The 115,343-nt window shown below is 34.9% G+C and carries 118 protein-coding genes, 11 pseudogenes and 1 other annotated feature; of the genes and pseudogenes, 95 read left to right on the top strand and 34 right to left on the bottom strand.

Annotated elements, in window-relative coordinates:
• Positions 1 to 157: 157 nt before the first annotated feature.
• The 6 genes from Y7E_RS34140 (at position 158) to Y7E_RS0102510 (ending at position 6,359) form a co-directional block, all read left to right on the top strand.
• Positions 158 to 352: a hypothetical protein gene (locus Y7E_RS34140; protein ID WP_017149750.1), complete on the top strand. Its 195-nt coding sequence runs from the start codon at positions 158 to 160 to the stop codon at positions 350 to 352.
• 21 nt (positions 353 to 373) lie between these two features.
• A complete protein-coding gene (locus Y7E_RS0102530) occupies positions 374 to 787 on the top strand; it encodes a hypothetical protein (protein ID WP_017149749.1) in 414 nt (137 codons plus the stop codon).
• A gap of 644 nt (positions 788 to 1,431) precedes the next feature.
• Positions 1,432 to 1,845, top strand: a complete 414-nt coding sequence (locus Y7E_RS0102525) for a contact-dependent growth inhibition system immunity protein (protein ID WP_017149748.1) — start codon at positions 1,432 to 1,434, stop codon at positions 1,843 to 1,845.
• A gap of 429 nt (positions 1,846 to 2,274) precedes the next feature.
• Complete coding sequence (locus Y7E_RS0102520) at positions 2,275 to 3,396, top strand: TIGR04053 family radical SAM/SPASM domain-containing protein (protein ID WP_017149747.1); 1,122 nt, start codon at positions 2,275 to 2,277, stop codon at positions 3,394 to 3,396.
• 205 nt (positions 3,397 to 3,601) lie between these two features.
• Positions 3,602 to 3,851 (top strand) — a binding site (T-box leader).
• 117 nt (positions 3,852 to 3,968) lie between these two features.
• Complete coding sequence (locus Y7E_RS0102515) at positions 3,969 to 5,309, top strand: sodium-dependent transporter (RefSeq protein WP_017149746.1); 1,341 nt, start codon at positions 3,969 to 3,971, stop codon at positions 5,307 to 5,309.
• 135 nt (positions 5,310 to 5,444) lie between these two features.
• On the top strand, positions 5,445 to 6,359 hold the full coding sequence (locus Y7E_RS0102510; protein WP_017149745.1) for an alpha/beta fold hydrolase: 915 nt from the start codon (positions 5,445 to 5,447) through the stop codon (positions 6,357 to 6,359).
• A gap of 48 nt (positions 6,360 to 6,407) precedes the next feature.
• Here Y7E_RS0102510 and Y7E_RS29020 read toward each other — a convergent pair.
• Both Y7E_RS29020 and Y7E_RS0102500 read right to left on the bottom strand, forming a co-directional pair.
• Positions 6,408 to 6,982 (bottom strand): annotated as a pseudogene (locus tag Y7E_RS29020) (nucleotidyltransferase family protein).
• A 113-nt stretch (positions 6,983 to 7,095) separates the two neighbouring features.
• Complete coding sequence (locus tag Y7E_RS0102500; RefSeq protein WP_017149744.1) at positions 7,096 to 7,893, bottom strand: lipid II flippase Amj family protein; 798 nt, start codon at positions 7,891 to 7,893, stop codon at positions 7,096 to 7,098.
• A gap of 444 nt (positions 7,894 to 8,337) precedes the next feature.
• Here Y7E_RS0102500 and Y7E_RS0102495 point away from each other — a divergent pair, with 444 nt between their 5' ends.
• The 6 genes from Y7E_RS0102495 (at position 8,338) to Y7E_RS0102470 (ending at position 14,433) form a co-directional block, all read left to right on the top strand.
• On the top strand, positions 8,338 to 9,777 hold the full coding sequence (locus Y7E_RS0102495; RefSeq protein WP_017149743.1) for a GntP family permease: 1,440 nt from the start codon (positions 8,338 to 8,340) through the stop codon (positions 9,775 to 9,777).
• Between the two features lie 117 nt (positions 9,778 to 9,894).
• Positions 9,895 to 11,091 carry an iron-containing alcohol dehydrogenase gene (locus Y7E_RS0102490; protein WP_017149742.1) on the top strand — a complete coding sequence of 399 codons (1,197 nt, stop codon included), beginning with the start codon at positions 9,895 to 9,897 and terminating at the stop codon, positions 11,089 to 11,091.
• Between the two features lie 52 nt (positions 11,092 to 11,143).
• Positions 11,144 to 12,583 carry a GntP family permease gene (locus Y7E_RS0102485; protein WP_017149741.1) on the top strand — a complete coding sequence of 480 codons (1,440 nt, stop codon included), beginning with the start codon at positions 11,144 to 11,146 and terminating at the stop codon, positions 12,581 to 12,583.
• A gap of 118 nt (positions 12,584 to 12,701) precedes the next feature.
• Entirely contained in the window at positions 12,702 to 13,424 is a 723-nt protein-coding gene (locus Y7E_RS0102480; RefSeq protein WP_026049063.1) for an aspartate/glutamate racemase family protein, read from the top strand.
• 98 nt (positions 13,425 to 13,522) lie between these two features.
• On the top strand, positions 13,523 to 13,996 hold the full coding sequence (locus tag Y7E_RS0102475) for an SAM-dependent methyltransferase (protein ID WP_017149739.1): 474 nt from the start codon (positions 13,523 to 13,525) through the stop codon (positions 13,994 to 13,996).
• The gene (locus Y7E_RS0102470; protein ID WP_017149738.1) at positions 13,993 to 14,433 is read left to right on the top strand and encodes a GNAT family N-acetyltransferase; all 441 of its coding nucleotides are present in this window, start codon (positions 13,993 to 13,995) and stop codon (positions 14,431 to 14,433) included. The genes Y7E_RS0102475 and Y7E_RS0102470 overlap by 4 nt, the downstream gene beginning before the upstream one ends.
• Before the next feature lie 287 nt (positions 14,434 to 14,720).
• Here the strand turns inward: Y7E_RS0102470 and Y7E_RS0102465 are convergent, their stop codons facing one another.
• A complete protein-coding gene (locus Y7E_RS0102465) occupies positions 14,721 to 15,245 on the bottom strand; it encodes an HAD-IIIA family hydrolase (protein ID WP_017149737.1) in 525 nt (174 codons plus the stop codon).
• A 27-nt stretch (positions 15,246 to 15,272) separates the two neighbouring features.
• The gene (locus tag Y7E_RS0102460; protein ID WP_017149736.1) at positions 15,273 to 15,704 is read right to left on the bottom strand and encodes a GNAT family N-acetyltransferase; all 432 of its coding nucleotides are present in this window, start codon (positions 15,702 to 15,704) and stop codon (positions 15,273 to 15,275) included.
• Between the two features lie 179 nt (positions 15,705 to 15,883).
• On the opposite strand from Y7E_RS0102460, the gene Y7E_RS0102450 reads away from it, so the two are divergent.
• From Y7E_RS0102450 to Y7E_RS0102435, 4 genes are all read left to right on the top strand, one after another.
• On the top strand, positions 15,884 to 16,609 hold the full coding sequence (locus Y7E_RS0102450) for an ABC transporter ATP-binding protein (protein WP_017149734.1): 726 nt from the start codon (positions 15,884 to 15,886) through the stop codon (positions 16,607 to 16,609).
• On the top strand, positions 16,587 to 17,783 hold the full coding sequence (locus tag Y7E_RS0102445; RefSeq protein WP_017149733.1) for an ABC transporter permease: 1,197 nt from the start codon (positions 16,587 to 16,589) through the stop codon (positions 17,781 to 17,783). Before Y7E_RS0102450 ends, Y7E_RS0102445 begins: the two co-directional genes overlap by 23 nt.
• Before the next feature lie 281 nt (positions 17,784 to 18,064).
• Entirely contained in the window at positions 18,065 to 18,640 is a 576-nt protein-coding gene (locus tag Y7E_RS0102440) for a YpjP family protein (RefSeq protein WP_017149732.1), read from the top strand.
• A gap of 133 nt (positions 18,641 to 18,773) precedes the next feature.
• On the top strand, positions 18,774 to 19,409 hold the full coding sequence (locus tag Y7E_RS0102435) for an HAD family hydrolase (protein WP_026049062.1): 636 nt from the start codon (positions 18,774 to 18,776) through the stop codon (positions 19,407 to 19,409).
• A gap of 231 nt (positions 19,410 to 19,640) precedes the next feature.
• Here the strand turns inward: Y7E_RS0102435 and Y7E_RS0102430 are convergent, their stop codons facing one another.
• Entirely contained in the window at positions 19,641 to 21,098 is a 1,458-nt protein-coding gene (locus Y7E_RS0102430) for a serine hydrolase (RefSeq protein WP_017149730.1), read from the bottom strand.
• A gap of 257 nt (positions 21,099 to 21,355) precedes the next feature.
• Here Y7E_RS0102430 and Y7E_RS0102425 point away from each other — a divergent pair, with 257 nt between their 5' ends.
• From Y7E_RS0102425 to Y7E_RS0102405, 5 genes are all read left to right on the top strand, one after another.
• On the top strand, positions 21,356 to 22,312 hold the full coding sequence (locus Y7E_RS0102425) for a thymidylate synthase (RefSeq protein ID WP_017149729.1): 957 nt from the start codon (positions 21,356 to 21,358) through the stop codon (positions 22,310 to 22,312).
• Positions 22,313 to 22,332: 20 nt separating this feature from the next.
• Positions 22,333 to 22,821, top strand: coding sequence for a dihydrofolate reductase (locus Y7E_RS0102420; protein ID WP_017149728.1), 489 nt, complete (start codon positions 22,333 to 22,335; stop codon positions 22,819 to 22,821).
• A gap of 185 nt (positions 22,822 to 23,006) precedes the next feature.
• Positions 23,007 to 24,992 carry a penicillin-binding transpeptidase domain-containing protein gene (locus Y7E_RS0102415; protein ID WP_017149727.1) on the top strand — a complete coding sequence of 662 codons (1,986 nt, stop codon included), beginning with the start codon at positions 23,007 to 23,009 and terminating at the stop codon, positions 24,990 to 24,992.
• A 216-nt stretch (positions 24,993 to 25,208) separates the two neighbouring features.
• Positions 25,209 to 25,844, top strand: a complete 636-nt coding sequence (locus Y7E_RS0102410) for an FMN-dependent NADH-azoreductase (RefSeq protein ID WP_017149726.1) — start codon at positions 25,209 to 25,211, stop codon at positions 25,842 to 25,844.
• A 111-nt stretch (positions 25,845 to 25,955) separates the two neighbouring features.
• A complete protein-coding gene (locus Y7E_RS0102405; RefSeq protein ID WP_017149725.1) occupies positions 25,956 to 26,675 on the top strand; it encodes a lysophospholipid acyltransferase family protein in 720 nt (239 codons plus the stop codon).
• Positions 26,676 to 26,711: 36 nt separating this feature from the next.
• On the opposite strand, the gene trhA is transcribed toward Y7E_RS0102405, so the two are convergent.
• Positions 26,712 to 27,368 (bottom strand): PAQR family membrane homeostasis protein TrhA, encoded by a 657-nt coding sequence (gene trhA / locus Y7E_RS0102400; RefSeq protein WP_017149724.1) that lies wholly within the window; start codon positions 27,366 to 27,368, stop codon positions 26,712 to 26,714.
• Positions 27,369 to 27,560: 192 nt separating this feature from the next.
• Between trhA and tatA the strand changes: the two genes are divergently transcribed.
• From tatA to Y7E_RS0102380, 4 genes are all read left to right on the top strand, one after another.
• Positions 27,561 to 27,728, top strand: a complete 168-nt coding sequence (gene tatA, locus Y7E_RS0102395) for a twin-arginine translocase TatA/TatE family subunit (RefSeq protein WP_017149723.1) — start codon at positions 27,561 to 27,563, stop codon at positions 27,726 to 27,728.
• A gap of 75 nt (positions 27,729 to 27,803) precedes the next feature.
• A complete protein-coding gene (gene tatC, locus Y7E_RS0102390) occupies positions 27,804 to 28,532 on the top strand; it encodes a twin-arginine translocase subunit TatC (RefSeq protein ID WP_081584529.1) in 729 nt (242 codons plus the stop codon).
• 154 nt (positions 28,533 to 28,686) lie between these two features.
• The gene (locus Y7E_RS0102385; RefSeq protein ID WP_017149721.1) at positions 28,687 to 28,938 is read left to right on the top strand and encodes a DUF2535 family protein; all 252 of its coding nucleotides are present in this window, start codon (positions 28,687 to 28,689) and stop codon (positions 28,936 to 28,938) included.
• Positions 28,939 to 29,090: 152 nt separating this feature from the next.
• Positions 29,091 to 29,933, top strand: a complete 843-nt coding sequence (locus Y7E_RS0102380) for a DegV family protein (RefSeq protein ID WP_017149720.1) — start codon at positions 29,091 to 29,093, stop codon at positions 29,931 to 29,933.
• A 159-nt stretch (positions 29,934 to 30,092) separates the two neighbouring features.
• On the opposite strand, the gene Y7E_RS0102375 is transcribed toward Y7E_RS0102380, so the two are convergent.
• On the bottom strand, positions 30,093 to 31,073 hold the full coding sequence (locus Y7E_RS0102375) for an MBL fold metallo-hydrolase (protein ID WP_017149719.1): 981 nt from the start codon (positions 31,071 to 31,073) through the stop codon (positions 30,093 to 30,095).
• Between the two features lie 349 nt (positions 31,074 to 31,422).
• Between Y7E_RS0102375 and Y7E_RS0102370 the strand changes: the two genes are divergently transcribed.
• A complete protein-coding gene (locus tag Y7E_RS0102370) occupies positions 31,423 to 32,010 on the top strand; it encodes an SCO family protein (protein WP_017149718.1) in 588 nt (195 codons plus the stop codon).
• Between the two features lie 56 nt (positions 32,011 to 32,066).
• On the opposite strand, the gene Y7E_RS0102365 is transcribed toward Y7E_RS0102370, so the two are convergent.
• The gene (locus Y7E_RS0102365) at positions 32,067 to 32,534 is read right to left on the bottom strand and encodes an Hsp20/alpha crystallin family protein (RefSeq protein ID WP_017149717.1); all 468 of its coding nucleotides are present in this window, start codon (positions 32,532 to 32,534) and stop codon (positions 32,067 to 32,069) included.
• Positions 32,535 to 32,752: 218 nt separating this feature from the next.
• Between Y7E_RS0102365 and asnB the strand changes: the two genes are divergently transcribed.
• From asnB to Y7E_RS0102335, 5 genes are all read left to right on the top strand, one after another.
• A complete protein-coding gene (gene asnB, locus Y7E_RS0102360) occupies positions 32,753 to 34,654 on the top strand; it encodes an asparagine synthase (glutamine-hydrolyzing) (RefSeq protein ID WP_017149716.1) in 1,902 nt (633 codons plus the stop codon).
• 93 nt (positions 34,655 to 34,747) lie between these two features.
• Entirely contained in the window at positions 34,748 to 35,107 is a 360-nt protein-coding gene (locus Y7E_RS0102355) for a GNAT family N-acetyltransferase (RefSeq protein WP_017149715.1), read from the top strand.
• Between the two features lie 50 nt (positions 35,108 to 35,157).
• A complete protein-coding gene (locus Y7E_RS34135; RefSeq protein ID WP_026049061.1) occupies positions 35,158 to 35,493 on the top strand; it encodes a hypothetical protein in 336 nt (111 codons plus the stop codon).
• A gap of 99 nt (positions 35,494 to 35,592) precedes the next feature.
• Positions 35,593 to 36,588, top strand: a complete 996-nt coding sequence (locus Y7E_RS0102345; protein WP_017149713.1) for an N-acetylmuramoyl-L-alanine amidase — start codon at positions 35,593 to 35,595, stop codon at positions 36,586 to 36,588.
• Positions 36,589 to 36,973: 385 nt separating this feature from the next.
• Positions 36,974 to 37,936, top strand: coding sequence for an ABC transporter substrate-binding protein (locus tag Y7E_RS0102335; protein ID WP_017149711.1), 963 nt, complete (start codon positions 36,974 to 36,976; stop codon positions 37,934 to 37,936).
• Between the two features lie 64 nt (positions 37,937 to 38,000).
• Here Y7E_RS0102335 and Y7E_RS31285 read toward each other — a convergent pair.
• A protein-coding gene (locus Y7E_RS31285) for an IS3 family transposase (protein ID WP_087957740.1) occupies positions 38,001 to 39,271 on the bottom strand; the annotation gives its coding sequence in 2 pieces (ribosomal slippage) (positions 38,001 to 38,905 and positions 38,905 to 39,271; 1,272 coding nt in all).
• Positions 39,272 to 39,435: 164 nt separating this feature from the next.
• Between Y7E_RS31285 and dat the strand changes: the two genes are divergently transcribed.
• The 5 genes from dat (at position 39,436) to Y7E_RS0102300 (ending at position 43,585) form a co-directional block, all read left to right on the top strand.
• Positions 39,436 to 40,311: a D-amino-acid transaminase gene (gene dat, locus Y7E_RS0102320; protein WP_017149708.1), complete on the top strand. Its 876-nt coding sequence runs from the start codon at positions 39,436 to 39,438 to the stop codon at positions 40,309 to 40,311.
• Between the two features lie 102 nt (positions 40,312 to 40,413).
• A complete protein-coding gene (locus Y7E_RS0102315; RefSeq protein ID WP_026049059.1) occupies positions 40,414 to 41,061 on the top strand; it encodes a nitroreductase family protein in 648 nt (215 codons plus the stop codon).
• 265 nt (positions 41,062 to 41,326) lie between these two features.
• A complete protein-coding gene (locus Y7E_RS0102310) occupies positions 41,327 to 41,815 on the top strand; it encodes a hypothetical protein (protein ID WP_017149706.1) in 489 nt (162 codons plus the stop codon).
• Positions 41,816 to 42,061: 246 nt separating this feature from the next.
• The gene (locus Y7E_RS0102305) at positions 42,062 to 42,931 is read left to right on the top strand and encodes an AraC family transcriptional regulator (RefSeq protein ID WP_017149705.1); all 870 of its coding nucleotides are present in this window, start codon (positions 42,062 to 42,064) and stop codon (positions 42,929 to 42,931) included.
• Positions 42,932 to 43,036: 105 nt separating this feature from the next.
• A complete protein-coding gene (locus tag Y7E_RS0102300; RefSeq protein WP_017149704.1) occupies positions 43,037 to 43,585 on the top strand; it encodes a cysteine hydrolase family protein in 549 nt (182 codons plus the stop codon).
• Between the two features lie 100 nt (positions 43,586 to 43,685).
• On the opposite strand, the gene Y7E_RS0102295 is transcribed toward Y7E_RS0102300, so the two are convergent.
• Positions 43,686 to 44,135, bottom strand: a complete 450-nt coding sequence (locus tag Y7E_RS0102295; RefSeq protein ID WP_017149703.1) for an NUDIX hydrolase — start codon at positions 44,133 to 44,135, stop codon at positions 43,686 to 43,688.
• A gap of 249 nt (positions 44,136 to 44,384) precedes the next feature.
• Here Y7E_RS0102295 and Y7E_RS0102290 point away from each other — a divergent pair, with 249 nt between their 5' ends.
• From Y7E_RS0102290 to Y7E_RS0102275, 4 genes are all read left to right on the top strand, one after another.
• A complete protein-coding gene (locus Y7E_RS0102290) occupies positions 44,385 to 44,822 on the top strand; it encodes an Hsp20/alpha crystallin family protein (protein ID WP_017149702.1) in 438 nt (145 codons plus the stop codon).
• Positions 44,823 to 44,902: 80 nt separating this feature from the next.
• Entirely contained in the window at positions 44,903 to 46,021 is a 1,119-nt protein-coding gene (locus Y7E_RS0102285) for a GAF domain-containing sensor histidine kinase (RefSeq protein WP_017149701.1), read from the top strand.
• 14 nt (positions 46,022 to 46,035) lie between these two features.
• Positions 46,036 to 46,671, top strand: a complete 636-nt coding sequence (locus Y7E_RS0102280; RefSeq protein ID WP_017149700.1) for a response regulator — start codon at positions 46,036 to 46,038, stop codon at positions 46,669 to 46,671.
• Between the two features lie 243 nt (positions 46,672 to 46,914).
• On the top strand, positions 46,915 to 47,769 hold the full coding sequence (locus tag Y7E_RS0102275) for a MurR/RpiR family transcriptional regulator (RefSeq protein WP_017149699.1): 855 nt from the start codon (positions 46,915 to 46,917) through the stop codon (positions 47,767 to 47,769).
• 410 nt (positions 47,770 to 48,179) lie between these two features.
• On the opposite strand, the gene Y7E_RS0102265 is transcribed toward Y7E_RS0102275, so the two are convergent.
• The 3 genes from Y7E_RS0102265 to Y7E_RS0102255 are packed head-to-tail and all read right to left on the bottom strand — an operon-like array spanning position 48,180 to position 50,057.
• Complete coding sequence (locus tag Y7E_RS0102265; protein WP_017149697.1) at positions 48,180 to 48,821, bottom strand: ABC-2 transporter permease; 642 nt, start codon at positions 48,819 to 48,821, stop codon at positions 48,180 to 48,182.
• Positions 48,811 to 49,677: an ABC transporter ATP-binding protein gene (locus Y7E_RS0102260; protein ID WP_017149696.1), complete on the bottom strand. Its 867-nt coding sequence runs from the start codon at positions 49,675 to 49,677 to the stop codon at positions 48,811 to 48,813. Before Y7E_RS0102260 ends, Y7E_RS0102265 begins: the two co-directional genes overlap by 11 nt.
• Positions 49,674 to 50,057, bottom strand: a complete 384-nt coding sequence (locus Y7E_RS0102255) for a GntR family transcriptional regulator (protein ID WP_017149695.1) — start codon at positions 50,055 to 50,057, stop codon at positions 49,674 to 49,676. The genes Y7E_RS0102260 and Y7E_RS0102255 overlap by 4 nt, the downstream gene beginning before the upstream one ends.
• Before the next feature lie 332 nt (positions 50,058 to 50,389).
• Here Y7E_RS0102255 and gntK point away from each other — a divergent pair, with 332 nt between their 5' ends.
• The 5 genes from gntK (at position 50,390) to Y7E_RS0102230 (ending at position 55,845) form a co-directional block, all read left to right on the top strand.
• Positions 50,390 to 51,928, top strand: a complete 1,539-nt coding sequence (gene gntK, locus Y7E_RS0102250) for a gluconokinase (RefSeq protein ID WP_017149694.1) — start codon at positions 50,390 to 50,392, stop codon at positions 51,926 to 51,928.
• A gap of 14 nt (positions 51,929 to 51,942) precedes the next feature.
• Positions 51,943 to 53,292, top strand: a complete 1,350-nt coding sequence (locus Y7E_RS0102245; RefSeq protein ID WP_017149693.1) for a GntP family permease — start codon at positions 51,943 to 51,945, stop codon at positions 53,290 to 53,292.
• Positions 53,293 to 53,310: 18 nt separating this feature from the next.
• The gene (gene gnd / locus Y7E_RS0102240) at positions 53,311 to 54,210 is read left to right on the top strand and encodes a phosphogluconate dehydrogenase (NAD(+)-dependent, decarboxylating) (RefSeq protein WP_017149692.1); all 900 of its coding nucleotides are present in this window, start codon (positions 53,311 to 53,313) and stop codon (positions 54,208 to 54,210) included.
• Between the two features lie 149 nt (positions 54,211 to 54,359).
• A complete protein-coding gene (locus Y7E_RS0102235; RefSeq protein ID WP_017149691.1) occupies positions 54,360 to 54,896 on the top strand; it encodes an NADPH-dependent FMN reductase in 537 nt (178 codons plus the stop codon).
• 154 nt (positions 54,897 to 55,050) lie between these two features.
• The gene (locus Y7E_RS0102230) at positions 55,051 to 55,845 is read left to right on the top strand and encodes a VOC family protein (protein WP_017149690.1); all 795 of its coding nucleotides are present in this window, start codon (positions 55,051 to 55,053) and stop codon (positions 55,843 to 55,845) included.
• Between the two features lie 118 nt (positions 55,846 to 55,963).
• Here the strand turns inward: Y7E_RS0102230 and Y7E_RS0102225 are convergent, their stop codons facing one another.
• Both Y7E_RS0102225 and Y7E_RS0102220 read right to left on the bottom strand, forming a co-directional pair.
• The gene (locus Y7E_RS0102225) at positions 55,964 to 56,386 is read right to left on the bottom strand and encodes a DUF1801 domain-containing protein (RefSeq protein WP_017149689.1); all 423 of its coding nucleotides are present in this window, start codon (positions 56,384 to 56,386) and stop codon (positions 55,964 to 55,966) included.
• Between the two features lie 142 nt (positions 56,387 to 56,528).
• A complete protein-coding gene (locus tag Y7E_RS0102220; RefSeq protein WP_017149688.1) occupies positions 56,529 to 56,741 on the bottom strand; it encodes a hypothetical protein in 213 nt (70 codons plus the stop codon).
• A 442-nt stretch (positions 56,742 to 57,183) separates the two neighbouring features.
• Between Y7E_RS0102220 and Y7E_RS0102210 the strand changes: the two genes are divergently transcribed.
• The 9 genes from Y7E_RS0102210 to hcp all read left to right on the top strand — a co-directional run bounded on the left by Y7E_RS0102210 (position 57,184) and on the right by hcp (position 68,380).
• Positions 57,184 to 57,741 carry a YdcF family protein gene (locus Y7E_RS0102210; protein WP_017149687.1) on the top strand — a complete coding sequence of 186 codons (558 nt, stop codon included), beginning with the start codon at positions 57,184 to 57,186 and terminating at the stop codon, positions 57,739 to 57,741.
• A gap of 103 nt (positions 57,742 to 57,844) precedes the next feature.
• A complete protein-coding gene (locus tag Y7E_RS0102205; RefSeq protein WP_017149686.1) occupies positions 57,845 to 58,798 on the top strand; it encodes an ABC transporter ATP-binding protein in 954 nt (317 codons plus the stop codon).
• A gap of 3 nt (positions 58,799 to 58,801) precedes the next feature.
• Entirely contained in the window at positions 58,802 to 60,313 is a 1,512-nt protein-coding gene (locus Y7E_RS0102200; RefSeq protein WP_017149685.1) for an ABC transporter permease/substrate-binding protein, read from the top strand.
• A gap of 219 nt (positions 60,314 to 60,532) precedes the next feature.
• A complete protein-coding gene (arcD, locus tag Y7E_RS0102195; protein ID WP_026049058.1) occupies positions 60,533 to 61,960 on the top strand; it encodes an arginine-ornithine antiporter in 1,428 nt (475 codons plus the stop codon).
• Between the two features lie 94 nt (positions 61,961 to 62,054).
• A complete protein-coding gene (locus Y7E_RS0102190) occupies positions 62,055 to 62,315 on the top strand; it encodes a hypothetical protein (protein ID WP_017149683.1) in 261 nt (86 codons plus the stop codon).
• 110 nt (positions 62,316 to 62,425) lie between these two features.
• Positions 62,426 to 64,234: an McrB family protein gene (locus Y7E_RS0102185; protein WP_017149682.1), complete on the top strand. Its 1,809-nt coding sequence runs from the start codon at positions 62,426 to 62,428 to the stop codon at positions 64,232 to 64,234.
• Positions 64,224 to 66,074, top strand: coding sequence for a hypothetical protein (locus tag Y7E_RS0102180; RefSeq protein ID WP_017149681.1), 1,851 nt, complete (start codon positions 64,224 to 64,226; stop codon positions 66,072 to 66,074). Before Y7E_RS0102185 ends, Y7E_RS0102180 begins: the two co-directional genes overlap by 11 nt.
• A 317-nt stretch (positions 66,075 to 66,391) precedes the next feature.
• Complete coding sequence (locus Y7E_RS0102175; RefSeq protein ID WP_017149680.1) at positions 66,392 to 66,988, top strand: hypothetical protein; 597 nt, start codon at positions 66,392 to 66,394, stop codon at positions 66,986 to 66,988.
• Positions 66,989 to 67,093: 105 nt separating this feature from the next.
• A complete protein-coding gene (gene hcp / locus Y7E_RS0102170; protein ID WP_017149679.1) occupies positions 67,094 to 68,380 on the top strand; it encodes a hydroxylamine reductase in 1,287 nt (428 codons plus the stop codon).
• 110 nt (positions 68,381 to 68,490) lie between these two features.
• On the opposite strand, the gene Y7E_RS0102165 is transcribed toward hcp, so the two are convergent.
• Positions 68,491 to 68,967 (bottom strand): polar chromosome segregation protein, encoded by a 477-nt coding sequence (locus tag Y7E_RS0102165; protein ID WP_017149678.1) that lies wholly within the window; start codon positions 68,965 to 68,967, stop codon positions 68,491 to 68,493.
• A gap of 384 nt (positions 68,968 to 69,351) precedes the next feature.
• Between Y7E_RS0102165 and Y7E_RS0102160 the strand changes: the two genes are divergently transcribed.
• Together Y7E_RS0102160 and Y7E_RS0102155 are read left to right on the top strand one after the other, a co-directional pair.
• Positions 69,352 to 70,686, top strand: coding sequence for a hemolysin family protein (locus Y7E_RS0102160; RefSeq protein WP_017149677.1), 1,335 nt, complete (start codon positions 69,352 to 69,354; stop codon positions 70,684 to 70,686).
• Positions 70,687 to 70,869: 183 nt separating this feature from the next.
• On the top strand, positions 70,870 to 72,294 hold the full coding sequence (locus tag Y7E_RS0102155) for an aldehyde dehydrogenase family protein (RefSeq protein WP_017149676.1): 1,425 nt from the start codon (positions 70,870 to 70,872) through the stop codon (positions 72,292 to 72,294).
• A gap of 45 nt (positions 72,295 to 72,339) precedes the next feature.
• On the opposite strand, the gene Y7E_RS0102150 is transcribed toward Y7E_RS0102155, so the two are convergent.
• On the bottom strand, positions 72,340 to 72,732 hold the full coding sequence (locus Y7E_RS0102150) for a YueI family protein (protein WP_017149675.1): 393 nt from the start codon (positions 72,730 to 72,732) through the stop codon (positions 72,340 to 72,342).
• 164 nt (positions 72,733 to 72,896) lie between these two features.
• On the opposite strand from Y7E_RS0102150, the gene Y7E_RS0102145 reads away from it, so the two are divergent.
• A complete protein-coding gene (locus tag Y7E_RS0102145) occupies positions 72,897 to 74,030 on the top strand; it encodes a BA2291 family sporulation histidine kinase (RefSeq protein ID WP_017149674.1) in 1,134 nt (377 codons plus the stop codon).
• Positions 74,031 to 74,069: 39 nt separating this feature from the next.
• Here Y7E_RS0102145 and Y7E_RS0102140 read toward each other — a convergent pair whose 3' ends face one another.
• Positions 74,070 to 74,819: a DUF4397 domain-containing protein gene (locus tag Y7E_RS0102140; RefSeq protein WP_017149673.1), complete on the bottom strand. Its 750-nt coding sequence runs from the start codon at positions 74,817 to 74,819 to the stop codon at positions 74,070 to 74,072.
• A gap of 183 nt (positions 74,820 to 75,002) precedes the next feature.
• Between Y7E_RS0102140 and Y7E_RS29015 the strand changes: the two genes are divergently transcribed.
• The 11 genes from Y7E_RS29015 to Y7E_RS0102085 all read left to right on the top strand — a co-directional run bounded on the left by Y7E_RS29015 (position 75,003) and on the right by Y7E_RS0102085 (position 85,186).
• On the top strand, positions 75,003 to 75,137 hold the full coding sequence (locus Y7E_RS29015; protein WP_017149672.1) for a YjcZ family sporulation protein: 135 nt from the start codon (positions 75,003 to 75,005) through the stop codon (positions 75,135 to 75,137).
• Between the two features lie 645 nt (positions 75,138 to 75,782).
• Positions 75,783 to 77,093 (top strand): aspartate aminotransferase family protein, encoded by a 1,311-nt coding sequence (locus Y7E_RS0102130; protein ID WP_017149671.1) that lies wholly within the window; start codon positions 75,783 to 75,785, stop codon positions 77,091 to 77,093.
• Positions 77,090 to 77,788 carry a CoA transferase subunit A gene (locus Y7E_RS0102125; protein WP_017149670.1) on the top strand — a complete coding sequence of 233 codons (699 nt, stop codon included), beginning with the start codon at positions 77,090 to 77,092 and terminating at the stop codon, positions 77,786 to 77,788. Before Y7E_RS0102130 ends, Y7E_RS0102125 begins: the two co-directional genes overlap by 4 nt.
• Positions 77,773 to 78,435, top strand: coding sequence for a CoA transferase subunit B (locus Y7E_RS0102120; protein WP_017149669.1), 663 nt, complete (start codon positions 77,773 to 77,775; stop codon positions 78,433 to 78,435). Before Y7E_RS0102125 ends, Y7E_RS0102120 begins: the two co-directional genes overlap by 16 nt.
• Before the next feature lie 15 nt (positions 78,436 to 78,450).
• Positions 78,451 to 79,719 carry a peptidase gene (locus Y7E_RS0102115; RefSeq protein WP_017149668.1) on the top strand — a complete coding sequence of 423 codons (1,269 nt, stop codon included), beginning with the start codon at positions 78,451 to 78,453 and terminating at the stop codon, positions 79,717 to 79,719.
• Complete coding sequence (gene ablB / locus Y7E_RS0102110) at positions 79,716 to 80,570, top strand: putative beta-lysine N-acetyltransferase (protein ID WP_017149667.1); 855 nt, start codon at positions 79,716 to 79,718, stop codon at positions 80,568 to 80,570. The genes Y7E_RS0102115 and ablB overlap by 4 nt, the downstream gene beginning before the upstream one ends.
• 220 nt (positions 80,571 to 80,790) lie before the next feature.
• Positions 80,791 to 82,182 (top strand): sigma-54 interaction domain-containing protein, encoded by a 1,392-nt coding sequence (locus Y7E_RS0102105; RefSeq protein WP_087957736.1) that lies wholly within the window; start codon positions 80,791 to 80,793, stop codon positions 82,180 to 82,182.
• Positions 82,183 to 82,393: 211 nt separating this feature from the next.
• Positions 82,394 to 83,812: a lysine 2,3-aminomutase gene (kamA, locus tag Y7E_RS0102100; protein WP_017149665.1), complete on the top strand. Its 1,419-nt coding sequence runs from the start codon at positions 82,394 to 82,396 to the stop codon at positions 83,810 to 83,812.
• Positions 83,809 to 84,081, top strand: a complete 273-nt coding sequence (locus tag Y7E_RS0102095) for a YokU family protein (protein ID WP_017149664.1) — start codon at positions 83,809 to 83,811, stop codon at positions 84,079 to 84,081. The genes kamA and Y7E_RS0102095 overlap by 4 nt, the downstream gene beginning before the upstream one ends.
• Positions 84,082 to 84,153: 72 nt before the next feature.
• Complete coding sequence (locus Y7E_RS0102090) at positions 84,154 to 84,369, top strand: YozE family protein (RefSeq protein WP_017149663.1); 216 nt, start codon at positions 84,154 to 84,156, stop codon at positions 84,367 to 84,369.
• A gap of 154 nt (positions 84,370 to 84,523) precedes the next feature.
• On the top strand, positions 84,524 to 85,186 hold the full coding sequence (locus Y7E_RS0102085; protein WP_017149662.1) for a hypothetical protein: 663 nt from the start codon (positions 84,524 to 84,526) through the stop codon (positions 85,184 to 85,186).
• Here Y7E_RS0102085 and Y7E_RS30860 read toward each other — a convergent pair whose 3' ends face one another.
• Positions 85,187 to 85,342 carry a DUF3930 family protein gene (locus Y7E_RS30860; RefSeq protein ID WP_017149661.1) on the bottom strand — a complete coding sequence of 52 codons (156 nt, stop codon included), beginning with the start codon at positions 85,340 to 85,342 and terminating at the stop codon, positions 85,187 to 85,189.
• A 158-nt stretch (positions 85,343 to 85,500) separates the two neighbouring features.
• Here Y7E_RS30860 and Y7E_RS0102075 point away from each other — a divergent pair, with 158 nt between their 5' ends.
• The 5 genes from Y7E_RS0102075 (at position 85,501) to Y7E_RS0102055 (ending at position 88,273) form a co-directional block, all read left to right on the top strand.
• On the top strand, positions 85,501 to 85,680 hold the full coding sequence (locus Y7E_RS0102075) for a YozD family protein (RefSeq protein WP_003197525.1): 180 nt from the start codon (positions 85,501 to 85,503) through the stop codon (positions 85,678 to 85,680).
• A 125-nt stretch (positions 85,681 to 85,805) separates the two neighbouring features.
• Complete coding sequence (locus Y7E_RS0102070) at positions 85,806 to 85,997, top strand: hypothetical protein (protein ID WP_017149660.1); 192 nt, start codon at positions 85,806 to 85,808, stop codon at positions 85,995 to 85,997.
• Positions 85,997 to 86,818 carry a serine/threonine protein kinase gene (locus Y7E_RS0102065; RefSeq protein WP_017149659.1) on the top strand — a complete coding sequence of 274 codons (822 nt, stop codon included), beginning with the start codon at positions 85,997 to 85,999 and terminating at the stop codon, positions 86,816 to 86,818. The genes Y7E_RS0102070 and Y7E_RS0102065 overlap by 1 nt, the downstream gene beginning before the upstream one ends.
• Entirely contained in the window at positions 86,800 to 87,555 is a 756-nt protein-coding gene (locus Y7E_RS0102060) for a sporulation protein (protein WP_017149658.1), read from the top strand. Before Y7E_RS0102065 ends, Y7E_RS0102060 begins: the two co-directional genes overlap by 19 nt.
• A gap of 82 nt (positions 87,556 to 87,637) precedes the next feature.
• On the top strand, positions 87,638 to 88,273 hold the full coding sequence (locus tag Y7E_RS0102055) for a phosphatase PAP2 family protein (RefSeq protein WP_017149657.1): 636 nt from the start codon (positions 87,638 to 87,640) through the stop codon (positions 88,271 to 88,273).
• Here the strand turns inward: Y7E_RS0102055 and Y7E_RS0102050 are convergent.
• A complete protein-coding gene (locus Y7E_RS0102050; protein ID WP_017149656.1) occupies positions 88,260 to 89,141 on the bottom strand; it encodes a cation diffusion facilitator family transporter in 882 nt (293 codons plus the stop codon). The genes Y7E_RS0102055 and Y7E_RS0102050 overlap by 14 nt on opposite strands.
• Positions 89,142 to 89,359: 218 nt before the next feature.
• Between Y7E_RS0102050 and Y7E_RS34130 the strand changes: the two genes are divergently transcribed.
• Entirely contained in the window at positions 89,360 to 89,773 is a 414-nt protein-coding gene (locus tag Y7E_RS34130; protein ID WP_017149655.1) for a hypothetical protein, read from the top strand.
• A 419-nt stretch (positions 89,774 to 90,192) separates the two neighbouring features.
• Here the strand turns inward: Y7E_RS34130 and Y7E_RS0102040 are convergent, their stop codons facing one another.
• Positions 90,193 to 90,507, bottom strand: a complete 315-nt coding sequence (locus Y7E_RS0102040) for a thioredoxin family protein (protein WP_017149653.1) — start codon at positions 90,505 to 90,507, stop codon at positions 90,193 to 90,195.
• A 68-nt stretch (positions 90,508 to 90,575) separates the two neighbouring features.
• Complete coding sequence (locus Y7E_RS0102035; protein WP_034277433.1) at positions 90,576 to 91,091, bottom strand: site-specific integrase; 516 nt, start codon at positions 91,089 to 91,091, stop codon at positions 90,576 to 90,578.
• A 239-nt stretch (positions 91,092 to 91,330) separates the two neighbouring features.
• On the opposite strand from Y7E_RS0102035, the gene Y7E_RS33505 reads away from it, so the two are divergent.
• The 3 genes and pseudogenes from Y7E_RS33505 (at position 91,331) to Y7E_RS28995 (ending at position 93,313) form a co-directional block, all read left to right on the top strand.
• Positions 91,331 to 91,807, top strand: a complete 477-nt coding sequence (locus Y7E_RS33505) for a hypothetical protein (RefSeq protein WP_017149651.1) — start codon at positions 91,331 to 91,333, stop codon at positions 91,805 to 91,807.
• Between the two features lie 34 nt (positions 91,808 to 91,841).
• Positions 91,842 to 92,239 (top strand): annotated as a pseudogene (locus Y7E_RS29000) (phage holin family protein).
• 56 nt (positions 92,240 to 92,295) lie between these two features.
• Positions 92,296 to 93,313 (top strand): annotated as a pseudogene (locus Y7E_RS28995) (peptidoglycan recognition protein family protein).
• Positions 93,314 to 93,600: 287 nt separating this feature from the next.
• On the opposite strand, the gene Y7E_RS0102010 reads toward Y7E_RS28995, so the two are convergent.
• The 3 genes and pseudogenes from Y7E_RS0102010 to Y7E_RS34125 form a co-directional block, all read right to left on the bottom strand.
• On the bottom strand, positions 93,601 to 94,179 hold the full coding sequence (locus Y7E_RS0102010) for a suppressor of fused domain protein (RefSeq protein ID WP_017149648.1): 579 nt from the start codon (positions 94,177 to 94,179) through the stop codon (positions 93,601 to 93,603).
• A gap of 38 nt (positions 94,180 to 94,217) precedes the next feature.
• Positions 94,218 to 94,521 (bottom strand): annotated as a pseudogene (locus Y7E_RS0102005) (HNH/ENDO VII family nuclease); the annotation flags it as partial.
• Positions 94,522 to 94,653: 132 nt separating this feature from the next.
• A pseudogene (locus Y7E_RS34125) lies at positions 94,654 to 94,971 on the bottom strand (hypothetical protein); the annotation flags it as partial.
• 159 nt (positions 94,972 to 95,130) lie between these two features.
• Here Y7E_RS34125 and Y7E_RS0101995 point away from each other — a divergent pair.
• On the top strand, positions 95,131 to 95,532 hold the full coding sequence (locus Y7E_RS0101995; protein ID WP_017149645.1) for a hypothetical protein: 402 nt from the start codon (positions 95,131 to 95,133) through the stop codon (positions 95,530 to 95,532).
• A gap of 550 nt (positions 95,533 to 96,082) precedes the next feature.
• On the opposite strand, the pseudogene Y7E_RS0101990 reads toward Y7E_RS0101995, so the two are convergent.
• Positions 96,083 to 96,193: pseudogene (locus tag Y7E_RS0101990) on the bottom strand (thioredoxin domain-containing protein); the annotation flags it as partial.
• A gap of 68 nt (positions 96,194 to 96,261) precedes the next feature.
• A pseudogene (locus tag Y7E_RS28990) lies at positions 96,262 to 96,626 on the bottom strand (tyrosine-type recombinase/integrase).
• A gap of 232 nt (positions 96,627 to 96,858) precedes the next feature.
• Here Y7E_RS28990 and Y7E_RS33500 point away from each other — a divergent pair.
• Together Y7E_RS33500 and Y7E_RS34715 are read left to right on the top strand one after the other, a co-directional pair.
• The gene (locus tag Y7E_RS33500) at positions 96,859 to 96,996 is read left to right on the top strand and encodes a hypothetical protein (protein ID WP_017149643.1); all 138 of its coding nucleotides are present in this window, start codon (positions 96,859 to 96,861) and stop codon (positions 96,994 to 96,996) included.
• Positions 96,997 to 97,030: 34 nt separating this feature from the next.
• Positions 97,031 to 97,185 (top strand): annotated as a pseudogene (locus tag Y7E_RS34715) (N-acetylmuramoyl-L-alanine amidase); the annotation flags it as partial.
• A gap of 25 nt (positions 97,186 to 97,210) precedes the next feature.
• On the opposite strand, the gene Y7E_RS0101970 reads toward Y7E_RS34715, so the two are convergent.
• The 3 genes and pseudogenes from Y7E_RS0101970 to Y7E_RS28975 all read right to left on the bottom strand — a co-directional run bounded on the left by Y7E_RS0101970 (position 97,211) and on the right by Y7E_RS28975 (position 99,113).
• Positions 97,211 to 97,738, bottom strand: coding sequence for a hypothetical protein (locus tag Y7E_RS0101970; protein WP_017149642.1), 528 nt, complete (start codon positions 97,736 to 97,738; stop codon positions 97,211 to 97,213).
• A gap of 12 nt (positions 97,739 to 97,750) precedes the next feature.
• Positions 97,751 to 97,948: a hypothetical protein gene (locus tag Y7E_RS28980; RefSeq protein ID WP_017149641.1), complete on the bottom strand. Its 198-nt coding sequence runs from the start codon at positions 97,946 to 97,948 to the stop codon at positions 97,751 to 97,753.
• A gap of 8 nt (positions 97,949 to 97,956) precedes the next feature.
• Positions 97,957 to 99,113 (bottom strand): annotated as a pseudogene (locus tag Y7E_RS28975) (IS3 family transposase).
• A gap of 81 nt (positions 99,114 to 99,194) precedes the next feature.
• On the opposite strand from Y7E_RS28975, the pseudogene Y7E_RS33105 reads away from it, so the two are divergent.
• The 4 genes and pseudogenes from Y7E_RS33105 to Y7E_RS0101935 form a co-directional block, all read left to right on the top strand.
• Positions 99,195 to 99,320: pseudogene (locus Y7E_RS33105) on the top strand (zinc ribbon domain-containing protein); the annotation flags it as partial.
• A gap of 164 nt (positions 99,321 to 99,484) precedes the next feature.
• The gene (locus Y7E_RS34115) at positions 99,485 to 99,640 is read left to right on the top strand and encodes a hypothetical protein (RefSeq protein ID WP_017149637.1); all 156 of its coding nucleotides are present in this window, start codon (positions 99,485 to 99,487) and stop codon (positions 99,638 to 99,640) included.
• Between the two features lie 1,153 nt (positions 99,641 to 100,793).
• Positions 100,794 to 101,840, top strand: a complete 1,047-nt coding sequence (tnpB, locus tag Y7E_RS28960; RefSeq protein ID WP_017149636.1) for an IS200/IS605 family element RNA-guided endonuclease TnpB — start codon at positions 100,794 to 100,796, stop codon at positions 101,838 to 101,840.
• A 63-nt stretch (positions 101,841 to 101,903) separates the two neighbouring features.
• A complete protein-coding gene (locus Y7E_RS0101935) occupies positions 101,904 to 102,185 on the top strand; it encodes a hypothetical protein (protein ID WP_237741330.1) in 282 nt (93 codons plus the stop codon).
• Positions 102,186 to 102,752: 567 nt separating this feature from the next.
• On the opposite strand, the gene Y7E_RS33100 is transcribed toward Y7E_RS0101935, so the two are convergent.
• Together Y7E_RS33100 and Y7E_RS34950 are read right to left on the bottom strand one after the other, a co-directional pair.
• On the bottom strand, positions 102,753 to 102,893 hold the full coding sequence (locus Y7E_RS33100) for a hypothetical protein (RefSeq protein ID WP_017149634.1): 141 nt from the start codon (positions 102,891 to 102,893) through the stop codon (positions 102,753 to 102,755).
• 1,390 nt (positions 102,894 to 104,283) lie between these two features.
• Positions 104,284 to 104,457 (bottom strand): hypothetical protein, encoded by a 174-nt coding sequence (locus Y7E_RS34950; protein WP_154652001.1) that lies wholly within the window; start codon positions 104,455 to 104,457, stop codon positions 104,284 to 104,286.
• Positions 104,458 to 104,752: 295 nt separating this feature from the next.
• Here Y7E_RS34950 and Y7E_RS34105 point away from each other — a divergent pair, with 295 nt between their 5' ends.
• The 5 genes and pseudogenes from Y7E_RS34105 (at position 104,753) to Y7E_RS0101885 (ending at position 108,380) form a co-directional block, all read left to right on the top strand.
• Positions 104,753 to 105,043: a hypothetical protein gene (locus Y7E_RS34105; protein ID WP_017149631.1), complete on the top strand. Its 291-nt coding sequence runs from the start codon at positions 104,753 to 104,755 to the stop codon at positions 105,041 to 105,043.
• 77 nt (positions 105,044 to 105,120) lie between these two features.
• Positions 105,121 to 105,390, top strand: coding sequence for a Gp49 family protein (locus tag Y7E_RS0101905; protein ID WP_017149630.1), 270 nt, complete (start codon positions 105,121 to 105,123; stop codon positions 105,388 to 105,390).
• A 695-nt stretch (positions 105,391 to 106,085) separates the two neighbouring features.
• Positions 106,086 to 106,166: pseudogene (locus tag Y7E_RS33090) on the top strand (DUF6944 family repetitive protein); the annotation flags it as partial.
• 218 nt (positions 106,167 to 106,384) lie between these two features.
• The gene (locus Y7E_RS0101890) at positions 106,385 to 106,702 is read left to right on the top strand and encodes a hypothetical protein (RefSeq protein WP_017149627.1); all 318 of its coding nucleotides are present in this window, start codon (positions 106,385 to 106,387) and stop codon (positions 106,700 to 106,702) included.
• Between the two features lie 673 nt (positions 106,703 to 107,375).
• Positions 107,376 to 108,380, top strand: coding sequence for a GH25 family lysozyme (locus Y7E_RS0101885; protein ID WP_017149626.1), 1,005 nt, complete (start codon positions 107,376 to 107,378; stop codon positions 108,378 to 108,380).
• Positions 108,381 to 108,629: 249 nt separating this feature from the next.
• Here Y7E_RS0101885 and Y7E_RS31260 read toward each other — a convergent pair whose 3' ends face one another.
• A complete protein-coding gene (locus tag Y7E_RS31260; protein ID WP_017149625.1) occupies positions 108,630 to 108,836 on the bottom strand; it encodes a KTSC domain-containing protein in 207 nt (68 codons plus the stop codon).
• 94 nt (positions 108,837 to 108,930) lie between these two features.
• Between Y7E_RS31260 and Y7E_RS0101880 the strand changes: the two genes are divergently transcribed.
• The 6 genes from Y7E_RS0101880 (at position 108,931) to Y7E_RS0101860 (ending at position 114,880) form a co-directional block, all read left to right on the top strand.
• Entirely contained in the window at positions 108,931 to 109,116 is a 186-nt protein-coding gene (locus Y7E_RS0101880; RefSeq protein WP_017149624.1) for a hypothetical protein, read from the top strand.
• A gap of 488 nt (positions 109,117 to 109,604) precedes the next feature.
• Positions 109,605 to 110,078 carry a hypothetical protein gene (locus Y7E_RS34100; protein ID WP_017149623.1) on the top strand — a complete coding sequence of 158 codons (474 nt, stop codon included), beginning with the start codon at positions 109,605 to 109,607 and terminating at the stop codon, positions 110,076 to 110,078.
• Complete coding sequence (locus tag Y7E_RS34095; protein WP_017149622.1) at positions 110,062 to 110,499, top strand: hypothetical protein; 438 nt, start codon at positions 110,062 to 110,064, stop codon at positions 110,497 to 110,499. Before Y7E_RS34100 ends, Y7E_RS34095 begins: the two co-directional genes overlap by 17 nt.
• Positions 110,500 to 110,557: 58 nt before the next feature.
• Positions 110,558 to 110,953: a hypothetical protein gene (locus tag Y7E_RS34090; protein WP_017149621.1), complete on the top strand. Its 396-nt coding sequence runs from the start codon at positions 110,558 to 110,560 to the stop codon at positions 110,951 to 110,953.
• Positions 110,954 to 110,995: 42 nt separating this feature from the next.
• Positions 110,996 to 111,277 carry a hypothetical protein gene (locus tag Y7E_RS28945; RefSeq protein WP_017149620.1) on the top strand — a complete coding sequence of 94 codons (282 nt, stop codon included), beginning with the start codon at positions 110,996 to 110,998 and terminating at the stop codon, positions 111,275 to 111,277.
• A 1,188-nt stretch (positions 111,278 to 112,465) separates the two neighbouring features.
• Positions 112,466 to 114,880 carry a transglycosylase domain-containing protein gene (locus Y7E_RS0101860; protein WP_017149618.1) on the top strand — a complete coding sequence of 805 codons (2,415 nt, stop codon included), beginning with the start codon at positions 112,466 to 112,468 and terminating at the stop codon, positions 114,878 to 114,880.
• A gap of 97 nt (positions 114,881 to 114,977) precedes the next feature.
• Here Y7E_RS0101860 and Y7E_RS0101855 read toward each other — a convergent pair whose 3' ends face one another.
• Positions 114,978 to 115,268 (bottom strand): hypothetical protein, encoded by a 291-nt coding sequence (locus Y7E_RS0101855; RefSeq protein ID WP_017149617.1) that lies wholly within the window; start codon positions 115,266 to 115,268, stop codon positions 114,978 to 114,980.
• Between the last annotated feature and the right edge of the window lie 75 nt (positions 115,269 to 115,343).

Raw genomic sequence — 115,343 nt, 5'->3', positions numbered from 1 at the left:
TCAACTCTCCTCACAATGTTATTTGTTGAAGAGTTTGTCTATATGATCTGAACTGGAAGATATAATTAGTCTTCCAGTTTTTTTTGAAATGAAAAAATAGATACAATTAAAAGAAGTGAAAAATGGAAATCTAGAAAAATTACAATGCATTGTTTAAATGTTTTATCAATCCGCTGAGATTATCGGTATAAACGACCCCATCGGAGATAGGGAAAGAGCTATCTACAAAAGAAAGACAATTAATGGCGTTCAAATAGAAGTGATTACAATAGGTGATGAAATTGTATCTGGATATCCAACTAGTGTAGGTGCTACACTGCTGTTAAACGGTTTTACTACATCAATGTTATAGATAATTAAAGGAGGTTTTTAAATGTATAAAGAATTTGAAGATTATCTTTTTGGGTATTTTACAGTTGACTATTGGTATGATGAAGGGTGTTTAATTGCACAAGAAATGTTACTGGAATTCTCATCTCATGATTGGGAAGAATTACTTAATATGGCAGTAACTAAACCTTTAGAGTGGCAGCGGAAATTAGCCTATTTGCTGGATAATGAATGTAGTATGAATGAGTTGAAAGTGCTATTAATAATGTTGGATACAGACGACAAAGAACTATTCGAAATATGCGTAGATACGTTAAGAAGCTTTTCAAGTTCAGAAAGTAAACAGCTTATATTGGAAAACCCCTCAATTATACAGCGAGTAAATGATCTAATTCCACAAGCTGGCGTTGCAACTAGAAAAATATTAGAAGACTTTCTTAGTAAGATTCAATCATAGTAATATAAGGATTGTGCTGCACGTAAACAAAAGAAAGAGAATCAAAGGAATTAATCCTTCTATGGGTTTTCTTTTCTCTAGCAGGCCTTGTAGTTGGCTTATAAATCTTCTACAGTATTCATAATATAAGAGAAAGTCATTTCCCCTTTCATTAAATAATAATCGTAGTCTTTCATCAGAATATTGTTAGGTGTTACATTGAGAGTATTACTATGTTTTATAAGTCTTTCGATAGACGGTCTAGAAACTTCGCTCTCCATCTGTAAAATACCTTGAACCTTTATATCTTCAGTCTATCTAAAAACAATGGTTAAAGTTCTATTTATAAAAAAATTATACAGAAAAACATACTATTGGATCAATGAAAAATTAAGCGAAGTATTTAACTGATATAGGTCTTAGTGGAACACTTAAAGATTTATAAAGAAATTAAATTGTAAAATCCATATAAATTAATTTATATTATTTAGAAAATACAGAAGGGGTGTACGATGGATTGATTAAATTCAAAAAAATTCGATTAAATACCTAAAAAATTATGATTCTTATCTGGCAATTAGAAAGGTTTTACAAGAAACTTTAGATATGGCAGATACTAAGATTAGGAGAATTGAAGATTTATTTAAACCTTTTGGAGGAATAAAATGATGAGTGATAAAAACGTAATAAAGGATATATTTAGAATTAACGATGATTTTGGTGTTAACTGTAAATATGATAAAAAATATAAAGAGATTTTAAACAAGACGGTAGATGATTTAACAGTAAGTGATATATATTTTTTGATAAGGCAAGATATTTTAAAAGATTTAGCCATAAAAAGAGCTATATATTTTATTAAAGAAAATCCTTTAGCAGGAGAAATGTATCCTTCTCAATTACTAGAAATATTATCAGAGAACATGTCTGACTGTAGTAATGTTCATAGGAACGAGTTTTTTGAATTAGAAGAGAGTATACAAAAATATATAAAAAATATAACTTGGGAAGACGATGTTGAAAAACAAGATTTTTATGATATATACAAAAGATTCAAAAAAGAATTGGAAGAAATGTAAAATTGCTATTTTGCTAGATTTTTGAGGGTAAAGAATTTTTAAAGGGACAAGATAAAAGGCTAGTCTAAACGGTGGACATGTTAATCTATAAATTGTTTGAGAGAATAAGGATTGTTATTATTTTGCGAATTCTTTGGGCGCTGACAAAATAACATGTCAATAAAAGAGATTAACAGCAGTGTTAGAAATGTGAAGTGACTGCACATTCTTTTATCCCACTGTTTTTGGGTAGTAAGCCCCCAAAACCTCAAATTTCAGTGAAAACAAAAAAGATAGGTGAGAAGCAGGCTAATAATCAGTGAAGGATGAAGAACCCTCCACGGATAAAAGTTTTTCTTTATACTTGAAATTTCATGCGTGATGTATCTCACAACATAAATGCTTATATAACTTTACAATTAGAATATAAATCGATAGGAGGTTTTAATCTTGATTAATCGTGATTTTAATAAAAATCCATTTATTGTAATATGGGAGTTAACAAGAGCATGTCAATTAAAATGTATTCATTGTCGTGCGGAAGCTCAGTATCATCGTCATCCTCTTGAGCTAACATTTGAAGAGGGGAAAAAACTAATTGATGATATATATGAAATGGATAATCCAATGCTTGTTTTTACTGGCGGAGATCCGTTAATGCGTCCGGATGTATATGATATTGCGGATTATGCGGTAAAAAAAGGTGTTCGGGTATCCATGACACCAAGTGCTACCCCAAATGTTACAAAAGAAACGATTCGAAAAGCAAAAGAAATAGGACTTGCTAGATGGGCATTTAGTTTAGATGGACCAACAGCTGAAATACACGATCATTTTAGAGGGACAGATGGGTCATTTGAATTAACAATGAAGGCGATTCGTTACTTGCATGAATTAAAAATTCCTATTCAAATTAATACTGTTGTTTCTAATTATAATGTGAATGTACTTGAAGATATGGCAATTTTAGTAGAAGAATTAGATTGTGTGCTGTGGAGTGTATTTTTCTTAGTTCCAACGGGGCGCGGCAAGGAAACAGATATGATTTCACCAGCTCAGCATGAAAGGGTATTCCAATGGCTATATCAACTAAGTAAAAAGGTTTCTTTTGATATTAAAACAACTGCTGCTCAGCACTATAGACGCGTTGTTATTCAACAAAAAATGAAAGAAAATAAAAAAATGGATCAGCCTATTCAATATCAGGATGTATTGATGAATGGAATGACGGGGCAAATAGATGGGCTTGGACGTGCTCCAAAAGGGGTGAATGATGGAAACGGTTTTGTATTTATTTCTCATATTGGAGATGTATATCCAAGTGGGTTATTACCTATCAAAGCAGGGAACGTTAGAACAACACCACTAGCTGATATTTATCGAAACGCCCCTGTCTTCCAAGACTTGCGTAATCCGGACAAGTATAAAGGAAAGTGCGGAGTTTGTGAGTTTCGATATGTTTGCGGAGGATCTCGTTCCAGAGCGTTTGCGATGACCGGAGATTACATGGAAAGTGAACCTTTCTGTGTATACATTCCAAAAGCGTTGCGAAAACAGAAAAAAAACGTATAAAAAACAGGAATTGAAATGATTACTAGTATTACATAAGTAAAGAATCGAATCCCTGTTTAGACATTAATGTATTTTAATTAATATATTAACGTAATCTTTTGGTTTTAAAACTTTTTTCGACAAAAAAATAAATATCTTGCTTGACAGTCTTACATATAACCGATATAATTCGTAGTAATTTCAAAAGGAATTATATTCAGAATATTAAAGTGTGTTGAATAGGAGTAGTAAGGTCATGTGTTTGTACAGAGAGCTATGGGTTGGTGCGACATAGTCAAATAACATCCTGAACTCGCCTAGGAGCAGTAAGGTGGAACAGAAGTCTAATTCTTAGTAAATCTTAACGGTTAACCTTCGATAACAGGTTTGTAATCAAACGATTACTGCTAAGGTGGATTCATAATGGAATCAATAAGAGTGGTACCGCGTTAAGTAAATGGCTTAGCGTCTCTTTATATAAAGAGATGCTGGGCCATTTTTTATTATATATAGGAAGAAATGGAGGTTTTATTTGGATTGGTCAATAATATTTGTTTATTGATATAAAAGGATATAATTAGGAGGAAAAGAAGATGAAGCAGACGGAGCAATGGACTTCGAAATTAGGTTTTATAATGGCAGCAGCAGGTTCTGCAATTGGACTTGGAGCAATATGGAAATTTCCTTATATTGCTGGAAAGAGCGGGGGAGGAGCATTCTTCTTAATCTTTATATTGTTTACTGTATTAATCGGACTTCCGTTACTATTAGCGGAATTTATGATAGGGCGTAGTACACAGAAGCAAGCGATTGGGGCATTTAAGAGTATCGCACCAAATACAGGTTGGCATTGGATTGGGCGTCTTGGCGTTGGAACTTGTTTTATTTTGCTATCATTTTATAGTGTTGTTGGAGGCTGGGTATTAATCTATTTATTTAGAGGTATTACCGGACAACTTATTACACCACAGCAAAATTACGCTTCTTTATTTACAGAAACAATCGGGGATCCAGTTTGGGCAATTGTTGGTCATTTTGCTTTTATGTTTATTACGATTTGGGTTGTATCAAAAGGGGTACAAAATGGAATTGAAAAAGCAAGCAAATATATGTTACCAGCATTGTTTGTTTTATTTGTCGCTCTTATTGTTCGATCACTAACACTTGATGATGCGATGAAAGGAGTCAAATTCTTCTTACAGCCTGATTTCTCAAAAATTACATCAGAAAGTATTTTGTTTGCAATGGGACAATCATTTTTTGCAATTAGTATAGGGATTTCAATCATGGTCACGTATAGTTCATACTTAAATAAAAAAGAAAGTTTACCACGTTCAGCGGTAACGATTGTTGGACTGAACCTATTTGTTTCTCTATTCGCAGGGCTTGCTATTTTTCCAGCAGTATTTTCACTAGGAATGGAGCCAACTGAAGGACCAGGTTTGTTATTTATCGTATTACCATCTGTATTTAGTCAAATCCCATTTGGAAATTTCTTCTTAACAGTATTTCTTGCACTATTTACATTTGCAACGTTAACATCTGCATTTTCTTTACTTGAAACAGTTGTTTCAGCACTAGCAAATGGACAGCAGGAAAGAAGAAAGAAATTGTCATGGATTATTGGATTTTTAATTTTCTTAATAGGTATCCCATCTGCACTTTCATTTGGTGTATGGAGTGATATTACAATCTTTGGTAAAAACATTTTTGATGCGGTAGACTTTTTATCTAGTAATATTTTAATGCCACTTGGAGCTTTATTTATAAGTATTTTCGTCTCATTTAAAATGGAGAAAAAGGTATTAGAAGCAGAATTCTTTGTTGGTGGGAATTACGGGAAATCAGTATTTACTTGCTGGGTATTCTTGCTTCGATTTGTCGCTCCGATTGCGATTGTCATTGTATTTTTGAATGTGATAGGGATTATTTAACTTGAAATGTTATAATATTCAGTAAAAAAGTGGTGGATAAAATGAATTATTACGCAACAGATATATAACGTGTTCAGATTCGTGGTCCTCCTATTTGTATAAAGGGTTAAAATATGAAAATAGGAGGAGAAAAAGATGAAACAAGACAAAGAAGTACTTTTACAAGGTAGATTGTTGGAAGTGCGTGGGAAAAAGCTATATGTGGAGATGTATGGATCACGAGAAAATCATCCTGTATTGTTTCTTCATGGAGGTCCTGGTGAGATGTGTTTTGATTTTTCCTATCATCAAGCACATAGATTACAAGATTTTCTCTGGCTCATCGCCATTGATCAACGCGGAGTAGGACGTTCGGAGGAAATTAGGCAAGAAGAGCAATTTGGATTACGAGATATTATTGAGGACTGCGAAGAGTTAAGGAAGATGTTACGAATTGAACAATGGTCTGTTATTGGACATTCTTTTGGCGGATTTTTAGCATTGTTATATGCAGCAGAGTATCCACAATCTATTCAAAAGATCATCTTTGAAGGACCTACTTTTGATTTTGCCTTAACAAGTAGAGCTTTATTAAAAAAGACAGGAGTTCTATTAAAAAAGTACGGAAAAGAAAAACAGGGGAACAAATGTATAGCTATTTCAGAGAGTAATGCTAGTTCAGAGGAATTACTAGAAGCGTATTTAAGATTGAGTGATGAATTAGAAGAACACAGAATGGAACTCTATAATAATGTTGAGGATGAAACGGATTATAGTTTATATAGCGAGGAAGAGTGGGAAGAGTTTTATAATCGTTCCGAAATTCATTTTACAAGATTGAAAGAGGAAGGGGAAATTCATCAATCATTATTATCAAAATTAAAAGATGTGGAGAATCCGATGTTGCTAATTGTAGGAAAACATGATGTGGTAACCTGTGAAAAACAAATTGAAATATTTCAAAGAGAGGTTCAAAATGGTGAGATGACTGTTTTTGAAGAGAGTGGGCATACACCACATTATGAAGCGGCAGATCGTTTTGCAGAAACTATGATTGATTTTTTGAAATAAATTAGGAAAAGGTGCTTCATAAAATGAGAAGCACCTTCTTTCTTCATGTTAAATTTCAGGATGGAAGATTGTAATGTTAGGCCATTTACTTTGCCAGTTCTTTTTTGTAACCTTTTTTCATACATATTAGTGCGCTCTTTCGTTTCGAGGAAATGAGGTGTTGGTTTCACTTGTAATGCGAGAACATCCTCAATTCCGCAAGGCGCTGTTAACACAACGTTTTCTTCTTCATCTAATGTAACACCAAGAGCGGTTGCAGTTTCTGGAAATTTAGATATTGCATCGACTGAAGATGAATAAGGTGGCATGTTGTTGACTACATGCATACGAGCTTGATTTTTCACGGACCATGGAATAGTAGAATCTATACTTTTAAGCTTATTTTCTAATTCTTTTTCGGTGGCTTCACTAATATGTAACGGGTCAAAATAGATGATATCTATATCTGGCGTTGGAGTTCTTACTTCATATCCATGAAGAACATCCCAAATTTTAGAACGAACAAATCCAGCACAAATCCACCAATCAGGTAGTTGTAGGGATCTTGCTGTCTGTAATATTTCCATCATCCAACTATCGTTTTGTATGAGTTTAATAATATCTTGTTCGGTTTTGATAGACATATGCCTCCTTATAAAATGTGCTTTTTTATTTGATTGATTTAAAAAGTTTTGAATATAATATGACCTTTCGCTTCATCAAGTATTGCTACTATTATGAATGATGTAGTAGTTCCTCATTGTGTGAGTTTAATAATCCATAAAATCCAATGTGCACCAGGTACAAATAAAAGCTGCGCTAATAATGTACCGAGGAATCTTGAAATCATAAGCCAACCGAACATCTTACTCATTGTATCTGCACCATTTTCTGATTGAAGCGCACGTTCTGTTAAAAGGGCAATACGCGGATCTAGCAGTACAGTCAATAAGATTGTAGCAAATCCATTAATAAGGCCAGAAGCCGTGATTGCTTTCGTTGCATAAGTTGGATTTAAATAAGAAGCATATAAGGCGGAAAGAACCCCCGCAGTATAAATTGCGGTTGCAAACATATTAATGAGCATAATTCGTTTTGGAATGCCGCCAACTCGCATACGATGAATCATTTCAAATTTTGGAAAACGAACATACTTTTTTGTATACTTCAATTTTTGCATATTGTTTGTTTTCATCATTCGAATAAATGAACCATCTGTTTCAAAGTTTTGAATGACATATCCAAATAGCTTCGTTAAAGTTGGATATAAAATAATCGCGAGCAGTGTACCGATAGAAGCGGATAATAAAACAAGGCGCATCGTACTTTCTAAATTAATTGAAGCACCACTCTTCGCCTGATCGATAATACCACCAAGTAAAAAAGCTTGTAGTAAGTTGGATGTTCGTGAAATGAGTAATACCATCCCAACTACGGATAATGCAACGGCGATTTTCTTTAAACGAACTCCTGCAAGTCGAATACTATAAGAACTAGTTTCGACTGCATGGATGATGATTGTAAAAGCCATTATGAAAATTAATGTTATCGTCATTTTTGGTCACCATTTTTCTATGAAATTATACTTATAATATAACAAGAACATGGTTTTGGGTATATTTATCCGTGACTCATACTGTTAAGAAGAATCTAATGTTTGAAAAAACAAATTGAAAATTCGAAGTACAGGGGTGGCCTATGTTGTGAAACATGTCGAAGAGTTACGGAACTTGTATGCAAAAGATAAAAATTAAAAAATATAATATAAAAGAAGAAAATCCCTTTAAAACGAGTGATAGCGAATTCGTTCTCGTTTAAAGGGATTTTTCGTATGTAATAGAATAAGTAATAAATATGCTATTTAAATCATAAAAATTTTGTTAGAAAAGGAGGAGGGGTGTCAGTATTTGATTGTTATAAAAATGATATTTTGTAAGGAATACATAGAAAAAATCTAGATAAAAAAGATTGAATTTTCAATTAAAAGAAGGTGAGAGAATTGGAGCTAGTCATTATTTTATTAGCACTTAGTTTGCTTATGTTTGTTGCCTATAGAGGGTTTTCAGTGATTTTATTTGCACCAATTTTTGCTTTGTTTGCAGTATTTTTAACAGAACCTAGTTTTGTGCTACCTTTCTTTTCAAATATTTTTATGGAGAAAATGGTAGGCTTTATTAAGTTGTATTTTCCAGTTTTCTTACTTGGTGCGATTTTTGGTAAAGTAGTAGAAATGTCAGGTATCGCGGATTCAATTGCTAAAACGATTATTGAGTTGGTCGGTGAAAAACGAACAATTTTGGCTATCGTTTTAATGGGGGCTGTTTTAACTTATAGTGGTGTCAGTGTTTATGTTGTTGTGTTTGCAGTATATCCATTTGCTGCAAAATTGTTTCGTCAAGCGAATATTCCAAAACGCTTAATACCAGGCACGATTGTCCTTGGAGCTGTCACGTTTACGATGGATGCACTACCAGGATCACCGCAAATTCAAAATGTAATCCCGACAACATTTTTTAAAACAGATATTTATGCAGCACCTATACTGGGCATTATAGGAGCTATTTTTGTCTTAACATTAGGATTAATTTACTTAGAAAGTCGGCGTAAGAAGGCAAAAGCAGCTGGAGAAGGATATTTTGGTTTTGAAGATGGAAATTCTGAAATGGCAGCATCCTTAGAGTTAGAGCAAAAGAATCATACTACTCTACAAAGTATTGAAATTTCAAGAGTACAGCAAGTGGTTGCATTTATACCTCTTATTTTAGTGGGGGTTATGAATAAAGTTTTTACGATGACTATACCGAAGTGGTATCCAAATGGTTTTGATTTTTCTTCAATTGGAATGAAAGCATTTGGTAAGGTAGAGTTAAGTGCAGTACTTGGTATATGGTCGGTAGAATTAGCACTCATCATTGGAATTATAGCGACCTTTTTATTATATTGGAAGCGTGTTGTGACAGGATTCCAAGCAGGATTGAATACGAGTATTGGAGGAGCTTTGCTTGCAACAATGAATACAGGAGCAGAATTCGGCTTTGGTGGTGTGATTGCAGCACTTCCAGGTTTTGCGATTATGCGAGATAGTATTTCTGCAACATTTACGAATCCACTCGTGAATGGAGCGGTGACAACGAATATTCTTGCTGGTATTACAGGTTCAGCTTCAGGAGGCATGGGAATCGTTTTAAGTGCTATGGGGGATAAATTTATTGCGGCGGCTGAACAATATAATATTCCACTTGAAGTTATGCATCGTATTGTCTCAATGGCATCGGGAGGAATGGATACACTGCCACATAACGGAGCAATTATTACAATCCTTACTGTGACAGGATTAACGCATAAACAATCGTATCGTGATATATTTGCGGTGACAATATTGAAAACGGTTGCTGTATTTTTAGTAATTGCCTTTTATACATTTACAGGAATCTACTAATAAATTTATTAGTCTGGGAGGAAATAATTATTCGAAGTGGAATATTAAATTTGATAATTTATACAATAGAAGTTTCACATTATAAAATATTTAGTAGGGAAAGAAGGGGTGGGTTACTTGCAAGAGATCGCGGAATTTCGTATGCCAAAGAATGTTTTGTATGGGAGAAGTTCACTTGATAAATTAGGGGAACAAGCAATAAAATTAGGAAAAAGAGCTTTTATTATCAGTGATTCTATTATGAAAAAGCTTGGCTATATCGATGCGTGTGTGAAACTACTAAAAGCAAAAAAAATAGATGTTATTACTTATGAAAATGTAAATGCGGAACCAACAAATATTCATGTTTTGGAAGCGCTAACGATATGCGCAGAGTCAAAATGTGATTTTATTATTGGACTTGGTGGGGGAAGTTGTATTGATGCGGCGAAAGCTGTAGCAGTGCTGTTTACAAATGGTGGAGAGATTGAAGATTATGTCCAAAATCATATGGAAATAGAAAAGCAACCATTACCGCTCATTGCAATTCCAACAACATCTGGTACCGGATCGGAAGTGACAAGTGTTGCTGTTATTACAAATAAAAAAACAGATGTAAAAATGATGATTAAGGACCCAAGCTTTACCCCGCAAATAGCAATTATTGACCCTGTATTGACACGTTCTGTACCACCTCATATTACTGCTGCAACAGGAATAGATGCATTATGTCATGCAATTGAAGCTTATATTTCTAGATTTTCACAGCCTCTTACTGATGTACTAGCACTTTCAGCGATAAGAAGTATTATGAAATATTTACGTATTGCTTATGAAGATGGAGATAATATGGAAGCGAGAGAAGCGATGATGATTGCCTCTTTACAAGCTGGTATCGCCTTTTCAAACGCATCGGTTACATTAGTTCATGGAATGTCTCGTCCGATTGGAGCGCTATTTCATGTGCCTCATGGCATATCTAATGCAATGTTATTACCAGCTGTTTTAGATTTCACAAAGGTTTGTTCAGTCAAGCGACTTGCAGATATCGGACGGCACATCAATCCAGATTTATATTCACTTCCTGATGAAGAGGTTGCCAATCAGGCGATTTTTGAAATAAAGCAACTTTGTTCCGCCCTTCAAATTCCTAATCTGAGGGAGTATGGAATTGATCAGATTGAATTTGAAAATGCACTTCCAAAAATGGCGAAAGATGCACTTGCTAGTGGAAGTCCAAGCAATAACCCGCGCATTCCATCTTATCATGAAGTGAAAAAATTATATCGTATATGTTTTGATTATCAATATGAGACTTCTATAATTACTTTATAAAATTTCAGAATTTTCTTCAAATATTTCCACGGAAATGAAAAGGGGGCAGGAGATGGAATTAGTAATTATTTTATTAGCTCTTTGCATGCTTATGTTTGTTGCGTATCGTGGTTTTTCGGTTATTTTATTCGCTCCAATTTGTGCGTTATTTGCTGTTTTATTAACAGAACCAAGTCACGTATTGCCGTTTTTCTCTAATATTTTTATGGAAAAGATGGTTGGATTTATTAAATTATATTTTCCTGTTTTCTTACTCGGAGCAATTTTCGGTAAGGTAGTAGAAATGTCAGGGATTGCGGAGTCTATTGCAAAGACAATTATTCAGCTAGTTGGTGTCAAACGTTCCATGTTAGCAATTGTCCTAATGGGAGCTATATTAACTTATAGTGGTGTTAGTTTGTTTGTAGTTGCTTTTGCGGTATATCCATTTGCAGCTAATTTATTTCGAGAGGCGAATATCCCAAAACGATTAATACCTGGAACGATTGCTCTTGGTGCGATTACGTTTACAATGGATGCTCTTCCAGGAACACCGCAAATTCAAAACGTTATTCCGACCACGTTTTTTAAAACAGATATTTATGCAGCACCATTTCTTGGGATTATCGGAGCAATCTTTGTATTCCTTGTTGGTATGTTGTATTTAGAAAGAAGACGAAAAAAGGCAGAGGAAAGTGGAGAAGGATATTATGAATTTGGAGATGAAAATCCTGAAATGGCTGCCACAACAGAAACAGAACAAAATGTAAAATCAGCTATTCAAGCTCCTGAAATTACACCACTTCGCCAAGTGCTTGCATTTGTACCACTTATTTTAGTAGGGATAATGAATAAAGTTTTTACAGTAGCGATTCCGACATGGTATCCGAAGGGATTTGATTTTTCAACAATTGGATTAAATACGTTTGGTAAAGTAGAACTTTCGGGTGTACTAGGAGTATGGTCTGTAGAACTGGCACTGTTGATTGGGATTATTACAACGATTATTTTAAATTGGAAACGTCTATTTACAGGATTTCAAGCTGGTTTAAATGCAAGTATTGGAGGTGCATTGCTTGCAGCTATGAATACTGGAGCCGAATATGGTTTTGGAGGAGTTATAGCAGCATTACCTGGTTTTGGTGTTATTCGAGACAGCATTTCTACAACATTTACGAATCCGCTTGTTAATGGGGCAGTGACTACAAACGTCCTTGCAGGAATTACTGGATCAGCATCAGGAGGAATGGGTATTGCCTTAAGTGCGATGTCAGAGAAATATATTGCGGCAGCAGAGCAACATAATATTCCATTTGAAGTCATGCATAGAGTAATTTCAATGGCATCAGGAGGAATGGATACATTACCTCATAATGGTGCGGTTATTACTTTATTAGCTGTAACAGGTTTAACACATAAACAATCGTATCGTGATATTTTTGCGATTACTATTATTAAAACATTGGCTGTTTTTGTGGTGATTGGGGTTTATAGTTTAACTGGAATTGTATAGCAGACATAAAAAGGATATTTGTTTGTTTAACAAATGTCCTTTTTGTTATGTTAAAATTACATAATAAGATAGTTTTATGTGAATTTTAAATGAGAAAATGAAGGGGATGATGAGGAGGATGCAAATGATAGGCCTTATCGGTGGGATGAGCTGGGAGTCATCGGCTGAATATTATCGGATAATAAATGAACAAGTAAAAAAGAGATTAGGAGGATTACATTCAGCAAAATGTCTTTTATACAGCGTTGACTTTGCAGAGATCGAATATTATCAATCTGAAGGTGATTGGGAAAAGGCGGGGGAAGTATTAGGAGAAGCTGCATATTCTCTTGAGAAAGCTGGAGCGGACTTCATTGTTATTTGCACGAATACAATGCATAAAGTTATTAGTAATATTAAAGAGAAGGTGAGTATCCCTATTTTGCATATTGCGGATGCAACAGCTATAGAAATAAAAAAACATGGAATTCGATCAGTTGGTTTACTTGGAACGAAATATACAATAGAACAGGATTTTTACAAATCTCGAATAGAACAGAATGGAATAAAAATAATTGTACCAAATGAAGCAGATAGGGAACTGATAAATGGGATCATATATAATGAATTATGTTTAGGAGAAATTAATCAAGTATCAAGAGATTCCTATAAAGAAATAATAAATCGCTTAGTACAAAACGGAGCAGAAGGAATTATATTAGGCTGTACGGAAATAGGGCTATTAGTAAAACAGGAAGATTCTCAAGTTCCTTTATTTGATACAACTTTTATACATGCAGTTGAAGCTGTGAACATCTCTTTAGGCAGGTATTTGAATGCAGTGCAAGAGAATAAAAATTAACAGCATAACTTTATTATGTAAACTAATGCAACTGTATAGATGGAAAACATTCAGAAAATATTTTATAATGTAAGTGGTTACAAAAAGGGGGAGTATGGATGTTTTCACTTCAGCCAATTGCTTTTGTACATAATGAAAGAAAAATGATAATGGATGATGAATGGGGAGATGTACAATCTCTTATTACATTAACAGATTCATATGCAGAAGAGAGCATACAAGGCATTGAAAGTTTTTCGTATATTGAAGTAATCTTTTATTTTCATAAAGTGACAGATGAACAGATTCAATATTCGGCTAGACATCCACGAAATAATAAGGAATATCCGAAAGTAGGTATTTTTGCACAGCGAGGGAAAAATCGCCCAAATCGATTGGGAGCGACAATTGCAAAAGTTGTAAGGAGAGAAGGGAAATCAATTGTAGTTAAAGGGTTAGATGCAATTGATGGTACTCCTATATTGGATATAAAGCCTGTTATGAAAGAATTTTTACCAAATGAAGATATTACACAACCTGAATGGGTAACGGATCTTATGAAAGAGTATTGGAAAGGGAGCGGAACAAAATGAAAATTTATGAAGCAACAATTGCAGATTTAGATGGATTAGCAGAAGTATTTAACAATTATCGTGTATTTTATAAGCAAGAATCGAATGTAGAAGAAGCAAAAACATTTTTGCGTAATCGTATCGAGAGAAATGAATCTGTCATTTTTGTAGCTGTTGAAGATGGAGAATATCTTGGATTTACGCAATTATATCCCTCTTTTTCATCTGTTTCGATGAAGGAATTATGGATTTTAAATGATTTATTTGTACAAGCTAATAAACGTGGGGCAGGTACTGGAAAGAAATTGTTAGAAGCAGCTAGAACTTTTGCATTAGAAAATGGTGCAAAAGGTTTGAAGTTACAAACGGAAATTGATAATATTTCAGCGCAACGATTATATGCGGAGAATGGATATTTGAGAGATAATCGTTATTTTCATTATGAGTTAACTTTTTAAAAATGAATACATATTAGAAGCTCAACGTACGAGATTCGTATGTTGAGCTTTTATATTAAGAACATTGCAATTTCAAACATTTTGTAAGGCTCTTAAGTTGTGGAGAGTTCAAGGTATATTATATTTTTCACATGAATTTTTGTAGTATCGCTTTCCTTGTTAAACAAACTGTTCCTGCGCTGTAATACTCTTTAATATTTTTCTTTTAAATATAAAAAATCCCCTTTTGAAATTATATCTAAAGGGGGAGAATATCGTGACTTCATTTCAAATCAACAAGTGGGCATTCATCGTTCCAATATCCATTTTGTAGCATCTTCAAAATTTGTTGCAATATAACTTGGTTCAATATGAGCCCATTTATCACGATATGTATGCAAGGCGTCGTATCCAGCACCCGTTTGTACTAATATTGTTGTTGCATTAACGCTTGTACCTGCAACGATGTCAGTCCAGCGATCACCAATAACAATACAATTTGTTAAATCAAGATTATATTTTTTTGCTGCTTGCAGGAGCATGCCTGTACTTGGTTTTCGGCATTCGCATCCATCTCCATGTCTGTGAGGACAAAGATAAACGTCGTCAAAACCGAATGCTTCTAACTCTTGGCTAAAGTCATCTACGGTTGCTTTTCCATCGGCAATACCAGGCTGATTTGTAAAGGAAAATAGTTTTATATTTTGTTCTTTTAATGCGTGTAAGGAGTTTTGTGTAAATGGAAATAAGGTGAATTCACCAGGGTAATGTACAGTGGTGTCGCCGCCAATTGTTCCATCACGGTCGATAAAGATTGCTTGAATGTTTGTCATAATAATAAGTTCCTTCCTCTTAATAGATTAAAAATATTTAACAAATCGATATCCATTTACTTCGTATCCTAATTTTTTATAGAACGGATGAGCTTCTTTTCTTTGTGTACCACTCACAAGCCATGTTCCAATACAATTATGTTTTTTTGCTAATTGCTCAGCATAATCCATTAAAATTTGTCCGATTCCTTTTCTGCGTGCTGTGGAATCAACACTAATAATTGAAATTTCCCCATATCGTGTCACATCTTCTAAGTTCTCTCGTATACGGAATCCGAGAAACCCATATATATGATTATCTTCTTCGTAAACATATAGGAAATCAAACGGACTCATTTCAACAAATTGCAAACGATTTTCCATATCTTCATGAGAAATAGAGGAACCCTTTAGTTCTTTTGTTAGTGAACATAGTGCTTCTATATCATTCACAGTCGCTTTTCGAATGTGAAATGTCATATAACCATCTCCATATGTAATAAATTAATAACTTCAAACTTTAAATATTCTGTCAAAAAGTTTTTTTTCCTGCTGGTAAAATCAATATTTAATAAATTAGATATAAAGAATAACATTTTAATAGAAAACATGTTATAATTTTCCTGAAGTTTACTGTAAGTGGAAAGAAGGGAAGTAATTTGTTACAAGTTGAAATTCGCTCAGCGGGTTATGAAACAGGAGAAAAAACAATCCATGATATAGCATTTTCAATTGAAAAAGGTGAATTGGTTGCTCTTATTGGTGCAAATGGTGCCGGGAAAAGTACGACAATTAAATCAATGCTTGGCTTGCTTGCAAATATAGATGGTGACATTTCGTTTGGTGAAAAAAAGAATCCGTATGCATATGTGCCAGAACAACCAACATATTATGATTATTTAACACTATGGGAACATATTGAATTGTTAATGGCTGCACGTGGATGTGAAGCAGGGAGTTGGGAGGAACACGCACGGGAGTTATTACATATATTTCGAATGGAAAAGCATAAGCATGAATACTTATCGAAGTTTTCAAAAGGGATGAAACAAAAGTCCATGTTAATTTTGGCATTTTTAACAGAGCCAGATTTCTATATTATCGATGAACCGTTTATTGGATTAGATCCAGTAGCAACACGAGAATTTTTAAACTTCTTATATAAAGAGAAAGAGCGTGGGGCTGGGATTTTACTTTGTACCCATGTACTAGATACAGCGGAAAGAATATGTGAACGATTTTTACTTATTTCACAAGGCACATTATTAGCGGATGGAAATCTACAAGCGATTCAATCACTAGCGGAAATGCCAGACAGTCCATTATTAGATTGTTTTGATGCAATCGTAAGGCGGGAACAACATGATGAAACAACAATTTTATAAAAGGTTACATCATGAATTGCAGAGGAAATGGAAATCGATTCGCTCTGTTACGGATTGGACGGTAGCTCTCTATATTATCATTCCAGCGTTTATATTTAGTGGAATTTATTATCGTTCATTATGGACGCGAGAATTATCTGCAGAAGAACCTGCTTATTTTTTAATAGGTTTGTTTGTGTTTTCCTTTGTTACATATTCAAGAGGAATGCGTTCGTTTTTGGAGCAAGCGGATAGCCTATTTTTAATTCAACATCCAGTTCATATGCAAAAGTTAATGAAATACGGCATGTTATATACATGTATTAGAATAAGTATAACAAATATTATTGTAACGCTCATTATGTTACCTATATTGGTTAAGAGTATGGATGCATCTCTTTTACAAGTCATATTATTTTGGCTGTTCTTTACCGTTTTTCGATTTATGTTATCACTATTAATAAGGTATATGGATGTACGTGGAGGCAAGCGCTGGATATTATGGATTGTAAAGATTATCGTATTTTTTATGAGTTTTATTTGTATGGCAAGTGGTGTGTTTTTAGGTTTTCAACATCCAGTATATGCAATACTATTTATCATTGTATTGATTGGAATTAGTGTAATTTTGATAAAACAAAAGATGAACTATCAACGTTTCTTTTTTAAGGAAGTTGAAAAAGAAAAGGAAGAAGGAATGCGCTGGACGATGGAAATCATGCAATTCAGTGGTCAAACAACGAAGCCAAGTAATAGCTCGAAACCATGGTTGTTTCCACGTTCGAAGCATATAATGGGGAAAAAATCTGATTCGCGTATTATTGAATCATTTTTAAAGGAATATTTTCGATCAGGGGCTTCTCTGGGGTTTTATATTAAAATTATTTTTATGAGTGCAGCATCTGTGAAAATAACGCCTTGGTGGATTGCACTTATTATTATTGTTTTTGCCTGTGTTGCAATTGCACGTTATTCAGGTGATCAATGGAATGAATTTGCTAAAAAAATGTTTCTTCAATTATATTGTGAGCAAGGGAAGCTATTATTGTTAAAAGGAAAGGCAGAAATGTGCTTGTTTATTCCGGCTGTTTTCATTTACGGAACAGTTATACTCGCACAGTTTTATTTATTACCAGCTATCATCATTGGGATCTTCTTATTAATCGTAATAGGCTGGATTGTATTTTTACCATAGAAAAAAGAGCCGTAATGGCTCTTTTTTAGTCTGTAATCGACTGATAAATAAAATATAAAAGAACAAAAATACTTATAACGGAGTACATGACATCTAGAGTCATTAAAAATCCCCCTCACTATTGTTGTATTTATATTATATGAAATCTTACTATTCCATATTCAAATGAAAAAAATATGAAAGTTAATAAATTTGTAAAGTGCAAAAATTAGCATCATTTTGTATAATAGAAGAAACAACTGTTATAAAAATATAAGTAGTGAAAGAGGAGGGAATAAAAAATGCCAAATTGGTTTAGAAAGACGTTAGTTGCATTAATTACTGTATTTACATTTGGCTTAGTGACGCCTCCTTCTATTTTGCTTGATAATGCAAAAGCGGACAAGCCTACAAGGCAACAAAATTTGGAGCAGACGTCCTATACATATGAAGAAGAGCGTGAAAGGTTAACCGCAGATACCTTTCTCACCTATGCAATGCAAGAGGCCGAAAAACAATCTATGCAAAAGTTCGGTTCTAAAATTGGACCTGTCATTGAAGATGAATTTAAAGATATTATTTTACCTAAAATAGAAGAAGCAATTGCAGAACTTGCAACAGATATACCAGAGGAGTCACTACAATCATTAGCAATTTCACAGAAACCAGCAGGTGGAAATAATGAAAAGATTTTTCATGTATATGATACGAAAACAGGAAACGATTTACTGCGTTTTCATGTAAGGCGTGATCACCCACCGCAAGATGGATACTATTTTAATTTCCATTACCATCGCTTTGATGATGGATATACAGCGCATCATGAGCTAGGAGATATTTATTGGAATACGAATATGCCACCGAAATGGCTATCTTAATGAAAAAGAACAAGGGGGATGACCTTGTTCTTTTTTGTTCTTATAGATGTGAAAATTAAAGGTGAAGGAGGTCTTAACAGCGAATAAAATATGTTTAGATTTGTTTAAAAAAGAGGATAAGGGAGTATTCATTATGTTGAAATATGTTGTGTTTGATTTTGATGGTACATTAGTAGATTCACAAGACATATTTGTTCCTATTTATAATCAACTTGCCGAGAATCATGGATATAAAACAGTAAGAGAAGAAGACATTGAACCTTTACGAAAATTATCTATTTCTGAAAGATGTAAACAGCTTCACGTACCAATCTATAAACTTCCTTTTTTAGCAGTAGAGTTTTATAAGTTATATCAGCCTGCTATTAAGGATCTTGTTTTGTTTAATGGAATGAAGGGTGTATTAGATGAATTACATAGAAAAGGTTATGAAATAGCGATTATATCATCCAATTCAGAAGAACATATTAGAGCGTTTTTACATAATAATCAAATGGAAAATATTCAAGATGTTTTTTGTTCGAAAAATCTGTTTGGTAAAGATAAAATTATTAAGAAATTTTTAAAGGCTAAAAAAATAGAAGAAAAAAATATGGTGTATGTTGGTGATGAACAGAGAGATATCGTTGCTTGTAAAAAGGTTGGTGTGAATGTCATATGGGTTGGATGGGGATATGATGTGATGGAAACGATTAAAGAAGATTCTCCAGATTATATGGTGAATACACCGAATGAAATTTTACAAGTCGTACAATCTGTTCATTCATGATGAAAGAGGAGAAGCTAAAGAGATGCAGCGGTTTGAACCAGGTATTCATCATATTGAGTTTTGGGTGGGGGATTTAGAGAAATTCATGTGTTTTTACAGTAGATTTTTATGATCCGAATGGGTTTGTAGTAGAAGTAGCTCATACGCCTAATGTGATAATGTGATGAAGGCTCGTACAAATTAATAGAGGGAAGCTATGCCTCCCTCTATATAGTTCCTATTATTATATTTTTATTTCACTTTTGTGAATGTAAGAGGTTGTGTACTTAACATAGCAGGTACGTGTAATTGAATCGTTTGGAACTGTCCGCTTGTATTCATCTCGTAAGACAGCAGCACATTCATTTCGATTTGGAATAAGTCTAATGTTGCAGAAAACATGTCGTAATGATGATGCTTCAGCTGTACTTTCATTTCTGTGAATTGTAAATATAACTCTTCATTTTGCTTATATACTTCTAGTGTTCCGTAAGCAGGGTGTTCGAATGTGCCAGTGTAATCTTTTAATGGATGAGAAGGTGTGGTATCTTTTACTTGCTCTGGAAGTGATTGGTTTCCTTCTTTCATCATGTCTTTCAGTTTAGTGGTGTCTTCTATAGCACGCTTATGCCAATCAATGGTTTCTAGCTCAAGAAGTTCGTCATAGATTTGATTTGCAAGATAATTAGGGAGTAATGTACTTCCAGAGTTAGTTAATATGACAAGACCTATATTTTCTTTTGGAATGAATGAGACAAGTGCTGTAAAACCATCGATACTTCCGCCGTGATGAATCACTTTATAGCCACGATAAGCGCTAATAAACCAGCCAAGACCGTAATTGTTCAATGGTGATTCAGGTGTTGATAAAAACGGTTGATCTGGAATTGTGTTGTGCGATGTATACATTTGTTGTAGTAATTCGGAAGATAGTAATTCATGCTCTCCACTTTTTCCTTGATTAAGATGGAAAAGCACCCAATTTGCCATATCTTCGATTGTAGAATTGATGCATCCAGCAGCTCCTACTGTATCAATATTACGGAATGGTACCTCTTTTATTTCTTCATCTTTCTCAACATAAGGCAATGCATAGTCATTCGTATTTTGTGAATCAGTGACAGAGAAGTTTGTTTGTTCCATTTGAAGTGGTTCTAAAATATGTTCTTTGACGTATTGTTCCCATGTCTGATCTGTAATGTTTTCTACTATATAGCTTATTGTTGCATACATTAAGTTGTTATATAAGAAAGCAGTGCGAAATGGCGCATCGAGTGATAAATGCTTTATTTTTTCAACGATGTCTTTTCGAGTTAAGGAAGAGTTGTACCAAAGAGCATCATGCCGACTTACGCCAGAGCGGTGAGAAGCTAAATCCCGCGCTGTAATTTGCGAGCTTGCAAATATATCGGATAAAGAGAATGTAGGAATATAAGATTGAACAGGAGCATCCCAATCAAACTTTTTCTGCCCTGCTAATAGGCTTAAAGAAAGTGTACCAAACGCTTTTGTCGCAGAGCCGATTGCAAAGCGAGTTTGAGGTGTAACTGGCTCTTTCTGTTCCAAATTACGATAGCCAAATCCTTCTGAAACAATGACTTTTCCATCTTTTATAATCGCAACAGCAGCTCCCGGAACATTTAAATCTTTCATCATTTTTTCAATTGTTGATTGTAATGTACTAACAACAGGGATTTCGATTTTAGACATGTTTCTAACCTCCAAATATTATTTTATACTTCCGCACTATAGTTTCTTTGATAAGGAGTTAAATACCTCTTAAAAGATGCAAAGTTAAGAATTTTGTAAGAATCATTAAAATGGATATTCCATATTAGATTTTTGTCAATACTTACTATATCGAAATATTTTTCAATAAGTCTTACTGAGAATTTTGCATGCAGAAATATTTTTTGTATGATAAACTCCTTATAGGAAATAGATGCGAAAGAGGGTTTTTCTTACATATGAAACATGCTGAATATGAATACTTAAATTTGTGCCGCCATGTGATGGAGCATGGTACAAAAAAAGAAGATCGTACAGGAACAGGGACTGTATCTGTATTTGGATATCAAATGCGTTTTGACCTTAGCAAAGGATTCCCTTTATTAACGACAAAACGTGTTCCATTCCGCTTAGTAGCTAGTGAACTCCTTTGGTTTATGAAAGGTGATACAAATATTCGCTACTTACTTCAAAATAACAATAATATTTGGAATGAATGGGCGTTTAAAAGCTGGGTAGAAAGTGATGCGTACGAAGGACCAGATATGACAGACTTTGGACTTCGCTCACAGCAAGATGAAGAGTTTAAGAAACAATACGATGAGCAAATGGAATTATTTAAAAAGAATGTACTAGAAGATGATGATTTTGCAAATCAGTATGGCTATTTAGGAGATGTATACGGAAAACAATGGCGTGCTTGGAAAACGACAGCAGGTGAGACAATTGATCAGTTAAAAGATGTAATCGAAATGATTAAGAAAACACCAGATTCTCGTCGTTTACTCGTTTCTGCTTGGAATCCTGAAGATGTGCCAAGCATGGCATTGCCACCTTGTCATACGCTATTTCAATTTTACGTAGCAGACGGAAAACTATCATGTCAGTTATATCAACGAAGCGGTGATATTTTCCTTGGCATTCCATTTAATATTGCAAGCTATTCATTGTTAACACATTTAATTGCGCATGAGTGTGGTTTAGAAGTAGGGGAGTTCGTTCATACGATTGGAGACGCGCATATTTACACAAATCATTTTGAGCAAGTGGAAAAGCAGCTAGCTCGTGAACCACGCCCATTCCCAATGTTAAAATTAAACCCAGATGTAAAGTCTGTTTTTGACTTTGAAATGGAAGATTTAACGTTAGAAGGTTATGACCCACATCCTGCAATTAAAGCGCCTGTCGCAGTGTAAACGCAAAAGGAGATGAAAATATGATTATTTCATTTATGGTCGCAATGGATGAAAATAAAGTCATCGGTAAGGATAATAAGCTACCATGGCATTTACCAAGTGAATTGCAATATGTTAAGAAGACCACAATGGGGCACCCACTTATTATGGGAAGAAAAAATTATGAAGCGATCGGAAGACCACTTCCAGGAAGACGGAATATTATCGTAACGCGTAATATGAATTATCATGTAGAAGGTTGTGAAATTGCGCATTCTGTAGAAGAAGTTTTTGAGCTTTGTAAAGATGAAGAAGAAATTTTCATTTTTGGTGGAGCACAAATTTACGAATTATTTTTACCATATGTAAACAAGCTTTATATCACAAAGATTCACCATTCATTTGGAGGAGACACATTCTTCCCGGAAATGAATATGAAAGAATGGAAAGAAGTTTTTGTAGAAAAAGGCGTTACGGATGAAAAGAATCCATACACATATTACTATCACATATATGAAAAACAACAATAATTATAAAAAAGATTGATGTGGAGTTCACATCAATCTTTTTATTTGGATAACAAGATAAAACTTTATGAATGAACTTTTTTGGTGATATAATGGTAGAGGCTGTAAGTATTAGTAGCCTAGGAAAAATTCATAAAAGAAAGATTTATATTTAGTATTTCTTTGCTTAGCTAAAGGAGGAGAATCGGTTGAAAAAACTATGGGGGCTGCTTTTTCTTTGCTTCATACTCATGCTAGTAGGATGCGGTAAAGAAGAAAAGCCAGAACAAGCATTTGATACATATGCAAAAGCGTGGAATAAACAAAAATTTGCAGATATGTATGATTTGTTATCAGAAAATGCGAAAAAATCTATTTCAAAAAAAGATTTTACAGAGAAGTACGAAAAGATTTATGCGGGTATTGAAGTTAAAAATCTGAAGGTAGAAACAGGAGAAGTAAAAGAAGATAAAGCAGATAAAGGGCCAGTTCCTTTTAAAGTGAGTATGGATACAGTTGGTGGGAAAATTTCCTTTTCGCACGAAGCAAAGCTTGTGAAAGAGAGAGATGGAGATAAAGAATCTTGGAAAATAGATTGGACTCCAGATTTTATTTTTCCGGGGATGACAAAAGACAGTAAAATACGTATGCAAACGTTTCAAGCGAAGCGCGGGGAAATATATGATCGTAATGAAAAAGGGCTTATAACAAATGGAACGGCATCTGAAATCGGAATCATTCCAGGACAATTAGGAGAGGCTGCACCGCAGACAAAAGAAACAGTAGCGAAACTACTGAATATGTCTGTAGAAGAAATTGATCAAAAACTTGCGGCTAAATGGGTGAAACCAGATTATTTTGTGCCAATCGGTATTTTACAAGAAGGTGCAACGCAAAATGATTATATTGATTTGCCAGGAGTTTCATCGCGCCCGGTGAAAGTTCGTACATATCCATTAGGAGAAGCGGCAGCGCATTTAACGGGGTACATAGGAAAAGTAAGTGCAGAAGACTTAAAGACCCTTCAGAAAAAAGGTTATCAAGCAGATGATCCAATTGGAAAAGCTGGTTTAGAGCAAATATTTGAAGATGAATTGCGCGGCGAAAAGGGTGGCCGTGTCTTCATGGAAGATGCACAAGGAAAAGAAATAAAAGATTTAGCGAAAAAAGAAGCAAAAGATGGAAAAAATATTACTTTAACAATTGATAGTACAGTTCAAGAAAAAATCTTTAACGAAATGAAGGGAGAAGCTGGTTCAAGTGCAGCGATCAATCCACAAACTGGTGAAACAATTGCACTTGTAAGTAGTCCTGCATATAATCCAAACGTAATGGTAAGAGGGGCATCAAAAGCACAACGTGAAGCATGGGCTAATGATCCGAAAAAACCAATGACGAATCGTTTTACACAAGCATCCGCACCAGGATCTGTATTTAAGCCAATTACAGGTGCAATCGGTCTTGAAACGAAAACAATTGATCCAAAAGAGGAATTGAAAATAGAAGGATTACAATGGACAAAAGATTCTTCATGGGGAAATTATTATGTAACACGTGTAAAAGATGCGAGTCCAATTGATTTTGACAAAGCAATGAAGTTTTCTGATAACATTTACTTTGCACAAGAAGCTTTAAAAATTGGTAAAGATAAATTTATGAGTGAAGCAAAGAAATTTGGATTCGATGAAAAATTACCAATTGAATATGGATTCCCAGTTTCAAAAATTGCAAAAGGTGGTATTAAAAATGATATTCAAATGGCTGATACAGGGTATGGACAAGGCCAAGTATTAATGACACCTCTTCATTTAGCATTAACATATGCACCAATTGTAAATGAAGGTGATATACCGTCTCCACACTTAATTAAAGATGATAAACAAGCTAAACCTTGGAAAGAAAATGTAATTTCTAAAGGAAACCAAGATATATTAAAAAATGCGTTAACAAAAGTAATTAATGATGAAGATGGTACAGGGAAAATCGCTAAGATTGATGGAATGACTCTCGCTGGAAAAACGGGAACAGCTGAGTTAAAAGAATCAAAAGAAGCAGAGGGAAAAGAACTTGGATGGTTCGCTGCTTTTGATGCAAATTCACCAAACATGATTGTAACGATGATGATCGAGGACGTAAAAGGTCGAGGTGGAAGTAACGTACCGGGTGAGAAAGTGAAACATATTTTTCAAAAGTAATAGCTAACAAAAAGCTATCTCCACGAAAGGAGATAGCTTTTTCTATATGAGGCAAAAAACAAGTGATGAATAATTATATTAACTTACGAAAAAAAAGTAGCTATTTTTTATTGACATTAGGGAGATGTTTTTGTATTATTACTTACATAAGGTAAGTAATTTACTTTTTAATTAAAAATCTCAAATTAAAGATAATCATTAAGGGAGAGAATAAAAATGACAAAAGTACTATTTATTACAGCAAATCCAAACTCTGCAGAAGCATCTTTCGGTATGGCAGTAGGGGAAGCTTTTATCGAAGCATATAAAAATGAACATCCACAAGATGAAGTAGTAACAATTGACTTATTTAATACAACTGTACCAGCAATTGATGCTGAAGTATTTGCTGCTTGGGGTAAATTTGCAGCAGGTGAAGGTTTTGAAACATTAAGTGAAAGTCAACAACAAAAAATCGCGGCAATGAACACAAACCTAGAAACATTTATGAATGCTGATCGCTATGTATTTGTAACACCAATGTGGAACTTTAGCTATCCACCAGTAGTAAAAGCATACTTAGATAACTTATCCATCGCAGGTAAAACATTTAAATATACTGAAAACGGACCAGTTGGTTTATTAGAAGGTAAAAAAGCACTTCACATTCAGGCAACAGGCGGCGTATATTCTGAAGGACCTTACGCAGCAATGGACTTCGGTCGTAACCACCTAAATGCTGTATTAGGATTTATGGGTGTATCTGATACAGAATACCTTGCAGTTGAAGGAATGAATGCAAATCCTGAAAAAGCACAGGAAATTAAAGAAGCAGCAATTGCAAATGCACGTGAAGTAGCAAAACGTTTCTAATATAGAAAACTCAAAAATGTCCAAACGCTTGTCGTTTGGACATTTTTTCTTCTTTTTCCTTCGTTTGTCTAGTATAATGAATGACGGAGTGATAATAGGTGGGGGTTCTATATGATTCAAACGTTTTTTAAAATCTTTTATTTAATTTTAATTGTAATTGGTATTACACCGAGGTTATGGCGTATAAAGCGTAAAGCAAATACGATGTCGCCACAAGAAAAAGATCGCCTCGTGTATAAAACAACAAACTGGTTTGGTAAGAAAATGGTTCGTGTAGCCGGATCGACTGTACAAGTAAACGGACTTGAAAATGTGCCGAAAGATAAGCCTGTACTTGTTGTAAGTAATCATCAAAGTGACATGGATATTCCAGTTTTACTTGGGTACTTAAATAAACCAATTGGATTTGTTTCAAAAGCAGAAATTAAGAAATTTCCGCTTGTACCAACTTGGATGGAATTGATGAATTGTGTGTTTATGGATCGCAGTGATCGTCGTCAGTCTCTTCAAGCTATTAAAGATGGAATCGAATTATTAAAGAATGGTCATTCAATTGTAATTTTCCCAGAAGGAACGCGCAGTAAAGGCGGTGAAATGGGAGATTTTAAAGCAGGGAGTTTTCATCTTGCGGTAAAATCGGGTGTGGCTATATTGCCGGTAACACTGGATGGAACATATAAGATGTTTGAAGCAAATGGAAATTGTATGAAGCCTGCGCAGGCAACAGTAACCATTTCAAAACCAATTACACCGGAGCAATATGCAAGTATGGATGTTAAAGAACTAACGCAGTATACGAAAGATATTATTGCAGCTCAATTACATAAGTAATAGAAAAGTCTCAGCTTGAAAAAGCTGAGACTTTTTTTATGCAACAGGCAATACATAAAACAATACGCAGAAAAACATCATTGTGCTACCACCTAATACAAAAAGATGCCAAATTGCATGGTTGAAGGGGAGTTTTTCCCAAAGGAAGAAGATTGCTCCTACGGAATATAGAATCCCACCGATTAACAATAGTGAAAATCCGTGCCCGGTTAAGTTTTCATAAAGTGGTTTGATGGCGACGATAATGAGCCATCCCATAATGATGTAGCACAGTGTTGACATTTTGATAAAACGTCGTACAAAGAAAATTTTAAAAATAATCCCACCGATAGCAAGCGTCCAAATAATTGCAAGTAATGTCCAGCCAAGTGGACCTCGCAGAGTAATCAGTAAAAATGGTGTATATGTGCCAGCAATCAATAGATAGATGGCGGAGTGATCTAAAATCGTAAATAACTTTTCTACTTTTGGATGGTGGATGCTGTGTAATAGCGTCGAAAATAAATATAGTAGAAACATGCTTACACCGTAAACGGTAAATCCAACAACAGCAGAAGCTGTGCCATGCTTTGAGGCATGAATAATTAATATAATCAAAGCCGGAATACTTAAAATGGCACCGATGCCATGGGTAATCGCGTTGGCAATTTCTTCTTTTACAAACCTTGTCATCCGTGTTACTTTTTGAGTCATGAGTCGAATCCTTTCTCACATGATGAAATAAGATGTATTTTCTTTTACAATATCATATACGAAAGAAATAGAAAATGAAAATTGTTTAATTGATTATATTTTTGAATTTTTTTGACAAAAGATAGCGGATACATTGACGTTTACAAACTTTTTTGACAAAATGAAATTAAGCGACAATAAGGGGGAAGAAATATGCCAATGAACATTGGATTTCCAGGTTTAATATTAATTTTGGTACTCGCTTTAATTATTTTTGGTCCTAAAAAGTTACCTGAAATTGGACGGGCATTTGGAGAAACGTTAAAAGAATTTAAAAAGTCTACAAAAGGATTGCATGATGATACAGAGGGAAAGAAATAAGCTTCACTAGATTATTTTGAGCTTATGGCTTTCCAGTGAGTAAGGAATGTGGTGATAAGAGTGGGCAATCAAGAAATGAGTGTCACAGAGCATCTTGGTGAGTTAAGAAAGCGACTCATTATAACAGCGCTGACGTTTCTATTTTTTATTGTCATTGGTTTTTCGTTTACGAAAGAAATATATAATTTTATCGTAAAAGATTTAAATATGAAATTAACTGTTTTAGGTCCGAGTGATATTTTATGGATTTATTTTGTGATAGCGGCTGTTTTTTCGATTGTATGTACAATACCAATCGCAGCATTACAAATTTGGTTATTTGTCAAACCAGCATTACATCAGCATGAACGAAAAATGACGATTCTTTATATACCGGCATTATTTTTATTGTTTATTGGCGGACTTTGCTTTGGCTATTTTTTAATTTTACCATTTGTTTTGCAATTTTTAATGAGTCTTGGTGATGATATGTTTCAAACAATGTTTACGACGGAAAAGTATTTTTCATTTGTGATGAATATGACTGTACCGTTTGCAGTGATTTTTGAACTTCCCGTCGTTGCGATGTTTTTAACAAGCATAGGGGTCCTCAATCCAATAGCACTTCAAAAAGTGAGAAGGTATGCGTATTTTATTTTAATTGTTATCGCTGTTTGTATTACACCACCAGACTTTATTTCTGATTTTTCAGTAGCGGTACCTCTTCTTGTAATTTATGAATTAAGTATTACAGCATCAAAGCTTGTTTATAAGCGGAAAATAAAACGAGAAATGAATACAGAATCAAAAAGTGCCTCATTATAAAGGCACTTTTTTTATTTATTTGTTATACTATACTTGTAATCGTATACAATATAAAGAAGAAAAAAATTATAGAATCTCCGAAATTTAGACAAACTTTTCACCATTGTAAGTTTATACTGAAGTTATAAATCCAATAAAAAAGAGGATTGATATCGTGATTATGAAAAGTTTTTATTTCACCCATTCAACAGGGAATTGTGTCAAAATATTTGAAATCCCTGTCCTACAAGCACAACATCCATTAGCATTTCTAATTCAGTCACGTCTTCAACTATTTATTGCCAAAATTCAAAAACAAAAACAACCGAGATTCTCATACTCTTTTCGCGAATATTTACAAAGTTGCTTAAAGTGGAATGACTATTCGAATGTGTATCAAACAAATTCACTTGAAAAAAATGCATAGTCTAAAATAAGACAGGGCAAATGTGCTCTGTCGTTTTCTTTTTAGCTATAAAACAGAAGATTTTTACTGAAAAATGCTTTCAAATGGTTGAAAGCATTAGGAATACTAGTATAATAACAAGGAGAGCGTATTGGAAAGGGAAGAAGTAAAATATGCAAAAAATTAAAATTGTAACAGATTCAACGGCTGATTTATCACAAGATGTGATTGAGAAATATGATATTCATGTTATCCCATTATCTATTTCTGTAAATGGACAAACATACTTAGATAGAGTAGATTTACAACCCGATGAATTTATCGAAGAAATGGCGAAATCAGAAGAATTACCAAAGACATCACAACCTGCTATGGGATCATTTGTAGAGATGTATGAAAAGCTAGGAGAAGATGGAAGTCAGGTGCTTTCTATTCATATGACAAGTGGAATGAGTGGTACAGTTGCAACGGCAAATAGTGCTGCATCAATGACAGAAACAAAGGTTACGGTTGTTGATTCTCAATTTATTACTCATGGTTTAGCATATCAAGTACTTGAAGCTGCAAAAATGGCACAAGAAGAACGCTCGTTAGAAGATATTTTAAAACGTCTTGATGAAGTAAGAAAAAATACTCGTTTATATGTAGTTGTGGATACGTTAGAAAATTTAGTCAAAGGTGGACGTATTGGAAAAGGAAAAGCATTTATTGGTTCATTATTAAATATTAAACCGATTGCTAGCCTTGAAGATGGTGTATATAACCCTGTAACAAAAGTACGTAGCCAAGGGCAAATTGTAAAAACTTTAGCGAAATTATTTGAGCAAGATACAGCTGGGAAAGTAGTAAAAGCAGTTGCGATTCCACATGCAAAAGCACTTCCGCTAGCAGAAAGTGTAAAAGCAGCTGTTGAAAAAGTTAGTGGATTCACACAATCAGAGATTTTTTATACAACTCCAATTATAAGTACTCATACAGGACCAGGAGCAATTGGTTTTATGTATTTAGCAGAGTAAAAAAAAGCTACTTGAATGAATCATTCAAGTAGCTTTTTTACTAGTATAGAAAATATGAGATGAGAAGAGTAATAAAGGCACTTCCGCTAATGAAGTAACGTGTTTGTAAGTATTTTTCCATGAAAACACCCTTTTCATTTTTCTCTATATAATGTATTTCTAAAGAGATTTGTTATACTCTAATGTTTGTTTATGCTCCTTTTTCTCATTTGTTGATGGGGGAGAAATATACGTTTGACCAAGAAACAATACGTGAAGTTGTTCCCAAGGTAACATACGTAAATTCCAGTTGTTACGAAGTCGTGTAATCGCCTCTCTCGGTGTCTCGTCAGCGAGTGCGAATGTACCGTAATGCATTGGGATGAAATGCATTGCTTTTATATCTAAAAAGGCTTGTACTGCTTCCTCGGGGGAAACATGTGATTCTTTCATAAACCATTCTGGTTCATATGCACCGATAGGCATTAAGGCAATATCAATAGAAAATCGATTACCAATTTCTTTAAATCCTCGGAAATAGCCACTATCACCACAAAAATAAATCGTTTCATCTGTTGTTCTGTTATCGATAACCCATCCACCCCAGTGGGAAGTATTCATATCAAGCAATGCTCTTCTTGTCCAGTGCTGCGCTGGTACGAAGTGAAAATCGACATCATCAATTTTTGTGGATTCCCACCAATTATATTCTTCTACTCGCATAATTTTTTTTCTGGTAAATAATTTTTTTAATCCAGTGGGTACTAAGTATAGAACATCCGAATTCAATTGACGAAGTGTGGAAAAATCCAAATGATCATAATGACCGTGTGAAATAAGGACAATATCAATCTTGGGCAATTCCTGTAATGTAAGGCCGGGACTCGTTAGTCTTGGTACAAGCTTTATTTTTTTTGACCATACTGGATCTGTTAAAATGTTGAGCCCGTTTGTTTGTATAAGGAATGTTGAGTGACCTATCCATGTAATCGTTGTTTTTTCAGTATTCGTTCGTAATAATTGAGCATGCTTGATAGGTGATTGTTCTACTAGATAAGAAAAATCTTTTTTGCTTTGTTTTCGTTCTTTACGCCAACGTAAAAACGAACGAATTGTTTTTTTTGTACTAACATTATCCATGTTTTCATAGCGCTTTGCCATGAACATCACCTCATTTAAGATCTTTGTAGTTGTATTGTACCGAAATGTTGTAAAGGAAAAAAGTGAGGAAAATTGATTAACGATTAAAAAATTGTAAAAAATAGTGTGATCATCTTTACAAAGTAGAAAAACAGGAGTGACGTATTAAAAATTGTTATGTAAAGAGACAAGAAGGAGAGAATATTAGTAAACAATAAAACATTTGTCTAGTAATTCGCTCAAAAATAGGAAGTAACATACTTAAATTCGTACGATTTCGTGAACAAATAGGATAAACAATTTTCTCATAGTGTTTACTTTTGTTATGATAAACATGTCATACGTAAATTTAGGGAAGAGAGGTTTGAAAATGAAGCGTTATCAAAAGCTGATTGGTCTCATAGTTGTTTTTTGCTTATTTATACTTGCAGGATGTGGCTCAGGATCAAAACTCCGTAAACCATTAAATTGGGACTTGGAAGCATTTCAATACATAAATCAAGATGGTAAAAAGTTTGGAACAAAAGATTTAAAAGGGAAAGTATGGGTAGCTGACTTTATGTTTACAAATTGTCAAACGGTTTGTCCTCCGATGACTGCTAATATGGCAAAGCTACAAAAAATGGCGAAAGAAAAAAAATTAGATGTTCAATTTGTATCATTTAGTGTAGATCCTGAAGTAGATAAGCCAGAGAATTTGAAAGCATTTATACAAAAGTTCACAGAAGATACGAGTAATTGGAACTTGCTAACAGGATACTCATTAGAAGATGTGAAAAAATTCGCAAAGGATAATTTCCAAACGCTTGTAGATAAGCCAGATAATACAGATCAAGTTATGCATGGAACATCGTTTTATCTAATCGACCAAGAGGGTAAAGTGATGAAGAAATACAGTGGAATTAGCAATACACCATATGAAGATATTTTACGTGATATGGAACGGTTATTGAGATAAAAGAAAGAAGGATGCTGAGCATCCTTCTTTTTGTATATAGAAAAAATATATAATGGTTAATCTATGGATAAAATATCGTGCTGTTGTGGAAGTTTTGGAGCACGTATTTCTAAAATGCCATTTTGATAGGAGGCTTTCGCACCTTTTTTTCTAATTAAATATGGAAGTTTAATCATACGAGAAGCTCCTGACATGGATCGCTCACGACGATAGTAGTTATGTGAAACTTCACCTTTTGTTTCTTCCACGATGTCTTCTGTAACAGAGATTTTTAAGTATTCACTTTGAATTTCTATTTGAATTTGTTCCTTTTGAACGCCTGGGAGTTCTGCTTTTATGACTAGTTCTTCGCCAGCTTCATATAGGTCCACGGGGAATGTTAATAAACGGTTTCCTTTTTGAAAAAAGTGATTCATATCTGCAATTACATCACGTAGTGGTGTTTGTTCAAAAAAATCATCAATTTGTTTTAAGTAACTACGAATTGGTGGACGAGACGAAGAATCTTTTTTTTCATCACTCATGTTTTTTGCCTCCTAGAAATCAATTTGCAATATCATATGACAAATGTGTGCGAATGTGAGTGCCTATTTTTCATGTTTACTCAAAAAAAATGGGTAAAATGTGAAATGGAGTGATTTTTTTATAGTTTTTGTCGCCATATTGAGTTGATTATGCTAGTATAAATAGGGTTGATATAGTAGTATAGAAACAGAATGAAAACTGAAAGAGGGTAAGAAGTATGTGTGGTTTTGTAGGATGTTTATGTGAAAACCCTAGAGAGTTTTCAGAAACAGAAAAACATCAATTTGAAAATATGAACACGATTATTTTCCACCGTGGTCCAGATGACGAAGGATATTTTCGTGACGAACATGTACAATTTGGCTTCCGCCGTTTAAGTATCATTGACTTAGAGGCAGGACATCAGCCGCTAACTTATGAAAATGATCGATATGTAATTATTTTTAATGGTGAAATTTACAACTATGTAGAATTACGTGAAATGCTACTTGAAAAAGGTGCAACGTTTGCAACGCAATCTGATACAGAAGTTATCCTTGCTTTGTATGCACACATGAAAGAGAAATGTGTTGATTACCTTCGCGGTATGTTTGCATTTATGATTTGGGATCGTGAAGAAAAGAAACTTTTCGGTGCACGTGACCATTTCGGTATTAAGCCGTTATATATCGCGGAGCAAGGTGATACAACATTCTTTGCATCTGAGAAGAAAAGTATTATGCATGTAATGCAAGATAAAGGGGTAAACCCAACTTCATTACAACATTACTTTACGTATCAATATGGTCCAGAGCCAGAAACGTTAACAACTGATATTAACAAAATTGAACCTGGTCATTATTTTGTAAAAGAAATCGGTAAAGAGATGGAAATTCATCGCTACTGGAAACCGTATTTCAATGCTTCAAATGCAACGAAAGAGGAGCACATTCAAGCGATTCGCGATGTATTATATGATTCTGTAAAAGTTCATATGCGTAGTGATGTGCCGGTAGGTTCATTCTTATCTGGTGGTATCGATTCATCTATCATTGCTTCTATTGCAAGAGAAATGAATCCAAATCTTTTAACATTCTCTGTTGGTTTCGAACGCCGTGGCTTCAGTGAAGTTGACGTTGCAAAAGAAACTGCAGAAAAACTAGGTGTAACAAACCATAGTGTCTTTATTACAGCAAAAGAATTCATGAACGAATTCCCAAAAATCATTTGGCATATGGATGATCCTTTAGCTGATCCAGCTGCTGTACCATTGTACTTCGTAGCAAAAGAAGCACGTAAGCATGTAACAGTAGTTCTTTCTGGTGAAGGTGCAGACGAGCTGTTTGGTGGATATAACATTTATCGTGAGCCAAATTCTTTAAAAATGTTCTCTTACATCCCTACTCCAGGTAAAAGCGTCTTAAAAGCATTAAGTGGTGCGCTTAAAGAAGGATTTAAAGGGAAAAGCTTCTTAGAGCGTGGATGTACACCAATTGAAGAACGTTACTATGGTAATGCGAAAATCTTCCGTGAAGAAGAAAAAGCTGAATTAATGAAGTATTACAATGAGAGTGTTAACTACATGGATATCACGAAACCATTGTATAATGAAATTAAAGATTATGACGATGTTAGCAAAATGCAATACATCGACATGTTCACATGGCTACGTGGTGACATTTTATTAAAAGCTGATAAAATGACGATGGCAAATTCATTAGAACTTCGTGTACCATTCTTAGATAAAGAAGTATTTGACGTTGCGTCTAAAATTCCAACAGAATTAAAAATTGCAAACGGAACGACAAAAGCAATTTTACGTGAAGCAGTGCGCGGAATCGTTCCAGATCACGTATTAGATCGTAAAAAGCTTGGCTTCCCAGTGCCGATTCGTCACTGGTTAAAAGATGAAATGCACGACTGGGCTGTTAATATTATTAAAGAAAGCAAAACAGAGCATTTAATCGACAAACAGTACGTATTAAACTTATTGGAAGCGCATTGTGCAGATAAAGGCGATTATAGCCGTAAAGTTTGGACAGTACTTGCATTTATGGTATGGCACCAAATTTATGTTGAGCATAAATATGATACAAATGAGTTTCATGAAGAAACAAAGCGTGCGTATAGCTTAGTATAAGTAGGAAAACCTTAAGATCGTATACGATCTTAAGGTTTTTTTCATAAATATGTATTGTGCTTGATACAATAAGAATAAGAGGGTGGACAAAATATGATTACGTTTGAAAAAGTGAATACAGAGACAAAAAAAGTTGTTAAAGAAATGTTTGTTTCTCATGGTTTAAATAGGAAGGAAGTTCAATATTGTATAAAAGTTGATGATACATATATTGGTGTAATGGATTATACGGCACAAGGTGAGCATGCGATATTATCTAATTTAATGATTCATTTTGATTACCAAGGTTACGGCTATGGAACAAACGCTTATTTTACATTTGAGGAAATGATGAAGCGTAGAGATATAAAGGATATCCAGGTGTTACAAGGGGATTTAACTGAACAAGCTAAATCTTTTATAGAGGGACTTGGCTTTATATGGAATGGTGAAATGTACATAAAACGCTTTTAGAAGGAAAGGAGATACCTAAGGGAAGAAATGAACATAAGGCAGGTGGATGTATGACGATGACGTCTGGTTTTTTACTAATAGGGGGTTGTTTTGTAGTAGCAGAACTATGCCAAATTTTCATTCGGAAAATGATGCGTAAAAAGCGTAAACCGTATGAATGGCAATACATTCCGGTATTTTGTATTCTGTTTTTTACTTTGTATATATTACAAAATACAATCCACTTTCCGCCAATGTTGAACATTTTTTTGAAGTTTGGCTTAATATATAGTGGAATTGGAATAGCTATTCTTGTTTGTTTATTTTGTATCCGGCATATTCATTATCAGTCGTACATATTTATTTTAAATTGGCTCAATCGGGACGATGGAAACCGCCTTACATAAGGGGGTTTTTTGTTTGTTTTGTAACCAAATCTTTATGTTGTACATAAAATAGGACGAGCATAAATATAAGCTCCATTAAATACAGAAAGGAAATGGTATATGAAGCTAATTATAGATGCAGGTCACGGTGGATACGATTCCGGTGCTGTTGGAAACGGTTTGATTGAAAAAAATCTAACACTTCAAATTGCTAGACGTGTTCGAGATATTTTACTTGCAAATTATACAATTAATATTAAGATGACACGCGATAGTGATGTATTTATTGCATTATCTGAACGTGCGAATATTGCTAATTCTTTCGGAGCAGATTTTTTCATCTCATTTCATATTAATAGTGGCGGTGGAACAGGTTTTGAAAGTTATATTTATAACGGACTATCAGATAGCAGTTCTGCAGCAGCGAAACAACAAAAGATGCATGCAGCAGTTAATCCTGTTTTAACGAAATACGGTTTGCGTGATCGTGGTGCGAAAAAGGCAAATTACGCAGTACTAAGGGAAACAGCTATGGATGCTATATTAACAGAAACAGCTTTTATTGATACAACTTTTGATGCAAATTTATTAAAAAATCCGCAGTTTATAGAAGATTTATGCCAAGCATATGCAAGAGGAATTGTTGCAATTTTAGGGTTAACGGCAAATCCCAATCCCCCAAACCCAAAACCACCAACTCCAGCACCTCAAACAATAGGCGTAGCATATATTCGCGGGAAGAACGTAAATTTAAGAAGTGGCCCATCAACAGCATCTTCAGTCATTCGTCAATTAAATGCTCCAGAATCGTATGTAGTGTATCAGGAAAGTAACGGCTGGCTAGATTTAGGGGCAGGGCAATGGGTATATAATGATCCATCGTATATTGATTATGTGAAATACGGAAATAGCGATGGTAGTCCGATTGGCGTAGCGAATATTCAAGGAACGAATGTGAATTTAAGAAGCGGTCCATCAACGTCATCTTCAGTCATTCGAAAGCTAAACCCTCCAGAATCGTATTTAGTATACACAAATCAAAATGGTTGGCTAAACCTTGGAGGCAATCAATGGATTTATTATGACCCATCTTATATCGAGTACAATCAATATTAAAATATCAACGATTACCAATGAAATTAAATGCCCCCTGCCTTGAATGTCTTGCAAACAGAAGGACATAGAGGGAGGGGCTTTTTGTGAGAAAATAATATATTAATATTGCAAATTATAAAAGTGTTAATTGGACTTATCATTGTACTAGCTATGCAATTCGTGTTAAAAAAGGAAATTCCAAATATGCATTATGTACGTTATGTATTGATTGGGATGACAATTACGTTTGTATGCCTGTTTATTTTTCGTATCTGTCGAGTTAATTGATAGGATGAACTGGAGAAAATATATTCTAGAAAAGTTTTTTAAAAATATATTGACAACTTTCAGTCTATACATTAACCTTTAAAATGTTAATGATAATCAATTTCATCCAGGAGGAAATATGATCCAGACTAAAAATATCTTTATTCTCTGCATTGTAATGTTAATGGTTATGATTGCAGGATGTGGCAAAGAAGAGAAGAAAGAAACGAATGCAGCAGCAAAAGGAACAGATTCGTATGTAATTAAGCATGCGATGGGAGAAACAACGATTAAAGGGACACCTAAAAGAGTCGTTGTCCTGACAAATGAAGGTGCTGAGGCACTTTTAGCCGTAGGAGTTACACCGGTTGGTTCTACAAAGCCAAGAGCTGGTGATGAATGGTATCCGCACTTAGCAAAAGAATTGAAAGATACAAAAGTTGTAGGAACTGAGCGTGACGTTAACTTAGAGGCAATTATGAAACTAAAGCCTGATTTAATTATTGGGAATAAAATGCGTCATGAAAAGGTATATGAACAATTAAAAGAGATTGCACCTACTGTTTATGCTGAAACACTACGCGGAGATTGGAAAGAAAACTTTGCGTTATACACAAAAGCAGTAAATAAAGAAAAAGAAGGTCAAAAAGCGCTGGCTGATTATAAGAAGCGCATTGAAGGAATCAAAGAGAAACTAGGAGATAAAGTATCATCTAAAGTTTCTATCATTCGTTTCGTTCCAGGCGATGTTCGTATTTATCAAAAGAATTCATTCTCTGGTGTTGTTTTAAATGATATCGGATTTAAACGACCACCACTTCAAGATAAGGATGACTTTGCGATAAAAGGTGTTACAAAAGAGCAAATTCCGAATATGGATGGAGACTACTTATTCTATTTCACATCGGATAAAAATGCTGATAAAAATAATGAAGGAAATACAATAGCGAAAGAATGGACAGAAGACCCACTCTTTAAACAGCTACAAGCTTCCAAAAATAATAAAGTATTTGAAGTAGATGAAGTTATTTGGAATACAGCAGGCGGTATTAAAGCTGCAAATCTTATGTTGGATGACATTGAAAAATACTTTTTGAAATAAGTAAAGTAGAGTAGAAAAACACATCACTATTAATGAAGTGAACCCAAAAAGTTAGACAAATATTCTAAGCAGCTAATAAGGATTGGATTCTGTATTGTACAGGGCTCAATCCTTTTAGTTTTATCTTAATACGTTTGTGATTGTAATAGTAAATATATTTTTCTAATTCCAAAGTAAAATGTTCCATGCTTTCGAACTCTTGTAGATAAAGTAATTCAGATTTTAATAACCCAAAGAAATTTTCAATGACTGCGTTATCTAAACAGTTGCCCTTACGGGACATACTTTGCGTAATTTGATGTTCTTTAAGTAAGTGCTGGTATTGAGTCATTTGATATTGCCACCCTTGATCCGAATGGAGTATAGGGGAATCACCTTCGTTTAAACGCTCAAACGCTTGATCTAACATCTTTGTAACGAGTGGAAATACAGGTCGTGTTTCTATATTATAAGCAATGATTTCACCATTAAAGAGATCTAAAACTGGCGATAAATAGAGCTTCTTCCCGAATAAATGGAATTCTGTCACATCCGTAACCCATTTCTCATTAGGCTTAGAAGCCTTAAAATCACGTTGAAGAACATTTGGAGAAATTCTTCCAACATTTCCACGATAAGAACGATACTTCTTCATACGGACAAGAGATTTTAAACCTAGCTCAATCATTAAACGACGTACCGTTTTATGATTGATTGAGTAACTTCGATTTTTTAATTCTAACGTGATGCGTCGATACCCATATCTTCCTTTATGTTCATCGAAAATCTGTTTAATGATTTCTTTTACTTCTTTGTATTTGTCAGGGCGAGTAAATTGTTTCACCCAGTAGTAATACGTACTACGCGCAATCTCAGCTATTTTCACTAAGTGACTTACCTTAAAAACATGCCTTAATTCATAAATTACTTGCGCTTTTTGACGATCTGAGATTTTCTCTCCTCTTGAACTAAGGCGTTCAACTTTTTTAAATATGCATTTTCCATACGTAAACGCTCGATTTCCGCTAATAATGCTTCTTGTGATCCTTCTACTGGCTGTTCTTTCTTTGTTTCTTTTTTCATCGTTGGATCCGGAATATTATATATTACAGCTGTTTCTAAAAGAGACGTCCCTGTTTCATTCATAAAGTTAAGTACGTCCATTTTAAATTGTACAGAGTAATTTGTATACCTAGATCTCAAACCTTCTATTCCATATTTTTTATAGAGACCTACCCATTTCATAATAGATTTATGATGCGTACCTATTCGATTGCCTATGGCTCTATAAGATTCTTCCCCTTCAAGATAGTCCTGAATAGCTTCTAATTTAACTTCTAATGAAAACTTTGCCATAAAAAAACTACACCTCCAATTGTTAATTGTGTCTAACAATTGGGGTGCAGTACATAAAGGGTGATGTGTTTTTTTACCTCCGAAAAAATAACAGAAAATTCTTTCTGTTAAACAGGAAGAAGTTGTAAAATAAAATTAATAAAAAGTAAAGGAGTGGAAAAACGGTGAAAAGTGTTCATAAAGATTGGATTTTGTTTAATGGGAGAATTCTAAATACGAAGGAAGAACAGCCAATGGTTGCATTAGAAGAGAGAGGTCTACAATTTGGAGATGGGATATATGAAGTATTTCGTTTATACAACGGGAAACCTCACTTACTAGATTTACATTTAGAGCGATTTTTTAAATCAATGAAAGAAATTCATCTTGTTCCACCTTTTACAAAAGAAGAATTAATTGAGCAACTTCAACAATTAATTGAGAAAAATCAATTTCAAGAAGATGGGAATGTGTATATTCAAATTTCAAGAGGTATGCAGCCGCGAAATCATGTATATGAATCAAATCTAGAGGCAACTTATTATGCAAACATCGTTGCATTCCCGAGACCGGTATCTGTAATGGAAAAGGGAATAAAAGTAACAGTGGAAGAAGATATTCGCTGGAAGTTTTGCCATATCAAATCTTTAAACCTTCTTCCTAATATTATGATTAAGAATAAAATTAATGAAGAGGGGTATCAAGAAGCAATATTAGTTCGAGATGGAATTGTAACAGAAGGGTGCCATTCAAATTTCTTTATTATAAAAAATAATAAAGTGATTACGCACCCGGCAGATCATCTTATTTTACATGGAATTACTCGTCATCATGTCATTTCATTAGCAAAAGCTCTACATATTGAAGTAGAAGAGCGAGAGTTTTCATTACAAGAAGTATACGGGGCAGATGAATGCTTCTTTACAGCAACGCCTCTTGAAATATTCCCTGTTATTCAAATAGGAGATGAATCATTTGGTCAGGGTGAACGAGGACCTGTTACAAGGAAGTTACAAGAAGCTTATGAAGAAAGTATTGCTACCTTTAACGTAATAAACTGAATGTACAAGGAAAATGAAGCTGGTATTCCTCCAGCTTTTTTTCGTGATATAATCAAGCGTAGGACAATTTTTGAAAACGTTGTAAAAGGGGATTTTATGTATATGAACTATGAAGCATTTAAAGAAGTGATTCACGGACGACGCAGTATCCGGAAGTTTACAGAACAAGAAGTATCTGTTGGTGACATAGAAGAAATTATTGATTGTGCTCGTTACGCACCAAGTGATACGAACTCGCAAACGTGGGAATTTATTGTTATTATGAATCGAGATAAAATTAAAGAAATTGAGCAAATGACATGGGATGCTTTACATAAATTGGCTGAAGAAGCAACGAAAAAAGGAGAAGAAAAAGCAGGCAAATTACTTACACGTTCGTTTGGGCCATATGCAACTGCTTTTTCTGATGCACCGGTCTTAATCGTATGTTTAGCAACGCCTTATGAGTCAAAGTTTCGTGAAAAGATATTTGATCCAATTGACTTCGTCCCAGATGCAGTATGGGAAGAAGAGGGGATTAAGAGTAGCTGTTTAGCAGCACAAAATTTAATGTTAGCAGCACATGCAAGAGGTCTTGGGACTTGCCCAATGACAGGGCCTGTTTTATTAGCTCAAAATGAACTGCGACAATATTTACAAATTGAGCATGAGAAACAAATCAATATGGTAATTTCGCTAGGATATCCAAAAGATAAACCGAAAAAACTTACTCGAAAAGAAGTTGAAGATATTACAAAGTTTATTTTGTAGGATGCTATGTAAAAAAAGACATTGGATGTACCGATGTCTTTTTTTATTTTTTTAGCTGAATATTTTTAAGTGATAATGGGCCAAAATGGAGAATAGGAAGGAATTTCTAATTATTTCTTGAAAAAATTAATGATGTTAAAAAAGAAAGTATGGTACAGTAATGGTGGACAGAATGTTTGTTCACGAAAGTTTAAAAAACTGAATTTAGAAAAGATAATTATTTTTGTATAATAAATAAAGAATAAATTTACAGGGGGGATGAATTTTGAAGAAATTCATAATCGCTGGATTGTCTGCTTTGTTATTGGTTGGGTGTGGTGTTCCAAACGAAAAAAAAGAAACTCAACCAGTAAAAGAAGAACAAGTTGTAAATGCAAGTGATGAGAGTGTAACTCCTTTTCCTGATGGGGCAATGCCGATTGGTGAGGGGAAAGTAAAAGTAATCACGCCAAATGGTACCTCTGAAGATGGGAAGATACCAACTGTCTTTGTAAAGAAGGATGCTCTAATTCAGCAACTTGAATTAGAACTTGCCGATTTTCAAAATGATAAAGAAACATTTGTGTTCGTAGATAATATATTTGAGGATAAACATCATGTTACTAGAATGACGCAGACAACAGTAGAGTTAAAACAAAAAACCTTAGAGACAGGACAACACACGGTAACTGCAGTTCAATTTGAAAATAATGATCCAGCAGGAAAAGTTATTAACTTTGTACAGGCTAAATTTGAAAATAAACCCGCGCAGTAAAATGATACTACTCCGCTATGTTAGAGGGAAAAGGTACATCACGTTAAAGAGTGGTGTACCTTTTTTGTTTTTATTCGTCTTTCCATTGTAGGATCTGCTATGGAATACAACTTTATATGTGAATTTGATACTACATGATAATATGTTTCTCATCTTATAAATACAGGTTACAATAGGAATTAGCACAAATTATCAAAAAATATTTTGATGAAAATATAAAATAGATTACAAGGAGGGAGTGTGAAGATGGATTATTTCGAAAGAATACAAAGCTCTATTGAATTTATTGAAAGCAATCTACAGGACAGATTTAACATTGTCGAAGTTTCTTCGCAATTTTGTTTTTCTCCGTTTCATTTTCAAAGGCTTTTCCAAGCAATTACCGGTTTTTCTGTACAAGAATATATAAGAAACAGGAGGCTATCTGAAGCTGCCATCTTATTAAGGGAAACAAGAAAGAATATATTAGAAATTGCGATTGATTTTCAATATAACTCCCAAGAGGCATTTTCACGTTCATTTGTAAATTATTTTGGAATGACTCCTGCTAAATATCGAAAGTCAGAAATCGATTTACATTTACAAGCTAAGATGAACTTTTTGGACTATAAAAAGGAGATGAAGGGAGACTTGATTATGAATAAACCTAATATTGTACAATTAAGTAAAAAGAATATTATCGGTTTTGAATATAAAACCAATCTAAACAATGAAAAGTACTTTGAGGAAATTCCAAAATTTTATTTTGATTTTGGAAGTAATGAACACTATTTAAGAATTCCTGAGAAAATTGCACCTAATATGTCATATGGTATCTCATGTAATTTTCAGGATGATGGTAACTTTTCGTTCATTGTTGGAGAAGAGGTAAAGGAGAGCGTCACAAAACTAGACAATGGATTTGTTAATTTTGAAATTCCAGAAGGTAAATATGCTGAATTCAAAGTAAATGGCTCTGTTGATTTAGTTCAAAATACGAGAAGGTATATTTATGGTATATGGTTACTAAACTCAAATTATGAAAGAAGAGAAGGGCCAGATTTTGAGATTACCGATGTATTGCAATCAAAATATCCAAATCAAATGAAAATGACAATATATATACCTATATTATAAATATTTCGTAGGGGTTTTGTTTGAATGTGTCGAATACAATATATTGCGTCGTAAAAACACGTTTTCTATTGTTTAGCGTGAAACGAGTAGGGAGGAGACCGAGTGATGAAACGTGCTCTTATAAATATTGATTATACATATGATTTTGTAGCAGAAGATGGTGCTTTAACGTGTGGAAAGCCAGGACAAGATATTGAACAGCATCTTGTAGCGATTACGAAGCAGTATATTGAAAACGGAGATTATGTTGTGTTTGCCATTGATAAACATGAAAAGAATGATTCTTATCATCCTGAGACACAATTATTTCCACCACATAATATAGCGGGAACAAAAGGAAGAGATTTATACGGAGAGCTACAAATGGTATATGAAAAATATCAAGATAATGAGAATGTATACTATATGGACAAAACACGTTATAGTGCTTTTGCTGGAACGGACTTAGAAATGAAACTAAGAGAACGAGGCGTACAAGAAGTCCATCTTGTTGGCGTATGTACGGATATTTGTGTTCTCCATACAGCGGTGGATGCTTATAATAAAGGATTTCACATCGTTGTACATGAAAAAGCAGTGGCCTCTTTTAATGAGCAAGGACATGAGTTTGCAATTGGGCACTTTAAGTCTTGTTTACATGCAGAAGTGCAGTGAAGGTTGATAAGAAAATGAAGGTTATGTCTGTTCCCGACTGGTTATATGTAAGAAGAGGCCTTCAAAATGAAAGGTCTCTTCTTGCATAAGTATCTATGTTTTATATGGATACAACTTGTTGTTGAATTATTTTTTTTATGAAAGGACTAATATTTTCTGGTAATTGATTCAAGCTGGAAAATTTCACTTCTAAAGATTCTGTGCCATCAGCTTGTAAAATCCCCCCCTTTATTTCTTTACTCATATAAGCGATGGTGATGGGATAAAATTCATCACCATTCGATAATTTCACAAAAAATTCTTTTCCAGAAAAAACATCTACTAAGTCAAGTTTCCCAATCTCAATACCTGTTTCTTCGAGAACTTCTCGTCTTCCTGCATCTTCTGTGGATTTACCTAATTCAATAAATCCACCAGGTACTCCCCAAACACCACTTCGTCTTTTCTGAAGTAAAATTTGCCCTTGATCATTTAAAACAGCAACTGCAACACCTGCTAAATTAAGTGGTCGTGGACCAACGATTTTGCGCAAATCTTCAATATATCCCATAGTAATCTCCAAAAGTAATAAGAATTTCAGATTTCAAATTATGTATTCTGCAGTATGTATATAGTTTCCTTGTTTTTTATGAGATATTAATCATTTAGAAATAATAATTTCACATATCGTATTGTATTTAGAACTGAAAAAATACATAATCAAAACATCAAATAAACACTTTGACCTTTTTTGACCATTTGGTATAATAAAAACAGAAAGAGTTAATCTTTCATTCATATCTATAAGGAGGAATAGAAAATGCATAATTTATTTCCAGAATTAGCAAATCGTCAAAATGGTGTTGCCCGATTTGGATCTTCCTTATTTGAGGTGATGACAGATGCGTTCTTTAAACCAATGAACATGACCAGCTTTAAGGTAGATGTTCAAGAGAAACCTGATAAATATGTTGTGCAAGCGGATTTATCAGGATTTCAAAAAGAAAACATTCAAGTCGATTTTGAAAAGGATGTATTAACAATTCAAGCTACTCAAAATAATGAAGTAGAAGAACAAAATGAAAATGGCATATTTATTCGAAAAGAACGTTCTACAGGGTCATTCATTCGTCGTTTTACATTAGATAATGTGGATCAAGAAAACATTGCGGGAGCATTTAAAGACGGTGTTCTTACTGTTACATTGCCTAAACTACAAGAGGAAAACACAAATCGAAAAGTTATTGATATAGAGTAAGGAAGCTGATATATTCAGCTTCCTTTTTATTTATAGTATTTTGAAATTTCTTAATGTTATAATGGTAATTGGTGATGAACATGAATTATGATGAAAAGGAAATGCGGCGTCTAGAAGCACTAAAAGAAATTGCAGAGTTGTTAAATGAGGCAACTAATTTACAGAAAATGTTGGAGAAAGTATTACATACATTATTGCAAGTTATGAATTTACAAACAGGCTGGATCTTTTTTATTGATGAAAAAGGAACGCATCGGATGCTTGTTGATACGAATTTGCCACCAGCGCTCACATGGAAGGAAAAGAAGCCGATGTGTGAAGGGGATTGCTGGTGTATCAATCGATTTGTGAATGGCCGTTTAGAAAAGGCAACAAATATCATTGAATGTAAGCGAATTGAAGATGCCATTGAATATAACTGGGGAGAGACCGAAGAGATTACACATCATGCGACGATTCCTCTTCGCGCTGGAGCAAAGAAGTTCGGTTTATTAAATGTTGCTTCACCTCATAAAACGCATTTTTCAGAGGAAGAACTAGCATTATTAGAAGCAATTGCATTCCAAATCGGAACAACAATACAACGAATTAGACTAGTTGAGAAAGAGCGTAAATATGTAGTTATAGCAGAAAGAAATCGACTCGCCCGTGATTTGCATGATTCTGTTAAACAATTGTTATTTTCAATTATGTTAACTGCTAGAGGGACTCTTGATATGACAAAGAACAAAGAACTGCAAGAGATGCTCAGTTACATAGGGGAATTATCGCAAGAAGCGCTGCAAGAGATGACATTATTAATTTGGCAATTACGGCCAGAAGAATTAGAGAAAGGGCTTGCAGAAGCAGTACAGAATTACGGGAAGTTATTAGGTATTCAAGTAGCAATTCAAATTGATGGGGTTATTTCAATTGGTGATGAAATAGAAGAAGTGCTGTGGCGTGTAAGCCAGGAAGCGTTACATAATTGTAAAAAGCATGCTTCATGTGAGAGAGTGTCTGTTAGCTTAAAAAAGGAAAATAGTAAGTTGAACTTTCAAATTAAAGATGACGGCGTGGGGTTTGTGAAAGAAAAAGTAAGAGATTCAGCACTTGGTTTAAAAAGTATGAAAGAACGAATTGAACTGATGAAAGGAACATTTCGAATAAGAACGAAGCCGGGGCAGGGAACAAAGATTGAGATTCAATTACCGGTTTGAAAGGAAGAAGTTCATTGAAAATTAAACTATTACTTGTAGAAGATCATCATATTGTTCGGAAGGGGCTCGTTTTCTTCTTAAAAACGAAAGAGGAATTTGAAATTATAGGGGAAGCAGAGAATGGGAAAGAGGCGTTAGAGTTTGTTCGAAAAGAAAGACCAGATGTAGTATTAATGGATTTATCAATGCCGAAAATGGATGGGATTGAAGCAACAAAACGATTAAAACAATATGACGCCACAATTAAAATCCTTATGTTAAGTAGTTTTTCAGAGCAAGATTACGTTTTGCCAGCACTAGAAGCTGGCGCGGATGGCTATCAACTAAAAGAAGTACAGCCAGATCAACTTGTTGCTTCCATTATCGCTGTATATCAAGGGAATGCAAATCTTCATCCAAAAGTCACTCCTGCCTTGTTAGGACGGTCAATAGTCAAAGAGGAAAAGCAAGATAGTTTATCTATGCTGACAAAAAGGGAAAAAGAAGTACTTCGTGAAATTGCGAAAGGAAGAAGCAATAAAGAAATAGCAGCAGAACTCCATATTACGGAACAGACGGTGAAAACACATGTTTCAAACGTACTTGCTAAATTAGAAGTAGATGATCGAACGCAAGCTGCGCTGTATGCTGTGAAACATGGTGTTGTATAGAAAAATACATAACAATACCCAATAAAGGTTTTTCTTCTTTCAATAATTAGGTACAATAAAGTGAAACTTTAATCAGTGGGGGTTTTTCATCCCCACTGATTATTAGTTGAACCAATCGGGCTTTTACGGACAGTTGATCTCCCACCTAGCTTCTTTACTTCTTTGCTTTCGCTGAATGTTGAGGTGGGAGGCTTACTGCCCGTTAATGCGGGATAAAGCTACTATGGAAGGAGAAGATACATCATGCCTGGTACGAAAATTGGTATAGGAAAGATTCAGGCTTCATTAAATGGTTTATCGCCGAAGCTTCGAAGTATTGCTGAACATATTATTAAACATCCGCAAGATGTTGTACATAAATCAATTACGGAACTAGCTGAAGTTACTAGCAGTTCAGAAGCAACTATTTTTCGCTTATGTAAGCACCTCGGCTTTCAAGGTTTTCAAGATTTGAAAATTACATTAGCTCGTGAAATTGTACACACACCGATGCAAAATATTCACGAAGAAGTGTCTGCAGAAGATGATCTGGTAACCGTTGCTAAAAAAGTTTTTCATTCGCATATTACAGGGTTACAAGATACATTACATTTATTAAATGGTGCAGGATTAGAAGAAGCAATAAATGTATTGAAAACAGCTGAACGCATTGAGTTTTATGGAAATGGTGGCTCGGGTATTATTGCGATGGATGCGTATCATAAATTTATGAGAACGGGCATTTCGTGTATTGCGCATGTCGATTCACATTTTCAAATTATGGGAGCTGGTTTGCTTACAAAAGAAGCGGTCGTGATTGCAATTTCTCATTCTGGGAGCAATAAAGGATTGCTTGAAGCATTAGAAGTAGCAAAAGCAAGAGGAGCACGCATAATTGCAATTACAAGTTATCAAAAATCGGCATTAAGCCAGCTTGCTGATATAACGTTATATACTTCAACGCGTGAAACGGAATTTCGTACAGAAGCAAGCTCATCACGATTAGCACAGCTCAGTTTATTAGATACTTTATATGTAGGATTGTCATTACAACGACAAGAAGAAACGTTGCAAAACTTACAAAGTATACGTGAAACAATTTCAATGAAGCGAATTTAAAAGCGGTGTAGCTATGCACCGTTTTTATTTTTGTTGATCCGAGTTTAAACAATTTAGAAACATTATTTCATACTCGGAAAGAGGATCTCATTTGTTTTAGGCATCATCCCCCCGTGTATTACTTTAAAGATGATAAAACAATTTATTTGAATCCTGAATCGTTAGGATGTAACAATAAATCAGCTGCACCATATGCAATAGTAAATATTGAATCTAATTCTATTGAAGTTAATTTGAAAGAAGACGTCTATGATAACTCTCAATTTTTAACATCGTATGAAAAATTGCAAGTTCCTGATAGAGAATTTATTCTTAAGGTGTTTTATGGAAATTAAATGAAAGCGAGTAGTTGAGAGGATAACACTAGGAAAATTTACAACGTTAAGTAAATTTTCCTAGTGTTATCTTAATTATAAATCTTTTTTTCTATATATCTTTAGAGATATAACCATTGAAACAAAACCAATAACTAACGAAATGAAACAAGGAATCCATGCTTGAATCATTTGTGGGAATGGTATTGAAAAGCTAATAGGATTCGATTGAATTCCCCTTACAAGAGTAGGAAAGGTAAAAGATATAAAAAAGATAATAAAAAACGAAATAAGTTTTGTTTTGTCATAGCCAAATTTGAATTGAACAGGGATTAGGGTTCCAAATAGTATGCTTAGAATTAAAAAAGTTATTCCCAGGGCATGAAGGCTTAATTTTTCTATGCCTGATGGAATGATAATAGATGTTAGAATACGGATGATGGCGATACAAATGAAAATCACAAAAATAAAGAGGTATTTTGCTTTTACAAATGTATTTCGTGTATATGGAGTCGCACAAAGATAAGCCGCTCCTTTATACGTATCTTCGGATCTAGATATTGTACCAAATAAAATATATTCTACTAAAATCACTGTTAAGAGAAAGCTGACAAGACCGCCGTCGTTAAATTTTAATTGCGAAGAAAGATAAATAGGAGCGATTGCAGCAAAAATAAGTAAAACGAAAAAAGATTTTTTGACTAGCATCAAATCTTTTTTTACAAGGTTAATTAGCATTGTTACCACCTCCGATATAAGTGAGCATAATGTCCTCTATCGTTGGTCTTTCCATTAGCGCGCCAGGTATGAGGCGACGTACAGCCTCTTTTTGATGCGTAATCCCTTCAAATCCATATTTTGATTGATGCAAACTTAAAAAGAGTTTTTGCGTTTGTTCATTAATAAATTGATTGTCTCCTTTTACTAGTGCGTGCGTATCCAGTAAATGATCTTTTTCTTCATTCACTAAGATTCTACCATCATCAATTAAGATTATCATGTCAGCAACTTTATCTAAATCCGAGGTGATATGTGTGGAAAAAAAGACACTTTTTCCAGGCTCTTTCATAAAATCGAGGAGAATATTCATCAATTCACTTCGTACCAATGGATCTAGACCGCTTGTTGGTTCGTCCATAATCAATAAATCTGCGTGGTGGGAGAGTGCCAATGCGACTGCATATTTCATCCGCATGCCTTTTGATAAGGTAGCAATTTTTTGATTTAACTTTAAATGGAACCGTTCTATGTACGATAAAAAGGTGGCTTCATCCCATTCAGTATAGCTTGGGGCAATCACGTTCTTCATTTCTTTCAACGTTAACTCTTCATAGAAGTATCCTTCATCTAACACGATACCGATTTTGTTTTTTGATTTTCTTTCATTTTTGCTCATATCGTTTCCTAAAAAGTGAATTGTTCCAGAATCTTTTAAAACAAGACCTAGGATTAATTTGATTGTAGTAGTTTTTCCAGAACCGTTAGTGCCAACAAAACCAGTAATACAATCTTTGTTTAGTGAAAAAGTCACATTTTCTAATGAAAAACTGTCGTAAGCTTTACTTAAATTATTGACTTCTAATACAGCGCTCATTTTTCTTTCTCCTCCTCTAAAATTAAATCCAGCATGGAATGAAGATCATCTGTATGAATTCCTAAATTTCGAGCCATTTGACAAACTTCGACTAGTTTGACTTCCACCATGTGGCGTTTAGATTCTAGTAACAGTTCTAAGTTTGCAGGTGCTACATAGGATCCTTTGCCAACTCTAGTTACAATAAAACCTTCTGCTTCTAGTTCTGCATAGACTCTTTTTGTGGTTAGGACACTTACATATAAATCATTCGCTAACGAGCGAATTGAGGGCAGTTGTTCACCCTCTTTTAACTCATTGTTGAAAATGGAAGTTTTGATCTGATCTTTTATCTGCTGGTATAAAGGCTGATCTGATATACTGCTTAAAATAATTTTCATTAAACAACCTCATTATTATAAATTGTTATAGTGCAACATACACACCATACACACTATACACACCTTAATTATAATTTACTATTATTGGAATAACAAGAGTTAGTAACAGAAAGGTGACTTGATTTTAAATTTAAAAATCTATTCTAAATGGAATAATGATCAAATTTGTTGTTTTAATTTGTATTCAAAATCTAAGGATTTAGGGAAGAGGAGGATAATATTGAAAAAAATTTTCTTTTTAAAACTTGATTTAAGAAAAAAATTTTTATATACTAATTCATGTAAACGGTTTACTAGATTTGATTTTGCTAGAAATGAAGGGAAGATTCAGTATGGAAACAAGGGGGAGAGTAATCGGGATTGATATCGGTACCACAAGTACAAAAGCGGTTGTGTTTACAGAGAGAGGAAAAGTAGTTGCTTCGCATGCAATTGATTATCCAATCATTCAACCAAATGTAGGATGGGCTGAGCAAGATCCTGATGTAATATGTTCTGCTGTATATAAATCTGTAAGCGTTGCCATTAAAGAGGGTAACGTATTACCGGAAGATATTTCTTCAATCGGTATTAGTACTGCGATGCATGCATTAATTGCGGTAGATAAAAAAGGTTCTCCGCTAACAAGATCTATTATTTGGGCGGATAACAGAAGTACGAAGCAATCAGAGAACCTACTACAACATATGAATGGGCATGAAATTTATCGCCGCACAGGTACACCGATTCATCCGATGTCACCATTATCTAAATTATTGTGGATGAAAGAAGAAGAACCAGAATTATATGCAAGTACTCATAAGTTCATTTCGATTAAAGAGTATGTAATCTATCAATTATTTTCAAGCTATGTTGTTGACTATTCAATTGCATCAGCTACAGGGTTATTTAATTTAGAAACATTAAACTGGGATGTAGATGTATTAGAAATGTTAGATATTTCGTCTGAACAGTTATCAGTGCCTGTACCAACTACGTATATTTTATCAGGAATGAAGCCGGAATTAGCTCAGAAAATGGGGGTTGATGAACAGACTCCAGTTGTAATTGGAGCAAGTGATGGAGTTCTTGCAAATGTCGGTGTTGGCGCAGTATCACCTGGTGAGGCTGCGATTACGATTGGAACAAGTGGCGCTGTTCGAACAATTTCATCGAACATTAATACTGATGAAAAAGGTAGAACGTTTTGTTACGCACTGACAGAAGATCATTGGGTAGTTGGTGGTCCGACAAATAATGGTGGAATCCTACTAAGATGGTTACGTGATGAATTTGGTAGCCCAGAACAAGAGGTAGCGAAAAAACTGGGAATTGATCCGTATGATTTATTAATTCAGTATGCAGAACGTGTACCAGCTGGAGCATCCGGTTTGTTATTTTTACCATTCTTATCTGGAGAACGAGCTCCATATTGGAACGCCAATGCTCGCGGCACATTCTTTGGTATCAACCTTCAGCATAAACGAGAACATTTTATTCGTGCTGTAATGGAAGGGGTTTGTATGAGTGTGTATTCCGTAGCACTCGCGATTCGAGATCAGACGGGGCCTCTTTCTGAAATTCGTGTTTCAGGTGGATTTGCAAAGTCAGCATTTTGGAGACAAATGTTATCCGATATGATGGGGAAAGAATTGCTTGTTCCAGAAAGTCATGAAGCATCTGCACTTGGGGCTGCAGCACTTGCTTTATATGCAATAGGGAAGATTGATTCACTTGAAGAAGTGAAAGAGTGGATTGAAATTGTCCATCATCATGTACCGAATAAAGAAAATACGGCTTTATATTTAGAAATGTTTTACATGTATGAACGACTTTACGATCGTTTGAAAGAAGAATTCGATTGTATAGCTGCTTTCCAACGTAAACAATAGGGGGATTGGGAGAAATGGAAGTTGGAATCGTACTAGCGGCTGTTGTCATACTACTTTTGCTTATTACAGTAGTAAAATGGCATCCATTTGTCGCTTTAATTTTAACAGCAATCGGAGTTGGGCTAGCAATGGGGATGCCATTGATTGCTACTTCACCAAAAGATCCAGGAATTATCGATTCTATTAAACTAGGTCTTGGTAATACGTTGGGATTTTTAGCAATTGTTTTAGCACTAGGAACAATGCTTGGGAAAATGATGGCAGAGTCTGGTGGTGCTGAAAGAATCGCCAATACATTAATAGAGCGTTTTGGAACGAAACGTGTTCACTGGGCAATGATGTTTGTAGCATTTTTAGTAGGGATTCCGGTCTTTTTCCAAGTGGGGTTTGTATTATTAATTCCACTTGTATTTACAATTGCTCTAGAAACAGGAGTTTCTCTTATCACAATTGGTATTCCACTTGTAGCAGGACTTTCTGTTGTACATGGATTAGTTCCTCCGCATCCAGCAGCAATGGCAGCAGTTGGCATCTTTAAAGCTGATGTAGGAAAAACAATTTTATATGCATTAATTGTCGGACTTCCAACAGCGATTATTTCAGGACCGATTTATGGGAAATGGATTGGTGCTCGTATACATAAAAAGGTGCCAGTAGATGTAGCTGAGCAGCTCCTTGAACGAGATACGAAGAAAGAGCTCCCTGGATTCGGTAATACATTATTTACAATTTTACTTCCTGTATTGCTCATGCTTGGAGCATCAGTAGCAGAGATTGCATTAGAAAAATCGAGTCAACTTGCACAGGTGTTACATTTTATTGGAGATCCTGTAGTTGCGTTATTAATTGCGACGATTTATTCATTCTTTAGTCTCGGTTATGCAAAAGGGTTTTCAAAAGATAAGGTGCTACAATTTACAAATGATTGTTTAGGCCCGATTGCGAATATACTTTTAGTTATCGGTGCGGGCGGGGCATTCAATAAAGTGCTATTAGATTCAGGAATCGGTACAACGATTGCGGAAATGGCCAAAGAATCAGAAATTTCCCCGATATTATTAGGCTGGGGCATCGCGGCGCTTATTCGAATTGCAACTGGTTCTGCAACGGTTTCGATGATGACGGCTGCAGGTATTGTAGCGCCTATTGCAGCAAGCATCCCGGGGGTAAATGTTGAATTGTTAGCACTTGCAACAGGAGCAGGATCACTCATTTTATCACACGTGAATGATTCTGGATTTTGGATGATTAAAGAATACTTTGGAATGACTGTAAAAGAAACGCTATTAACATGGACAGCAATGGAAACAATTTTATCTGTTGTTGCTCTTGGGCTTATATCATTATTAAATCTCATTGTATAGAATAGGAGTTTGATTTATATGAAACTAGGATTAATCGGATTAGGAAAGATGGGTTTCCCATTAGCTGAACATTTACACGAAGATGGGCATGAAGTTGTTGTATATGATGTAAATAAAGAGCTTGTTGAAAAAGCAGGACAAACTGGCATTAATGCTCGTAATACATTAAAAGATATGGTAGCAGAACTTGAAGCTCCACGTACGATTTGGGTTATGGTACCAGCTGGAGAAATTGTTGATTCAGTGCTAAAAGATGTATATCCATTATTAGATAAAGGAGATATCGTTATTGAAGGTGGGAACTCTTTCTATAAAGATACATTACGCCGTGCTGAAGAAGCAAAAAGCTTTGGACTTCACTATGTAGATATCGGTACATCAGGTGGTGTAGAAGGAGCACGCTATGGTGCTTGTTTAATGATTGGTGGAGAAAAAGAAATCTTTGACCGATTAGAGCCGTTATTTAAAGACTTATCAGTAGAAAACGGTTATTCCTATGCAGGCCGTGTTGGAAGTGGACATTTCTTAAAGATGGTTCATAATGGGATTGAATACGGAATGATGCAAGCAATTGCTGAAGGATTTGAAGTATTAGATAAAAGCGATTTTAATTATAATTATGAAGACGTGGCAAAGGTATGGGCAAACGGATCGGTTATCCGCGGGTGGTTAATGGACTTAACTGAAAAAGCATTTGCTGATGATCCGAAATTAGATGGAATTAAAGGTGTAATGAATTCTTCTGGAGAAGGAAAGTGGACAGTGGAAACTGCGCTTGAATTACAAGCAGCTGCTCCGGTTATTGCAATGTCATTGTTTATGCGTTACCGTTCTCAAGAAGATGATACATTCCATGGTAAAGTTGTTTCAGCGCTTCGCAATCAGTTTGGTGGACATGCTGTTGTAAAAAATGATTAATTGATATATCGAGAACTCATACGAAAGTATGAGTTCTTTTTTTATTTTTCATACTATTTTCTCAAAGTTTTTCCCTCTTTTTATTGTGTTTTGTGTAGAATTTTCTGATAAGATAGAGATAGAAATTGAAACTAAGGGGAGAAATAAAGATGAAATTAGTTGTAATTAACGGAACGCCACGTAAATTTGGTAGAACACGTGTTATTGCAAAATATATTGCAGAGCAATTTGAAGGGGAATTATATGATCTAGCAGTAGAGGAATTGCCTTTATATAATGGAGAAGAATCACAACGAGAATTAAAGGCAGTAACAAAATTAAAAACTTTAGTGAAAGAAGCAGATGGGGTAGTACTTTGTACACCAGAATATCATAACGCAATGAGCGGTGCACTGAAAAATGCATTAGATTTCTTAAGTAGCAGTGAATTTGTTCATAAACCAGTTGCTCTATTGGCAGTTGCAGGCGGTGGAAAAGGTGGGATAAACGCGCTTAATAGCATGCGTATTGTCGCACGAGGCGTATATGCGAATGCAATTCCAAAACAAGTTATATTAGACGGTTTATACGTGCAAGATGGTGAACTTAGTGAGGATGCAAAACCGTTAATTCATGATCTTTTAAAAGAGTTAAAAGCATATATGAGTGTATATAAAGAAGTGAAAAAGCAATTAGGTGTTGAGTGATAACTTGTTAGGGGTTAATGGTCTATTGTCCATTGCCTCTAACATTAATATGAAAACGATTCCGATCACTAGAGTTTACAGCATAGTAATGTGAACTAGGGAGAGGTTTTAATAAAAATGATTGTACGTATTGAAATTAAGGTGGTGAATGAGGATGATTACACATTTTTCAGAGCTGAAGTTACAGACCGTATCTATTCAAGGTGTAGAACAAGTATATGGAGAACGCCTCGGAATTCCAATTTTATTAAAAACGGATAAACAGATAAGCTTTCGATTAACGCCACATGTAACATTATCTTTTGAAGAAGCATATGAGCCAATTTCGCCTGCCCATTTTGCTTTTCAAGTATCATTTTCAAAATTTCATGAAGCAGCAAAATGGATCCAAGAATCTGGTTTGCTTATTGTAAGGTGGGAAGATGGTCATGAAATTGATGAAGAGGATGGTCGATTAAATCTATATTTTCGTGATGGGGATGGAAACCTCCTAGAGATTATTGCACATAAATATATTGATGAAGGTACTTTAGTTCCGTATACACCTTTAAACATTTTATATATGAGAGAAATAGGTTGCCCAGTCGAAAGTGTACCTATATTTAGAGAATGGTTAAAATCTACTTTATGCATGAAAACATTTGAAGATGGTGAAATTTTTAACTTTGTGATTGGTGGCACGGCCCATATTGTTGCAAGTTGGAAGGGGAGACCTTGGATTCCGATTGCAATGAAAGCTTTGCCGCCGAAGATGCATATTTCATTTGGGACGCCGAGTCTTGATTTTATTCAAATGGTTCAGAAGCATCTAAGACAAAGCGATGTACTATTTCATTTTCATAATAATGAAATATCGTTTGTTCAAGAAGGATATTCTTTTTCTATACAGCATACTCCGCATTTTCAAGCCGATATCCCCAATAAGTTGAATATACCACTTTCTATTTAAGTGGTATATTTTAAGGTTTTGTTTTTTATTATCTATTTGCAATCGAACCCTAAAAACAGGTATTTTGACGGGTATTCAAAATACCTGTTGCTTAATTCATTCGATTGCTATACACACATTAATGATTTGGATACGTTTCCTCCAAAAAACGAATAGATTGTTTGATTAGCGCTTTTAGAACATTAATATCAATGTCTGCTACTTTGTTAATATATATACACGCTTTTCCAGATGTGTGTTTTCCAAAGTCTTTTAATATTTCTTCTCGCTTAGGATCACCAGTTGCAAAGTATAAACTAATTTTGGCCTTGCGAGGGGAAAATCCTACTAATGGAGCATCCCCTTCATGACCAGATGCATATTTATAATGATATGTACCAAATCCAATTATGCTTGGGCCCCACATTTTTGCTGGATAACCTGTTGTTTCAGTAAAGATATCTAATAACTGATATGCGTCTTCTCGTTTTTTTAGGCTGTCAATATTTTCAATAAATTCGATTACACTATTGTTGGTTTCTGTTGTTTTGAGTTTGTACATAATGGAATCGTCCCCCTTTTTAGATATAAGTTTTATCACATATTTAATTATAATATAGAGTTAGAATCAAAGTTGCAGAATCTCATGTATGTTAAAAGAAATAAAAATTTATTTTCCCTTTTCATCAAAAAATAACACAAAATTATTTTATTTCATCTAACTTATCTTTTTTTCTAAATAAATTGGTTTTTGTTATATCTCTAGAGATAATAAATAAAAATAAGTTAACCAAAACTAAAATGACATCTATACAAATGACCCAAAAATCACTTTTTATAAAAGAATTAGTCAAAACCAATATTAATAAGCTAATTCCTGAAATTAAACGTACTTTGTTTTGTTCTATTTTCAACATAAAATCATCTCCTATTAACTATATTACACTATTCTTAATGCGATTAATGTATATATTAATTTATATATATAATAAATATATCAAATGTAAACTTTTTATTATTAATTTACATTCAGATCTCCATAATCATTAACTTTTTCTTGATACCTCAAAAATAAAATATACTCTTGAAATAAGGAGAAACTTCCAATAAATCCATTGTATGACGAGAGAGAAAATACAAAATCTATAAGGGAACCATATAAAAAGAGGATGTGAAACAAAATGGGAAAAACGAAAGCGTTAGGTTCAGCGAAACATAAAGGAAATCAAACTCAGTGCCATACATCTTCTAAAAAAGGGCGTAATGCTCAAAACGCAGGGCAACGCAGTCACTAAAAAAATACTTCTGTCTCCCTTTCTTTTTCTATATAATATAAGGAAAGGGAGTGTAAGCTTATATATGAACAAATGGATACTACTTGTTATCGTATTATTTCCACCATTATGCATAATGTATATGACATATCGAATGAAAAAAATTGCTTATGAAAAAGTAAGTGATAACGCTCCATATGTATTAATTTTAGGTGCAAAATTATTTGGGGATAAACCTTCTTTATCTCTACAAAATCGGTTAGATATAGCTTTAGCGTATCTAAATTCTCATCCAGAAACAAAAGTAATTGTATCTGGAGGACAAGGTGAAGATGAGGATATTCCTGAAGCCCACAGCATGCGAAATTATTTAATAAAACACGGAATTGAAGAGAAACGTATCTTCGTTGAGGATCGTTCGACAAGCACATATGAAAACCTAAAGTTTAGCATTGATTTATATCATGTAACGCACGCGGTAGTTGTGAGTAATACATATCATCTATATCGAACAAAAATTATTGCTAAGCGTTTAGGAATGCAAATGGAGGCCCTTGCTGCACCAACGCCAAGGCGCTCAAAGAAGAAAGCATATATACGTGAATATGCAGCAATTATTAAAACATTATTATTCGATCGTTAGAGCTCAAGTAAGGGCTCTTTTTTCATGCATAAAAAGCGTATCATTTGAAAAGAAGACAAGTTTCTATCAAAATGAAAGAAACAACAATAAGGGAGTTTTATTTGTGATTCGATTTAATCATGTGTCAAAAGCATATGAAGACGGTACAAAAGCAGTAGATTCATTACAGTTAGAAATTAAAAAAGGAGAATTTTTTGTCCTCATTGGTCCGAGTGGATGCGGGAAAACGACAACGATGAAAATGATTAATCGTTTAATTGAAACGACAGAAGGCTCAATCTCTATCGATGGAAAAGACGTTCAAGATTACAATATTCATGAACTGCGTTGGGATATTGGGTACGTACTGCAACAAATTGCATTGTTTCCTCATATGACAATCGCCGAAAATATTGCGATTGTACCTGAAATGAGAAAATGGGATAAAGAAAAAGTTCGAGAGCGTGTGGATGAGTTGCTTGATATGGTTGGATTAGATCCAGATGTGTATAGGAATCGTATGCCAGATGAATTATCTGGTGGACAGAAGCAACGTGTGGGAGTGGTAAGAGCACTGGCTGCCAATCCAAAAATTGTTCTTATGGATGAACCATTTAGTGCGCTAGATCCATTGAGCCGAGAACAGTTGCAAAAGGATATTGTAAAATTACAGAAGAAAATTCAAAAAACGATTGTGTTCGTGACACATGATATGCAAGAAGCATTAACACTTGGTGATCGTATTTGTGTGATGAGAAAAGGAAAAATTGTTCAATTAGATACACCGGAAGGAATCATACATAACCCAGTAAATGATTTTGTAGAAGAATTTATTGGAAATCGTGTTCGCCCTTGGTATGAAGGGAAGACAATTGAAGATGTGTTGCCACTTGTGAGTGGTAGACAAGTAGACAATGATGTTTCACCTCTCTCTATATACGCTTCACTACAAGAGGCGTTGATTCGTTTGGAAGCAGAAGAGGCTGTCCCAATTGAAAGGGATGGGCAATACGCGGGGACATTAACGAGCCGTCATATTGTGGCATATTTGGCTGAACAAATGAAGGAGAGGGGGTAAATCGTGTCTGCATTATTACAAACGTTTCAAGAACGAAAACTAGAATTACTTAGTGCGCTGATTGAGCACTTACAAATTTCACTTATTTCTTTATTCTTTGCGGTGATGATTGCAGTTCCACTCGGTATTTTGTTAACGAGAAGAGAGCGTATAGCTGAGTTTGTTATAGGCACATCTGCTGTTATGCAAACAATTCCTTCATTAGCTTTACTAGGTCTTTTAATTCCACTTGTCGGCATTGGGAAAGTGCCAGCAATTATCGCGCTAGTTGTATATGCGCTGTTACCAATTTTACGAAATACATATACGGGAATCCGTAAGTTAGATGCATCGCTTATTGAAGCAGCAAGAGCGATGGGAATGAATAGCTTTAGAAGATTATGGAGAGTGGAGCTTCCGCTTGCATTGCCAATTATAATGGCTGGAATTCGGACGGCAATGGTATTGATTGTCGGAACAGCTACGTTAGCTGCTTTAATAGGAGCTGGAGGGCTTGGAAAACTTATTTTACTCGGTATAGATCGGAATGACCATGCTCTTATCGTATTAGGAGCCGTACCAGCCGCATTGTTAGCTTTATTCTTTGACGGAGTACTTCGGATGTTTGAAGGCACTAGACGCTCTCCTAAGCGAATTATACCAGCAATATGTATCATAGTGGTTGTTATAGCCGCACCATTTCTTTGGAATACACAAAAGAAAGATATCGTAATTGCTGGAAAGCTTGGATCTGAACCAGAGATTTTAATTCAAATGTATAAACAGCTGATTGAACAAGATACTGATTTAGATGTAGAACTGAAACCGGGATTTGGGAAAACAGCATTTGTTTTTGAAGCTTTAAAATCAGGAGAAATTGATATGTATCCTGAATTTTCAGGGACTGCTTTATCTACTTTTGTAAAAGAAGACCCAAAAAGTACAAATCGTAAAGAAGTATATGAACAAGCGCGCCTAGGCATGGAAAAGAAATATGATATGGTGATGCTACAGCCAATGGAATATAACAATACATATGCACTTGCAATGCCAAAGAATGTTGCAGAGCAGTATAATGTGAAAACAATCTCAGATTTGCGAAATGTTGCAGCAAATGTTAAGGCTGGATTTACGTTAGAGTTTGCAGATCGAGAAGATGGTTATAAAGGGATGCAAAAGTTGTATAATTTTCATATTGCAAACGTAACAACAATGGAGCCGAAGTTGAGATATGGTGCAATTGAATCGGGAGAGGTTAGTGTTATTGATGCTTATTCTACTGACAGTGAACTTGAACAATATAGACTAAAGGTACTAGAAGATGATAAAGGGTTATTCCCACCTTACCAAGGGGCTCCTTTATTAAGAAAAGAAACGCTTGATAAATATCCTGAACTTGAAAAAACATTAAATAAACTTGCTGGGAAAATATCAGATGAAGATATGAGAAAAATGAATTATGAAGTAAATGTAAATGGTAAAAGTGCAGAAAAAGTAGCGAGAAAATTTTTAGAAAAAGAGGGATTGATTCATTAATATTTACAAAAAATATACAATTTAACGATTGGAAATTGACCGTTCATAATAAAATGAACGGTTTTTTTTGTGCATACTTATACATTTTTTCAAAAAAGTATTCCCTTTTTGCTCATTTTCTTTTAGAATAAGTAATGTTTTCCTGCAAAAATATAATAGAAACGTCTATTAGAGAAAAAGGTGACTTTAATAGTAGAACGGATAAACATAACACCTAGAATGACAGATGGGGTGGTACCGATAGAAAAGAAATTAGGATTTTTTCCATTAATCGCATTAGTAGTAGGAACAATGGTTGGCGGTGGTGTTTTTAGTTTACCGCATGATTTAGCAGTAGGCGCAAATAGTGGTGCAACAATAATTGGGTGGTGTATTACGGCACTGGGAATGATCCCTCTTGCGCTTGTATATCAAACATTAGCACGACAAAAGCCTGAGCTTGAAGGTGGTATTTATAGTTATGCACGTGCAGGATTTGGTGAATATGTTGGTTTTAACAGCGCCTGGGGATATTGGCTTGCAGGTATTTTAGGAAACGTAGCAACGATTATGCTATTATTTAGTACGCTTGGATATTTCTTCCCTATTTTCAAAGGAGGAAACAACGTCGCTTCCATCGTAGGTGCATCTCTTTTATTATGGACGCTTCACTTTCTAATTTTAATTGGAATTCGTGAGGCATCAATCATGAACTTTATTGCAACAATTGGAAAGTTAGTTCCGATTTTATTGTTTATTGTAGTTATGGTTACAGCGTTTCGCTGGGATACATTTACACATGATTTTTGGGGAGAGGGAACAGTTTCTATTTCTTCTGTACTTAGTCAAGTGAAAAATACGATGCTTGTTACACTTTGGGTATTTATAGGTGTAGAGGGAGCGGTCGTGTTATCTGGAAGAGCTAAAAGAAGTCGTGATGTTGGAAAAGCAACAGTATTTGGGCTAATTTTAGTGATGTCCATTTATATTTTAATCTCAGTTCTTTCAATGGGGGCTATGACAAGACAGGAACTTTCAGTTTTAGAAACTCCGTCTATGGGACATGTATTAGAACATGTTGTTGGATCATGGGGAGCTTTTGCAATTAACATAGGATTAATTGCTTCACTTATCGGGACATTAATTGGTTGGTTCTTACTTGTATCTGAAATATCACATGTGGCAGGGAAAGATGGCGTATTTCCGAAAGCCTTTACGAAGACAAATAAAAAACAGACACCGCATGCTGCATTATGGATTTCAAATGGTGTTGCACAAACCTTGTTTATTATCGTTCTGTTTTCGGAATCAACGTATCAAATGATGTATTTTATTGCGTCTACATCTATTTTACTTCCGTACTTATTATCAGCGCTTTATCAGTTGAAATTAGTCGTAACGAAGGAACTAAAACACGCGAGACTAAAAAATGGAATGCTCGCTTTAATTGCCTCGTTATATTCCGTATGGTTGATTTATGCAGCAGGCTTAAAAAACTTATTACTTGTCTCAATCGTATATGGTATTGGACTTGTTGTTTATATGTTTGCTCGAAAAGAAAAAGGAAATCGCTGTTTTTCTGGCATGGAGAGATATGTCATGGTTGTAATCGTGATTGCGGCAGCAGTATCGCTTTATATGCTTGTAACAGGTAATATAAAAATGTAAAAAAGTCCTCCTGTAGGACTTTTTTCTTTGGATACAAGGAATTTTATTTTATTCACAGAATATCTAATATATAAGATGTTTAGGAGGGATGAGAATGGAAGAGAAAGAACAACTGTTAAGAATTATGGAATTGGCAAGTGATTTGAGAAAAGTATTAGTGCAAGAGTCATTTTTTAATCATCATCCCGAACTACGTGGGGCAATTGAAAATTTGGCTGGTTCTGTGGAGACTTTAGCAAGCCTGAAACATAATAAAGATGAAAATGCTGAGGATAAACTTCGATACGTACTTGCTAAAATGAAAATTGCTCACAATGCTATTATGCAGGAGAAAAAAGCTTTCCCTTCTCACTAATATAAGTTTTACTTTTTGTAACCTGACGGAGTATGTCAGGTTTTTTTGTTTCTAGTTTTCTTTTGCAGTTCATACAATAAGAACAGCATGAAAAAAGAAGGTGAGTAGCATTGAAACTACATAAAGCTCTCCACCCAAGTTTTATAAAACGTATGTATCACATGAGATTTCTTGGAAAGTTTGTTGAAGGTGAGGAGGAGAAAAAGGATACTTTTTCTGTGCAATGTCTTTCACAAATCCCTACAATTTTGAAATCGCAATTTGAAGGTGAAGTATATTTGTTTGAAGGCTTATATACCAATAAAAGAAATGAGAGAATATTTTCGGATTTGAAGAAAAAAAAGTTAGGAAAACAATTGGTATTGTTTCGCCTTTATTATGAGAGAGGGAATTTGTACGTTGAATTAATATGTACAGAGCAACGGGAAATTGCGGATGCATATAAGATCATCCCTTCGCCAAGATTAGTAGGATATAAAAAGAGAGAATCTTTAGAGCGAAAGCTAGGAAATGGATACTTGTCTTTTCTTATTCCTAAATTTCCACACGATTTCGAAGTACCGCAGTTGTTATGGTTTGAAGGTAGGTTATATGGGGATTTATCACTGAAATCATCTATTAGTTCAATAGCATATTGCGAACAGAAAAAGGAATGTAAATATATCGAGATTGATGATTGGACCAAGTATATAGAAGTAGCGGATGATCATTTGTATTTTGTACAAGAAAGTATGTATGATCAGCTTCTAAAGAAAATTACAGAAGAGGGAAAACGGGTGGAAGTAGTAGACGTGAAAGTGCAAAAAGAAGAACCAGAATGGAATGAGCGTGAATCTACATTTATACAGTATGTACAGGACTTAATCAATAATAAAGGCTTGTATTTAGATGTGACGGATATTTTTAATTTTCATATTAGCGTAAAAACAAATCTGTTAACAATTCTTGCTGGTATCCCAGGAATCGGAAAATCACGTTTGGTGCAGCTATATGCAGAAGCATTAGGATTAACGTACGGGGAAGAATTGTTATGGATTCCAATTTCTCCATCTTATCAAGAACCACACGATATACTAGGCTATCTTCATCCAAATGGAACATATATCGAAAGTGAAACGAAGTTAATTCGAACATTATTAAAAGCATATGAAAATCCGAATCAACTTTATATGATTGTGTTTGATGAAATGAATATGGCACATATTGAACATTGGTTTACACCATTTTTATCTATTCTTCAATTAGAAAAGAAAAATCGTATTCTTTCTTTATATGAGGAAGGGAATGAGATAGAAAATATAGTTCCATCCAAAATTGAAATTGGTGAAAATATTATTTTTATCGGTACTGTAAATTTTGATGAAACAACGAAAGAGTTATCGGATCGCTTATTGGATCGAGCAAATCTTATTACACTTCAAAAAATTCCATTTTGTGAAATCAATATGCAGCAAAATAAAGGGACACAAATCCCGCCCCTACAAGTAACAACAGGAGAATTTCGTATGAATTGGTTACGAAATAAAGAGATGATTGATGTGTTTTCTGAAGAAGAGTTAGAACTATTAGATAAATTACATGGCTTAATCTCATCACATGACGCATCGAAAGGTGTTTCTTTTCGATGTGCTGCTGCGATTGCAACTTATTTGCAAAACATTCCCCAAAAAGATAATCAATCTTATATGATTAGCCGAGAAGAAGGTTTTGATTTACAAGTAAAACAACGTATTTTAACAAAATTACGTGGTACAGAAATGACAATTGGTCCACTTCTTCGTGAAGATGAAAAGAAAGGGTTATCGCTAGTAGCATTATTGCAATCTCCACTTGCGAATTGTGTCTCCGCATTCGAACATTCTCTAGCTTATATAAGACAAAAACGGCGTGAATTGGAGTTGTATGGGTATGCGAAATGAGGAGCAGTACGAGACGGAAATTGTAGACACAAAAGATAAGCTCCCGTTTGTATTAAAATTAATTATTGGAACAGAAGGAAAGGGAGAATTTGTATTTTTGAATCGCCTTTGTAAACACACAACAACAATGATACATTGTATTTATAAAGTGCAAGAATTAAAAGCATTACGTTTGATTTTACATTATCAAAAACCGGTTCGTGTCACTTTTATATGGAATAAGGTGTATGAAGGACAAAAAGATAAGAAAGAATGGCAATATGAATTGCATGAAAAAAAACAAAAAGTATTATTATATGAACATGGAAAAACCGATTATTTTTATCCCTGGCGCTGTGGTTTGTATCATTTTGAAGTGCAAGTGGAAGAAGATGTATATTATGGAGCGTTTCAAATTGTTCCTAAAAATTTTTTGGATGATCAATTTGAAACGATTCAAAATTATGTGAAGTCAATTTTGAATGAAATTATGTTAGATCGTGGTTATTATAAACAGACATTCTCAACACTAATTGATATTGAAGATTCTTCATATTTAATGCTACTTCGAATGCTGCCACAAAAAATGAAAAAAATAAAACAGCTTTATAAAAAGGTTGAAGAGAACACAAGGTATATGGATAGATATGAGTGGGAAATAAGAGAACGAAAAGCGACGATGAAAAGTGTGATAATGAGCGAGAAAAAACCTCGTGCCAAGTATTATAATCGCAGATTTATAGAACAAACAGATAGTTTAGAGAATGCTTTTCTAAAATTTACAACGAAACAATTTTATGAATATTTGCTTGAAGCGCAGATTTTCTTACAAAAGACAATCGAAATACTAGAACGAGCAACGCATACAAAAAAAGAGGAATACCAATCTGTGAAAACAATTATGCAAACCATTGAAAGAAACGGATCTGTGACGGACAGGGAGAAGCAAAAATATCGGAATATCCATTTGTTGAAAGAGGCAGACTTGCGGAAAGCATCTGTGAAAATACAAGAGTATAAAATTTTAAATCACATTGTACATCAAGCTGTATTATTCTTTCGAAATTTGTTAAATTCTCCATTCTGGAGAGGGGTTTCTGAAAAAACAAATATAACTATGCATGCTTTACCCGTTACGCATCGGCAACTATTATATCATTTAGAGTTTCTACAACGTTATAATGAACAATCTCCAGCTTTATTATTTGTGTATAAACCAACGTTTTTAGTGTATGAGTATTATGCATTCTTTATCATCATTTCTATATTGCAGCAGTTAGAATTTAAAGATGAAATTCCATTACGCGAACAAATTCAAACCTATTTTTATTTAGATGGTTTACAAGACGGCACGACAATTGTTTTAAATCGTGAAAATATCCAAATTCATGTAGCGTTTAATGACCTTATTGAAACGCATCCGCTCATCGCACTTAGTAAAGGCAGTCATTTCTATAATGGAGAAGATACGAAAAAGCCAGACATTCGTTTAGATTGTTATGTGAAGCAAGGGGAACGTTATGAGTATCAGTCGTCTATTATTATTGAGGTGAAATATAGCCCAATGTTTAATATTTTTCAGCCTATTGGCAATACAAAAGCAACAGAGCAAATGTACAAATATTGGTCTATTAAATATGTAGAAGAACAAGATGGAAAACGTATTTTTCGCCGAAGGGCGATTCATGAAGTGATTTGTGTCTACCCAGGCAGTCATATGCACGGGAAGAAAATAGAAGCAGGTTGCGGAGTCTTTTTGCAATTATATCCATATAAAACGAAGCAAGGAGAAGAAAAATTAGCTGGAAAACACGGACTTGTGCAAATTTTTGAGAAGTGGTTAAAAAATATTGGAACATGAAAAGAAATCCTCCTTTGTGGAAAGGGTTTCTTTTTGTGTAGGTGAATGGAATTCTTGTACTTTATATGTCTAGTTAGACATAAACTATTATGAGTAGGGAGAAGTATACTGTTTCATATCATTTTGATACATGTAAAATATTTTTTGGATTTTGTAAAAATTTAACATAAATCTAAAACTTGAATAGGAGATCTCCTTATTTTATAGAATGTATTAATTTAGTAAACACTTTTAGTTGCATGCGGGGATTTGTTCTTATATGATAGATGGTGAAAGCGTTATCAAACGTAGAACGGCGATGGGAAAGGCGGGGAAATATGTTCCAGCGTGTTCAAACAAAAGAAGAACATTTTTGGTTCGAGCAACTGTGGGGAGATTTTTGTGAAGAGAGAGATTTAATGTTTGTAGAACGTAATTTAAATCCATCACGATTTTTATTAATAGAAGGTGGGCATTCTATTGGTACAGTAGAGTGTATTCGATATACGACACCTGAACATTCTAATTCTGAGTTTTTCTATCCGTTTTCTGAAAATGAGTTAGTGAAAGGTTTAAAAAATGTTTATGAAATAGGGAAGTTAAGTATTGTGAAAACGTCGCGCGGAAGAGGACATTTCAAAAGGTTAACTGCTATTTTATTTATACATGCTTTAGAAATGAAAGCTGAGTGGTATATTGCTGTTGTTACAAAAAGAATGTATATGTATTTACTTACACTTGGTTTTCCAATTGAGCCAATTGATGACCCGTTTCATTTTCATGATACATTGCAAGGGGTACCTGTTCGGATTCATGCTCGGAAAGGATTAACACATTTGTACTCACTAAAGGAATTTCGAGATGTGATACAAGGTAATGCTCATGCGCAAGCACTCATTAAAGAATACAGTAAAAATATTATGTTAACAAATTGAAAGGTCACAAATTTTTAGATATTATTGTGACTGATATCACATCCTTTTCTTTCAATATACATTACGCTTAATTTGTAATAATGAATTGAGAAGGGATGGGATGTTATGTTTTGCTATCAATGTGAACAAACGCCAACAGGTGGATGTAAAGTAATAGGTGTTTGCGGTAAAAATGAAACAATTGCAAGTTTACAAGATATAATTGTATTTGGATTAAAAGGAATTGCTGCTTATCGTACCCATGCTGCGCAGCTAGGATATACAGATCCATTTGTGGACGCTACAACTCATGAAGCGTTATATATGACATTAACGAATTCTAACTTTAATGAACAAGAACATATTGATATGGCTATGAAAGTTGGGAAATCAGCTTTACGGGTGATGGAGTTGTTAGATGAAGCACATACGAATCATTTTGGTGTTCCAGAACCTGTTCAAATTACACAAAATCGTGTAGAAGGGAAGGCAATCGTTGTTACTGGCCATAATTTATTTGCATTAGAGGAACTATTAAAGCAAACAGAAGGAAAAGGAATAAATATTTATACGCATTCAGAAATGCTACCAGCACATGGATATCCACAGCTGAAAAAATATCAACATTTAAAAGGGAACATTGGTAAGGCATGGTATGATCAACGACGTCTCTTTGAAAAGTTTACCGGCGCGATATTGGCTACAACGAACTGTGTTATGCCAATTAAAGGGTCGTACTCTGATCGATTCTTCTCATATGATATTGCCGGCCTTGAGGGTGTACGGAAAATTGAAGATGATAATTTTGCACCATTGATTAAAAAAGCACTAGAGCTTCTAGAAGTACATATGGAGTCGGATGAACAGCTAGTAACAGGTTTTCATCATAATACAGTCTTATCATTAGCACCAGAAATCACCCAGGCGGTAAGAGAAGGTAAAATTAAGCGCTTTTTTGTCATCGCAGGTTGTGATGCCCCAGGTAAAGGTGGAGAGTACTATCGTGAATTAGCAACGTCACTTCCACAAGAAACTGTTATATTAACAACTTCTTGCGGGAAATTCCGCTTTAATGATGTGAATTATGGTGTTGTACCAGGTACGGAAATCCCACGGTACATTGACTTAGGACAATGTAATAATTCTATTTCTACAATAAAAATAGCAGCGGCTTTAGCTGATGCTTTTCAATGTGAAGTGAATGAATTGCCAGTTAGTATTGTTTTATCTTGGTTTGAACAAAAAGCGGTTGCAATTTTGCTTGGACTATTTAGTCTTGGGATTCAAGATATTCGTATTGGTCCAAAGGCACCTGAATTTATTTCACCTGGTGTGCTTGATGTATTGCAAGAAACATTTGGTTTAAAACTTATTACAACTGCAGCGGAAGATATGAATATGATGTTATCATAACAAAAAGGGTGTCTTGTAATGAGACATCCTTTTTGTATAAATAAAAAAGCGCATGATATTTGACCAGGGGGGAGTCAATTATCATGCGCGAACACACGATTGGAAAAGAACTAAAATCCGAATATACTTAAAATCATTTTACGACGTTTCGGTTTTTCTTCTCGTTCATATGTTGACGTGATATCAGGTGTGATGTAAATCGGTTCTTTTTTCTCAAGGACAGCTTCTAATTTTTGAATTCTATCCATCATTTCTTCCATTTCTCTGCGATGTTGTAGCAATTGGTAATTGACGACATCATCTGCCTTATCTTGCATTTTTTCCTCTATACGATTTAAGCGGTGTGTAATTGTATTTAATTGTGTAACAAATTTCTCAAAATCAATTGATGGTTCTGTAGTTGAATATGATGTTTGTTCTATTTGTGAACGATGATATTCTAACATTTTATCTAAGTCGTCTTGAGTAAAAATGAAATGACCGTATTTGTTTTTTTCTATATTGAGATTCAATTGTTGTGCAATCCGAACTACTGCCTTTGGGCTAACACCTAACTTCTTTGCAATAATGGGTGTTTTATATTCCAAGGTAAATCCCTCCTATATATATCCTGTTGAATGATTTCGAGGTATTAAGCCTCTTCCCTGCATGGGTGACAAAAGAAGTGAGGAATCGGCAAAGAAAGTGTTTTTTCACGAGAATTAGTTTTTTAGGATATAGATATTTCTAAAAAGGGAGAAAAATGTCTGTTTTTTTTAATTATTCCTGTTTGACGGAAAGAAGATAATTATATTATCATAAATATAATTATCCTCTTTGTGTATGCATATAATGTATAAAAAGGTGATGGCAAATGTAGAAACTTGTAAGATGATAAGAAGAGCTTTTTCGTTTGAATAAATTTAGTAGGAGGTGGCTTCCTTGCTTACAGGGTAAGTAAGGAAACGTATTTGGACATATATAGTATAAGTATGGTGATTGTTTTGATTGCCTTAACTGCATTTTTCGTTGCGGCTGAATTTGCAATTGTGAAAGTAAGGAGTTCGCGCATCGATTCTTTGATTGCAGAAGGGAATAAACGTGCAGCTTCTGTGAAAACAGTCATTACAAACTTAGACGAGTATTTATCAGCTTGTCAATTAGGGATTACAGTTACAGCTCTTGGACTCGGGTGGTTAGGAAAACCAGCGATAAAGCACATGTTTGACTCGCTTTTTGCAAGATGGGAAGTGCCTCCCCAGGTTGCTGATATGTTAGCTGTGACTCTAGTGTTTATGTTCATTACTTTTTTCCATGTTGTTGTGGGAGAATTGGCACCAAAAACATTGGCAATTCAAAAAGCAGAACAAGTGAGTTTACTTGTTGCTAAACCGCTTATTTTCTTTTATCGAATTACTTTTCCGTTTATATGGCTTTTAAATGGCTCAACTCGATATGTAACAAGAATATTCGGTTTACAAACTGCGAAAGAGCACGAGGAAGTCCATTCGGAAGAAGAGCTACGATTGTTAGTGTCAGAAAGTTATAAAAATGGTGAAATTAATCAATCTGAATTTAAATATGTAAATAAAATCTTTGAATTTGATGATCGTATCGCAAAAGAAATTATGGTCCCGCGGACAGAAATGCATATTTTAGATAAAGATACGTCTGTTAAAGAAGCATTGCAAAAAATGTCCAATGAGAAATATACAAGATACCCAGTTGTTGATGGGGATAAGGACCATGTTATTGGTTTTGTAAACTTTAAAGATATTTTCACAGATTTTGTGAAACATGGTGCTTTTAGTAAAGAAACGGTGCAGCAGTATACTCGTCCTATTATTCTTGTCATTGAATCGATTGCAATTCATGATTTGTTTTTAAAAATGCAACGGGAGCGTACACATATCGCTATATTAATTGACGAATATGGTGGGACATCAGGTCTTGTAACAGTTGAAGATATATTAGAAGAAATTGTTGGCGATATTCAAGATGAATTTGATATAGATGAAAAACCAGAAATTCAACACATTAGTGAAACGAAAACAATTTTAGAAGGAAAAGTACTTGTTAGCGAAGTAAATGCATTATTAGGTTTATCTATTGATGATGATGACATTGATACAATTGGTGGATGGATTTTAACAAAGCATCTAGAAATTGTAGAAGGTGATATTGTCGAAATTGAAGATTATAATTTTTGTGTTAAGGAATTGGATGGCCACTATATCAAACAGATAGAAGTGACAAAACAAGCAGTCCCCATTTTAATTTCAGAAACCGAAAACAGGGTAGCATTACAAGAACAAATAAGCTCGTAAACTCTGCATATAGCAGAGTTTTTTTAGTAGGCAAAATGTTTTTTTATGTAATGGGACCGTGTTACAATGAAATAAGTTAAACCTTTAACTAGGTGAATTATTTAGTGAGTGTTGTACTTTGAAAAAATTAGAAAACGTTTGAAGAAAGTTCGAGTCATTCTTAAGTTAGAGAGGGGAAATAAAATGAAGAAACATTTATACATAGATGGAACATGGAAAGAAGTAGAGTCATATAAAACATTGTATGCACCATATTCAGAGGAAGTATTAGCAGAAATTGCTCAAGGGACAGAAAAAGATGTACAGAAAGCAACAGCTGCAGCGAAAAAAGCCGTGAAAGAAATGGCGGAATTATCCGCATACGATCGTGCGTCTATTTTAGAAAAAGTTGCTCAAATGATGGACGAGAGAAGAGAGGAATTTGCACAAATTATCGCAAAAGAAGCTGCAAAGCCGATTCGTGCAGCGCGTGGAGAAGTGGATCGTACCGTACAAACATACAAATTCGCTGCAGAAGAGGCGAAACGTATATATGGTGAGACTTTACCTTTAGATGCAGCGCCGGGAGCGGATGGCCGTATTGCTTATACAATTCGTAAGCCACTCGGTGTAATCGGAGCTATCACTCCTTTTAATTTTCCACTAAACTTAGTTGCACATAAAGTCGGCCCTGCAATTGCTGCAGGTAACACAATTGTATTAAAGCCAGCTGATCAAACACCACTTTCATCTTATGCCCTTGTTGAACTGTTTGAAGAAGCCGGATTACCAAAAGGAGCATTTAACATTGTATCTGGACGTGGCTCAATTGTTGGTGAAGCATTGGTAAAAGATGACCGCGTTTCTTCAATTACATTTACAGGAAGTCCAGAGGTTGGCATCGGTATTAAAGCAAAAGCTGGATTAAAACGTGTTACGTTAGAGCTTGGTTCAAATGCTGCAGTAGTGATTGATGAAAATGTAGAGTTAACAGAAGAAGTAATTGAGCGTGTGAAATGGGGAGCTTTCGTTAATAATGGACAAGTTTGCATTTCTGTACAACGTGTATTTGTTCATGAAAATAAGATGGAAGAATTCACTAAAAAACTAACGAAGGCGATGGAAAAAGTAGTAGTAGGCGATCCACTTCATGAAGAGACAGATGTTTCTGCACTTATTTCAAAAAATGATGTAGATCGTATTGATTCATGGATACAAGAAGCGGTAAAAGAAGGAGCAACTATTTTGTACGGTGGTAAAAAACGTGACGCGCGTATATTCGAACCAACAGTATTAGCAGATGTTCCAGAGTATGTTTCTGTGCAGTGCCAAGAAGTGTTTGGCCCAGTTGTGACTGTAAATACATTCCGAACATTTGATGAAGCATTAGAAAAGGTCAATAATTCACGATATGGCTTACAGGCTGGAGTATTTACAAATGATTTAACGAAAGCAATGCGTGCAATTGATGAACTAGAAGTAGGAGGCGTCATGATTAATGACATTCCAACATTCCGAGTGGATCATATGCCGTATGGTGGAGTAAAAGAAAGCGGGACAGGTCGTGAAGGAATTAAATATGCGATTGAAGAAATGACAGAGATGAAACTAATCTGTATTAAAAAATAAATAATAATAAAAGGTACACTTCATAGGCGAGTGTACCTTTTATTATTATTTCATCTCTTGTTTGAAAATAGCATCTTCAACGTAGATTTGTTCTTTATCTACCGCTGTACTATGCGCAAGAACTAAACCAATTGGTGTATGTGTACCTTTATTTTGAACAATTGTAAATGGTACATTTTTTTCATTTGCTAATTTAATGTATTTTGATAAATGTGGGTAAGTGATGCTGCCATTTACATATAGTTGTAATGATTGAGAAGTGCGCATACTATTAGCTACTTCTGTGTAAACATTGCTTTGCATCACTTGACCGATTGTTAAAGCGATTTCTACACGCTCACGCAATGTGCTTAAGTACATATTGCGTTCTTCTGGTTTGTTTTGCTTTTGGCCATGAATGCCTTCTTGGAGATAATCTTCCACATTTTTATTTGCCATATTTTTCACACCTTTCATCTCTTATTGTACGCAAGAAATGAAAAGGATGCAAAAAAGTCATTTCAAATAAATTTTATCAACAGAAATTAACAAAATGTGACAACAATCTCTTAACGAAACTTGTTTTTTGTGTTAATATTCAAAATATATAGGGTATACGTCGCATGGAAATGGAGGGAATGGGGGTTTTTCCAATCGATAAGGATATCAAAGAAGTATTTTGTTCGCACTTGAAAAACAACAGGCACCAATTCGTAGAGAACTGGAAAAACAAAATGATAATTTCCGAAAAAGATCCATTTAAGCAAGAAGTAGCTCGGAATGGAGAGGACTTATTAGAGTTAATTATTGAACTTATTATGGAAGATAAGGATATAGCTCAACTACAGCCGTTATGTGAAAAAATTGCAATTGAGCGAGCAGGGGCAGATGCTAATATTGGAGATTTTGTCTATAATGCGAATGTAGGAAGAAATGAATTATTTGAAGCAATGTGCGAATTAGATGTTAAAGCTCGGGAATTAAAATCAATTATGACAAAAATACATACTTGTTTTGACAAATTAATTTATTATACGGTTTTAAAATACTCGGAAATTATATCGAGAAATTTAGAGGAAAAACAGCAATATATAAATGAAACACATAAAGAAAGATTGACGATTTTAGGACAAATGTCAGCTAGTTTTGTTCACGAGTTTCGAAATCCATTAACCTCAATTATGGGGTTTGTGAAATTATTGAAATTAGATCATCCGAATTTATCATATTTAGATATTATTTCACACGAATTGGACCAATTAAACTTTCGTATTTCGCAATTTTTGCTTGTTTCAAAAAAAGAAATGTGGAATGAGTCTGAACGATTTTTGCTAAATGATTTGTTTCATGATATTATTCATTTCTTATATCCAAGTCTAGTTAATTCAAATGTTTTAATTGAAAAAAACTTACTGTGTCCTATTCCATTTGTAGGATACCGTAGTGAAGTGAGGCAAGTTTTCCTAAATATTTTAATGAACTCAATCGACGCTCTCGAAGTGATTAAAGAAGATCGTAAAATTATTATTGATGCATGTGAAGGTGAAGAGAGGATTCATATTGTTATTAAAAACAATGGACCAATGATTCCAGCAGAAAGTATTGAAACGATTTTTGAACCATTTGTCACGACAAAGAAATTAGGAACGGGTATCGGTTTGTTTGTATGTAAACAAATTGTTGAAAAACATAACGGATCTATTACATGTCACTCTAATTCAGAATGGACAGAATTTCATATTTCGTTTCAAAAATAAAGAGAAAAAGTCTACACCAAGAGAATGGTGTAGACTTTTTTAATTTGTAAGAACCACAGCTTCTAATTTGGGAGATTGATTAGAATAGCCCACTAATGCAAATGTGTAAATTGTATTTGGTTCTACTTTTACATTAGGAATGGTTACAAGTACTTTTTTCGTATCGGCAAGAGAAATTTCAATATCAGCTGTTCCGGGGCTCACCTGTAAATAATCTGTTATTTGTTTAAATAAGACATTTTCAAATAAATAATCGCCGCCTTTTATTGATACGTGAACGGCAGGGGTATCTGGTGAAAAATGTGAAAATCTTATTTTTGCTTGACCAGATTGTAACGGAGTATTATCAAGCATTGGCTGCAATTGTATATGTGTATCGGTACCGATTGCTGCAAGCGTATAAGAGCGGTTGCCCATCATCGGGACAAGTGCTGAGAAAATAGGTGTTTCGTTACCAACAGGAACGATATCAACCCGGTACTGTCCTTGAGTTAAGGACAAATACGGGCTGTATTGTTTAAAAGCAATGTTTTTTACTACCTTCTGTCCGTTTACTAAAAAATCAACAACGGGTGTATGAGAAGATGCATGGAATAATCTCATATAGGATGGTAGTGCTGCTTCTTGAGAATCACGTTTTTCATATGCATGCACAAGTTTGGTAATCACATTATGATATTTCATATATAATTCCATATATTTTTTTGGATTTGTATATTGATAGTAACGGGCAAGCTGTTCATATAGAGCGGCTTCTTGTCCATATTTTTCAATTTTAGATTGCGCCATATAAATTCCTCCTTTTTCATCACTATAACTATATGCTTCTTGGAAATGGGCTTATGCAAAAAAACTAGAGCTGAGCCAGGGATTTTTTGATTTATAGGCAAACACACATACAAAGTGATAGTTGTCCTACATAATTTATTAAGGAAAATTAATTTTTAAGTTATGGAGGGAGTGGAACAAATCATGTGGGGATATGGATATCCTGGTAGTTGCGGATATGGTTATAGTGGCGGAGGATGCGGTACAGGTTCTGGATTTGCGTTAATAGTTGTATTGTTTATTTTACTAATTATTATTGGGGCAAGTTGCGTGCGTTAATTACCAATAAAGAGCGTCATGCTGAACTGGTTAATTATAGTTAATCGGTTCTTTCTTTTTTTACGTGTGAAATAATTCAGCTCTTGGTGTTCATGTATTGTATTTATAAACAGATGAATGCTCTTTGTATAAGACAATCATTTTTATCAATGAAGCTATATAGAAATCTGCTTTTAATAATGTTGAATATTTCTCAGCGGGCGGACTATCTATTAGTGCGGAAAAAACTTAAATTCTTGAAAGTCTAAAGAGAGGTATGATTCAAAAGCATAGTAAGGCTTGTGAGAAATTTGTCTAATTTTGTTTAAAAATATGACAGATAAACTAAATTAATAGGAAGGAAATTGACGGGAGTTTCGTCGAAGTTTACACAATGTCAGCAATTGAAAGAAGCTGATAGTATGGTAAGAAAGTAATTAGTTTGTATGTTTGTAGGCTTATTTTTTATAGGAGAGGAGGATTTTTTAAGAGGGGCAAAGGTTTGGTTCTTTATTACATTTCTGAATTTTCATTTTTTAGCACTCATTTGTATATTTTATAATAGTTTTTTGATAAATTCACTGCACTTGCAGAGGATTCTTTTTTATGAAAGAAACGTCAATTTTCTTCATATATATATACAAATTGGAGAAATGGGGGAGCGCTATGCGCGATTACTTAATTAAGCCACTTGTTGGTCAGCCGTATCCGATGATTTCGCATGGAAAAGGTGTGTATTTGTATGATCAAAATGGCAATAAATATTTTGATGGTTCGTCAGGAGCGATTACGGCAGGTATCGGACATGGCGTAACAGAGATTGCGGAAGTGATTAAAAAGCAGGCAGAGGAGATTGCTTTTGTGTATCGCTCACAGTTTACGAGTGAGCCAGCTGAGAAGTTAGCAAAGAAGTTAAGTGATTTAAGTGTAGGAGATTTGAACTGGAGTTTTTTTGTAAATAGTGGTACGGAAGCGAATGAAACGGCTATGAAAATCGCGATTCAACATTTTCAAGAGCGCGGTATTCAAGGGAAACATAAAATTTTGTCGCGCTGGATGAGTTATCACGGTATTACGATGGGAGCTTTATCAATGTCGGGGCATCCACTTCGTCGTCAGCGATTTGTTTCTATTTTGGAAGATTATCCAACTGTACCAGCGCCGTATTGTTTCCGTTGTCCGGTGCAGAAAGTGTATCCAACTTGTCAGCTGTCTTGTGCGACTGAGCTAGAACGAGCAATTGAGCGGATTGGTGCAGAACATATTGCAGCTTTTATAGCTGAACCAATTATCGGTGCAGCAGGCGGTGCAGTTGTACCACCGAAAGAATATTATAAAGTGATTAAAGATATTTGTAGCCATTATGATATTTTATTTATTGCCGATGAGGTTATGACAGGTCTTGGGCGTACAGGTGCATGGTTTGCGATGGAGCACTGGGGCGTGGAACCGGACATCATGACGCTAGGAAAAGGACTAGGTGCAGGTTATACACCGATGGCCGCGACGGTTGTGAGTGACCGTGTGATGGAACCGATTTTACGAGGATCACGTTCAGTTATGAGTGGTCATACGCTAAGTGCCAATCCTTTATCGGCAGCGACAGCTTTAGCGGTTATTGAATATATGGAGAAACATAATTTACCTGAAAAAACAGCTGAAAAAGGAGAATATTTAATAAAAGGGTTGCAGAAAGTTCAGCAGCAATCGACAATTATTGCCGATGTGCGCGGAAAAGGATTCCTGATTGGAGTAGAATTGCAACCGTTTACAAAAGCATCTGAGCTCATTTCAGTCGCAGCGAAAAATGGACTTCTTCTATATCAAGCTGTATCAGGCCAAGCAGGAAAAGAGGATAGTGCGCTACTTGTTGCACCGCCGATGACAACTACATATTCTGAGTTAGATGAATTACTTGAGATTTTTGCGAAAAGTGTGGAAGAGATGATGCAAAAAGGAGGACATAGTATCGCATGACAACCATTACAAATACATTCGGCAAATTAAAAGCAATTGATGAAGTTATTTCGTTTTTTCATGATGATATGACGTTAATGTTTGGAGGATTTGGCGGGATTGGGTCTCCTCCATCATTAATACAGGCCATTGTAGAAAAAGGCATTTCAAACTTACATTTAATCGGAAATGATACAGGGTTTCCGGATGTAGGGATTGGACGCCTCGTAACAAAAGAACGAGTGAAATCATTAATTACTTCTCATATTGGTTCAAATCCAAATGCGGGAAGACAGTTAAATGAAGGACGATTACAGATCGAGTTTTCACCTCAAGGAACGCTAGCAGAGCGAATTCGTGCAGGTGGTGTTGGACTCGGTGGAATTCTTGTCGATGTCGGTATCGATACGATTGTGGAGGAAGGAAAGCGAACAGTCGAAATGAATGGGAAAACATATTTAGTGGAACCGGCTTTAACTGCAGAGGTATCGATTGTATATGCGAAAAAGGCGGATCCGTTTGGGAATCTTGTGTTTGATAAGAGTGCTCGTAACATGAACCCACATGTAGCGATGGCTGGAGATATTACAATTGTTGAGGCAGAAGAAATCGTACCACTCGGAAGTTTAGATCCTGAGGAAATTATTGTTCCAGGTGTTTTTGTAAATTATATTGTGCCGTCGGAAGGAGTGAATTGGAAATGGGTATGGGAGTAGAGGTGCGAGATAAGATAGCAAGGCGTGCTGCGAAAGAGATTCAAAATGGAATGATTGTAAATTTAGGGATTGGGATCCCTTCTCTTGTACCTAACCATTTGCCTGAAGATATGCATGTTATGTTCCAGGCGGAAAATGGTATCGTTGGAATGGGTCCAACGCCAAGTAAAGGAAACGAAGATGAAAACTTATGTAATGCGGCTGGATTGCCGACGTCACTCATTACAGGAGCAAGTTATTTTGACAGCTGCACAGCATTTGGAATGATTCGAAAAGGATTGCTTGATATAACAATACTTGGTTCACTGCAAGTAAGTGAGAAAGGAGATTTAGCAAATTGGATTGTTCCAGGGAAACGGGTTCCTGGTATTGGCGGAGCGATGGATTTAGCGCAGAAAGCAAAGCGGGTCGTTGTTGTGATGAACCACGTTGATAAGTATGGGAATGCAAAAGTTGTTTCAGAATGTACGCTTCCATTAACATCGAAAAGGTGTGTGGATTTAATTATTACGGATATGGCTGTAATGGAAGTTACTTCTGAAGGTTTAATACTACAAGAATTAATGAGCCCTTACACAGTTGCGGATGTAAAACAACATACGGAGGCATCTTTTCATGTAAGTTCTAATTTACTTGTGATTGAATGAGAGGAGCAAACAAATATGGAGCAATTAAAAAAACAAGTATGTGATTATATTGAAAGTCATGAAGGAGAAAGTGTAAAGCTCTTAACACGATTAATTCAAGAAAAGAGCGTATCAGGTGATGAGAGCGGTGCGCAAGCAATTGTTATTGAAAAATTACGTGAGTTAGGCTTAGACCTCGATATTTGGGAACCTTCTTTTACAAAGATGAAAGATCATCCTTATTTTGTATCGCCAAGAACGAATTTTTCGGATAGCCCAAATGTTGTGGCGACGTTAAAAGGAAGTGGCGATGGAAAATCGATGATTTTAAATGGTCACATTGATGTTGTACCAGAAGGTGATGTGAATCAATGGGAACATCATCCTTATAGTGGTGAAAAAGTCGGGAATCGCATATACGGTCGTGGAACAACGGATATGAAGGGCGGAAATGTGTCTCTTATGCTGGCAATGGAAGCAATTGTTGAACTGGGTATTGAATTAAAAGGAGATATTCATTTTCAGAGTGTAATAGAAGAAGAGAGTGGTGGGGCAGGTACGTTAGCAGCGATTTTAAGAGGCTATAAGGCAGATGGTGTTATTATTCCAGAACCGACAAATATGAAATTTTTCCCGAAACAGCAAGGTTCAATGTGGTTTCGCCTACATGTGAAAGGAAAAGCAGCACATGGTGGTACACGTTACGAGGGAGTTAGTGCAATTGAAAAGAGTATGTTTGTCGTTGAACATTTGAGAAAACTAGAACAGAAGAGAAATGAACGGATTACAGATCCATTATACAAAGGAATTCCAATCCCAATTCCAATCAATGTTGGGAAAATTGAAGGTGGTAGCTGGCCAAGTTCTGTGCCAGATTCGTTAATTTTAGAAGGAAGATGTGGAATTGCGCCGAATGAGACTATAGAGGCGGCAAAAGAAGAATTTGAAAATTGGATAGGGCAATTAAAGAATGTAGATCCATGGTTTGAAGAATATCCAGTAGAAGTAGAATGGTTTGGAGCAAGGTGGGTCCCAGGTGAATTAGAAGAGGATCATGCACTTATTACAACACTTCAAGATAATTTTGCTCAAATTGAAGGCAGAAGTCCAATTATAGAAGCATCGCCATGGGGAACAGATGGGGGATTATTTACACAAATCGTTGATGTACCAACTATAGTATTTGGGCCAGGAGAGACAAAGGTAGCCCACTATCCAAATGAATACATTGAAGTGGATAAAATGATTGCCGCAGCAAAAATTATTGCATGTACATTACTAGACTGGTGTGAGGTGAAAAAATGAAATATTATGAATCATTTAAAGAACAGACGAACCATTATACTGTAGAAGGAGCGTTAGATTATTTTAATAAACGTATCAGGGTAGATCATTATACAGGAAATGTAGAAAGTCTCATGCAAAAAATAGAAGAATTAGCAGAGAAGCATTCTTTCACCAAATGTATTATAAAAGGAAAGGGAGAGCATGTTTCGGCGTGGCTCTCTTTTGGCTTTTTATTAGAAGCGACGATTCCTCATTATTTTCAAGGACATGATGCATACTTTCTTGTAAAATACCGTGATGATGAAAGACGGAATAGTATCCAGTGGATTGATGAGGACCACATTATAAATGGTGTAAGAGAAAAGGAAGTAAAGGAGAAACAAATTCCTGAGAAATTTGTCTTACGGAAAGCGACAGAAGCAGACGCGGAAGAATTGGCAGGTGTATTCGGGAAAGTGTTTGAAATTTATCCGACACCGCTAAATGAAGCGGACTATATCATTAAGACAATGAAGGAAGATACAATTTATTATGTGTATGAATCAGAGGGACGCATTATTAGTACTGCTTCAGCGGAGATGAATGTGAAAGAAGGTAATGCGGAATTAACGAATTGTGCAACTTTACCTGAATATCGAAAACATGGATTTATGAAAAGTCTACTCATCAAGTTAGAAGAAGAATTACAAGAGAGAGCAATCTTTTGTTCTTACACAATCGCACGTTCGCTTTCATTTGGCATGAACGCAGCTTTTCATCAGCTGGGATACAAATACACAGGTAGACTAGCAAATAATTGTTATATTTTTGATAAATTAGAAGATATGAATGTATGGGTGAAGGATTTATCCTACATTAACAGGAAGTAAGAGCTTCGCCATACAAAATTAGAATGCTCGATTGTTACGGGATAACCATCAGTGGGGGATGAAGCCCCCACTGATTAAAGTTTCACTTTATCACTTATTAGTTGAAAAATAATGATATGAAATAAATAGAAAAATAGAACGGAATCGTAATGCTTATAATCGCACACAGGGATGCTGGAAATCTGGCATGTAAATTGCTGGATTTTCGGCAAGAGGGGGGATGACATTGCTGGCAGTTTCGACACAAGAAGTCATTGAAGCGATTTTGGGCAGTATTGATGAAGCTATTCATGCGGTGGATGAAAATGGTATTACAATTTTTTATAATACTGTTGCTGCAAAACATGATGGGTCAAAGATTGAGAATGTATTAGGGAAGCATTTATTAGAAGCATTCCCGTCTTTATCAAGAGAAACGAGTACACTTATGAAAGTTTTAGATACAAAAAAGCCGATTTTGCATCAAGTACAGCGGTATCAAAATTTAAACGGTGAAGACGTATGTACTGTAAATACTACATTACCTATTTTTATAGAAGATAAAATTGCAGGTGCTGTTGAAATCGCAAAAGATTATTCGACGATTCAAAAATTAACAGATACTATTGTCGATTTACAATCAAAAATGAAGCGATCTTCTAGGAAGAAGTTAATAAAAAAACACGTTGCCTTTAATACAATTGTGACGGATGATTCCCGCTTTAAACAAACGAAAGATTTGGCGCAAAAGGTAGCTCCAACAGACGCAAATGTTTTAATTTACGGAGAGACAGGGACTGGAAAAGAATTATTTGTACAAGCGATTCATGAGGCTTCAAAACGGAAAAACAAACCGTTTATTGCCCAAAACTGTGCAGCTCTTCCGGAATCTCTTTTAGAGAGTTTATTATTTGGAACAACAAAAGGTAGTTATACAGGCGCTATTGAGCGCGCGGGGTTATTTGAACTTGCAGATGGAGGGACATTATTTTTAGATGAATTAAATTCGATGCCCCTTGATCTGCAAGCAAAAATGCTCCGAGCATTAGAAGATGGAGTGATTCGTCGCATAGGTGATAGTAAGACGAGAAAAGTCGATGTTCGTGTGATTACGGCGATGAATCAACCTCCAGAAGTATGTTTACGTGAAAATAAAATTCGGACTGATTTATATTATCGTTTAAATGTATTTTCGTTATATATTCCACCGCTTCGTGAGCGAAAAGAAGATGTATTATTGTTAGCGTCTTATTTTTTAAAAGACTATAACAAAGAATATAAAAAACAGGTACTCTATATGGATAACGAGACGAAAGAAAGGTTACTCGCGTATCATTGGCCTGGAAATGTAAGAGAGTTAAAACATACCATTGAACACGCTGTTATTATTGCAGAAGGAAGTTCATTAACGGTTAGTTGTTTACCACGAACATTTCGAAAAGAAGTAGATTCAAAGAAAAAGAAGAAATGTATTCTCCCGTTACGTGAAGCACTTAATCAAACAGAAAAAGAATTAATTGATCGAGCGCTAACGGAAACAGATGGGAATATTTTGCAAGCTGCTAAATTACTAGGTATTCCAAGACAAACATTGCAATATAAATTAAATAAGTATGACAAAACCGCCGAATAATCGGCGGTTTTTGTGTGTTTGCACCGATAAAAAAGCGTTTACATATAAAGAAAGTAATGAATATTGTATTGAATAGGGCACCATTTAAAATAAGAAAAAATATTTTTTCTCATATTTAATAGGGTATCTTTCGTCATCACTAATTGAACACGCAGAGTTGGCACGATTATTGCTTATTTAAATGGTGAGCGTAAAAAAAGGGGGAATAGCAATGTTACATGATGTATACAAACCAAATCGTCACTGGAAAGATATCGAATTATGGAAAGATGTTACAGAAGAGCAATGGAATGATTGGGTTTGGCAATTAACGAATACGATCAAAACGTTAGATGATTTAAAGAAAGTAATTAATTTGACACCAGAAGAAGAAGAAGGTGTTAAAATTTCAACGAAAACGATTCCGTTAAATATTACACCGTACTATGCTTCTCTTATGAATCCTGATGATCCACGCTGTCCGATTCGGATGCAATCTGTACCGATTTCGGAAGAATTATATAAAACAAAATATGATTTAGAAGACCCGCTTCATGAAGATGAAGATTCACCAGTCCCAGGTTTAACACATCGTTATCCAGACCGCGTTTTATTTCTAGTAACAAATCAATGTTCGATGTATTGTCGTTATTGTACACGTCGTCGTTTTAGTGGACAAATTGGAATGGGTGTTCCGAAAAAGCAACTAGATGATGCAATTGCTTATATTAGCGAAACACCGCAAGTACGTGATGTTTTAATCTCTGGTGGTGATGGTCTTCTTATTAATGATAAAATTTTAGAATACGTTTTAAAGAATTTACGAGCAATTCCGCATGTGGAGATTATCCGTATCGGAACGAGAGCTCCAGTTGTATTTCCACAACGTATTACAGAAAATCTATGTAATATTATTAAAAAATATCACCCAGTGTGGTTAAATACACACTTTAATACTTCTATTGAAATCACAGAAGAGTCTAAATTAGCATGTGAAATGCTTGCGAATGCAGGTGTTCCAGTAGGGAACCAAGCGGTTATTTTAGCTGGAATTAACGATAGTGTACCAATCATGAAAAAGCTGATGCACGATTTAGTGAAAATTCGTGTTCGTCCGTATTATATTTATCAATGTGATTTATCGGAAGGTATTGGTCATTTCCGTGCTCCGGTTTCTAAAGGATTAGAAATTATTGAGGGACTACGTGGACATACTTCCGGTTATGCTGTACCAACGTTCGTTGTCGATGCTCCAGGTGGAGGCGGAAAAATCGCCCTTCAGCCAAACTATTTAATCTCACAAAGCGCGGATAAAGTAGTGCTTCGTAACTTTGAGGGAGTTATTACAACGTATCCAGAACCAGAAAACTATGTACCAGGAAGAGCAGAAGGTTACTTTAAAGAAATTTATCCAACATACGAAGAGAAGCGTTCGGATATTGGTGTAGCAGGATTGATGAGTGATAAGAAATTTAATCTTGTTCCGGATGACCTGCAACGTATGAATCGCCGGAAAGATTATGAAACAAATGAAACGCATTCTTCTTTAAAAGATAAACGAGATAAACGTGATCAGTTAAAGGATAAAAAATATCAAGCCCAAATGGCGAAGTTAGAAGAAAATAAAGAAGCTGAGGGTGACGCAGTATGAATTGTATGTGGTGTGACAGTACAGAAGCGAAAGAAAGTCTGAATACTGTATATTGGGAATTGCCAGATGGTACAAAAGCCATTGAAATTCAAAAGACACCATGTATCTCTTGTTCATCATGTGGAATGGACTATCAGCCTGATCATGTTGTAAAAGAAATAGAAGATCAGTTGTTTTTAATTTATACAAAAGATTTACCCAAACAATTAACATATGAAGAGTTGATGGAACGCCCACGTCTACTAAAGAGAAATTATTTCGACTTTTAACCAGCGATTATGCTGGTTTTTTTCTTTTCTCCCTTGTATAATGTACCCAAGTTAGAAAGGTAGGGAATATTTTTGAAAAAGTCATTTTATCACTATATGATGAAGCACCGTGCGTCTTTAATCAAAAATGAAGTATCAGATTTAGCTGAAGCTATGTATGATGATTTAAGTTTTCCGAAGCAATCAGAAGATTACGATGAAATTAGTTCGTATTTAGAATTAAGTGGATTACTGGACAGTATGTCTATTTTTGATGAGGCGTGGGAGCTATACATACAAGAAAGATAACGATCACATATATCTGTATGAATACATCACTCTATAAAAAGTGATGTATTTTTTTATTGAAAAATTTTGTGAATATAAGCTCAGGTGATAAGCGTTTTTCTATCGTTTGCATATACTGGTATCAAAATCACGACTTTAAAAAGGAGAGATATAAATGGCAAGAAAAAAACAACCTAAATATAATGTGGGAGATATAGTCGTGATTACGCTATATGGTACTGTTGGTAAAATCACAAATATGAAAATGTTAGATGGTGTATATGTATATGAAGTTAATAATCATGATGGGTATTATGTAGAACAAACGCTTCAGCATGTTACGGAACAAGAAATGAAAAAAGGTGAAACAGAATGGGTTGAATTACGCTATCATTTTACTTTCGGTGATCTTGTGCAAGTTACGGGATATGATAAAGATGTTTTTCGGATCGTTGGGTTTCGCACAGAGGTGTGGCGGTATAAAAATGATGCTTGGGAAGATACAATATATGAATTATCGAGAATTACAGATGGTGAGTGGTTAGAAGCTGATGAATCAGATTTAACCTTGCTTGCGAATGCACAAACTGCTAATGCTATCTTGAAAAAAATAAAACAAGATAAAGCAGGGATGAATAAATTAGATTTAGGAAAATTGAAGTCAATAAACAACTCAAAAAAGGTGAGTATTAAAACAAGCAGACAAGAAATTATTGATGGATTACTAGATATTTATAATGACTATCAATTATTATACGAAACATTTCAAGATGAAGAATATAAAATTGTTATGGATGTCGTCCATAATTATTTAGTTAAATTAACAGAGAAAAAATAGCTAGAAAGCAAGAAGGAACTGAACAAAAATATATGCTGTGTAAGGTATACCTACAATCGTTAAAAAAATAATAAGCCCTTTGATGACAGAGTCTGCCCATTTATCCTCATGCATGAACTCTTCTTTTCTTTGCTCTATTTCATATTGATATTCCATAGTTATTTCCCCCTTCAAATAGCTTGTACTACATCGTATGCTGTAAATTGAAGCGATATGACAGACAAGTATGATATAGAAAAGAAAATCTATTTTTCTAATCTTGTATACATAATTTTGAAATTTCTTCATAAAACAGAAATAAAGGAGTGATGCTCATGAAGGAAATTGAAGTCGTAATTGATACGGAAGAAATTGCGGAGTTTTTTTATGAGCAACTAATTGAGAGAGGGTATGTACCAAAGCGAGAAGAGATTGAAGATCTCGCTGATATTACATTTGAGTATTTACTAGAAAAGTGTATGATTGATGAAGTGTTTGATGAGGATGAAGGCTGAAAGCAACGACGGGACCTACTCGTCGTTTTTTTACACTTCAAAATTATTTCTTTACAAACTTGTCACAAACATAAAGGACTATTATTGGTATAATAAAAAGAAAATTTCAAATAAGAGGTGAAGGGATGTTCAAAAAAATTATTGATTCTTTACTAGGAAAGAAAAATAGATATCGTTCCTATTCAAGTAGTGATTATCGTCATAGAGGTCGCTCGTATTCAAGTAGTGATTATAACAAGAGAAGAAATTCTCATGGCTATGGACATCAGCACTATAAAAGAAAACGTAAAAGTCGTAGTTTCTTTTCAAGTAGTTGATGAAGTGGCGTGACATACTTGCTTGGTTTGATAGACCGTTGCGCAATAGTACAATTGTTACGCAGCGCTATAAAATTGAATCAGTAATTGGAATGGGCAGCTATGGCTTTACATATATCGTTTTTGATTTGCAAACGAAAGAAAAAAAGGTTTTGAAACAATTAAGACAAAGTAAGCAAAGGTATATGTCGGGGCGAAAATCATTTGCACAGGAACAAGCAATATTAGAACAGTTAGATCATCCGGCAATACCAAACTTATATGATAGTTTTATATGGAAAAAGCAGCCGTTTTTTGTAATGGAGTATATGTCAGGTAAAAATTTCGAAGACTTCATTTTCAGAGATGGACATGTATATGAAGAGCATGAGGTTTTTCATATTTTATATAAAGTACTTGAGCTTGTTTCTTATTTTCATAGTAAAGGTATTATTCATCGAGACTTACGAATCCCTAATATTTTAATGGAAGAGGGGCAAATTAGCATTATCGATTTTGGGTTAGCTAGATTTATAGAAGAAGTCGATGAGCGGGCCTGTACCTATGAAGGAGAACAAGCCTATATGCGAGAAGTTCACTATCGTAGTGACTTCTATGCACTAGGTCACTTTACATTATTTTTATTATACTCTGGCTATGAATCTACTGTAAAAGAGGAAAAGCCATGGTATGAAGAGTTACAGCTAGTGAAAGAAAACCGTGAAATTATTATGCGGATGCTACAGATGAAGACTCCATATTATGGGGATGTACAAGATGTTAGAAAAGATGTACGCCATGCATTAGAAAGGATGGGGGATACATGTTTCAAAAGTTTTTAGCAAGCGTTGGAATAGGAAATGCAAAAGTGGATACAGTTCTTGAAAAAGATGAATATTTAGTAGGGGAAGAAATTGTAGGTGTGGTTCATATTACGGGCGGATCAGTTGGTCAACAAATTGAAAGCATTTACTTAACACTATCGACATCGTATATACGAGAAGTAGATGATAAAAAAGTAAGTACTACATTCGATTTAAAACGAGTACGTTTAACGGAGCCTATTACGATATCTCCAAATGAAAAAGTAGAAATCCCATTTTCATTCCCGATGCCAATTGAAGCGCCGCTTACATTTGGCATGAAAACAGTTTGGGTTCATACAGGCCTTGATATTAAACGAAGTATTAACCCGAGTGATCGTGATTACGTTCAGGTGTTACCGAATGCATTATTTAACAGTGTTTTAGATAGTGTAAATCAATTAGGATTTAGGCTTCGTCAAGCAGAGTGTGAAGAACTACCGCATCGTTTCCGTGCTAATATTCCATTTGCGCAAGAGTTTGAGTTCATTCCAGTTTCGGGGCAGTATTATGGTAAATTGGATGAATTGGAATTATTAATTTTACCACGTGCGTATGATCGATTGGATATTGTTATGGAAGTAGACAGAAAAGCCCGTGGGCTAGCAGGTTTATTTTCAGAAGCATTAGACTTAGATGAAAGAGTCGTTCGTTTTACTGTAACGCGTGAAGACATTCCAACGATGCAGCAAAAAATTAACAATTATATTTCTTAATAAATGATGCATAAAAAAGAAATTGAGAGGAAAACTAAAACAACCGCTCCATTTTTTATTTTTATATAGTGAGGTTATGTATGTGAAACGATATCGACATGTATACTTGTTAAGCCTATTACTTATTTGTTTTGTCGGATTATCACTTTCGTATCATACCGCTTGTGTTGAGAAATTTGATGATGTTATTACCAAATTTATTCAAAGTTTTCGGAACGATTATTTGACAGCTTATTTCACTTGGATGTCTTATATTGGTTCAAAAAAAATATATTTCCCGTTATTAATCATAGTTGCAATGTACTTTCTCATTCGAAAAAGGTTGTTAGGTGCGTTGTTTTTAATCATTAATTATTATGGATCCCGTCACCTTAACAGCCTCCTGAAATTATGGTACGAACGACCAAGACCAGATGTGTCACAGCTTGTTACAGCTACAGGATATAGCTTTCCAAGCGGTCATACGATGAATGCTACAGCATTTCTAGGGTTTATCGCTTATGTAACAATCACAGAGCATCGTATTACACTGCATAGAAAGTTGCTGATTATTTTTATTACATGTTTCGTTATATTTTCTATTTCTGTTAGCCGTGTATATCTTGGGGTCCATTATCCGTCCGATATATTAGCAGGCTGGGCAGCAGGGGGAAGTTGGCTCATTTTATGTATTATGTTTCACGAAGCATTCATCAAAAAAGAATCTATGTCATCATAGGTTCTTTTTGCATGGGTTCAACATGAATATGTGTGTGTAAAATTCCAAATTTTTGTTCTAACATTTCTTCAATTTTATCGGTAATACGATGACTTTTACTCACGTCCATCCGAGCATCTACTTCAATCGTAATATCCACATACGTTTGGTTCCCATACATACGGGCACGAATATCAACAATATGTTCAACACCAGAAATAAGCTTGACAGCTTGTGAATATTCCTCCATTTTATCTGGATCAATGCCATCGGTTAACATATGAGAAGCTTCTACAAAGATGTCCCATGCAGTTTTGCAAATGATAAAGCCAACAATTAAGGCCGCGATTGGATCGAGGATAGGCATATGGAACTGAGATGCGACAATGCCTACAACTGTACCGATACTAACGAGGGCATCTGATAAATTATCTTTTGCTGCGGCTTCTAGTGCTTTACTTTTTGTACGCTGTGCAATTTTATTATTATATTTGTACACGATGTACATGACGACAGCACAAAATAATGCAACCCACGCTGCAAGAACATTTGGTGCTGTTTTTTGCGGATTAAAAAATGATTGTATTGCACTTACGATAACTTCTAAACCAACCGTTGCCATAATAAAGGAAGCAACAAGTGAAGCGATTTGTTCTGCACGCGAATGACCATATGGATGATCCGGGTCACGAGGCTTTCGAGAAATTTTTAAACCGATTAATACAGCTAAAGAAGCACCGATATCTGTTAAATTATTTAAACCGTCTGCACGTAATGCGCTGGAAAGAGCAATATAACTAATTACAATTTTCAGTGATGATAAAAATATGTAGGCGATAATGCTGACGATGGCTCCTTTATCAGCTTCTTTATTAGAAAGTGAATTCATAACGATCACTCACCTTTCTGTTAGGAATTTCTTTCTATTAATAGAGTATCAAACGAAACTCATGTGGGTCTATACAAACATTGTTGACGCTTTATAGGTTTTTAAGTAGGGGGTAACAAAGTTAGCTTAGGGCAAAAAGATTAATATATGTGCATCAATAATATTTCTAATTATAATTAAGATGAAAATATTAGTAGTATATGGGGGAATAAAAATCAGTGAATAAAAAGGCAACAATTAAAATAGGGACATTGTTTACACTTTTATTAGTTGTATGTGTTTTTTATGGGTATAAGAGTTTAAATAGTTTTTTACTCTGGGATGAACTCGGTAATTTAAAGATGATTTCAAGTGATAAAGAAGTTGCAGATGGTATGTACTTTGTACGAGGAAAGATATATTCTGAACATGTAACAGGAGATGAAACGCTACTTGCTGATGGGTATGCGGTTGTGAATCGAATTCAAAAGAAAAAAACGACATACTTTACACAGACTTCTTCACCAAATCGTTCTTTATGGAGTAGCGGTCAAGCGACAGCTTTTTATAATGAATCAATATATATTGGAAATAAAGAATTAAAATTAGTAAATAAAGAAAATGTGTCTCTTGAAACACCCTTTATGGAATAAAATAATCAGAATGTAATTTCAACAAGAATAAATGATATTCAGGCGAATACTACTAAGTTATCAGATGGAACAAAACGCTTTTATTCATTTAGAACAGTAGAAAATAAAGAAAATGTAGTTGTGCTTGGGTCAGTAGATGGAAAAATAATAATAGAATTACCTAATAGATATGGGAAATCTGTTTATATTGGAAATACTAAGGAACAAATTATAGATAGATTAAAGAGTGAAAACAACAAAAATTGGATGTACTTTTCTGTCCTTGTTGTATTAACCAGTATTAGTGGGTTTGTATTATATATGTATGGGAAAGGAAAATGGACAAAAGATGTTTTTGTTTTTACATTTTTCGGGAGGAAGATAAATTAAAGGGGACGCTTTTTTTGCGTCCCTTTTTTATTACATACATATTTTTTGAATTAATACGCTTCTAAAAACTCAGTAACTTGCTCTTCTGTTTTTGCATTTGCACTATGTAAATGACCAAGTTTTTCACCATTTTGATACACTAATAAGCTAGGAATTCCCATTACTTGATATTCTTCCGCAATACTTGGGAACTCATCTTTATTAATAGAATACCATTCAAACTTATTGAACTCTTCCATTACATCTCCGATAAAGTTGTCCATACGTACGCAATCTGGGCACCATGTAGTGAAGAACTTAACTACTACTGGCTCCTCGCTTGCGATAATGTCCTTGAATTCCTTGTCACTCTTGATTTCTTTCATGTTTTTTGCTCCTTTCAATTTTATACGAATCTGCTAGTATTTTTATGCAAAACCCGTATTTGCAAACATTAGTGTTTTTGAAATAGATTGTTTGCAAAATCTTTAACTGCTTTCTCTTGTAGGCCTGGTACAACATGTGAGTAGGTGTCTAATGTGATGCCTATTTTTTTATGTCCTAATCGTTCACTTACAATCTTCGGATGAATACCTTGTTTCAACATTAGAGTTGCATGGGTATGCCTTAGATCATGGAACCGAATATCAGGAACCTCACTTTTCTTTATAAGCTTTTTCCAGAGCTGTGTCAAACTTCTGAAATTGCAAGGATTACCGTTAAAGGTAGGGTAGACTAAATCATAGTCGTTATATTCACTTCCATAACGTTCTTTTCCTACATTTATTCGCTCATGATGTTCCTCTAAAGCGTGTAGTGTAATTTCAGGAAGTACGATTAAACGTTTTCTAGTAGATGTCTTTGGTTCATGAAACTCTTTTGTGATATGAGAAAGGGAACGGTTCACGGATAATGTTCTTCTTTCAAAATCAATATCCTTCCATAAATATATTGATAGTAACGTCGCCATATATTTAAATTCAGTCAAGTTTAAAAAAGAAAGACGGTTAGTTCTAATCAACAACGGATTTGCTGAATCTAAATCTAACAGAAAAATAAATAACGAAAAGTTCTTTTGGCGAACAGAAACGAAAGTTGGTGAAGATGCGAAGGGAATGATGCATGCACTAAGTAACGATAAGATAGGCATTATATATTCTAGCTCTTCTCTAGTGTTTTATAAAATCTCAAAAGAATAGGGGTGATTACATGATTTTCGTAAGATTAACCAGCGATGGTGATATCGAATCTATACACTACATGCCGTTTGATGAGCGTTATGGATTAGGGAAAACAGAAGAAGAACTTCGTATAGAAGGAATTTTAGTAGAAGCGTTACCAGCCAAGGAAGAACTTAAAGGAAAAGAAGCAGTTTTAAAATATGATCCAGTCAAAGGATTCTATTACGAATATGTAGACATTCCCCTTTCACCTGAGCAGCAAGAACTTGATGAACTCAAAAGAAATCAAGAATTGATGCAACAAGCACTAGATGAGTTAATTATCACAAATTCTACACCGGAAGGAGGTGTAGAACAAATGGCCGAGTATATGGCGCAGCGTATCATTGACCAGGCATTTACCTATGATCTCATCATTTCAAAACTGAAACACTTTAAAGAGCGAATCGATAAATACTTAACTGACAACGGAAGAGCAGATTTAATCACAAGTAGCGCACAATAGTGGGCTTTTTTTATTTTGGAAAAGGAGTGAAATAATGGATCGTATCGATGTATTAACAAAATCATTTATAGCAGGATTAGGTGGTTTCTGTGGTTATTTCTTCGGAGGGGGGATGCAGTATTGCAGATTCTAGTAATTATGGCAGCTATTGATTATTTAACAGGAATGATTGCAGCTGGATATAACGGAGAACTTAAAAGTAAAGTTGGTTTCAAAGGCATCGCTAAAAAAGTGGTGCTTTTTTTATTGGTTGGAGTATCTGCACAGTTAGATGCTGCATTTGGAAGTAACAGTGCAATTCGTGAAGCGACCATCTTCTTCTTCATGGGTAATGAGTTGCTATCAATCTTAGAAAACGCAGGGTGCATGGGTATCAAATTACCTTCGGCTCTTACAAATGCTGTTGAGATTTTGGGTGGTAAACAAAAATAAAATGAAAAGGGTGACGCTTAATGAAAAAATCATTTAAACTCGTTTCCTATGTATTTATGACCTCACTGCTTCTGTTTAGCCTTACTACAGAAGCTTTTGCAGATAGAACTCTTATTATTGATGGATTACCTAAAACTCCTTATCGTTATGGTGTAGGTGCTTACGAAGGCGTTGTAGCTCATTCTACAGCAACTCCTGAAGCACCAGCTATTAATATCCAAAAATACGAATCTCGTACATGGCATTCAGCTTTTGTACATTATGTAGTTGACTGGAATGAAACAATCAAAATTGCTGATACAAAATACATCGCTTATGGTGCAGGACCAGGTGCAAATAAACGTTTTGTACACGTTGAGCTTTGCGAGACAAGAGACTATGGGAAATTTAAACGCTCATATGAGAAGTATGTTAAATTGTTAGCAAAAATTTTAAAAGATAACAATCTATCTGTAGAAAAAGGATTGTGGACTCATTACGATGTAACACACTATTTAGGCGGTACGGATCATGAAGACCCACTTGATTATTTACGTAGTCATGGCGTATCAGAAGCTCAATTCCGCGCTGATGTAAAACGCGCATATAATAACAGTGATGTTTCTGTTCCAGGGCAACCATCAAAACCAGCAGAAGTTCCAACGGCTGTAACAGATGGTATTGCCTATATTGAAGGATACAATGTTAACTTACGTAAAAGACCAGATACAAGCTATTCTGTAATTCGCCAACTTAACAAACCAGAGTCATATGTTGTGTGGGCCGAAAAGGATGGATGGTTAAATCTTGGAGGGAATCAATGGATTAAATACAATCCTTCTTATGTAAAATTCGATAAGAAGAGTACTGTTGATTCATCTATTGTTGGAAAACGCGTAGTGTCCAAAGTGGACAACCTACGTTTCTATGATTCTGCTTCTTGGGCAGATAAAGATGTTGCTGGTACTTTAGATGTAGGATTAGGATTTACCATTGATGTAAAGGTAGCTGTGAATGGAGCGCCACAATACAAAGTACACAACAGCAAGGGTAAACTATGTAACTGCTAGCGAAGCATATGTATTTATGAAGTGAAAATCCGACTCATAAGAGTCGGATTTTTTATCATACTTTAGATTTTCTGCTTTCCATATTAAATACATTTTGCATAAATTATTAATTGCTTTTTATTCAACACCAATAACAATCCATTCACTTATATAATTCCAAAAGTTAACGTTATAATTAGGTAGCCTCTTTGCTTACCAAAAGGTAGCCAAAGTTGGCTTCCCGCTTGTCTGATTTATTCAAACTTTCTATTTAATAGGAATTATAATTTGTAGAAACAATATACTCTTATACATAAAGTATTCAGCATGACATTACAGTACAGACTCTCGCTCAATATCGAAAATGTCTATGTCATTTTGCTCAAATAAATCTTCAAGCTTATTTGAACCATTTTGTTGAGCAAATAAATATTCTTTTTCTGATATTGGGACGGCAAGCAACCATGCAACTTTTTTGTCTGGGAAATGCATTGTTTGTAACTGATCTTCCCACAGAAATGGTGGCACAAAAAACATATGTTTCATTTCACTATTAGGATAATAAAACTTCAACACATCCAAAAATACTTGACCTGGATAGATTGGCATTTTTGAATTGATTACACAAAAAGCACATGTTGCTAGTACATTTGCATAATTATTATAAGCTGTTGCGCTCGCACCAACAATTTCTACTCGTAAAGACTTTTCATCTATAGATCGTCCTATTGAATGCATATACAAGCCAATAGTAGAATACGATGTAACCCCATCACAGGGTCTATCTCCTGTTGATAAAATATCTATATTACTTATACTATTATCATCCCAATAGTTAGAAACAACAGGATTACCTCCAAACACTGTTAAAGCTGATTTAGCAATTATTTTACTTTCATTTGATATCCCCATTTTACTCTCCTATCTTTCGCTAATAATTTTTAATAATTTCAGTCTCCAAAATAATCATCCGTTAAATCTTCACCTTTATGACTCCTATTCGATGACGGAAGTTCAGGGCGGTAATGATCAGGATTGTTATGTTCATCTAAAAACTGTTCTCTTGTTATTCCTCTTTCTTCAGCACTTTTTTTATGCTTTCTAAATTCATAACCTGGTAAATGCCCCATATCCCAAGGCTCATCTTTATTCATTATTTATTGGATCCCTTACGAGACCATCTTCACCTTTAGCATTGTCCCAGACTTTATCTTTTACGCCCTTTCTATATCCTGAAGGTCTTGTGTAAGTTTTATCGCCTGAGTCACTTTCAATACCATTTTCTTTTTTATACTTATCCCAAGCCTTACTCATTTCATCCTTACTATATTTACCTTTGTTGGCAGTTTGAAATTCATTCCATGTCGATGGGTTAGAACTACTACCACCAGAAGACGGAGAAGACTGGAATTTTTGAAGAGTATCCTTAGCATTTTGAATTAATTTATGCCAAACATATCCACCATGTGTAATAGCACCAACACCAGCCGCTGTAGCAACTGCATCTAATGGAAGAACAATTGGTGATGCTAACCCACCACTTCCTACTTCTGCGACGAAGGTTAAGAAATTAGCCCCGCCTATGACTGAAATACATTCAAAAATTTCTACAATAGATCCTACCGTTGATATAACATGTCCAGTAAACCTTCCAGCTTGATAAGTTGCCTTGCTTTCTAATTTATCATTATCAGGTGGTGTTAGTCTCGTTAAAAATAAATAAAGTTTCTTATAGGACGTTGTCCACTATGGACAAACTATATAGGGGAATAAATAGATAAACGGAAGAGTAAATATAATAATATGTTCTTAAGTGAATAGTTATTTTCATAATTGGTACAAATTTATATTTGGAGGCGTATTATGAAAAAGAAATTAACGGCTATATCAGTTGGTTATATTTTAATCTTAAGTGCATGTGAAAGTAATACTGTATCTAGTGGAAATGAATATGAGTTTGCTGGTACGTGGGAATTAATTGATGAAGATGTCAGCAATACAACGTGTCCTCCAACGATAAAATTTACAGGAAAAGATGAGATGGTATTGGAAGGAGAAGTTCCAACAGGAGAACATCAAATTATGGAGGTTAAATATACAAGGGTATTTGAGGATCAGTTTAAACTAAGAGCTATTGCTTCTAAGGTCGATGGAAAAACACAAGAAATCAATGAAGATGAAGAACAAACTATAAATATGAAAAAAGATGATGATAGGTTACGTCTAGAGCATCAAAGGGAGTCTTGTACTTATTCATTAAAGTAATTCTTTATTTTAGATATCATTTTATTGATAATGCGTTCAAAAGCACTCATTAAAGAGTGCTTTTTTTATTGGGTAAATCGGACGTCTAAAAAGATGTGCTCGAATTGGAGCTATTAAGTACAGTGGTAAGGGGGATGCGAAAAGCGAGTCCCTTCTTGGGGCAGCGTCACATCACCATCAAGTTAAGATTTTGAAGTATCTCCAAAACGAAAAAAGAATTTATTACGTAGCCATAAAAATAGGTAATAATGTTTTTATTTATTAGGGAGTTCAGATAAAACACTCCAAATCATCAATTAAATTATGAAATTTTTAAAATTCCATAATTTAATTGATGATTTGCGTCATAATGGCAGTGAGAGTGATGAGTAATAGAAGAAATGCAATGGAGGTTTTTAGTAGAAGAAAATCTTCTCTCAAAACTTCTAACAGGTTTTCTAACGAAGTGAAAATTTATGATTAATTTCAAAAGGGAAATAGTCGCTGATATGTCCTTCAAACCTTTACAATAAAGGGATTACTAAACTTATATAAACTCTTATAAATTCTCGTTCTTCACCCGTACACAATCTGGGCACCATGTTGTGAAGAACTTAACTACTACTGGCTCCTCGCTTGCGATAATGTCTTTAAACTCTTGCTCTGTTTTAATTTCTTTCATGTTTTTTGCTCCTTTCAATTTTATACGAATCTGCTAGTTTTTTTATGCAAAACCCGTATTTGCAAACATTAGTGTTTTTGAAATAGGTTATTTGCAAAATCTTCTACAGCTTTTTCTTGAAGCCCTGGTACAACATGTGAGTAGGTGTCCAATGTGATACCTACGCTTTGTCCTAATCGTTCACTAACAATCTTCGGGTGAATACCTTGCTTTAACATTAGAGTTGCATGGGTATGTCGTAGATCATGGAACCGAATATCAGGAACCTCACTTTTCTTTATAAGCTTTTCCACAGCTGTGTCAAACTTCTGAAATTGTATGGGTTATCGTTAAAGGTAGGGCAGACCAAAGCATAATCGTTATATTCGCTTCCATAACGCTCTTTTTCTACATTTATACGCTCATGATGTTCCTCTAAAGCGTGTAGTGTAATTTCAGGAAGTACGATTAAACGTTTCCCAGTAGATGTCTTTGGTTCATGAAACTCTTTTGTGATATGAGAAAGGGAACGGTTCACGGATAATGTTCTTCTTTCAAAATCAATATCCTTCCACTTTCTCCTGAAGAAAAAGAAATTGAAGAACTCAAAAGAAATCAAGAGTTGATGCAACAAGCTTTAGATGAGCTCATTATCACAAACTCCACACCGGAAGGAGGTGTAACAAATGGCTGAGTACATGGCGCAACGTATCATTGACCAGGCATTTACCTATGATTTCATCATTTCAAAACGGAAACACTTTAAAAATCAGTTCACTTATAAAAAAGGTGATGTAGGGGAAGGAGATGAGAAACAATGTTGATTATTCTTCATCTGTAACTTTCTCTTCTAAAGTCCTATGTTTCTATGATTCTCCTTCTTGGCAGGATAAAGATGTTGCTGGTTTTGTAGATGAAGGATTAGGATTTGTAATTGATGTGAAGGTAAGTATGAGTCTTCTCACTATAGAGTTCAAAACAGCCGTGGGAAAGTTTTTTATAAAATCAATTAATAATTTCTTAATCGGATAATAAATTTTAGTATTCATCTTCAAACAGACAATTATATATGGTAACCCCTGTCTCTTTTAACTCTAACGAGATATTCTCCACTTCAGTGTTCAACGTGTCTATGTTGAGACTCTTTATTCCGTTATTGTTTAGAAATTCTAAGATATTATTTTCTATGTTCTTAGATTCATCATTGTATGGAGAGAACTCCTCAACTAAATTGACTGTACCATTATCGTGTCTATATCTTAAATGTTTAATCATTGCATATGGTGCAATTGCGGAAATCAATAGCATTACACAGTTAACTTCTGATTGTTTTTGAACATAGTTATTGAATTCCACACTACCGAAACGACATTCCGCATCTAGTGGTAGGAGAACATAAGAAAAACATGTTGAATAGCTAAAATCGGTAGTATTGTCAATACTGACGTTTGGTATTTCGTTAATTTTTTCATTCCAAAAACTTTTATTAACAAACTTTGATAGAATATATTGAAAGTCACCTTGCTTATATAACTTATTAACGATTTTTAATATTTCATTACTCATAATTATTCTCCTTTATTGTACGGGATAGCCATGGATATTGCCTTTACCATCCATATGAACCTTTACCCTAGTTTCTCCATTGGGACCTATTGGTCTCCCGAAATCAAATATTTTAACACTGCCATCTGGTTTCACAGATGTTCCTTTTACCCATGCTTCTTGAGTTTCTTCTACTCCATGTGAAGTGAACCCTGAAAATGGGACACACATCAAAACACCTAAACTACCTGTTCCTTATATTCTTTAGGGGATAGGTAGTTTAATTTTTCCTGAATTCGCACACAATTGTAGTAATGAATGTATTCTAACACAGTCTTTCGCACAGTTGTGTTGGATACTTTTGTTAGATTTTGTGAGTAGAAAGCTTCGCTTTTCAAATGTCTGAAGAAGCTTTCCATCACGGCATTATCATGGCAGTTTCCTTTCTGAGACATGCTTGTGATAATGCCTTTTTCTTTGGCATACATCTGAAATTACTTTGCTGTATAGATGCTTCCTTGATCCGAATGAAGAAGGACACCTTCTGCATTTCGTCCTCTTAATGCTTGTTTTAATGTCTCTATAGATAATTGAAGGCTAGGTGATTCACTTATCACCCAGCTAATAATTTTACGATTAAAGGCATCCATGATTGTGGAAAGATACAAGGTACGTCCTCCGAATGTCAAATATGTTACATCAGCAAACCATTTTTCATTAGGAGCTGATGCTTCAAATTGTCGATCTAAAAGGTGTGGTGCTACCACAGGTTCAGCACCAGTGATATACCTTTTTTTCTTACGACGTACACGTGATAGTAAATCGTAATGTTTCATAATGTGTAATACCTTTTTATGATTGATACAAACCCCCATTTTTCTAAGGGTAGCTGTAATCCTTCGGTATCCATAACGGAGTTTATGACGTAAACACACCTTTTTAACTGCCTTCTCTATTTCGCTTGTAGAAACTTGTGCTGTGTTTACCCAACGATAGAATGTTGAGCGTGGTAAGCCTAACACTTTACACAGTTCTTTTACAGTCATTTTATCTTTCACTTCATTCCATAGCTGAGCTACGATAACTGGGTTCAACTCCTTTTGATTTCCAGGTACTTTCCCCATACAAGTAATTGAGCCTTTAAATGTTTGTTTTCCAAACGTAACTGCTCTATTTCACTTAACTCCCCAGGTCCTTTTCCGTAAGAATACTGTTTACCTACAGGTTGTTAGAAACGATGAGTTTGATCTGTATGATACCAGTTCATCCATCTTTTAATTTGACTTACAGTTTTAATCCCTAATGTTTCCATAATTGTTCGGTTAGAATAACCTTCCTTTTTCATTTCAACGACTTTCCATTTTATTTCTTCTGGATAATGAACTCTTTTCTTCAAATGAAACACACCTCCATTTAACTCGCATTTAGTATGCGAATTAAGGAGGTGTTTTTTCATGTCCCATTAATGGGGTTCACTTTACGTGAATGGAAGTGTCTTTCTTGTGGTATGCATCATGATAGAGATGTCAACGCAGGACAAAATCTGAGAAAAGAGGCCTTAAGGCTTCTAACCGTAGGGACTACGGGGATTGCCTACTCATAAAGCCGAGGGATACTTTGGTGTTCGTAGGAATCCCCCATTTCAAACAGTTCGTTAGACTGTTAAGTGGGGGTAGTTCAAGGAAAGGAAAAGCATTTCCAGAGAATGTGCAGATATAGAAAGATTGATTTTGCTTATCTCGGTATGAGGGGCAAGTAGCTGGACGAATGGGAACGATTGTTGGAAATTATAAAACAAATTTATTCGTTGTGTTGGATGGAGATTTTGAGAGGTGTAATGTCCATCCTTGGTGGGAAATTGCTTACTTCGACGAAGAAGGCAATGTTGTTAGGGTTTATCGGAAAGGGGTGTATGCGATATAAGTAAAAAATGAGGACAAGCAGTCGTACCTGCCGTCCTCATTAGGAGAAAGATTACTTTGGATAGGAACTACGAATAACCAGAAAACACGCTCATAAATAGTGTTAACGCAAATTTAAATATATATACAACAAAATGGGATAAGCAAAAAATGCTTATCCCAAGAAGGGTAATTTAGGAGAAATTCAAAACACCAAAATGACTCGTATTGGTAAACAGGTTCGTAGATAGTATATGTGAAATGAAAAAAATTATACGAAAAGCAGATAGCTCTTTATGCCATCTGCTTACGTTGAAAATTATGTTTTCTCAAAAAACAGTAGTACAACAACTCACTTATAGGTAGTGTGTAAGGATTAAAAAAATTTATACAAAAAAATGGCAGGAACGATTTTCGTTGCCTGCCGGTGGGTCGAATGAGTTAGCCAATTGTAATAAATTGCTTTCTCATTACAAGAAGAGTGAAGCCGCTAGTTCGAACGGCTTATAGATATTGTTTTCTGTAGGGTGGAATTTATACATGATGGTTTTGTCAGGAAATAAAAAAGAAACAGCTATATACGCTGTTCCTTACACGGAGTATCAAGAAAGGTTGCAGAAACGCCTAATCGTGTTGTAAACCAGTGTTGAAGGCGTAACAATATTGTCTGCAAAAAGTTAAAAAATATACAGAGAAAGCAGATAGGGGAAGAAACTACCTGCTTGCTACTGTAAACAAAAGAAAGAGTACCAGCCGAGGATTAAGCGGCTTGGAGATAGTATGTATTAATTTTGAAAATTTATCATTTCCCGACAGAAAACTCCCACCTCAAGGAATGGGTAGGACATGGTCCAATGAGTAGGTGGGAGATGAATGGCGGTTAGGCAAAAGCCTAACGGTTCTTCTTGTTGAAGAGTTAGTATGAGGTATCGGAATCAGTTCGTTCCTATAGAAGGAGAATGATGCAGTAAGAAGCATTCTTACATATAAGGAATGGTTCCATCATAAAAGTCCGTCCATATGTATACATTTTTGAAGGGTGACAGAGGAATTTCGACAAAAAAGAAGAAATGATACGAGAGAAGTATTTTTTGGGGTACATTCTGATATCGTTCTCATAAATATCGTGAAAAAAGCATGTAGAAAAACCAAAATAGGAAGTGAGGTGGAAAGTGGTGCTCGTCCATAAAGCGTATAAGTTCCGGATCTACCCTAGCGAAGAACAAAAAATACGTATTGCGAAAACAATTGGTTGCTCTCGTTTTGTATTCAATTACTTTTTGGCAAAATGGAATGATATATATAAAGAAACAGGAAAAGGATTAACCTATGGCACTTGTTCTTCGCAATTACCTGCTCTCAAAAAAGAATTTGTATGGCTAAAAGAAGTGGACAGCACGGCTCTTCAATCTTCTCTTCACAACCTTGCTGACTCGTATTCACGATTTTTCAACAAACAAAACAAAGCACCTCGGTTTAAGTCGAAAAACAATAAAGTCCAATCGTATACAACGAAGCACACGAATGGGAACATCGCGATTGTAGGTAATAAAATAAAGTTACCGAAACTTGGCCTTGTCACGTTTGCAAAAAGCCGTGAGGTAGAAGGACGCATTTTGAGCGCTACTGTCAGAAGGAATCCAAGTGGAACATATTTTGTCTCGATTCTTGTCGAAGTAGAAGTGCAAGAATTGCCAAAGACAGGTTCCGATGTTGGTGTGGATGTTGGCGTGAAAAACTTCGCGATTCTTTCAACTGGAGCGATATTTGGCAATCCAAAATGGTTTCGGATATTAGAGAAGAAGCTCGCTCATGCCCAGCGTATTCTGTCTCGCCGTAGAAAAGGTGGAGCGAACTGGTATAAACAGCGAATCAAAGTGGCTCGTATTCATGAACGAATCACAAATGCAAGAACCGATTACTTGCAAAAACTTTCTACTATGATCATCAAAAACCACGATGTGATTGGGATAGAAGATTTGCAAGTATCCAATATGTTACAGAATCACAAGCTAGCGAAAGCGATTCAAGAAGTATCTTGGTCACAATTCAGAGCGATGCTTGCGTATAAGGCGAAGTGGTACGGTAAACAAGTCGTCGTGGTATCAAAAACATTCGCCAGCTCTCAACTTTGTTCGCATTGTGGCAACAAAAACAAAGACGTGAAAAATCTGGAATTGCGTGAATGGAAGTGTCTTTCTTGTGGTATGCATCACTCATAAAGCCGAGGGATACTTTGGTGTTCGTAGGAATCCCCCACTTCAAACAGTTCGTTAGACTGTTAAGTGGGGGTAGTTCAAACAGGGAGTGAAGATAGATGCAAGCAATTGAAAATGGTATTTGAGGGATTTCGTGAGCGGTTCGTAGTATTGTTCGAGCGTGTAGCAAAAACTTTTCGATATATTGCTTCAATTACTTCAAAGCGTTGGCAAACAATTAGACCAACTGTTATCTCAATCGGATTTTCAGTTCCTCTAGTTCGAATAGTTATGGTAAGGGGAGAGCAGGGAATCCAGAGAATGGTGAAGACGATATTTGAAGTAATGTTTTATTATGGCTTTTGGTAAAATATTCAAAAACGGGTGGGTTGAAAGTGTTAGGTGGTACTAAAATTGCTAAGGGAATATTTCCAGTTAAATTTTCTCCTGAACCAGCAATTGTATGAGTCTCAACAGAACAGTTATCTTTTTGATGGTCCGGCTACGATTGTTTTTTATAATACTTTTTACCATGTTTATAAAAATAATTAGCCATACGTATTTCATTCTCCTTATCTTTAATTGTCCGTATATGTTATTTGAGAAATAGAAATTGTGCTTGGACAAAATGTGAAAAATTTTACGGATTTAATTTTGTTCCACAAGATCAGTTATACAGGGATACGAGAAAGTATTTTGATAGATAAATTGAATAAAAGCGTTATTTTAGTGGCAAATAAAAAGAGAGCACACATATAAATGCGCTCTTATAAGGTAGGATTCTATGAGTAAGGATCTTCATACAATAACATATGCTTGTCTCATTTAAATGTGAAAAAAATCAACAAAAACGCTAATTGAAAGGAAAGTGATCGGTATGGAAGTTCAATATGATGCACAAGAAAGAGTAAAGTGCCATACCGATTAATATTAGAATCACAAGAAGCCATTTGTATTATCTATATATTCGTGGTGAAACATTAGCCACGGAATAGTGAACAAGTGACCAATTAAAAAGAATAGCCCCGTTGTTAATACAAACGTTGAAAAAGTAACAAGGAAACTTTTTAATTTCATCTAATGTACCTCCTAAAGTCATATTAACAGTATTTCGTATTATTGTTAACATGATAAATCGGATTGTTTGTTTAGCAATAATTTTTGAGAAAATAATCATTTAAAGAGTTTAAAGAATCGGTAAATCACTAAATAAAAATTTCATTTTGTACAAAACAAAACCCTAGTTTCCTAGGGTAATGGGTATAACAGCCCGATTTATTTGAGCCTCTATATTATGAGGTGTAACCGTGATAGTTACTAATGATAAATGTAACTAAAAAAGAGCAGCTAGCAAAAGCTGACTGCTCGGCCCTAGGGAAAGGGAGAAGAAGAGTATGGTACTACAAAATAGGATTATGGCTATTCACCAGCCAGTTTATAGTTTAACCGTGACTTGGAACTTTATTCTGACAAACCAAAAAGAGCATGTTCGAACAGTGCTCTTTAAGGAAAAAAAGTTAATGTTGAAACCGATTAAAGTGGTGTAAAAGGGGACCTTTTCATTATTGAGATATTAATTTTTTGTCTCAAAATAACATATGAGCATTGAATCTAAAAAGTGACAATGAAAAAAGAAAAAGAGCAGCTAGTAAAAGCTAACCGCTCGGCTCCAATGGGGGTGGAGAAAGATTAGGGACTTTAAATGAGTTCTGGCTATCGCCTAACTACAGTATTGACGGAATATTGAGGTTTATTCAGCTAGAAACTTATATTATGTAATTTAACGGGTTAATTATACCGAAACTGGTGGTTCGAAATTAGACAAATTAGACACCTAAAAAAAGGTAATATAAAGAAAAATGTAACATACAATACAATAGCACGGAAAGGTTCTCTAACGTGTTAGTTACTCCTATCTTTTACATGGCACCTGGGCGAAGTGCTTTTTTTGCACCTTTTGAGAAGGACAAGCATATATTGGAGTGTAGGATAAGCTCTCTTAAATCCTATTCAATATTTACCGAAAACTCCTTATCACACATTTGGGCATCTACTGAAGTGGATGCTCTTTTTTATTGAGAAAAGAGACTTTATTCATATTGAAAATGCTCCAATGAATGAGGGTATAACATATATAACAATTACTATTTTAAGCGCTGTCGTGATCGGTACAGTGTCTTATTTGTTGTTAAGGAAAGATAAGGGGTTCGACCAAGATACATGTAATTTAGGCTCATAGACTGCATTTTATCTCTAGTATTAGATTGTAGTGTAACTAAATCTAAAACTTAAAGATTAGATATGAATATTATTACTCTAAAATGCAGCATGTAGACTAGGAAACAAGCAGTTTTTGTTTTTAAGCATAGAATATGATGAATTCTATTGTTAAGAGGAGGGAAGCATATTTATGAGATGTAATTGTCATTTCAATCACTTTCGAGATTGTGGTAGATTTTGGGATGATTTAGTGTTTGGAAGATGTATACGCAGACATAGAGATTTTAATAATTGTCGTTGTAGGCATCATCGCGATCATCATGACGATCATCATCGCGATCATGATCGTCGTAGACGTCACCATGATTGTGATGATAGAGATTGGTAATTTTCTTTGAAAGAGTGCTTTGAATAAAAGCACTCTTTTTCTCTTAATAGAATTTCTAAACTCTTATTGATAGTGTTTATTAAATAGCAAGAATGTAGTTGCAATTCGATTTAAGGGCTAACGAAAAAAACAACACAACGAACAAAAATAGAGACAGTTAACAAAGTGTTGGTATTCAGGGTTTATATGTGATAGTAATGAGTTATTTGAAATGCAGCAGCTCGATGAAAATAAACAGTTCCAACAAATTGCAGGACAACCACAAGCTTTACAAATGTTGCAGCAATATTCGCAAGTGTGTGTGCAGTTCGAACAACAAGCTTAAGTAATGCAAGCACAAGGTGTAGAGCCAATGCAAGCTGGAATGCAATCACCACAATTATCATTAGAAACGCCAAAAGTTCACGACTTCTATGACCATGAAGTGCATATATATATTCATAATGCATTTCGAAAGTCCAGCTTATACGATGAGTTACTACCAGAAGTACAACAGCTAGTCGATGAGCATATGAAAGAGCATATGGATGCATTAAATGATCCAAAGGAAGCTGATAAACAACAGCAGATGGAACAAGAGCAACAAATGCAAGTAGAGCAAAGACAGATGAAGAAATAAGACTTAGAGTTACAACATTGTATGTTAGACATCGAAGAGAAGAAGGTTGAAAAACGAATGCAGAAGGGGAGAAGTAAATGAAGAATACTGTAACACAAGAAGATATTAACGACATTCTAGAAAAGATTCGTTGGACAGTAGAAGAGTTTCATGGCAAATGTACAGTAGTAGTTGCTAAGTTGCCGAATGGATTTATTTTAACTGAATCCAGCACATGTGTAGCCCCTGCTAATTACGATGTGAATATTGGAATTCAATGTTGCAAGAACCGCATTATTAATAAAATTTGGGAGTTAGAAGAATATAGGTTGCAATGTGAATTAGCTAAGCAAGTCGCTATAGAATAGCGGCTTTTTTACACTTTTTGAGAAGGACAAGCATATATTGTAGTGTAGGAGAAGCTCTCTTAGGTCCTATTCAATACTCATTGAAAGCTCCTTATCACACATTTTGGCATCTACTGAGGTGGATGCTCTTTTTTGATTGGACAAATTATATATCTAAAAATAGTAATACCGTACGCTATGAAATAAATACAATTTTCTTTGCTGTATTAAAGAATAATAATGGTATCGTACCTGCTCTACCTTATCAAGCAGATATGTTGGAAAAAGATTGGATGATAGTCGAATGAATTACGTGTTCTTACTTTTATTTTCGATATTAGGTAATACAAAATCTAGTTTCTTCTTGGAGTCAATTTTTTATTTTATAAATCGTACACCTTTTGAGCAGGACAAGCATATATTGCAGTATGGAACAAGCTTAAATCGCTTTTTTCATACTCATTGAAAACTCCTTATCACGAAAGAGCACTTTTGAGTGCTCTTTTTAATTTGGAATAGATACATAAGAGAAAAGCTTGGAGCAGTCATTTCATGCACAAAATGAAATGTATCAAAATATAATGGGGAAATGCAGGGAAGTCATTTTTGTTAGTGACAATATAAATATAAAAGTTTAAAAGTACCGAGAGAAACGTTTTCATTCAAAAGAGTATTTATGATAAATAAGATGATTCTAATATAGGTGGATGAATAATATGAATCCAAGAGGTTTAGAACTTACGGGAGCATGGTTTCAAGTAGGGGGAAATACGATAGCGGCTATTGGAATCACACAAATGGTAGAGGAGTGAGATTGACACTGTGGCTACTAGGAAAATTAGCATCGATATGGATGAAAGGGAATATTTTATTCTCTTTTAAGATAGGGCAAGGACTCTAGAGACGATCATGTTCTAGAGTTTTTATTTTTAGTAATTTCAAATATAGATAGATGTTTTATGGTGTAGGTTTTTCTTATTTCCTGTCGAAGATGTAATAAAAGGGAGGGAGTAAAATGACACAGTTTGAAGTAGAAAAAATCACTTATTTAGGAAAGGAAAAAGAAGAAATCGATTTTCGAATAGCTTATGTAAGGATTGATGACTATTTAGACTGGGAAGTCATTATACGTGGAACTACTGATAAAGGTGCAATTTTTGTTGAAATAATGAAGAAAAATGAGCAACCAGAATTTAAATTTATTACTACTGAAGGAGAAGTTCTTCAAGGGAGAACAAAAATAGTAAAATTCATCCCGAAATTAACTGACACAGAAATCGATTTATTTGGCATTGGAAAGTTAAATGGTTATGAAATAAAAAGCGTCCAATAGGATGTACAAAATCTTACTTTTTTAATAAAGCCGTCTCTTATTAAAAAGAGGCGGCTTTATTGTTTGTTACATATCAAATTCAATTGTTTTTTCTTCACCAATTGCTACAGAATCTTTATTTTGAGGTGCTTTAAATACTAATTTTAAGTGATTAATTTTTTCAGATCACCATCTAGAAGGAAGACTACACTGCCTTCTTTTTTGTTTTACCAGTAAATTCGCCACCAACCTGCTAACTTAACAAAGGATGAGCTTCTTTTTGTCACACTATGTTAAGTTACAGATTACTTAGTAAGTGTTCATGAGAAAAAAGAATCTGTTACAGATTCTTTTTTCCTATATATATTGGATTAGGAGAGTATGTTAAACCCTTGAAGGGAGCAAGGATTTAACGGTAATAGTAACCGTGGTATTAATGTAACATAGTTAACTCATATAGTTAATTGATAATATTTGTATTGAATATTGCTAATGTTTAGTATAGATACTTAATACCATAAGTATAGTATTAAATCATTTTAATTTACCATTTGATAAATTGTTAAATAGAACTAGCAAAATAAACACCTATTTTGATCGATTCCTACTATATACATATTGCAGGCGTGTATCTAATCTAGAAGGTATCGCTCTTGGTAATTAAATATGATATGACAAAAGGAGAAGAGGAATAATGGACAAACATATTATTGATATTTCTAAGTGGAACGGTAATGTCGATTGGGATGTGGCGGCACCGCAAATTGAGATTGCTATATGTCGTGTACAATATGGTTCTAGAACAGTTGATGAGCGGTATAACAGCTATGTAACAAATTTAGAAGAACGTGGTATACCGCATGCTGCATATGCTTATGGTTGTTATGTTTCTGTTACAGATGCAGTTGTAGAAGCGAAAGATTTTATGGCAAGAGCAAGTTCTAATGCTAAATTTCTTGTTCTTGATGTTGAAGATGATACGTTAAAAAGTTGTGGCCCTAATAAGTTAGCTGAAGCATCTCAAGCATTTATTGATACTTGTAAAGCTGCAGGTTGGAAAGTGGGATTGTACGTAGGTCATCACATGTATAATAAATATGGTTTAAGTGGAGTGAGAGCGGATTTCCTTTGGATTCCACGCTATGGTGGTAATAAACCAGCATATCCTTGTGATATATGGCAATATACTGAAACAGGAAATATCAACGGGATTGGCAAAGTTGATTTGAATTATTTGATGGGTGATAAGTCACTGTCATGGTTCATAGGCAATATAAGTCAGATGCATAACAATTCAGAACAAACTATGGGTATTGGAATTGCTCTTTCAAAATACCCTGAAGGTTACGGAATTAATTTATATGAGAATCCTGAAGAGCTTATATTTACTGGACGTATTACAAATAAAATTCCTTATCTTATCTTTGAAGGATATTGGGGCGGTGGAGATAAAGATATGATTAGGTTAGGAAGTGAGAAACAGTGGGCGAAATTAGAGCATTTTGATATAGAATGGTTCCATGCATATTCAAAATACCCCGTTGGATATGGAGTTAATTATTATGCAGAACCTGAATGTATAAATTTTAAAGGTGTGATTGATGGTTCAATTTCTTATCGTATTTGGGCAAAACAAGATGGTGCTATCGATATTGGACAGAGCAGTTGGATTAAAGAAGAGCATGTAGTGATTAAGTGATATTGATATATTTAAATTGAAAAATGGTATTACGTTTGACAAACAACGTAATACCATTTTTGGTTTTACATAAAATAATCTTTATACAATGATATAAATTGTTTCCAATTTGCAGTATAAATACCCCCACCTCAAAATTCAGTAACAGCAAAGAAGTTAAAAGGAAATGGAAACTCTATTGATTGAATTCCCGCTTTACAAGTAGGTGTAACAAATACAAAAAAAGGTTCTTTTTATAATATAGACTGTTTAAATTTTGGTGTGACGATAGGAATTTCTAATATAAGTGTCATGATAATAACTTTTGGATTGGGCATTTCGTAATCCTTCGTATATACTTTCCGGTACATCGTAAAAATCATATGTGCCATTTCTAAATTCAATTCGTAAAATCATAGATGATGGATTATAACCTATAGCGACTAAATTTCTAGAAATTACTGGATATAAAGTCATGTTAGTTCATCTCCCTTCTTTTATATATTTAGATGTTGATAAAGGGAATCCTTCTATTTTGTCGAAATGTGATTGTTGAGAAGGAGGGACAGATATGAATGAACAAGAATTTATAGATATTATATTAAAAGAGAAAGATTCACTTGCACACATTTTAAATCAACTTGTTGAGAAAAGAAGAGAAGAAACAGGTTCTTATAACATCACTGTTCAAAATGTAATTCCTGTTAGGGAAAATCATTTTACAGTAATTCTATATAAAATTGTTTCGGATTTCTAAAGGAATGTACTTCTACGTATGCTTTTTACTTATGGTAGGTGTAATACAGAATTGAGAACTGTTTCGTAATGTTTATCCCGCTATTGGTGGACAGTAATACTCTCATCTCAAAATTCAGCGGAAGCAAAGGAGTTAGATGGGAGAAAAATTGCCCGTAAGAGTCCGTTTGGTAAGGGTTAATAATCAGTGGGGGATGAAGAAAACTCCACTGATTAATTTTTCAATTTATGAGTTATAGAAACAAGTGAAGCAATTTGCACATAGGTCATCTCTGAAAAGAAGGATGGAAATAAAATGAGGGGTTACCTTATTTATACATATGAAAATGACTATTTTATTATTTTAACCGAGAAGACCCCCTCCTCTAAACGAAGTGAAGGTGGGCGATGAATCGTTTTTTTCTTTTTAAAGGGAAACCATCTTTTTTGTGGAACGTATGTTCTTTTTGTTGTATAATTGTCTTATCCAACAAAATGAGGTGAGAACAGGTGAAGAAAGCGTATTTTTCGAAACGGATCTATAAAAGAGATGTATCGTATGAAATGGTAAATACCTTGACACAGACAATGGAAACATTTAATCGGGCGAAACGATATGCGTTTCAAACAATCGTCCGAGAAAAACGTTGGAACCGTAAGATGCATGCGGATAGTCTTCATCTCGTTCTCAAGCGGAAATATCAATTAAATGACTACTATGCAAACAGTGCGGTGCAAGAAGCAAAGGCGTTGTTTACAGGTTTAATGGAGTTGCAAAAAATATATGAAAAACAAACACAAGAGAAACTCAAGAAACTCAAGAAAAAGTTGAAACAAGAACGGACAAAACTAACAACTCTTCGTAAAATGAAACAAAGTTGTGTGAAAGGAAAGCTGACATTCCCGAAAAACACCCACTTCGCGAAGCACAACAACCTCATCTCCTTATCCCGTAAAAAAAAACACCTTGATTTGGCTAAATGAATATCAGTTTGAACACCAATACTTAGATGTTCAAATCAAAAGAATTCAGGCAAAAATCGGCCTTCTAACCCACCGGCAATACCGTTTAACGCAAAAACTTTCATCTTATCAAACAAATATTCCAAGCGCAGTACTTGGAAGTAAAAAGCTGTTTCGGTCTCAATTTACAATCGATGAATTTATACATAATCATGACAAATGGAAAGCATTATTTTCCCGTGCTCGAAATAAACAACTCATTCTATCTGGTCGTAAAGATGCTAAATACGGAAATTTTGTGTTTCAGTATGTTATCCAGAATCAGGAATTATGGATGACGACAAGTACAGGAAAACAGGTGATGTTTCCAGCTGTCACATTCCCGGATGGGCAAGAAATCATGGAGGAAGTAATCACAAACCAATTACAGTGTAAGAATTAAGAAAAAACATGGCAAATCAATTGCGTGGTCTGTTGAAGACTATGGGGAGTATTACATTGTGAAATGTTTAGTTGATGTACCGGAAAATCCTCACACAAATTACAGTAAAGCGGATGGTGTGATTGGTGTAGATTGCAATCTAGATCATTTTGCTTGGGCGAATGTAACGAAGGATGGGAATTACAAAGGAAGTGGTTCCCTCCGTTTTTCTATTATAGGGAAATCTACCGGACAAATCACAAAGATAATCGAAGCGGAAGTGATTCGCTTAGTTGACTTAGCAGAGCGGTATAACAAGCCGATTGTAATCGAGAAGTTAGATACCACGCAATCAAGGGCAGGGGATCGATATGGAAATAGGCGAGCGAATCGAATGAGGAGTCTGTTCGCTTATCAGAAGATGACAGACGCAATTCTGGGTCGTGCGGATAAAAGGGGCGTGGCTGTCTTTTAAGTCAATCCAGCTTACACTTCTATCTCAGGGAAGATGAAATATATGCGGAAATTAGGGATCTCAATCCATCAATCGGCCGCCTTTACAATTGGTCGTCGTGGATTAGGATACAAAGAGAAAGTGCCTCAGGTGCTTCAGCCTTATATTCCAAAGAAAGAAGTGCACCACTGGAGCCATTGGCATCAATTAAACAATCGATTGGATATTCGTACGCATCATTTCTATCAGTTATATCATGTAAATCAGCCGGAAGAGGCATTGCAAATCGAGAGATTAGACTTATTTGAAAGTGAAAAGAAAAAACTAGCAAAACTGTTGGCATAATGAAAAAAGAATCCCTGGTCCCAGTCTCTTACACTTGTCACCAGAGCAGATAACAGGTCTAGGAACTGGATGCATGACAAGGTGTTCTTCACCTCGATAGAGGAAGAAAGTAGCTATACCTTTTCTGTTTTCCTCGGAAGACAGAAAGAGGTCGTCTTGCCTAAAGACACTACTGAATTTCTATATCGTTGTATCCTCTTTGTTGAACGAGAGGAAGTGTTTTTGTTTGGGCAGAAGCATATGAATCCTCCACCTCAAGCTCATGTAGAGGTAGGTGGGGGTAGTTCAATTTTAGAGTTGCAAGTCATATGTGCTTTATAGATTCAGGGAATCCTTTCTGGATTCATTTCAATCAAAAGTTTACGGATTGGTATTATATATTTTTTTGTTAGTGATGAGGTAAAGAAGTGAGGAGATTCATCTAATAAAATAGTCGCTTTTTCTATTTGATAATATGAGGATATTTGTTGGGTCTGTCTTGCAAAATACGATGTAGAATTTAAAGGTATATCGTGTTATGTATTGACTGAATAGCACATTGTAAATAGTATATAGATTGTTGAATAATATATCGTATTTATCCTTTTTATTAGCTGTGTTGCTGCGTTTTATTACAAGTTCACACGGAATTCATATTGTTATGATATTTTAATTTCACTACTCTTTGCTGCTAATGATTGTTTAAAAGGGAGTTATGTTTTATAAGATAGTTTCTATACACTTAATCCCGAGTGTAATTGAAGCTAAGAAAGTGTTTGATTTTAATACAATTAAAAGTCTATTATTTATATGGAAAAGTTGAGGGATAAGGTGTCAATACAGAACATTGAAGGAACACGGATCTAAATATGTTTGTTTTGTCTGTATCCTTTTGATACAAGCTTTGACAATGAACTATTTTTGACAAGTGTTTAAGAAATGATCTATATGGAATAAAAGGAGGAATAATAACTCAAATTTCAGGGTTAGAAAAATATGCTTCTTACTATTACAATCACATAGATTAATATGGTTATGTTTTTCAGCAAGAGAGATAGGTAGACAATACAAACAGTGCAATATGATGCTTTTTAAAAAGCGATGCGAAAATATATTCGGGGCCTGTTTTGATTAAACAACATTTCAAAAGTAGAGACTCATTTATTGATGATAAATCAACAAGAGAATTGAAAGGCAGGAGAAAGTAACATGTCAGAAAATTATCGTTCTCGAGAAGAGCGAAGACAAGTACTAAAGAAAAATCAACCAAGTACTAATAAAGAAAAAACGAAAGGGAAAACATCGTTTTTTCGTAAATTTTTAATTGGATGTTTAATACTTGGAATCGTGGCGCTCGTAGGGGGAGTAACTACTTTTTTCATTATGATTAAGGATGCCCCTAAACTTGAAAAATCAAAGCTTGTTAATCCACAATCAGCAAAAATTTATGATAAAGATAAAAACTTGATATATGAATATGGGAAAGAGAAACGAACAAATATTACGTATGATCAAGTACCGAAATTAGTAGAAGAGGCATTTTTAGCTACAGAAGATGCGCGTTTTTATGATCATAGTGGAGTTGATTTTAAGGGTACTTCACGTGCAGTTTTAGTCAGCCTCACTGGGAACTATGGCTCGCAAGGTGGTAGTACAATTACACAACAGGTTATTAAAAACTATTTCTTATCTATGGATAAAACGCCTAAGCGTAAGGCGCAAGAAATATATTTAGCTTATAAGTTAGAACAACAATATTCGAAACATGAAATATTGGAAATGTATTTAAATAAGATTAACTTAGGAAATCGATCTTATGGTATTGCGACAGCAGCTGAAAACTACTATGGAAAAGAATTAAAAGATTTGACTTTACCAGAAGTTGCGATGCTTGCAGGATTACCAAAGGGACCAAGTATTTATGATCCAACTAAACCACAAAATGTTGAGAGAGCAACAGAGCGTAGAAATGTTGTATTACATTTAATGAATCGCCATGGATATATTTCGAAAAAACAAATGGAAGATGCATCAAAGGTTCCTGTAACTGAAGGACTCCTTCCTCCTAAAGAAATTACAGAAATGCCATATCCAGCATTTATAGACGCTGTTGTGAAAGAAGTAGAGAAAGAATTACCAGATGCGAACGTTGGGTCTGATGGTTTATCTATTTACACCACTTTAGATCCAGAAGCACAGAAATATGCAGATGAGCTTTTAAATAACAATATTATTAATTATCCAAATGATAAATTCCAGGGTGCTTTTACATTTATGGATACAAAAACTGGAGAAATCCGTGCTATAGGTAGCGGACGTGGTGAAAATAAAGCGACATTTAAGGGACATAATATGGCAATTGAACTAGATCGTTCAGCAGGGTCAACAATGAAGCCAATTTTTGATTATGGTCCAGCAATTGAATATTTAAAATGGTCAACGTATCATCAGCTTGATGATTCACCATATAAATATTCGACAGGACAACAGGTTCAAAATGCAGACAGAACGTTCAAAGGTATGATGACGATGCGTGATGCTCTTAAAATGTCTCGTAACATACCGGCAATTAAAACAGCAAAAGAGGTAGGATTAAGTAAAGCACAAAGCTTTGCAGAAAGCTTAGGTATTCCATTTAAAGAAAGTGCGGTTGAGTCAACAGCAATTGGTACGAACGAAGTATCACCAACTGAAATTGCAGGAGCATATGCTACATTTGGTAATGATGGTAAATATACAAAACCACACTTCGTTAAAAAAGTGGTTTATCCTGATGGGAAATCACAAAGTTTTGAACCAAAATCTAAACGCGTTATGGAAGACTATACAGCGTATATGATTACAGATATGTTGCGTTCTGTTGTTAAGTCTGGTACAGGTACAGCAGCGAATGTAAGTTCTTTAGATGTGGCAGGTAAAACAGGAACAACAAACTATTCATCTGAACAATTAGCGAAATATGGTATACCAGCTAGTGCATCACGTGATAGTTGGTTTGCTGGTTATACACCGCAATATACAATGGCAGTTTGGACTGGATATATGAAAGATGGTTCTGAAGATTATATAAGTAGTAAAAATACGAAAATTGCACAACAAATTTTTAAAGAGATGATGAGTGAATTTGGCACAAGCGGAGCAAAATTCAAAATGCCAAGTAGTGTTGTTCAAGAGGGAGATGAATTACGTGTGAAAGGTGCAAAACGAGATTCTTCTCCAAATCCGAGCACGTCAAATTCAAAGTCAAATTCAAACTCAGGCGAACAGAAGAAAAACGATGAGCAACAGAAACAACAAATAGAGGAAGAACAAAAGAAACAACAACAAATAGAAGAGGAGAAAAAGAAACAAGAGCAAGAACAAAAACAAAATGAAGAAAATAAGAACAATGATCAAGATGGCCAAGGGAATACAAATCCGCCAAGTAGTGAAAACGGAAATAACCAAGGTGGAACGACTCCACCAAGTGGTGAAAACGGAAATAACCAAGGTGGAACGACTCCACCAAGTGGCGGAGACGGAAATAACCAAGGTGGAAATGGTGAAGGTCAAGTTAGTACGAATCCACCGAGCACTGGAAATGGTCAAGACGAGACAACCACAAATCAAAATGGTGGTCAATAAATCTAATGTTCTTTAAAATTCATATTGTATAAAATGCGTAATAAAAACCCCTAAGGTACCGTAATTAATCGGTAACTTAGGGGTTTTTACATGCCCTTTAAATATTAAAGGTGCCATAAAAATTTTGAAAATAAATGGATGGAAAATGATAGGAAATTTTTGGTGCAGCATATGAGAAAGTGACTGGATAAGTATGATTATAATAGAGGTCAATAGGATGAGCTCCATGATGCCAAAAAGAAGGTATTGCTTCACCAGGTAATGGATATTGCTGCCAAGTTGCAGGAAGTTCAATCCCGACATCGGAAGTTGTAGTATGAACGGGAACGACATGAACAGAAGGAGACACAGGGGCTGCAACCGTAATTCTTGAAGGGAATAGATACATAAAAGAATCACTCCTAAAGTGCGTTATACCACAGTATATTCTTGCATTTACGGTAAGGGTTCGTATTTTGTTCGA

The organism is Bacillus bingmayongensis, assembly GCF_000299035.1.
GTDB classification, from domain to species: domain Bacteria; phylum Bacillota; class Bacilli; order Bacillales; family Bacillaceae_G; genus Bacillus_A; species Bacillus_A bingmayongensis.
Note: the sequence above shows the minus strand (reverse complement) of the source record. Positions and strands in the feature narration are given on the sequence as shown.

Bases quoted from the DNA above. Each gene is read 5' to 3' on its own strand.
- Y7E_RS34140 (WP_017149750.1), top strand. From the start codon at position 158: ATGTTTTATCAATCCGCTGAGATTATCGGTATAAACGACCCCATCGGA.
- Y7E_RS0102530 (WP_017149749.1), top strand. From the start codon at position 374: ATGTATAAAGAATTTGAAGATTATCTTTTTGGGTATTTTACAGTTGAC.
- Y7E_RS0102525 (WP_017149748.1), top strand. From the start codon at position 1,432: ATGATGAGTGATAAAAACGTAATAAAGGATATATTTAGAATTAACGAT.
- Y7E_RS0102515 (WP_017149746.1), top strand. From the start codon at position 3,969: ATGAAGCAGACGGAGCAATGGACTTCGAAATTAGGTTTTATAATGGCA.
- Y7E_RS0102510 (WP_017149745.1), top strand. From the start codon at position 5,445: ATGAAACAAGACAAAGAAGTACTTTTACAAGGTAGATTGTTGGAAGTG.
- Y7E_RS0102500 (WP_017149744.1), bottom strand. From the start codon at position 7,893: ATGACGATAACATTAATTTTCATAATGGCTTTTACAATCATCATCCAT.
- Y7E_RS0102485 (WP_017149741.1), top strand. From the start codon at position 11,144: ATGGAATTAGTAATTATTTTATTAGCTCTTTGCATGCTTATGTTTGTT.
- Y7E_RS0102480 (WP_026049063.1), top strand. From the start codon at position 12,702: ATGCAAATGATAGGCCTTATCGGTGGGATGAGCTGGGAGTCATCGGCT.
- Y7E_RS0102475 (WP_017149739.1), top strand. From the start codon at position 13,523: ATGTTTTCACTTCAGCCAATTGCTTTTGTACATAATGAAAGAAAAATG.
- Y7E_RS0102470 (WP_017149738.1), top strand. From the start codon at position 13,993: ATGAAAATTTATGAAGCAACAATTGCAGATTTAGATGGATTAGCAGAA.
- Y7E_RS0102465 (WP_017149737.1), bottom strand. From the start codon at position 15,245: ATGACAAACATTCAAGCAATCTTTATCGACCGTGATGGAACAATTGGC.
- Y7E_RS0102460 (WP_017149736.1), bottom strand. From the start codon at position 15,704: ATGACATTTCACATTCGAAAAGCGACTGTGAATGATATAGAAGCACTA.
- Y7E_RS0102445 (WP_017149733.1), top strand. From the start codon at position 16,587: ATGATGAAACAACAATTTTATAAAAGGTTACATCATGAATTGCAGAGG.
- Y7E_RS0102440 (WP_017149732.1), top strand. From the start codon at position 18,065: ATGCCAAATTGGTTTAGAAAGACGTTAGTTGCATTAATTACTGTATTT.
- Y7E_RS0102435 (WP_026049062.1), top strand. From the start codon at position 18,774: ATGTTGAAATATGTTGTGTTTGATTTTGATGGTACATTAGTAGATTCA.
- Y7E_RS0102430 (WP_017149730.1), bottom strand. From the start codon at position 21,098: ATGTCTAAAATCGAAATCCCTGTTGTTAGTACATTACAATCAACAATT.
- Y7E_RS0102425 (WP_017149729.1), top strand. From the start codon at position 21,356: ATGAAACATGCTGAATATGAATACTTAAATTTGTGCCGCCATGTGATG.
- Y7E_RS0102420 (WP_017149728.1), top strand. From the start codon at position 22,333: ATGATTATTTCATTTATGGTCGCAATGGATGAAAATAAAGTCATCGGT.
- Y7E_RS0102410 (WP_017149726.1), top strand. From the start codon at position 25,209: ATGACAAAAGTACTATTTATTACAGCAAATCCAAACTCTGCAGAAGCA.
- Y7E_RS0102405 (WP_017149725.1), top strand. From the start codon at position 25,956: ATGATTCAAACGTTTTTTAAAATCTTTTATTTAATTTTAATTGTAATT.
- trhA (WP_017149724.1), bottom strand. From the start codon at position 27,368: ATGACTCAAAAAGTAACACGGATGACAAGGTTTGTAAAAGAAGAAATT.
- tatA (WP_017149723.1), top strand. From the start codon at position 27,561: ATGCCAATGAACATTGGATTTCCAGGTTTAATATTAATTTTGGTACTC.
- tatC (WP_081584529.1), top strand. From the start codon at position 27,804: ATGAGTGTCACAGAGCATCTTGGTGAGTTAAGAAAGCGACTCATTATA.
- Y7E_RS0102380 (WP_017149720.1), top strand. From the start codon at position 29,091: ATGCAAAAAATTAAAATTGTAACAGATTCAACGGCTGATTTATCACAA.
- Y7E_RS0102375 (WP_017149719.1), bottom strand. From the start codon at position 31,073: ATGGCAAAGCGCTATGAAAACATGGATAATGTTAGTACAAAAAAAACA.
- Y7E_RS0102370 (WP_017149718.1), top strand. From the start codon at position 31,423: ATGAAGCGTTATCAAAAGCTGATTGGTCTCATAGTTGTTTTTTGCTTA.
- Y7E_RS0102365 (WP_017149717.1), bottom strand. From the start codon at position 32,534: ATGAGTGATGAAAAAAAAGATTCTTCGTCTCGTCCACCAATTCGTAGT.
- asnB (WP_017149716.1), top strand. From the start codon at position 32,753: ATGTGTGGTTTTGTAGGATGTTTATGTGAAAACCCTAGAGAGTTTTCA.
- Y7E_RS0102355 (WP_017149715.1), top strand. From the start codon at position 34,748: ATGATTACGTTTGAAAAAGTGAATACAGAGACAAAAAAAGTTGTTAAA.
- Y7E_RS34135 (WP_026049061.1), top strand. From the start codon at position 35,158: ATGACGATGACGTCTGGTTTTTTACTAATAGGGGGTTGTTTTGTAGTA.
- Y7E_RS0102345 (WP_017149713.1), top strand. From the start codon at position 35,593: ATGAAGCTAATTATAGATGCAGGTCACGGTGGATACGATTCCGGTGCT.
- Y7E_RS0102335 (WP_017149711.1), top strand. From the start codon at position 36,974: ATGATCCAGACTAAAAATATCTTTATTCTCTGCATTGTAATGTTAATG.
- Y7E_RS0102315 (WP_026049059.1), top strand. From the start codon at position 40,414: ATGAACTATGAAGCATTTAAAGAAGTGATTCACGGACGACGCAGTATC.
- Y7E_RS0102305 (WP_017149705.1), top strand. From the start codon at position 42,062: ATGGATTATTTCGAAAGAATACAAAGCTCTATTGAATTTATTGAAAGC.
- Y7E_RS0102300 (WP_017149704.1), top strand. From the start codon at position 43,037: ATGAAACGTGCTCTTATAAATATTGATTATACATATGATTTTGTAGCA.
- Y7E_RS0102295 (WP_017149703.1), bottom strand. From the start codon at position 44,135: ATGGGATATATTGAAGATTTGCGCAAAATCGTTGGTCCACGACCACTT.
- Y7E_RS0102290 (WP_017149702.1), top strand. From the start codon at position 44,385: ATGCATAATTTATTTCCAGAATTAGCAAATCGTCAAAATGGTGTTGCC.
- Y7E_RS0102285 (WP_017149701.1), top strand. From the start codon at position 44,903: ATGAATTATGATGAAAAGGAAATGCGGCGTCTAGAAGCACTAAAAGAA.
- Y7E_RS0102275 (WP_017149699.1), top strand. From the start codon at position 46,915: ATGCCTGGTACGAAAATTGGTATAGGAAAGATTCAGGCTTCATTAAAT.
- Y7E_RS0102265 (WP_017149697.1), bottom strand. From the start codon at position 48,821: ATGCTAATTAACCTTGTAAAAAAAGATTTGATGCTAGTCAAAAAATCT.
- Y7E_RS0102260 (WP_017149696.1), bottom strand. From the start codon at position 49,677: ATGAGCGCTGTATTAGAAGTCAATAATTTAAGTAAAGCTTACGACAGT.
- Y7E_RS0102255 (WP_017149695.1), bottom strand. From the start codon at position 50,057: ATGAAAATTATTTTAAGCAGTATATCAGATCAGCCTTTATACCAGCAG.
- gntK (WP_017149694.1), top strand. From the start codon at position 50,390: ATGGAAACAAGGGGGAGAGTAATCGGGATTGATATCGGTACCACAAGT.
- Y7E_RS0102245 (WP_017149693.1), top strand. From the start codon at position 51,943: ATGGAAGTTGGAATCGTACTAGCGGCTGTTGTCATACTACTTTTGCTT.
- gnd (WP_017149692.1), top strand. From the start codon at position 53,311: ATGAAACTAGGATTAATCGGATTAGGAAAGATGGGTTTCCCATTAGCT.
- Y7E_RS0102235 (WP_017149691.1), top strand. From the start codon at position 54,360: ATGAAATTAGTTGTAATTAACGGAACGCCACGTAAATTTGGTAGAACA.
- Y7E_RS0102230 (WP_017149690.1), top strand. From the start codon at position 55,051: ATGATTACACATTTTTCAGAGCTGAAGTTACAGACCGTATCTATTCAA.
- Y7E_RS0102225 (WP_017149689.1), bottom strand. From the start codon at position 56,386: ATGTACAAACTCAAAACAACAGAAACCAACAATAGTGTAATCGAATTT.
- Y7E_RS0102220 (WP_017149688.1), bottom strand. From the start codon at position 56,741: ATGTTGAAAATAGAACAAAACAAAGTACGTTTAATTTCAGGAATTAGC.
- Y7E_RS0102210 (WP_017149687.1), top strand. From the start codon at position 57,184: ATGAACAAATGGATACTACTTGTTATCGTATTATTTCCACCATTATGC.
- arcD (WP_026049058.1), top strand. From the start codon at position 60,533: ATGACAGATGGGGTGGTACCGATAGAAAAGAAATTAGGATTTTTTCCA.
- Y7E_RS0102190 (WP_017149683.1), top strand. From the start codon at position 62,055: ATGGAAGAGAAAGAACAACTGTTAAGAATTATGGAATTGGCAAGTGAT.
- Y7E_RS0102180 (WP_017149681.1), top strand. From the start codon at position 64,224: ATGCGAAATGAGGAGCAGTACGAGACGGAAATTGTAGACACAAAAGAT.
- Y7E_RS0102175 (WP_017149680.1), top strand. From the start codon at position 66,392: ATGTTCCAGCGTGTTCAAACAAAAGAAGAACATTTTTGGTTCGAGCAA.
- hcp (WP_017149679.1), top strand. From the start codon at position 67,094: ATGTTTTGCTATCAATGTGAACAAACGCCAACAGGTGGATGTAAAGTA.
- Y7E_RS0102160 (WP_017149677.1), top strand. From the start codon at position 69,352: ATGGTGATTGTTTTGATTGCCTTAACTGCATTTTTCGTTGCGGCTGAA.
- Y7E_RS0102155 (WP_017149676.1), top strand. From the start codon at position 70,870: ATGAAGAAACATTTATACATAGATGGAACATGGAAAGAAGTAGAGTCA.
- Y7E_RS0102150 (WP_017149675.1), bottom strand. From the start codon at position 72,732: ATGGCAAATAAAAATGTGGAAGATTATCTCCAAGAAGGCATTCATGGC.
- Y7E_RS0102145 (WP_017149674.1), top strand. From the start codon at position 72,897: ATGGAAATGGAGGGAATGGGGGTTTTTCCAATCGATAAGGATATCAAA.
- Y7E_RS0102140 (WP_017149673.1), bottom strand. From the start codon at position 74,819: ATGGCGCAATCTAAAATTGAAAAATATGGACAAGAAGCCGCTCTATAT.
- Y7E_RS29015 (WP_017149672.1), top strand. From the start codon at position 75,003: ATGTGGGGATATGGATATCCTGGTAGTTGCGGATATGGTTATAGTGGC.
- Y7E_RS0102130 (WP_017149671.1), top strand. From the start codon at position 75,783: ATGCGCGATTACTTAATTAAGCCACTTGTTGGTCAGCCGTATCCGATG.
- Y7E_RS0102125 (WP_017149670.1), top strand. From the start codon at position 77,090: ATGACAACCATTACAAATACATTCGGCAAATTAAAAGCAATTGATGAA.
- Y7E_RS0102120 (WP_017149669.1), top strand. From the start codon at position 77,773: ATGGGTATGGGAGTAGAGGTGCGAGATAAGATAGCAAGGCGTGCTGCG.
- Y7E_RS0102115 (WP_017149668.1), top strand. From the start codon at position 78,451: ATGGAGCAATTAAAAAAACAAGTATGTGATTATATTGAAAGTCATGAA.
- ablB (WP_017149667.1), top strand. From the start codon at position 79,716: ATGAAATATTATGAATCATTTAAAGAACAGACGAACCATTATACTGTA.
- Y7E_RS0102105 (WP_087957736.1), top strand. From the start codon at position 80,791: ATGACATTGCTGGCAGTTTCGACACAAGAAGTCATTGAAGCGATTTTG.
- kamA (WP_017149665.1), top strand. From the start codon at position 82,394: ATGTTACATGATGTATACAAACCAAATCGTCACTGGAAAGATATCGAA.
- Y7E_RS0102095 (WP_017149664.1), top strand. From the start codon at position 83,809: ATGAATTGTATGTGGTGTGACAGTACAGAAGCGAAAGAAAGTCTGAAT.
- Y7E_RS0102085 (WP_017149662.1), top strand. From the start codon at position 84,524: ATGGCAAGAAAAAAACAACCTAAATATAATGTGGGAGATATAGTCGTG.
- Y7E_RS30860 (WP_017149661.1), bottom strand. From the start codon at position 85,342: ATGGAATATCAATATGAAATAGAGCAAAGAAAAGAAGAGTTCATGCAT.
- Y7E_RS0102075 (WP_003197525.1), top strand. From the start codon at position 85,501: ATGAAGGAAATTGAAGTCGTAATTGATACGGAAGAAATTGCGGAGTTT.
- Y7E_RS0102070 (WP_017149660.1), top strand. From the start codon at position 85,806: ATGTTCAAAAAAATTATTGATTCTTTACTAGGAAAGAAAAATAGATAT.
- Y7E_RS0102065 (WP_017149659.1), top strand. From the start codon at position 85,997: ATGAAGTGGCGTGACATACTTGCTTGGTTTGATAGACCGTTGCGCAAT.
- Y7E_RS0102060 (WP_017149658.1), top strand. From the start codon at position 86,800: ATGTTTCAAAAGTTTTTAGCAAGCGTTGGAATAGGAAATGCAAAAGTG.
- Y7E_RS0102050 (WP_017149656.1), bottom strand. From the start codon at position 89,141: ATGAATTCACTTTCTAATAAAGAAGCTGATAAAGGAGCCATCGTCAGC.
- Y7E_RS0102040 (WP_017149653.1), bottom strand. From the start codon at position 90,507: ATGAAAGAAATCAAGAGTGACAAGGAATTCAAGGACATTATCGCAAGC.
- Y7E_RS0102035 (WP_034277433.1), bottom strand. From the start codon at position 91,091: ATGGCGACGTTACTATCAATATATTTATGGAAGGATATTGATTTTGAA.
- Y7E_RS33505 (WP_017149651.1), top strand. From the start codon at position 91,331: ATGATTTTCGTAAGATTAACCAGCGATGGTGATATCGAATCTATACAC.
- Y7E_RS0102010 (WP_017149648.1), bottom strand. From the start codon at position 94,179: ATGGGGATATCAAATGAAAGTAAAATAATTGCTAAATCAGCTTTAACA.
- Y7E_RS0101995 (WP_017149645.1), top strand. From the start codon at position 95,131: ATGAAAAAGAAATTAACGGCTATATCAGTTGGTTATATTTTAATCTTA.
- Y7E_RS33500 (WP_017149643.1), top strand. From the start codon at position 96,859: ATGGCTGAGTACATGGCGCAACGTATCATTGACCAGGCATTTACCTAT.
- Y7E_RS0101970 (WP_017149642.1), bottom strand. From the start codon at position 97,738: ATGAGTAATGAAATATTAAAAATCGTTAATAAGTTATATAAGCAAGGT.
- Y7E_RS28980 (WP_017149641.1), bottom strand. From the start codon at position 97,948: ATGTGTGTCCCATTTTCAGGGTTCACTTCACATGGAGTAGAAGAAACT.
- Y7E_RS34115 (WP_017149637.1), top strand. From the start codon at position 99,485: ATGGGAACGATTGTTGGAAATTATAAAACAAATTTATTCGTTGTGTTG.
- Y7E_RS33100 (WP_017149634.1), bottom strand. From the start codon at position 102,893: ATGAAATTAAAAAGTTTCCTTGTTACTTTTTCAACGTTTGTATTAACA.
- Y7E_RS34105 (WP_017149631.1), top strand. From the start codon at position 104,753: ATGCAAGCACAAGGTGTAGAGCCAATGCAAGCTGGAATGCAATCACCA.
- Y7E_RS0101905 (WP_017149630.1), top strand. From the start codon at position 105,121: ATGAAGAATACTGTAACACAAGAAGATATTAACGACATTCTAGAAAAG.
- Y7E_RS0101890 (WP_017149627.1), top strand. From the start codon at position 106,385: ATGACACAGTTTGAAGTAGAAAAAATCACTTATTTAGGAAAGGAAAAA.
- Y7E_RS0101885 (WP_017149626.1), top strand. From the start codon at position 107,376: ATGGACAAACATATTATTGATATTTCTAAGTGGAACGGTAATGTCGAT.
- Y7E_RS31260 (WP_017149625.1), bottom strand. From the start codon at position 108,836: ATGACTTTATATCCAGTAATTTCTAGAAATTTAGTCGCTATAGGTTAT.
- Y7E_RS0101880 (WP_017149624.1), top strand. From the start codon at position 108,931: ATGAATGAACAAGAATTTATAGATATTATATTAAAAGAGAAAGATTCA.
- Y7E_RS28945 (WP_017149620.1), top strand. From the start codon at position 110,996: ATGCGGAAATTAGGGATCTCAATCCATCAATCGGCCGCCTTTACAATT.
- Y7E_RS0101860 (WP_017149618.1), top strand. From the start codon at position 112,466: ATGTCAGAAAATTATCGTTCTCGAGAAGAGCGAAGACAAGTACTAAAG.
- Y7E_RS0101855 (WP_017149617.1), bottom strand. From the start codon at position 115,268: ATGTATCTATTCCCTTCAAGAATTACGGTTGCAGCCCCTGTGTCTCCT.